Source organism: Pseudomonas sp. HMSC057H01 (genome assembly GCF_001836405.1).
GTDB lineage: Bacteria > Pseudomonadota > Gammaproteobacteria > Pseudomonadales > Pseudomonadaceae > Pseudomonas > Pseudomonas aeruginosa.
On record NZ_KV828498.1, the window covers coordinates 34,241 to 136,568 of the forward strand.

General features: G+C 62.4%; 103 protein-coding genes, 2 tRNA genes and 3 pseudogenes. 60 read left to right on the forward strand and 48 right to left on the reverse strand.

Annotation, left to right across the window (positions count from 1 at the left end; all coding sequences use genetic code 11):
• Positions 1–97: 97 nt before the first annotated feature.
• Positions 98–1,051, reverse strand: a complete 954-nt coding sequence (locus HMPREF2581_RS19910; protein ID WP_016254253.1) for a LysR family transcriptional regulator — start codon at positions 1,049–1,051, stop codon at positions 98–100.
• 101 nt (positions 1,052–1,152) lie between these two features.
• Between HMPREF2581_RS19910 and HMPREF2581_RS19915 the strand changes: the two genes are divergently transcribed.
• The 5 genes from HMPREF2581_RS19915 (at position 1,153) to HMPREF2581_RS19935 (ending at position 4,711) form a co-directional block, all read left to right on the forward strand.
• Positions 1,153–1,707, forward strand: a complete 555-nt coding sequence (locus HMPREF2581_RS19915; RefSeq protein ID WP_003138419.1) for a flavodoxin family protein — start codon at positions 1,153–1,155, stop codon at positions 1,705–1,707.
• A 75-nt stretch (positions 1,708–1,782) separates the two neighbouring features.
• Positions 1,783–2,400, forward strand: coding sequence for a glutathione binding-like protein (locus HMPREF2581_RS19920; RefSeq protein WP_003091520.1), 618 nt, complete (start codon positions 1,783–1,785; stop codon positions 2,398–2,400).
• 145 nt (positions 2,401–2,545) lie between these two features.
• Positions 2,546–3,385: an SDR family oxidoreductase gene (locus HMPREF2581_RS19925; RefSeq protein ID WP_023098944.1), complete on the forward strand. Its 840-nt coding sequence runs from the start codon at positions 2,546–2,548 to the stop codon at positions 3,383–3,385.
• A gap of 111 nt (positions 3,386–3,496) precedes the next feature.
• Positions 3,497–3,883 (forward strand): glycine cleavage system protein H, encoded by a 387-nt coding sequence (locus HMPREF2581_RS19930; protein ID WP_009313725.1) that lies wholly within the window; start codon positions 3,497–3,499, stop codon positions 3,881–3,883.
• An 84-nt stretch (positions 3,884–3,967) separates the two neighbouring features.
• The gene (locus HMPREF2581_RS19935; RefSeq protein ID WP_016254255.1) at positions 3,968–4,711 is read left to right on the forward strand and encodes a DsbA family protein; all 744 of its coding nucleotides are present in this window, start codon (positions 3,968–3,970) and stop codon (positions 4,709–4,711) included.
• A gap of 254 nt (positions 4,712–4,965) precedes the next feature.
• Here HMPREF2581_RS19935 and azoR3 read toward each other — a convergent pair whose 3' ends face one another.
• Together azoR3 and HMPREF2581_RS19945 are read right to left on the reverse strand one after the other, a co-directional pair.
• Positions 4,966–5,607 carry an FMN-dependent NADH-azoreductase AzoR3 gene (azoR3, locus tag HMPREF2581_RS19940; RefSeq protein WP_003091530.1) on the reverse strand — a complete coding sequence of 214 codons (642 nt, stop codon included), beginning with the start codon at positions 5,605–5,607 and terminating at the stop codon, positions 4,966–4,968.
• A gap of 146 nt (positions 5,608–5,753) precedes the next feature.
• A complete protein-coding gene (locus tag HMPREF2581_RS19945; protein WP_003091533.1) occupies positions 5,754–6,071 on the reverse strand; it encodes a hypothetical protein in 318 nt (105 codons plus the stop codon).
• 199 nt (positions 6,072–6,270) lie between these two features.
• Here HMPREF2581_RS19945 and HMPREF2581_RS19950 point away from each other — a divergent pair, with 199 nt between their 5' ends.
• The 5 genes from HMPREF2581_RS19950 to HMPREF2581_RS19970 all read left to right on the forward strand — a co-directional run bounded on the left by HMPREF2581_RS19950 (position 6,271) and on the right by HMPREF2581_RS19970 (position 11,022).
• A complete protein-coding gene (locus tag HMPREF2581_RS19950) occupies positions 6,271–7,200 on the forward strand; it encodes a PA3225 family LysR-type transcriptional regulator (RefSeq protein WP_003091534.1) in 930 nt (309 codons plus the stop codon).
• 6 nt (positions 7,201–7,206) lie between these two features.
• Positions 7,207–8,034, forward strand: coding sequence for an alpha/beta fold hydrolase (locus tag HMPREF2581_RS19955; protein WP_003138411.1), 828 nt, complete (start codon positions 7,207–7,209; stop codon positions 8,032–8,034).
• Complete coding sequence (gene ppiA / locus HMPREF2581_RS19960; protein WP_003109185.1) at positions 8,016–8,579, forward strand: peptidylprolyl isomerase PpiA; 564 nt, start codon at positions 8,016–8,018, stop codon at positions 8,577–8,579. Before HMPREF2581_RS19955 ends, ppiA begins: the two co-directional genes overlap by 19 nt.
• A 62-nt stretch (positions 8,580–8,641) precedes the next feature.
• Positions 8,642–10,474 carry an ABC transporter ATP-binding protein gene (locus tag HMPREF2581_RS19965; RefSeq protein WP_003138401.1) on the forward strand — a complete coding sequence of 611 codons (1,833 nt, stop codon included), beginning with the start codon at positions 8,642–8,644 and terminating at the stop codon, positions 10,472–10,474.
• A 281-nt stretch (positions 10,475–10,755) separates the two neighbouring features.
• Positions 10,756–11,022: a DUF2790 domain-containing protein gene (locus tag HMPREF2581_RS19970; RefSeq protein WP_003091540.1), complete on the forward strand. Its 267-nt coding sequence runs from the start codon at positions 10,756–10,758 to the stop codon at positions 11,020–11,022.
• Positions 11,023–11,054: 32 nt separating this feature from the next.
• Here the strand turns inward: HMPREF2581_RS19970 and HMPREF2581_RS19975 are convergent, their stop codons facing one another.
• From HMPREF2581_RS19975 to HMPREF2581_RS20005, 7 genes are all read right to left on the reverse strand, one after another.
• Entirely contained in the window at positions 11,055–12,179 is a 1,125-nt protein-coding gene (locus HMPREF2581_RS19975; RefSeq protein WP_003109183.1) for a GNAT family N-acetyltransferase, read from the reverse strand.
• A 276-nt stretch (positions 12,180–12,455) separates the two neighbouring features.
• On the reverse strand, positions 12,456–12,614 hold the full coding sequence (locus HMPREF2581_RS19980; RefSeq protein WP_003091542.1) for a DUF3309 family protein: 159 nt from the start codon (positions 12,612–12,614) through the stop codon (positions 12,456–12,458).
• 108 nt (positions 12,615–12,722) lie between these two features.
• Complete coding sequence (locus HMPREF2581_RS19985; RefSeq protein ID WP_003109180.1) at positions 12,723–13,349, reverse strand: 3'-5' exonuclease; 627 nt, start codon at positions 13,347–13,349, stop codon at positions 12,723–12,725.
• Positions 13,346–15,145 carry a CBS domain-containing protein gene (locus HMPREF2581_RS19990; RefSeq protein WP_070867371.1) on the reverse strand — a complete coding sequence of 600 codons (1,800 nt, stop codon included), beginning with the start codon at positions 15,143–15,145 and terminating at the stop codon, positions 13,346–13,348. Before HMPREF2581_RS19990 ends, HMPREF2581_RS19985 begins: the two co-directional genes overlap by 4 nt.
• Positions 15,146–15,234: 89 nt before the next feature.
• Positions 15,235–16,890, reverse strand: coding sequence for a cation acetate symporter (locus tag HMPREF2581_RS19995; RefSeq protein WP_003091546.1), 1,656 nt, complete (start codon positions 16,888–16,890; stop codon positions 15,235–15,237).
• Complete coding sequence (locus HMPREF2581_RS20000; RefSeq protein WP_003091547.1) at positions 16,887–17,198, reverse strand: DUF485 domain-containing protein; 312 nt, start codon at positions 17,196–17,198, stop codon at positions 16,887–16,889. Before HMPREF2581_RS20000 ends, HMPREF2581_RS19995 begins: the two co-directional genes overlap by 4 nt.
• A 217-nt stretch (positions 17,199–17,415) precedes the next feature.
• On the reverse strand, positions 17,416–18,273 hold the full coding sequence (locus tag HMPREF2581_RS20005; RefSeq protein ID WP_003114808.1) for a glycine betaine ABC transporter substrate-binding protein: 858 nt from the start codon (positions 18,271–18,273) through the stop codon (positions 17,416–17,418).
• Positions 18,274–18,566: 293 nt separating this feature from the next.
• Between HMPREF2581_RS20005 and HMPREF2581_RS20010 the strand changes: the two genes are divergently transcribed.
• From HMPREF2581_RS20010 to HMPREF2581_RS20110, 28 genes and pseudogenes are all read left to right on the forward strand, one after another.
• Positions 18,567–18,788, forward strand: coding sequence for a DUF2061 domain-containing protein (locus tag HMPREF2581_RS20010; protein ID WP_003091551.1), 222 nt, complete (start codon positions 18,567–18,569; stop codon positions 18,786–18,788).
• Between the two features lie 142 nt (positions 18,789–18,930).
• Complete coding sequence (locus tag HMPREF2581_RS20015) at positions 18,931–20,292, forward strand: alpha/beta fold hydrolase family protein (RefSeq protein WP_003109177.1); 1,362 nt, start codon at positions 18,931–18,933, stop codon at positions 20,290–20,292.
• A 3-nt stretch (positions 20,293–20,295) separates the two neighbouring features.
• Positions 20,296–21,099 carry an MlaA family lipoprotein gene (locus HMPREF2581_RS20020; protein WP_003138398.1) on the forward strand — a complete coding sequence of 268 codons (804 nt, stop codon included), beginning with the start codon at positions 20,296–20,298 and terminating at the stop codon, positions 21,097–21,099.
• A 139-nt stretch (positions 21,100–21,238) separates the two neighbouring features.
• Positions 21,239–21,454, forward strand: a pseudogene (locus HMPREF2581_RS20025) (pirin family protein); the annotation flags it as partial.
• 78 nt (positions 21,455–21,532) lie between these two features.
• Positions 21,533–23,110 (forward strand): recombinase family protein, encoded by a 1,578-nt coding sequence (locus HMPREF2581_RS20030; RefSeq protein ID WP_003138396.1) that lies wholly within the window; start codon positions 21,533–21,535, stop codon positions 23,108–23,110.
• Positions 23,111–24,023: 913 nt separating this feature from the next.
• Positions 24,024–24,374, forward strand: coding sequence for a hypothetical protein (locus HMPREF2581_RS32360; protein WP_003138394.1), 351 nt, complete (start codon positions 24,024–24,026; stop codon positions 24,372–24,374).
• A gap of 32 nt (positions 24,375–24,406) precedes the next feature.
• Positions 24,407–25,033, forward strand: coding sequence for a hypothetical protein (locus HMPREF2581_RS32365; protein ID WP_003138392.1), 627 nt, complete (start codon positions 24,407–24,409; stop codon positions 25,031–25,033).
• 99 nt (positions 25,034–25,132) lie between these two features.
• Positions 25,133–25,534: a hypothetical protein gene (locus HMPREF2581_RS32370; RefSeq protein WP_003138391.1), complete on the forward strand. Its 402-nt coding sequence runs from the start codon at positions 25,133–25,135 to the stop codon at positions 25,532–25,534.
• A gap of 22 nt (positions 25,535–25,556) precedes the next feature.
• Positions 25,557–25,952, forward strand: coding sequence for a hypothetical protein (locus HMPREF2581_RS33015; protein WP_123903208.1), 396 nt, complete (start codon positions 25,557–25,559; stop codon positions 25,950–25,952).
• A 9-nt stretch (positions 25,953–25,961) separates the two neighbouring features.
• Positions 25,962–26,153, forward strand: coding sequence for a hypothetical protein (locus HMPREF2581_RS20045; RefSeq protein ID WP_016254256.1), 192 nt, complete (start codon positions 25,962–25,964; stop codon positions 26,151–26,153).
• Positions 26,154–26,165: 12 nt separating this feature from the next.
• Positions 26,166–26,504: a hypothetical protein gene (locus tag HMPREF2581_RS33020; protein WP_123903207.1), complete on the forward strand. Its 339-nt coding sequence runs from the start codon at positions 26,166–26,168 to the stop codon at positions 26,502–26,504.
• Positions 26,505–26,918: 414 nt separating this feature from the next.
• A complete protein-coding gene (locus HMPREF2581_RS20050) occupies positions 26,919–27,254 on the forward strand; it encodes a hypothetical protein (protein ID WP_003138386.1) in 336 nt (111 codons plus the stop codon).
• A gap of 69 nt (positions 27,255–27,323) precedes the next feature.
• Positions 27,324–27,710 carry a hypothetical protein gene (locus tag HMPREF2581_RS20055; RefSeq protein WP_003138384.1) on the forward strand — a complete coding sequence of 129 codons (387 nt, stop codon included), beginning with the start codon at positions 27,324–27,326 and terminating at the stop codon, positions 27,708–27,710.
• A gap of 252 nt (positions 27,711–27,962) precedes the next feature.
• Positions 27,963–28,469: a DUF7375 domain-containing protein gene (locus HMPREF2581_RS20060; RefSeq protein ID WP_003138382.1), complete on the forward strand. Its 507-nt coding sequence runs from the start codon at positions 27,963–27,965 to the stop codon at positions 28,467–28,469.
• A 1-nt stretch (position 28,470) separates the two neighbouring features.
• The gene (locus HMPREF2581_RS32380) at positions 28,471–28,992 is read left to right on the forward strand and encodes a phage structural protein (protein ID WP_083329341.1); all 522 of its coding nucleotides are present in this window, start codon (positions 28,471–28,473) and stop codon (positions 28,990–28,992) included.
• An 11-nt stretch (positions 28,993–29,003) separates the two neighbouring features.
• On the forward strand, positions 29,004–29,804 hold the full coding sequence (locus tag HMPREF2581_RS32385; protein ID WP_003138380.1) for a phage baseplate protein: 801 nt from the start codon (positions 29,004–29,006) through the stop codon (positions 29,802–29,804).
• A gap of 16 nt (positions 29,805–29,820) precedes the next feature.
• Positions 29,821–30,270 carry a hypothetical protein gene (locus tag HMPREF2581_RS33025; protein ID WP_123788665.1) on the forward strand — a complete coding sequence of 150 codons (450 nt, stop codon included), beginning with the start codon at positions 29,821–29,823 and terminating at the stop codon, positions 30,268–30,270.
• Positions 30,271–30,773: 503 nt separating this feature from the next.
• Positions 30,774–31,442 (forward strand): hypothetical protein, encoded by a 669-nt coding sequence (locus HMPREF2581_RS20065; protein ID WP_003138378.1) that lies wholly within the window; start codon positions 30,774–30,776, stop codon positions 31,440–31,442.
• 15 nt (positions 31,443–31,457) lie between these two features.
• Positions 31,458–33,782 carry a tape measure protein gene (locus HMPREF2581_RS20070; RefSeq protein ID WP_003138376.1) on the forward strand — a complete coding sequence of 775 codons (2,325 nt, stop codon included), beginning with the start codon at positions 31,458–31,460 and terminating at the stop codon, positions 33,780–33,782.
• A complete protein-coding gene (locus HMPREF2581_RS33030; protein ID WP_123903206.1) occupies positions 33,736–34,356 on the forward strand; it encodes a hypothetical protein in 621 nt (206 codons plus the stop codon). Before HMPREF2581_RS20070 ends, HMPREF2581_RS33030 begins: the two co-directional genes overlap by 47 nt.
• A 48-nt stretch (positions 34,357–34,404) precedes the next feature.
• Positions 34,405–35,364 (forward strand): hypothetical protein, encoded by a 960-nt coding sequence (locus HMPREF2581_RS20075; protein ID WP_003138374.1) that lies wholly within the window; start codon positions 34,405–34,407, stop codon positions 35,362–35,364.
• 156 nt (positions 35,365–35,520) lie between these two features.
• Complete coding sequence (locus HMPREF2581_RS32390) at positions 35,521–36,246, forward strand: Gp138 family membrane-puncturing spike protein (RefSeq protein WP_003138372.1); 726 nt, start codon at positions 35,521–35,523, stop codon at positions 36,244–36,246.
• Positions 36,247–36,276: 30 nt separating this feature from the next.
• Positions 36,277–36,702 carry a hypothetical protein gene (locus HMPREF2581_RS20080; protein ID WP_031629652.1) on the forward strand — a complete coding sequence of 142 codons (426 nt, stop codon included), beginning with the start codon at positions 36,277–36,279 and terminating at the stop codon, positions 36,700–36,702.
• A gap of 141 nt (positions 36,703–36,843) precedes the next feature.
• On the forward strand, positions 36,844–37,266 hold the full coding sequence (locus tag HMPREF2581_RS33865) for a phage baseplate plug family protein (RefSeq protein WP_371044798.1): 423 nt from the start codon (positions 36,844–36,846) through the stop codon (positions 37,264–37,266).
• Between the two features lie 1,425 nt (positions 37,267–38,691).
• Positions 38,692–39,792, forward strand: a complete 1,101-nt coding sequence (locus tag HMPREF2581_RS20090) for a hypothetical protein (RefSeq protein ID WP_003138370.1) — start codon at positions 38,692–38,694, stop codon at positions 39,790–39,792.
• A gap of 336 nt (positions 39,793–40,128) precedes the next feature.
• Positions 40,129–40,824, forward strand: coding sequence for a recombinase family protein (locus HMPREF2581_RS20095; RefSeq protein ID WP_003138368.1), 696 nt, complete (start codon positions 40,129–40,131; stop codon positions 40,822–40,824).
• 2,262 nt (positions 40,825–43,086) lie between these two features.
• Positions 43,087–43,392: a hypothetical protein gene (locus tag HMPREF2581_RS33035; protein ID WP_124186753.1), complete on the forward strand. Its 306-nt coding sequence runs from the start codon at positions 43,087–43,089 to the stop codon at positions 43,390–43,392.
• Positions 43,311–43,961 (forward strand): annotated as a pseudogene (locus HMPREF2581_RS20110) (pirin family protein); the annotation flags it as partial. The gene HMPREF2581_RS33035 and the pseudogene HMPREF2581_RS20110, both read left to right, overlap by 82 nt.
• 63 nt (positions 43,962–44,024) lie before the next feature.
• On the opposite strand, the gene HMPREF2581_RS20115 reads toward HMPREF2581_RS20110, so the two are convergent.
• Both HMPREF2581_RS20115 and HMPREF2581_RS20120 read right to left on the reverse strand, forming a co-directional pair.
• Positions 44,025–45,194 (reverse strand): patatin-like phospholipase family protein, encoded by a 1,170-nt coding sequence (locus HMPREF2581_RS20115; RefSeq protein ID WP_003091575.1) that lies wholly within the window; start codon positions 45,192–45,194, stop codon positions 44,025–44,027.
• A gap of 67 nt (positions 45,195–45,261) precedes the next feature.
• Complete coding sequence (locus HMPREF2581_RS20120) at positions 45,262–46,200, reverse strand: lipid A biosynthesis lauroyl acyltransferase (protein ID WP_003091577.1); 939 nt, start codon at positions 46,198–46,200, stop codon at positions 45,262–45,264.
• A 159-nt stretch (positions 46,201–46,359) separates the two neighbouring features.
• Here HMPREF2581_RS20120 and minC point away from each other — a divergent pair, with 159 nt between their 5' ends.
• From minC to HMPREF2581_RS20145, 5 genes are all read left to right on the forward strand, one after another.
• The gene (gene minC / locus HMPREF2581_RS20125; protein ID WP_003109174.1) at positions 46,360–47,151 is read left to right on the forward strand and encodes a septum site-determining protein MinC; all 792 of its coding nucleotides are present in this window, start codon (positions 46,360–46,362) and stop codon (positions 47,149–47,151) included.
• Positions 47,152–47,212: 61 nt separating this feature from the next.
• Entirely contained in the window at positions 47,213–48,028 is an 816-nt protein-coding gene (gene minD / locus HMPREF2581_RS20130) for a septum site-determining protein MinD (protein WP_003091579.1), read from the forward strand.
• Positions 48,025–48,279, forward strand: a complete 255-nt coding sequence (minE, locus tag HMPREF2581_RS20135) for a cell division topological specificity factor MinE (RefSeq protein ID WP_003091581.1) — start codon at positions 48,025–48,027, stop codon at positions 48,277–48,279. The genes minD and minE overlap by 4 nt, the downstream gene beginning before the upstream one ends.
• Positions 48,280–48,382: 103 nt before the next feature.
• Positions 48,383–49,018: an RluA family pseudouridine synthase gene (locus HMPREF2581_RS20140; protein WP_003091582.1), complete on the forward strand. Its 636-nt coding sequence runs from the start codon at positions 48,383–48,385 to the stop codon at positions 49,016–49,018.
• A 138-nt stretch (positions 49,019–49,156) separates the two neighbouring features.
• Positions 49,157–50,446, forward strand: a complete 1,290-nt coding sequence (locus HMPREF2581_RS20145) for a M18 family aminopeptidase (RefSeq protein ID WP_003091583.1) — start codon at positions 49,157–49,159, stop codon at positions 50,444–50,446.
• A gap of 42 nt (positions 50,447–50,488) precedes the next feature.
• Here HMPREF2581_RS20145 and HMPREF2581_RS20150 read toward each other — a convergent pair whose 3' ends face one another.
• Positions 50,489–51,040 (reverse strand): GNAT family N-acetyltransferase, encoded by a 552-nt coding sequence (locus tag HMPREF2581_RS20150; RefSeq protein WP_003138365.1) that lies wholly within the window; start codon positions 51,038–51,040, stop codon positions 50,489–50,491.
• A 65-nt stretch (positions 51,041–51,105) separates the two neighbouring features.
• On the reverse strand, positions 51,106–51,822 hold the full coding sequence (locus HMPREF2581_RS20155; protein ID WP_003091585.1) for a UTRA domain-containing protein: 717 nt from the start codon (positions 51,820–51,822) through the stop codon (positions 51,106–51,108).
• Between the two features lie 363 nt (positions 51,823–52,185).
• On the opposite strand from HMPREF2581_RS20155, the gene HMPREF2581_RS20160 reads away from it, so the two are divergent.
• From HMPREF2581_RS20160 to HMPREF2581_RS20185, 6 genes are read left to right on the forward strand one after another with little or no spacing between them, the layout of a single operon-like run.
• Positions 52,186–53,244, forward strand: coding sequence for an ABC transporter substrate-binding protein (locus HMPREF2581_RS20160; protein WP_003091586.1), 1,059 nt, complete (start codon positions 52,186–52,188; stop codon positions 53,242–53,244).
• A gap of 54 nt (positions 53,245–53,298) precedes the next feature.
• Positions 53,299–54,108 carry an alkaline phosphatase family protein gene (locus HMPREF2581_RS20165; RefSeq protein WP_003138363.1) on the forward strand — a complete coding sequence of 270 codons (810 nt, stop codon included), beginning with the start codon at positions 53,299–53,301 and terminating at the stop codon, positions 54,106–54,108.
• Complete coding sequence (locus HMPREF2581_RS20170; protein WP_003091588.1) at positions 54,105–54,944, forward strand: ABC transporter permease; 840 nt, start codon at positions 54,105–54,107, stop codon at positions 54,942–54,944. Before HMPREF2581_RS20165 ends, HMPREF2581_RS20170 begins: the two co-directional genes overlap by 4 nt.
• Positions 54,931–55,728, forward strand: coding sequence for an ABC transporter permease (locus tag HMPREF2581_RS20175; RefSeq protein ID WP_003091589.1), 798 nt, complete (start codon positions 54,931–54,933; stop codon positions 55,726–55,728). Before HMPREF2581_RS20170 ends, HMPREF2581_RS20175 begins: the two co-directional genes overlap by 14 nt.
• A 2-nt stretch (positions 55,729–55,730) precedes the next feature.
• Complete coding sequence (locus tag HMPREF2581_RS20180) at positions 55,731–56,726, forward strand: ABC transporter ATP-binding protein (protein ID WP_003138362.1); 996 nt, start codon at positions 55,731–55,733, stop codon at positions 56,724–56,726.
• Positions 56,726–57,376, forward strand: coding sequence for an HAD family hydrolase (locus HMPREF2581_RS20185; protein ID WP_016254257.1), 651 nt, complete (start codon positions 56,726–56,728; stop codon positions 57,374–57,376). Before HMPREF2581_RS20180 ends, HMPREF2581_RS20185 begins: the two co-directional genes overlap by 1 nt.
• A gap of 66 nt (positions 57,377–57,442) precedes the next feature.
• On the opposite strand, the gene HMPREF2581_RS20190 is transcribed toward HMPREF2581_RS20185, so the two are convergent.
• The gene (locus tag HMPREF2581_RS20190) at positions 57,443–58,405 is read right to left on the reverse strand and encodes an NAD(P)H-quinone oxidoreductase (RefSeq protein ID WP_003091592.1); all 963 of its coding nucleotides are present in this window, start codon (positions 58,403–58,405) and stop codon (positions 57,443–57,445) included.
• Positions 58,406–58,534: 129 nt separating this feature from the next.
• Here HMPREF2581_RS20190 and HMPREF2581_RS20195 point away from each other — a divergent pair, with 129 nt between their 5' ends.
• Together HMPREF2581_RS20195 and HMPREF2581_RS20200 are read left to right on the forward strand one after the other, a co-directional pair.
• Complete coding sequence (locus HMPREF2581_RS20195) at positions 58,535–60,631, forward strand: carboxy terminal-processing peptidase (protein WP_003091593.1); 2,097 nt, start codon at positions 58,535–58,537, stop codon at positions 60,629–60,631.
• 95 nt (positions 60,632–60,726) lie between these two features.
• A complete protein-coding gene (locus HMPREF2581_RS20200) occupies positions 60,727–62,475 on the forward strand; it encodes a bifunctional diguanylate cyclase/phosphodiesterase (protein WP_016254258.1) in 1,749 nt (582 codons plus the stop codon).
• Positions 62,476–62,488: 13 nt separating this feature from the next.
• Here HMPREF2581_RS20200 and HMPREF2581_RS20205 read toward each other — a convergent pair whose 3' ends face one another.
• Genes HMPREF2581_RS20205 through HMPREF2581_RS20215 form a run of 3 tightly spaced genes read right to left on the reverse strand, consistent with a single transcriptional unit; the run spans position 62,489 to position 63,637 of the window.
• Positions 62,489–62,968, reverse strand: coding sequence for an SEL1-like repeat protein (locus tag HMPREF2581_RS20205; RefSeq protein ID WP_003109166.1), 480 nt, complete (start codon positions 62,966–62,968; stop codon positions 62,489–62,491).
• Complete coding sequence (locus HMPREF2581_RS20210; RefSeq protein ID WP_003114793.1) at positions 62,958–63,323, reverse strand: hypothetical protein; 366 nt, start codon at positions 63,321–63,323, stop codon at positions 62,958–62,960. The genes HMPREF2581_RS20205 and HMPREF2581_RS20210 overlap by 11 nt, the downstream gene beginning before the upstream one ends.
• A gap of 2 nt (positions 63,324–63,325) precedes the next feature.
• Positions 63,326–63,637, reverse strand: coding sequence for a helix-turn-helix domain-containing protein (locus tag HMPREF2581_RS20215; protein ID WP_003138351.1), 312 nt, complete (start codon positions 63,635–63,637; stop codon positions 63,326–63,328).
• 103 nt (positions 63,638–63,740) lie between these two features.
• On the opposite strand from HMPREF2581_RS20215, the gene HMPREF2581_RS20220 reads away from it, so the two are divergent.
• Positions 63,741–64,487: a substrate-binding periplasmic protein gene (locus HMPREF2581_RS20220; RefSeq protein ID WP_003091598.1), complete on the forward strand. Its 747-nt coding sequence runs from the start codon at positions 63,741–63,743 to the stop codon at positions 64,485–64,487.
• Here HMPREF2581_RS20220 and HMPREF2581_RS20225 read toward each other — a convergent pair.
• The 4 genes from HMPREF2581_RS20225 to HMPREF2581_RS20240 form a co-directional block, all read right to left on the reverse strand.
• Positions 64,475–64,906 carry a YkvA family protein gene (locus HMPREF2581_RS20225; RefSeq protein WP_003091599.1) on the reverse strand — a complete coding sequence of 144 codons (432 nt, stop codon included), beginning with the start codon at positions 64,904–64,906 and terminating at the stop codon, positions 64,475–64,477. The genes HMPREF2581_RS20220 and HMPREF2581_RS20225 overlap by 13 nt on opposite strands.
• Positions 64,907–65,275: 369 nt before the next feature.
• Positions 65,276–66,037, reverse strand: coding sequence for a BamJ family beta-barrel-assembly machinery protein (locus HMPREF2581_RS20230; RefSeq protein WP_003091600.1), 762 nt, complete (start codon positions 66,035–66,037; stop codon positions 65,276–65,278).
• A 256-nt stretch (positions 66,038–66,293) separates the two neighbouring features.
• Positions 66,294–66,370 (reverse strand) — tRNA-Asp (locus HMPREF2581_RS20235).
• Positions 66,371–66,386: 16 nt separating this feature from the next.
• Positions 66,387–66,462, reverse strand: a tRNA-Val gene (locus tag HMPREF2581_RS20240).
• A gap of 164 nt (positions 66,463–66,626) precedes the next feature.
• Between HMPREF2581_RS20240 and rdgC the strand changes: the two genes are divergently transcribed.
• From rdgC to HMPREF2581_RS20260, 4 genes are all read left to right on the forward strand, one after another.
• Positions 66,627–67,547 carry a recombination-associated protein RdgC gene (rdgC, locus tag HMPREF2581_RS20245; protein WP_003091601.1) on the forward strand — a complete coding sequence of 307 codons (921 nt, stop codon included), beginning with the start codon at positions 66,627–66,629 and terminating at the stop codon, positions 67,545–67,547.
• Between the two features lie 86 nt (positions 67,548–67,633).
• Positions 67,634–68,569 (forward strand): bile acid:sodium symporter family protein, encoded by a 936-nt coding sequence (locus HMPREF2581_RS20250; RefSeq protein WP_003138348.1) that lies wholly within the window; start codon positions 67,634–67,636, stop codon positions 68,567–68,569.
• A 139-nt stretch (positions 68,570–68,708) separates the two neighbouring features.
• A complete protein-coding gene (gene sugE / locus HMPREF2581_RS20255) occupies positions 68,709–69,023 on the forward strand; it encodes a quaternary ammonium compound efflux SMR transporter SugE (protein ID WP_003091603.1) in 315 nt (104 codons plus the stop codon).
• 214 nt (positions 69,024–69,237) lie between these two features.
• On the forward strand, positions 69,238–69,447 hold the full coding sequence (locus HMPREF2581_RS20260) for a cold-shock protein (RefSeq protein WP_003091604.1): 210 nt from the start codon (positions 69,238–69,240) through the stop codon (positions 69,445–69,447).
• A 60-nt stretch (positions 69,448–69,507) separates the two neighbouring features.
• Here HMPREF2581_RS20260 and HMPREF2581_RS20265 read toward each other — a convergent pair whose 3' ends face one another.
• From HMPREF2581_RS20265 to HMPREF2581_RS20280, 4 genes are all read right to left on the reverse strand, one after another.
• Complete coding sequence (locus tag HMPREF2581_RS20265) at positions 69,508–71,382, reverse strand: MFS transporter (protein WP_003138346.1); 1,875 nt, start codon at positions 71,380–71,382, stop codon at positions 69,508–69,510.
• A 174-nt stretch (positions 71,383–71,556) separates the two neighbouring features.
• Positions 71,557–73,722 (reverse strand): TonB-dependent receptor family protein, encoded by a 2,166-nt coding sequence (locus HMPREF2581_RS20270; protein ID WP_003091606.1) that lies wholly within the window; start codon positions 73,720–73,722, stop codon positions 71,557–71,559.
• A gap of 96 nt (positions 73,723–73,818) precedes the next feature.
• Positions 73,819–74,673, reverse strand: a complete 855-nt coding sequence (locus tag HMPREF2581_RS20275) for an AraC family transcriptional regulator (protein ID WP_003091607.1) — start codon at positions 74,671–74,673, stop codon at positions 73,819–73,821.
• Positions 74,674–74,739: 66 nt separating this feature from the next.
• Complete coding sequence (locus HMPREF2581_RS20280; protein WP_003119682.1) at positions 74,740–75,327, reverse strand: GNAT family N-acetyltransferase; 588 nt, start codon at positions 75,325–75,327, stop codon at positions 74,740–74,742.
• A gap of 265 nt (positions 75,328–75,592) precedes the next feature.
• On the opposite strand from HMPREF2581_RS20280, the gene HMPREF2581_RS20285 reads away from it, so the two are divergent.
• Positions 75,593–79,072, forward strand: coding sequence for a PAS domain-containing hybrid sensor histidine kinase/response regulator (locus HMPREF2581_RS20285; RefSeq protein WP_003117605.1), 3,480 nt, complete (start codon positions 75,593–75,595; stop codon positions 79,070–79,072).
• A 7-nt stretch (positions 79,073–79,079) separates the two neighbouring features.
• Here HMPREF2581_RS20285 and HMPREF2581_RS20290 read toward each other — a convergent pair whose 3' ends face one another.
• Together HMPREF2581_RS20290 and HMPREF2581_RS20295 are read right to left on the reverse strand one after the other, a co-directional pair.
• Positions 79,080–83,426, reverse strand: coding sequence for a DEAD/DEAH box helicase (locus HMPREF2581_RS20290; RefSeq protein WP_003138342.1), 4,347 nt, complete (start codon positions 83,424–83,426; stop codon positions 79,080–79,082).
• A 68-nt stretch (positions 83,427–83,494) separates the two neighbouring features.
• Complete coding sequence (locus HMPREF2581_RS20295) at positions 83,495–83,878, reverse strand: hypothetical protein (protein WP_003091614.1); 384 nt, start codon at positions 83,876–83,878, stop codon at positions 83,495–83,497.
• A gap of 166 nt (positions 83,879–84,044) precedes the next feature.
• On the opposite strand from HMPREF2581_RS20295, the gene HMPREF2581_RS20300 reads away from it, so the two are divergent.
• Positions 84,045–84,332, forward strand: coding sequence for a hypothetical protein (locus tag HMPREF2581_RS20300; RefSeq protein ID WP_003091615.1), 288 nt, complete (start codon positions 84,045–84,047; stop codon positions 84,330–84,332).
• Between the two features lie 78 nt (positions 84,333–84,410).
• Here HMPREF2581_RS20300 and HMPREF2581_RS20305 read toward each other — a convergent pair whose 3' ends face one another.
• The 13 genes from HMPREF2581_RS20305 to HMPREF2581_RS20365 form a co-directional block, all read right to left on the reverse strand.
• The gene (locus tag HMPREF2581_RS20305) at positions 84,411–84,740 is read right to left on the reverse strand and encodes a YnfA family protein (protein WP_003091616.1); all 330 of its coding nucleotides are present in this window, start codon (positions 84,738–84,740) and stop codon (positions 84,411–84,413) included.
• Positions 84,737–85,159 carry a hypothetical protein gene (locus HMPREF2581_RS20310; RefSeq protein WP_003091617.1) on the reverse strand — a complete coding sequence of 141 codons (423 nt, stop codon included), beginning with the start codon at positions 85,157–85,159 and terminating at the stop codon, positions 84,737–84,739. Before HMPREF2581_RS20310 ends, HMPREF2581_RS20305 begins: the two co-directional genes overlap by 4 nt.
• 232 nt (positions 85,160–85,391) lie before the next feature.
• Complete coding sequence (locus HMPREF2581_RS20315; protein WP_003091619.1) at positions 85,392–86,204, reverse strand: SDR family oxidoreductase; 813 nt, start codon at positions 86,202–86,204, stop codon at positions 85,392–85,394.
• A gap of 124 nt (positions 86,205–86,328) precedes the next feature.
• Positions 86,329–86,628: a hypothetical protein gene (locus HMPREF2581_RS20320; RefSeq protein ID WP_003091621.1), complete on the reverse strand. Its 300-nt coding sequence runs from the start codon at positions 86,626–86,628 to the stop codon at positions 86,329–86,331.
• Positions 86,629–86,796: 168 nt separating this feature from the next.
• Positions 86,797–88,119 (reverse strand): outer membrane porin OprP, encoded by a 1,323-nt coding sequence (gene oprP, locus HMPREF2581_RS20325; protein ID WP_003122437.1) that lies wholly within the window; start codon positions 88,117–88,119, stop codon positions 86,797–86,799.
• A 458-nt stretch (positions 88,120–88,577) separates the two neighbouring features.
• Positions 88,578–89,894 carry an outer membrane porin OprO gene (oprO, locus tag HMPREF2581_RS20330; RefSeq protein ID WP_003104423.1) on the reverse strand — a complete coding sequence of 439 codons (1,317 nt, stop codon included), beginning with the start codon at positions 89,892–89,894 and terminating at the stop codon, positions 88,578–88,580.
• Between the two features lie 246 nt (positions 89,895–90,140).
• On the reverse strand, positions 90,141–90,731 hold the full coding sequence (locus HMPREF2581_RS20335) for an HvfX family Cu-binding RiPP maturation protein (protein ID WP_003091622.1): 591 nt from the start codon (positions 90,729–90,731) through the stop codon (positions 90,141–90,143).
• A 2-nt stretch (positions 90,732–90,733) separates the two neighbouring features.
• A complete protein-coding gene (locus HMPREF2581_RS20340) occupies positions 90,734–91,468 on the reverse strand; it encodes an HvfC family RiPP maturation protein (protein ID WP_003138335.1) in 735 nt (244 codons plus the stop codon).
• Positions 91,465–92,319, reverse strand: a complete 855-nt coding sequence (locus tag HMPREF2581_RS20345) for an HvfB family MNIO-type RiPP peptide maturase (RefSeq protein WP_003091624.1) — start codon at positions 92,317–92,319, stop codon at positions 91,465–91,467. The genes HMPREF2581_RS20340 and HMPREF2581_RS20345 overlap by 4 nt, the downstream gene beginning before the upstream one ends.
• 18 nt (positions 92,320–92,337) lie before the next feature.
• Complete coding sequence (locus HMPREF2581_RS20350) at positions 92,338–92,652, reverse strand: HvfA family oxazolone/thioamide-modified RiPP metallophore (protein WP_003091625.1); 315 nt, start codon at positions 92,650–92,652, stop codon at positions 92,338–92,340.
• Between the two features lie 405 nt (positions 92,653–93,057).
• A complete protein-coding gene (locus HMPREF2581_RS20355; RefSeq protein WP_011666591.1) occupies positions 93,058–93,297 on the reverse strand; it encodes an anti-sigma factor family protein in 240 nt (79 codons plus the stop codon).
• A complete protein-coding gene (locus HMPREF2581_RS20360) occupies positions 93,291–93,902 on the reverse strand; it encodes an RNA polymerase sigma factor (protein WP_003091628.1) in 612 nt (203 codons plus the stop codon). The genes HMPREF2581_RS20355 and HMPREF2581_RS20360 overlap by 7 nt, the downstream gene beginning before the upstream one ends.
• A 2-nt stretch (positions 93,903–93,904) precedes the next feature.
• Complete coding sequence (locus HMPREF2581_RS20365) at positions 93,905–95,026, reverse strand: beta-ketoacyl-ACP synthase III (protein WP_003104436.1); 1,122 nt, start codon at positions 95,024–95,026, stop codon at positions 93,905–93,907.
• Positions 95,027–95,516: 490 nt separating this feature from the next.
• On the opposite strand from HMPREF2581_RS20365, the gene HMPREF2581_RS20370 reads away from it, so the two are divergent.
• Entirely contained in the window at positions 95,517–96,032 is a 516-nt protein-coding gene (locus tag HMPREF2581_RS20370) for an ankyrin repeat domain-containing protein (protein WP_003091630.1), read from the forward strand.
• 3 nt (positions 96,033–96,035) lie between these two features.
• Here the strand turns inward: HMPREF2581_RS20370 and HMPREF2581_RS20375 are convergent, their stop codons facing one another.
• Complete coding sequence (locus HMPREF2581_RS20375; protein WP_003130147.1) at positions 96,036–96,539, reverse strand: cysteine hydrolase family protein; 504 nt, start codon at positions 96,537–96,539, stop codon at positions 96,036–96,038.
• Positions 96,540–96,618: 79 nt separating this feature from the next.
• Between HMPREF2581_RS20375 and HMPREF2581_RS20380 the strand changes: the two genes are divergently transcribed.
• Positions 96,619–97,032, forward strand: a complete 414-nt coding sequence (locus HMPREF2581_RS20380) for a hypothetical protein (RefSeq protein WP_003091632.1) — start codon at positions 96,619–96,621, stop codon at positions 97,030–97,032.
• A 38-nt stretch (positions 97,033–97,070) separates the two neighbouring features.
• On the opposite strand, the gene HMPREF2581_RS32400 is transcribed toward HMPREF2581_RS20380, so the two are convergent.
• The 6 genes and pseudogenes from HMPREF2581_RS32400 to HMPREF2581_RS32415 form a co-directional block, all read right to left on the reverse strand.
• Positions 97,071–99,719 (reverse strand): T6SS phospholipase effector Tle1-like catalytic domain-containing protein, encoded by a 2,649-nt coding sequence (locus HMPREF2581_RS32400; protein ID WP_003138324.1) that lies wholly within the window; start codon positions 99,717–99,719, stop codon positions 97,071–97,073.
• Between the two features lie 14 nt (positions 99,720–99,733).
• On the reverse strand, positions 99,734–100,288 hold the full coding sequence (locus HMPREF2581_RS20395) for an immunity protein Tli1a (RefSeq protein ID WP_003138323.1): 555 nt from the start codon (positions 100,286–100,288) through the stop codon (positions 99,734–99,736).
• A 187-nt stretch (positions 100,289–100,475) separates the two neighbouring features.
• Positions 100,476–100,826 carry a DUF3304 domain-containing protein gene (locus HMPREF2581_RS33615; RefSeq protein ID WP_171894134.1) on the reverse strand — a complete coding sequence of 117 codons (351 nt, stop codon included), beginning with the start codon at positions 100,824–100,826 and terminating at the stop codon, positions 100,476–100,478.
• The gene (locus HMPREF2581_RS33355; RefSeq protein WP_031636319.1) at positions 100,811–101,332 is read right to left on the reverse strand and encodes a Tli1a family immunity protein; all 522 of its coding nucleotides are present in this window, start codon (positions 101,330–101,332) and stop codon (positions 100,811–100,813) included. Before HMPREF2581_RS33355 ends, HMPREF2581_RS33615 begins: the two co-directional genes overlap by 16 nt.
• Complete coding sequence (locus HMPREF2581_RS20400) at positions 101,329–102,144, reverse strand: toxin Tle1 chaperone Tla1 (RefSeq protein ID WP_003138322.1); 816 nt, start codon at positions 102,142–102,144, stop codon at positions 101,329–101,331. Before HMPREF2581_RS20400 ends, HMPREF2581_RS33355 begins: the two co-directional genes overlap by 4 nt.
• A gap of 9 nt (positions 102,145–102,153) precedes the next feature.
• Positions 102,154–102,328 (reverse strand): annotated as a pseudogene (locus HMPREF2581_RS32415) (Rhs element Vgr protein); the annotation flags it as partial.

Below are 102,328 nucleotides of genomic sequence, written 5' to 3' on the forward strand. Positions count from 1 at the left end.
TTGTCCGCTAACCGGGGCTGAACCCGCCGAGCCTTGCATCCGGGTCACGCACACCGGATAGCGGAAGGTACGAGCTGCCCCGGAATGGCGGCGGGCCTCAGGTTCGTTGCGCGAGGCCGGACTCGAGCGCCAGCGCGATGGGCGTGAGCTGTATCTCGGGGTTCTCCGCGAACAGCTCCATGACCCAGTTCACAAAGCAGCGCACACGAACCGACAGGTGCCTGGAGCCCGGGTAGATGACATGCACCGGCGCCGCAGAAAAGTGCCATTGCGGCAGTACCGGAACAAGTTTCCCTGCGCGTACGAATCCAGCCACCGCGAATGGGGCGCCAGGGCAGATGCCGCTGCCCGCCATGCAGGCCGAAATAGCCACGTCGGGTTCGTCGAACTGCATTCCATCGCCGGACTGCACCACGAAACGCTCCGGGCCGGACTCCAGCTCCCACATGAACGGGTTGCGCTCCCTGCCGCTGAACCAGCTCAACCGCCTGAACTGCGATAGATCGTTCGGACTGTCTACACCGCCTATGGAGGCCAGGTACTCGGGCGAGGCATACAAGCCCATCTGGATGTCGCAAAGATGCCTGGCGATCATGCTGGAGTCCTTGAGCGCACCTCCCCGGATCGTGCAATCGATGCCGTCCTCCAGCAGATTGCTGATCCGGTCCGAACTACTCAGCCGCAGCTGGATCCTCGGGTAGCGCGCCTGGAAGTCGTGCAGCCTTGGAGCGATCACCCATCGGGCGATGGTGATCAGGGAGTCCACTCTGAGCCGGCCGATGGGCGTCGCCGTCCCGCCCCTGAGCGTGGCCTCCAGTTCGTCTATCTGCTGCAGCAGGACCTGGCATTTGTCGAAGTACGCGCTGCCATCGTGCGTAAGGCTCAGGGCACGGGTCGTACGATTGAGCAAGCGCACGCCTAGATGCTTTTCAAGATCGCTGACGCGCTGCGAAACGCGAGCTTTCGGCAGGCCCAGGGCATCGGCCGCGCGTGTGAAGCTGCCGGCGTCCACCACCTTCACGAAGGTGGCCATGGCGGTGAGTTTGTCCATAGATTGTTCGCGATTATTGAACCAAGAGTAACTTTGGATAATATTTTTCTTATTCTCAATCCCAATTATGGTTCCTTCCGTCCACCCACCAGGGAACCATCATGTCAAAAGCAGTCGTTGTTTATTTCTCCGGATATGGCCATACCAAGCGCGTAGCACAAGCGGCGGCGGAAGGCGCACAGGCTTCGCTGGTCGAGATCGATAGCGAGGGCAACATTCCCGAGGCAGCCTGGGACTTGCTCGACCAGGCGCAATCCATCCTCTTCGGCGCGCCCACGTACATGGGCTCGGTGCCTTGGCAATTCAAGAAGTTCGCGGACGCCACTTCCAGGAAGTGGTTTGTTCGGCAGTGGCAGGACAAGGTCTTCGGCGGCTTCACCAACAGCGCAAGCCTGAACGGCGACAAGCAGGTTTCCCTGATCCTCATGCACACGCTGGCGTCCCAGCACGGCGGCATCTGGGTCAGCCTGGGCCTGGCTCCCGCCAACACCTCGGCCTCGAGCCGCGCGGATATCAACAACCTCGGCGCCTCGGTCGGCGCGCTGGTGCAGTCGCCGTCCGACGCGGATGCCCAGGCCATTCCCAGCGGCGATCTCGAGACCGTGAAGCTCTACGCCGCTCGCGTCGCCAGGATCGGACAACAGCTGCATGCCTGAGCCAGGCGCCGATGAATCACCGGCGCACCCTGCGCGCGTCGCTTGAACCTGCAACTACCTCGAAGGATATCGATCATGAAACTGTACTACTCCCCCGGCTCTTGCTCGCTGGCCATCCACATCGTGCTTCGCGAGGCCAACGTGCCTCACGAACTGGCCAAGGTCGACCTGTGGCAGCACAAGACCGCCTCGGGCGGCGATTACTTCCAGATCAACCCGAAGGGCACGGCGCCCGCCCTCGAGTTCGAAGGCGGCTTGCTGACCGAAGGCGCCGCCATCAGCCAATACCTCGCGGATCGCTACGCCCCAACGTTGGTGCCAGCCAACGGAACGCTGGAACGCAGCCGTTTGCACGAGATACTGAATTACCTCTCTTCGGATTACCACAAGTCCTTCACCCCGCTGTTCTACCTGTCCCCTTCGGACGACCCCACGGCCGCGCAGCGCCCAGTGATAGCCAAAGTGGCCTACCTGAACAACCTCCTCGCGGACGGCCGCCCATACATCCTGGGTGACGAGTTCACCGTCGCGGACGCACATCTCTTCGCCCTTACGCGCTGGTGCCCCCAATTCGGCATTTCGCTGGCCCCATTCCCAGCATTGATGGATTTCATGGCCAGGATTGCAGCCCGTCCGGCAGTCAGGGCCGCGCTACAGGCCGAAGGACTGGAGGAACACCCCGACCAGTGCTGAGCCCTCGCTAGGTACCGGTTCTACGCGGACTGACGCCAGCGCTAGCGCAGACGAGACCCGTGGCTGGGTTTCGCAGCCGACGTCAGCCCCCCTGGACTTTCCTGAACGCGTCCCGCTGCTCGAGGCGGACATCCTGGAGATCGATATGTCGAAGAAAATTCTTGTTCTAGGTGCGACGGGAACAGTCGGCAAGCCGTTAGTCGAAGGCCTGCTGGCCAAGGGAGAGGCCGTCAAGGCCGCTTCCCGCGGAAATCGGAAAATGGATGGAGTCGAGAGTACGCCGTTCGATTTCGGCAAACCGGAAACCATCGCCACCGCCCTGGAGGGTGTGGATCGCACTTACATGCTCCTGCCCGCCGGCTACCTGAACGTACGCGATCTGCTCCTGCCGTTCGTCGAAGCCGCCGCAAGCCGCAAGGTGAAAATAGTCTTCCAGAGCGCCTTTGGCGTGGATGCGAATGGCGCCAACCCCATGCGCCAAATGGAAATCCTGCTGGAGAAATCCGGCACACCCCATGTGATCTTGCGGCCGAACTGGTTCTCCGACAATTTCCATCACTTCTGGAAAGCCGGCCTCGACCAGGGGCAGATCGCCTTGCCAGCCGGTGATAGCAGGACCAGTTTCATCGATGTGCGCGATATTGCGGCCAGCGCCATCGCCGCGCTCACCTCAACCGCTTTCGACGGCAAAGCATTCAACCTCACCGGTCCCGAAGCGCTCAGTTATGCCGATGCCGCGGCGATCCTGTCCGAAGTGACCGGCAAGCCCGTGCGATACGCCGCGACATCGGACAAGGCGTTCATCGACATGCTGGAGAACAACGGTGTGCCCGCCGCCAATGCGGCGCACATGGCCTCGATCTTCCACCCGGTGCGCCAAGGCTGGATGAGCGTAGTGACCGACGATGTCATGAAGCTCACCGGCAAGAGACCGCGGACACTGCGGGAATACGCACAAGACAAGGTCGCCGCCCTGACGGCCTAGGGCCAGGCTGCGACGCCTTGGGCGTCGAAAGTCGCAGGCGCCGACCAGAAACGCCTGGGGGCGCCAGCATAACCTCTGTTTTTCCAGGTTGAACGGGAGACGACCGTGTCCATGCAATTTTCCAAAGACCATTACTGGGTTCGCCTCGCCGACACCCTCGATGGCCACGCTATCGACAGCGTTGTCGTCGGCGTCACCCCACGGGCGCTGGCCGGCCTGGGCAACCTGATTTCGGTGATCCTGCCCAACGTCGGCGAGACGTTGGCGCAGGGAGCCGCCGCGGCCGAGATCGAGTCGGACAAAGCGGTGACGAACCTGTACACCCCCGTCTCCGGCGAAATCATCGCCGTCAACACGGCCTTGCGCGACACCCCGACGCTTGCCAACACCGACCCGTTGGGCGCCGGCTGGTTCTTCAGGGTCAAACTCAGCAACCCGGGGCAACTGGATGCGCTGCTCGACGAGAAGGCTTATGCCGAACTGTTCTGGGCCCCGTGACGACCGATTGGCTGGCCGGCACTGCGCTGGCGGCGCGATAGCCGCGGCAGACCTCCATACAGCCTCAACCTGTGGACTCCAACCATGACACTCATGAACTGCGATCCGGCCACCGGCAGTTGCCGGATTCCCGACGCTGCTCCCATCCTCCCCCAGGGGGCGAAGCAGGCCCCTGGCGGCGAAGTCACGCTCAGGTACATCGGCGACCCCATGTGCTCCTGGTGCTGGGGTATTTCCTCCACGCTCGAAGAACTCGCACGGTACTGCGAACAGAAGGGTATCGGCTTCACCCTCACCATGGGCGGCCTGCGCGCGGGCGGGGGCGACGCATGGGGGCCGGAGTTCCGGGAGTTTCTACGCCGGGAATGGACCCATATCGCCAAGGTCACCGGTCAACCATTCGGTTTTTCCCTGCTGTCGGCAAAGCATTTCGACTATGACACGGAGCCTGCCTGCCGAGCCGTTGTGGTCGCCGAGCAAATGCTCGACCAGAAGCGGCCTGTCGCCTCCGCGACCCTGGCATTTTTCTCTGCCGTGCAGCGCAAGTTCTATGTCGAAGGCGAGGACCCCAAGAACGTGGACTTTTATAGATCCATTTGCGAAGACGCTTCGCTATCGTTCGAAGACTTCCGCGCGCATTTCGCCACTGCCGCTGCACGGCAAGCCGTCTATCGGCAATTCGCCCAGTGCGGAGAGTGGGGCGTACGCGCATTCCCCACCCTTCTGCTTGACCTGGCTGGTGATCTGAAGCAACTCAGTTCAGGCGCCACCACAGCGGCAAGCGTGATCGAACGTATCGAACATCTGCTGGGCGCACGCACCAACTGAACATCCGGACCGGCGAGGCGGGTGGCGCAATGCACGGCCCGCCAACAGCATTCTGCGGGCAGGGTCCACCGTCCTCCTTGCAACAGTCCCCGCGGCCCCCTGGCGCCGTTCACCCGTGTCGATGCGACAACGCCAGCGCGAAAGCCCCTGCCAGACTGTCTGCGCTCCGGAATCCGGGGCCTGGAACCATCGCGAAATAAAAAAACCCGGTCGAACACGCGGGGGGAAGGGGTTCGACCGGGTGCTGCGTCCAATCACCGGAGCGTTGGCAGAGGGACGCAAAGGGAAGTGTTCGTTTCCAGCGCCTGCAGCATCCGCTCGCGGGCTCGCGCCAGGCCTTTCTCACGGAACTCCGGGCCCATGTTCATGCCCTCCGCGTGGATGAAGGTGACGTCGTGGATGCCGACGAAGCCCAGCACCTGGCGCAGATAGGGTTCCTGGTGGTCGAGACCGCCGCCGGCGTAGATTCCGCCGCGGGCGGTGAGAACGAAGGCGCGCTTGCCCTGTAGCAGGCCTTCCGGCCCCTGCTCGGCGTAACGGAAGGTCAGGCCGGCGCGCAGCACATGGTCGAACCAGCTCTTCAGGCTGCTGGGAATGGCGAAGTTGTACATCGGCGCCGCCAGCACCAGCACGTCCGCTATCCGCAACTCCTCGGTCAGGCGATTGGAACGCTCGAGGGCGCGCCTTTCCGCAGCGCTATGGCCATCGCAGGGAGTGGTCCAGGCTCCCAGCAATAATTCATCGAGGTGCGGCAGCGGCTCGCGCGCCAGGTCGCGGACCTGGAAGCGATCAGCGGGATGCGCGGCTTTCCAGTGGGAGATGAATTCCGCCGTCAGCAGGCGGGAAACCGAGCCCCGTTGGCGGGCACTGCTCTCGATAACCAGGACACGGGACATGACTCGACCTCCACCCACTGCGATACAACGATGGAGGTGAGGGTAGAGAATGATTAATCGATTAAAAAGTTGAAAAAACCGCTGTTAAATATCGACCATATTGATTTATAAACAGGCAACACCTAGTCTTTCGGTGAGAGAACGCTCTATTTCGCGATCTTGCAGGTCAGCTTGATCCGCAACTTGATGATGTCGCGGCCGAACTGCGCGGTGAAGTTGCTGTTCTGCCCGGGCTGGATCACGCCCTTGCGCACTTTCGGGGTCTCCGGGCCGTTGCGGAACACCGCCGTGCATTCCGCCGCCTGGCCACCCAGGTTGGTGAGGAGGATGGCGCCCATGTCGCGACCGATGTCCTGAGTGCTGTAGGAGACCTCGGTGCCGTTGAGTTGCGGGTCGACCTCGATCGGATAGGCGAAAGCGGACAGGGGCAGCAGCGATAGTGCGAAACAGCAAAGCCTTTTCATGGCCGGACTCCCGGTAGCGACAGATGGAAAAATGGCAACACCCTGAAAACCACGGCATCCCGTACGTCAAGAGAATGGACAGCCATCCCGTACAGGACGCCGACGACACGATAAGCGAAGTCGCCCCTCCGGCGCACTCGTCATCGCCTGCCGGCCGCGGAAACGCCGGCGAGGCATCCCTGCATTCGAGGAGGCGGAAATGAAAGCGCCACGCGTAACCCTGGACCAATGGCGGACCCTGCAGGCGGTGGTCGACCACGGCGGCTTCGCCCAGGCCGCGGAAGCCCTGCACCGCTCGCAATCGTCGATCAGCTATACCGTGGCGCGCATGCAGGAACAGCTCGGCGTGCCGCTGCTGCGCATCGACGGACGCAAGGCGGTGCTGACCGAGGCCGGCGAAGTGCTGCTGCGCCGCTCGCGGCAACTGGTCAAGCAGGCCGGGCAACTGGAGGAACTGGCCCACCACATGGAACAGGGCTGGGAGCCCGAGGTGCGTCTGGTGGTGGACGCCGCCTACCCCACCGCGCGGATCGTCCGCTCGCTGTCCGCCTTCATGCCGCAGAGCCGCGGCTGTCGCGTGCTGCTGCGCGAGGAAGTGCTCTCCGGCGTCGAGGAAGCGCTGATCCAGGGCGCCGCCGACCTGGCGATCAGCGGCCTGATCATTCCCGGCCACCTCGGCGCCGACCTCAGCGTGGTCGAGTTCGTCGCCGTGGCCCACCCCGACCATCCGCTGCACCGCCTGCAACGCGAGCTGACCCACCAGGACCTGGAAACCCAGATGCAGGTGGTGATCCGCGACAGCGGCCGGCTACAGCCGCGCGACCACGGCTGGCTCGGCGCCGAACAGCGCTGGACGGTGGGCAGCCTGGCTACCGCGGCGACCTTCGTCGGCAACGGCCTGGGCTTCGCCTGGCTGCCGCGACACATCATCGAGCGCGAACTGCAGAGCGGCCAACTCAAGCCGCTGCCGCTGAGCCAGGGCGGCGTGCGGCAGAGCCGCTTCTACCTCTACACCAACAAGGAGAAGCCGCTCGGCCCGGCCAGCCAGATCCTCATGGAAATGCTCAAGTCGTTCGCCAACGTACCGCTCAACGCGCCCTTCGCGGCGCCCGAACCGGCCGCCGAGTGAACGCAGATGCCTGACTTCCAGCACCGCGACTGCACCCTCGTCTACGACGACCATCCCGGACCCGCCGAGCGCGCGCCGGTCCTGCTGTTGCACGGTCTGGGTTCGAGCGCCCGCGACTGGGAATACCAGTTGCCGGCCCTGCTGGGCCGCTACCGCCTGCTGGTCCCGGACCTGCGTGGCCACGGCCGCTCCGGCAAGCCGCGCGGCGGCTACAGCATGGCCGGCTTCGCCGAGGACTGCGCGGCGCTGCTCGACCGGCTCGGCTGCGGCCCGGTGCACCTGGTCGGCATCAGCATGGGCGGGATGATCGGCTTCCAGTTGGCCTGCGACCGCCCCGACCTGCTGCGCAGCCTGACCATCGTCAACAGCACTCCGGAAGTCATCCCGCGCAAGCCCCGCGAACACCTGGAAGTGGCCAAGCGCAGGCTCCTCTCGCGCCTGCTCAGCCTGCGGACCATCGGCCGCGCCCTCGGCCGGCTGTTGTTTCCCAAGGCGGAACAGGCCGGGCTGCGAGAAAAGATCGAGGCGCGCTGGGCGGAGAACGACAAGCGCGCCTACCTGGCCAGCCTCGACGCGATCATCGGCTGGGGCGTGCAGGAACGATTGGCCGAGATCGCCTGTCCGACCCTGGTGATCAGCGCGGATCGCGACTACACGCCGGTATCGCTGAAGCAGGCCTATTGCGAGCGGATCGCCGACGCCCGCCTGGTGGTGGTGGAGGACTCCCGCCACGCCACGCCGATGGACCAACCCGAGATTTTCAACACCACCCTGCTCGGCTTCCTCGCCGATATCGATAAAACCAAGGAACAACCATGCTCAAACGTCTCCTGATCGCCACCTGCACCCTGCTCTTCGCCGGTTCCCTGCTGGCCGCCACGCCTGCCGCCAAGCCGCACGTCCTGATCGCCACCAGCCTCGGCGAGATCGAGGTAGAACTCGATCCGACCAAGGCGCCGATCAGCGTGAAGAACTTCCTCGAGTACGTCGACAGCGGCTACTACGACGGCACCCTGTTCCACCGCGTGATCCCGGGCTTCATGGTGCAGACCGGCGGCTTCAGCGCCGGCATGCAGGAGAAGAAGACCCGCGCACCGATCAAGAACGAGGCCGACAACGGCCTGCTCAACGAGCGCGGCACCCTCGCCATGGCCCGCACCGGCGTGGTCGATTCGGCCACCAGCCAGTTCTTCATCAACCTGACCGACAACGACTTCCTCAACCATGGTGCCCGCGACTTCGGCTATGCGGTGTTCGGCAAGGTGGTGCGTGGCATGGGCGTGGTCGACCAGATCGCCAAGGTTCCCACCACCCGCCGCAACGGCTTCGCCGACGTGCCGAGCGACGACGTGGTGATCCTGTCCGCCAAACGCCTCTGAGTCCAGCCGCAGGGGCTTGATCCGGCGGGTCCAGGACGGGCCCGCTCCAGAAGAGAGCCATCATGCTTTATCGTCGTTTCGAACGTCTGATCGACCCGTTCCGCAGCGCTTCCGAACGCATGCCGCCCAGCGAAGTGCTGCGTTTCTATGTCTACTTCCTGCGCCAGGTCTGGCCGGTGTTCCTGGCCCTGCTGGTGGTCGGCCTGATCGTCGCGCTGATCGAGGTGGCGCTGTTCAGCTACCTCGGCCGCATCGTCGATCTCGCCCAGAGCACGCCCAGCGCGGAGTTCTTCCGCGTGCACGCCAACGAACTGATCTGGATGGCGGTGGTGGCGCTGGTCCTGCGCCCGCTGTTCAACGCCCTGCACGACATGCTGGTGCACCAGAGCATCAACCCGAGCATGACCAACCTGATCCGCTGGCAGAACCACCGCTACGTGCTCAAGCAGAGCCTCGGCTTCTTCCAGAACGATTTCGCCGGGCGCATCGCCCAGCGCATCATGCAGACCGGCAACTCGTTGCGCGATTCGGCGGTGCAGGTGGTGGACGCCCTCTGGCACGTGCTGATCTATACCGTCAGCGCCCTGGTGCTGTTCGCCGAGGCCGACTGGCGCCTGATGATCCCTCTGGTGCTGTGGGTATTCGCCTACGTCGGCGCCCTCGCCTACTTCGTTCCCCAGGTCAAGCGCCGCTCGGTGGAGGCCTCGGATTCGCGCTCGAAGCTGATGGGGCGGATCGTCGACGGCTACACCAACATCACCACGCTGAAGCTGTTCGCCCACACCCGCCAGGAAGAGGACTACGCCCGCGAAGCGATCGGCGACCAGACCCTCAAGTCGCAACGCGCCGGGCGCGTAGTGACCTCCATGGACGTGACCATCACGGTGATGAACGGCATGCTGATCACCGGCACCACCGGCCTGGCCCTGTGGCTGTGGAGCCAGGAGCTGATCTCGGTGGGCGCCATCGCCCTGGCCACCGGGCTGGTGATCCGCATCAACAACATGTCCGGCTGGATCATGTGGGTGGTCGGCGGCATCTTCGAGAACATCGGCCAGGTCCAGGATGGCATGCAGACCATCGCCCTGCCGCGCAAGGTGGTCGACCGCGAGGACGCCCAGCCGCTGCGGGTAGAGCGCGGCGAGGTGGAGTTCGAGCACATCGCCTTCCACTACGGCAAGGGCAGCGGCGTGATCCAGGGTCTCGACCTGAAGGTCCGGCCCGGCGAGAAGATCGGCCTGGTCGGACCTTCCGGCGCCGGCAAGTCGACCCTGGTCAACCTGCTGCTGCGCCTGTACGACCTGGAGAGCGGACGCATCCTGGTCGATGGCCAGGACATCGCCGGGGTGACCCAGGAAAGCCTGCGCGCGCAGATCGGCATGGTCACCCAGGACACCTCGCTGTTGCACCGTTCGATCCGCGACAACCTGCTCTACGGCCGGCCCGGCGCCAGCGACGCGGAACTCATGGAAGCGGTGCGCAAGGCTCGCGCCGACGAGTTCATCCCGCTGCTCAGCGACGCCGAGGGCCGCCGCGGCTTCGACGCCCATGTCGGCGAACGCGGAGTGAAGCTCTCCGGCGGCCAGCGCCAGCGCATCGCCATCGCCCGGGTGCTGCTCAAGGACGCGCCGATCCTGATCCTCGACGAAGCGACCTCGGCGCTGGACTCGGAAGTCGAATCGGCGATCCAGGAAAGCCTGGAGACCCTGATGCAGGGCAAGACGGTGATCGCCATCGCCCACCGCCTGTCGACCATTGCGCGCATGGACCGCCTGGTGGTGCTGGACAAGGGCCACATCGCCGAAAGCGGCACGCATGCCGAGTTGCTCGCCCATGGCGGCCTCTATGCGCGCCTCTGGCAACACCAGACCGGCGGCTTCGTCGGCGTCGACTGAAGCCTCGGCACCGGGCGGCGGCTCGCGCCGCCCGGCTTGGGTGACCTTGTCAAAGGCTCTGCAACGGGCCTTTGCGCGGCAATCATCACCGCCGTCGATCTCGACTAGCACGCGCTTCGATTTTTTCCGCCAGCGAAACGGTGTTCTTATCGAACCCGTGCCCCGGCTCGATCCCGACGCCTGCCGCATCGTCCCCGTCCACCTGGCGTCGGCCACGGACGACCAAGGATGCCAGTGCTCGGTACCGGGGGTTTCGCCCCATCGCTACGGAGAATCACAGAATGAAACTTGCCTCTGTCGTGTCCGCCGTCATCACCAGCCTCGCCCCCATGGCCTTCGCCCAGGACGTGGACAAGGACCCGGGCCGCGGCCTGCCGGTCGAGGAATACCACTACGGCATGCAACTGGACGTGAAGAATGTCCTGCACCGTACCGACAATTCGACCAGGACCGGCGTAGTGCCGGTGACCGTGGTCTACGAGGACCATAGCGGCGAGCTGCACAAGATCCGCTTCCTCGAATGGGGCGGCAGCACCAGCAACGGCTGAGCGGACGCCACGCCCTATCGTTCCGGCTCCCTTCAGGCCTGGCGGTAGGGCAACAGGCCGTGGGCCTCCTCGGCGTAGGCGCGCACTCCCGCCCGCTCCTGTTCGAGGAACTGCGCCACGGCATCGCGCAGACCGGGATGCGCCAGGTAGTGCCAGGAGCGCGTCAGCACCGGCTCGAAACCGCGGATCAGCTTGTGTTCGCCCTGGGCGCCGGCGTCGAAGCGCGCCAGGCCGGCGCCGATGGCGAATTCCAGGCCCTGGTAGAAGCAGGTCTCGAAGTGCAGCCGGTCGAACTCGGCCAGGCATCCCCAGTAGCGCCCGTACAGGGTATCTCCAGCGACCAGGCTGAACGCCATCGCCACCGGCTTGCCGCGCTGGTGGGCGAAGACCACGCGGATCGCCTCCGGCATGCGCTCGGCCAGCAGGCCGAAGAACTCGCGGCTCAGGTAGGGATCGCGGTCGCGCACCAGGTAGGTGTTGGCGTAGCAGAGATAGACGAAATCCCACTCCAGCTCGGACAACTGGCCGCCTTCCCGCCATTCGAACTCGATGCCCTGTCCGCCGACCTGTTCGCGCTCCTTGCGCAGTTGCTTGCGCTTGCGCGAACTGAGGGCCTCGAGGAAGTCCTGGAAGTCCCGATAACCGCGGTTGTGCCAGTGGTACTGGCAGCCCAGGCGTTCTAGCCAACCGTCACGCGCGGCAAGCAAGGTGTCCGCCCGGGCGTCGGTGAAATTCACATGGATGCTCGACAGACCGCTCGCCTCGGCCTCCTCGCCAAGGGACGCGAGCAGCCCCTGCAACCCTTCGTCCTCGCCCAGCAGGCGCGCACCGGCGACCGGGGTGAAGGGCACCCCCACCAGCAGCTTCGGGTAGTAGCGGATACCGGCCCGCTGGCAGGCGTCGGCCCAGCTCCAGTCGAACACGTACTCGCCGTACGAGTGCGCCTTCACATAGGCCGGCAGCGCCGCGCACAGCCGCCCTTGCGGATCGCGCAGCACGCGATGGGCCGGGCGCCAGCCGGTGGCGGGCGTCACGCTGCGGCTGTCTTCCAGCGCGGACAGGAAAGCATGACGCAGGAATGGCTGGGCGGGAGGCAACAAGGCGTCCCACTCGGCGGCGTCGATATCGGCAAGGGTGGCGAGCGTCTGGATCGGCATGCGCGCCAGTCTGGCGCGAGACGCAAGGCAAGTGAAGCCGGTCGATGGAAAAAAAGCGCCCGGCGGACCCCGCGATGAAACCGCCCTTCACCAAGCGAAGGCTTCGAACCATCCTACGTAGAGCGCATGACGCCAACGGCGTTATCCGCCGATACCCCGCCGCAACGGCGGAGCGAAAGCTGGGAACCCTCCGCGTAGGGCGGATAACGCCGGAGGCGTTATCCGCCGATACCCGTCGGGACGGCGGACAACCACGACGGCATTCCCGATCGGGCCCTAGATCATGCCCAGCAGCAACAGGACCAACAGCACCACCAGCAATGCGCCGACGATCCCCGAGGGTCCGTAGCCCCAGTTGCGCGAATGAGGAAAGACCGGCAGGCCGCCGATCAGCAGCAGGATCAGGATGATCAGAAGAATCGTACCGAGACTCATGGGCGTCGCTCCTGTTCGGCTCATGGGGCAAAGGGCGGCAGATTCCGCCCTTGTAGTTCTCGACCCCCGCCGAGCAACGAAGATTCAATAAATCCGCGCCCTCCAGCCTCAGTGGATGACCTTGGGCGCCGGCCCCTTGAGCAGGCGCATGAACATCAGCGCCACCGCCTGGGCGTCGCCGAGGGCGGTATGGCGACCGCTGACCGGCACATCCAGGGCCCGCGCCAGGGTGTCGAAGCGCAGGTCGATGTGTGCGTCGGGAAAATGCCGGCTGACCTTCCGGTGGTACAGCGACGAAATCTCGATGGAAGGGTTGTGCAACTGTCGGTCGAAGAGCTGGCGCAGGTGCCGGTTCAGCACGGCGACATCGAACGACAGGTAGTAGCCGAGCAGCGGCCGGTCGCCGATGAACGCCAGCAACTGGCGCAGGGCCTGCTCCAGCTGCAACTGTCCCTCCAGGTCGGCGCGGCGCAGCTTGTGGATGCGGATCGACTCCGCGTCCAGGCTCGGCGGCGGCTCGACGTAGAGTTCCAGGCGCTCGCCCATGACCAGTTTGCCGCGCCGCACCAGCACCGCGCCGATGCTGAGGACGTCGGCACGACGCGGGTCGAGGCTGGTGGTCTCGAGATCGAGGGAGATCACTTCCTCCGCCTCGACCGCCTCGTGCATCCACCAATACAGCCGGCGGCGCCAGCCCGGCCAGCGGCTGTCGGGCAACTTGACCATGGTGTTCATCGGGTCTCCAGGTGGAATTGACGGGCCACGCTCTGCTTGAACTTCTTCACCACATGCAGGCCGTAGCGCAGCATGTCGCGATCGTGGCGGCTCATGCCGCTGACGTCCAGGCCCTGCTGGCGACCGCCGCGTTGGCCGGCCAACTGGCGGGTCAGGCGCAGTTGCAGGAACAGCTCGAAAGACTCGCTCAGGTCGTCCGCCAGGCGCGCTTCGAGGACCTTGTGTCGCTTCAGCGCCTCGATCCGTGCCAGGGTCCCGCGGGTTTCCAGGCCTTCGCGCAGGGCCAGGGTGCGGATGCCGTGGACGATGGGGAAGATCCCGCCGCGCTTGAGATCGAGGCGGGCGTCCTGGGTCTTCAGTTGGCCGAGGAAGGTCAGCGGCGTATCGAATTGCAGGGCCGCTGCCGCGATATCCGCCAGCCAGCGCTCGCCGCCATCGGCGAAACCGCGCAGTTGCCGACGCAACGGCTCGAACAGCTGCAGGTTGCCGGCCACCGGCCAGGCATCGGCCAGGATCGACAGGCGCAACAGCTGCTCCGGCTTGCCCTCCAGCAGAGTCCCGCGCAGCTCCGCCTGCCAGGCCGCCAGCGGCTTGCACCATTCCGGCCGACTGGCCATCACCCCTCCGGGACAGGGCGGATAACCGAACTCCAGCAAGGCCGCGCTGAAGCGCTGCATCATCGCCAGGGCCTGTTCCTGCGGCAGATCGTCGGCCAGGACCAGGGCATTGTCCTGGTCGGTCTTCAGCAACTGCTCGCCGCGTCCTTCGCTGCCCATCACCAGCAAGCAGCAGCGCCCGCGCAGGGTTGGCGGCAGCAACAATTCGAAAAGCCGTTCGAGCAATTGCTCGTTGAGCGCGCTGACCAGCTGCATGATGAAGCGCAGGCGGATACCGTTGCCGGCCAGGGTAGCGATCAGGGTGTCCAGGGTTTCCGCGCAGCGGCGCAGGTCGCCGAGGTCGTCGGCGCGGGCGATGCGCAGCGCCAGGACGTGGGAATGGGTGGAGAACAGGCTGAGCACCTGGGTCAGGTGCAACAGGCCGATCACCTGACCGTCCTCGGTGACCGCGACCCGCTCGATACGCTGGCGCGTCATGAGGATCATCGCGTCGAACAGGAAATCGCCCAGTTCGACGCTGGCCAGCGGACCATGGGCCAACGGCCCGATCGCCTCCAGCTCGCTGCGCCCGTCGCGGAAGTGCGCGCTCATGAGGTCGGTGCGGGTGACGATGCCGAGCTCGGGCCCGTCCCTCTCCAGCCGCACCAGCAGGGCATCGGCGCCGTGGCTCAATTGCAGGCGCGCGGCGTCGCCGAGGGACAGCGAGGCCTCCACCTCCAGCGCCGGCAGCAAGTGCTCGCGGGCGATGCGGGTAAGGATGAACTCGGCCAGGTTCTGCCCATCGCGCTGGGCCAACTGGCGCTTGGCCGCCAGGTCGGCCTGGAAGAAGCGGGCGAACCCCGGATTCTCCCCGCACAACTGGTGGAAGCAACTGGCCGGCAACTCGTAGACGATGCTTTCCTCGATCGCCAGGTAGCGGTGCTTGCTGCTGCCGGAGAACAGCCCGCGGACGTCGAACAGGTCGTCCGCGGCGTATTGGGCGAATACCCGCCCGTCGTCGCCGCGCTCCTCGACCACGCCCTTGAGCAGGACGAACAGCCCGGGGACCGCCGAGCCGGCCTCCAGCAAGGTTTCCCCCGGCGCATAGTAGCCGACGCTGAGAGCCTGCTTGAAGGTCTCGCGTTGATGGGGGCGCAACTGGTCGAAGGGTGGCGAGGCGAAGTTGAAACTGTCAGGCATGGCTCATCTCGCTGTGGCCGGGACGCTGAAACGAAAGGCGGCGGACCGGAAACCCGGCCGCCGCCTCGGGCTACGCCTTCACGTAGCGCTTAGTGGGCCACCGCGCCAGAGGCGCCCAGGCCGGTCTGGGAACGGATGAACTGCGGGAAGAAGCGCGCCCGCTCCTCGTCGGCCGCCGCCGACTTGTCGGTGATGGAGAAGAACCAGATACCGACGAAGGCGACGATCATCGAGAACAGCGCCGGGTACTCGTACGGGTAGATGGCTTTCTCGTGGCCGAGGATCTGCACCCAGATGGTCGGGCCGAGGACCATCAGGCCCACCGCGGTGATCAGGCCCATCCAGCCGCCGATCATGGCGCCGCGGGTGGTCAGCTTCTTCCAGTACATGGAGAGCAGCAGCACCGGGAAGTTGCAGCTGGCGGCGATGGAGAAGGCCAGGCCGACCATGAAGGCGATGTTCTGCTTCTCGAAGAGGATGCCGAGCACGATGGCGACCACGCCCAGGGCCACGGTGGTCATCTTCGAGACCCGCAGCTCGTCCTTCTCGTTGGCCTTGCCGCCCTTGAACACGCTGGCGTACAGGTCATGGGAGACGGCCGAGGCCCCGGCCAGGGTCAGCCCGGCGACCACCGCGAGGATGGTGGCGAAGGCCACCGCCGAGATGAAGCCGAGGAACAGGCTGCCGCCCACCGCGTCGGCCAGGTGCACCGCCGCCATGTTGTTGCCGCCGATCAGGGCGCCGGTGGCGTCCTTGAAGTCCGGGTTGGTGCTGACCAGCAGGATCGCGCCGAAACCGATGATGAAGGTCAGGATGTAGAAGTAGCCGATGAAACCGGTGGCGTAGAACACGCTCTTGCGCGCTTCCTTGGCGTCACTGACGGTGAAGAAGCGCATCAGGATGTGCGGCAGCCCGGCGGTGCCGAACATCAGCGCGAAGCCCAGGGAGAATGCCGAGATCGGATCCTTGACCAGGCCGCCCGGACTCATGATCGCCTCGCCCTTCGGATGCACCTTGATGGCTTCGGAGAACAGCGTGCTGACGTCGAAGTTGACGTGCTTGAGCACCATGATCGCCATGAACGAGGCGCCGGAGAGCAACAGCACGGCCTTGATGATCTGCACCCAGGTGGTCGCCAGCATGCCGCCGAACAGCACGTAGAGCACCATCAGGATGCCCACCAGGACCACCGCGACATGGTAGTTGAGGCCGAACAGCAGCTCGATCAGCTTGCCGGCGCCGACCATCTGCGCGATCAGGTAGAACGCCACCACCACCAGCGAGCCGCAGGCCGACAGGGTGCGGATCTGCTTCTGCTTGAGGCGGTAGGAGGCGACGTCGGCGAAGGTGTACTTGCCCAGGTTGCGCAGGCGCTCGGCGATGAGGAAGAGGATGATCGGCCAGCCGACCAGGAAGCCGATCGAGTAGATCAGGCCGTCGTAGCCGGAAGTGAAGACCAGCGCCGAAATACCCAGGAAGGATGCCGCCGACATGTAGTCGCCGGCGATCGCCAGGCCATTCTGGAAGCCGGTGATGCGGCCGCCTGCGGCATAGTAGTCGGCCGCCGAGCGGTTGCGCTTGGATGCCCAGTAGGTGATGCAGAGGGTCGCGCCGACGAAGGCGACGAACATGACGATGGCCGAGACGTTCAGCGGCTGGCGCTGCACGTCGCCGGTCAGCGCGTCGGCCCAGAGGGCCGGAGCGAAGGCCGCAAGGCCGAGCGCGGCAAGGAGACGAGCGATCATTGCTGCGCCTCCTTGAGGATTTCCTGGTTCAGGCTGTCGAACTCGCCGTTGGCGCGACGCACGTACAGGCCGGTCAGGATGAACGCGGCAAGGATCAGTCCGACACCCATCGGGATGCCCCAGGTCACGGACGAATCGGGACTGATACGCGCGCCCAGCAGCTGCGGCTGGAAAGCGATCAGCAGGATGAATATCACGTAGAGGCCAAGCATGATCGAAGAAAGTATCCAGGCGAAACGCTCTCGCTTGGCCACCAACTCCTTGAAGCGCGGATTGGTATCAATCCGCTGGTAGATGCTGTCGTTCATTGTTTTTATCCTCACAGCGGGGTGACGCGGAATGTCGTCGATATCCACTGTAGGACGCTGGTGCAAGCGCTCCAGACGACTTTAGTCGTAGCGTTTCGCCAGCCGCTCTAGACCGGTATTCCCGGGCCTTCCGGCAGATTCCGGAGCCAGCCTTCGGCAAGGAAAAACGCCGTGCCCGGTTGCCCGGGCACGGCGTTCCCCAATCGAACCAGCCGTGCTACTGCACCCAGTCCTTGACCCGTCCCGGGTTGGCCGCCACCCACTGCTTCGCCGCATCCTCGGGTTTGGCGCCCTCCTGGATCGCCAGCATCACCTGGCCAACCTCGTTGCCATCCTTCCAGCCGAACTTCTTCAGGAATTCCCAGACCGGCTTGGCCTTGGCCTCCAGCGCCGGGTTGGCGACGGTGTCGACATGCTCGGTATCGCCATAGACCTTCTTCGGATCGTCGAGGAACTTCAGCTTCCACTTGGCGAACATCCAGTGCGGAATCCAGCCGGTCACCACCACCGGCTTCTTCTCGTTCTCGGCACGGGTCAGCTCGGCGATCATGCCGCTGCCGGAACTGGCCACCAGCTTGTAGTCGAGGCCATATTGCTTGATCGCCTCGTCGGTCTTGATCATCACCCCGGCGCCGGCATCGATGCCCACCACGCGGCCGCCGAAAGCGTCCTTCTGCGCCTGGAGGTCGGCGATGCTGTTGGCGCTCACGTATTCGGGGACGATCAGGCCGATGCGTGCGTCCGGGTAGTTGATGGCAAGGTTGACCACCTTGTCCTTCATCTTCTCGTAGTAGGCGCCGTGGGTGCCCGGCAGCCAGGCCGAGAGCATGGCATCGAGCTTGCCGCGCGCCACGCCCTGCCACATGATCCCCGCCGCCACCGGCATCAGCTTCACCTCGTAGCCGAGTTTCTCGCGGATCACCTCGGCGGCCACATGGGTGGTCGCCACGCTGTCCGACCAGCCGTCCACGTAACCGATGGTGATCACCGGCTTGTCCGCCGCGGCCGCCATCCCCACCGCCGCCGACATTGCCAGGCCCGCACTCCAGCACAACAGTCGTCGCATCATTCGCATCAGACGTACCCCTTGTTCTATGCCGCCGGGGACGCTCCCCGGCGGTCGCGGCACTCTGCGGTGCCGCCGTCCATCATCGGCGCGCCCGGACGGCGGACTGCTCTGAGAACGACACCCATCGCACCCGATAACGACATGCCTCGAACTGCGCTGCGGCACGCTGCGGATGTGCTCCGAGACAGTGCGATCGAAGCGCTCTATGCACTCGATTGGACAGGCCGATTTCCGCTTGGCCGAGCGCCTGGATAGGCTTTCGCCAAAGAGGAATGATTCTCGATCAAAGGAGAGCAGCCATGCTCAAGACCCTGACCTTCACCGTCATGCACTTCATCATCGCCTTCAGCGTGGCCTATGCGCTGACCGGCAGCATAGCGGTCGGCGGGCTGGTGGCGGCGGTCGAGCCGCTGTGCAACTCGGTCGGTTTCTACTTCCACGAGAAGATCTGGAAACGCTTCGAGAAAGACGGCGCGCCGCGCCCGGCTAGCGCCCACGGCTGGCTGCACCGCCACGCCTGAAGGGATATTCGCGAGGCACGGCAAGAGGCGGGAAAGACCGATTGGAACGCTGGCTGCAATAACCCACTGCACTACTGAGGCTTGCAGTTGTCATAGCGGCAGTATATTCACTCAGTACTTTTCCCTCGAAGGGATTCCCCCGATGCCCCACTTCCTCCGTTTCGCTGCCCTGCTCGGCGGCCTCGCCCTCGGTTGTGCCAATCTGGCGCAGGCCCGGGACGTGGACGCCGCGAGCTACGGCTATCCACTGACCAACCCGTTCGAGGCGACCATCGCCACCACGCCGCCGGAACTGCGTCCCGAGCTTCCGCACAGCGAGGACATCGACCAGAAGGACTACAGCCTGAAATTGCGCCCGGAGCGCGAGTTCGCCCTGCCGGACAACTTCTGGCCGGTGAAGAAGCTGCGCTACCGCCTGGCCCGCCAGGATCATGCGGCGCCGCTGATCTTCATCATCGCCGGGACTGGCGCGCACTATGCCAGCAGCTACCCGGAATACCTGAAGAAGCTCTTCTACCAGGCCGGCTACCACGTGGTGCAGTTGTCCTCGCCGACCAGCTGGGACTTCATGGCCGGCGCCTCGCGCTTCGCCACGCCGGGCTTTTCCAGCGACGACGCCGACGACCTGTACCGGGTGATGCAGGCGGTGCGTGCGCAGCAGCGCGACCTGCCGGTGACCGACTACTACCTCACCGGCTATAGCTTGGGGGCGCTGAACGCCGCGTTCGTCAGCCACCTCGACGAAAGCCGCCAGAGCTTCAACTTCAAGAAGGTGCTGCTGCTCAACCCACCGGTGAACCTCTACACCTCGGTGAGCAACCTCGACAAACTGGTGGAAACCCAGGTCAAGGGCATCACCGACTCGCGCACCTTCTACGAGGTGGTGCTGAGCAAGCTGACCCGCTACTTCCGGCAGAAAGGCTACGTCGACATCAACGACGCCATGCTCTACGACTTCCAGCAGTCGAAGCAGCGCCTGAGCAACGAGGAAATGGCCATGCTGATCGGCACCTCGTTCCGTTTCTCCGCCGCCGACATCGCCTTCACCTCGGACCTGGTCAACCGTCGCGGCCTGATCACCCCGCCGAACTACCCGATCAACGAAGGCACCAGCCTGGAGCCCTTCTTCAAGCGCGCGCTGCAGTGCGACTTCGAGTGCTACATGACCGAGCAACTGATCCCGATGTGGCGAGCCCGTTACGACGGCGGCAGCCTGACCCAGTTGGTCAACCAGGTCAGCCTCTACAAGCTGCAGGACTATCTGCACGACAGCCCGAAGATCGCCGTGATGCACAACGCCGACGACGTCATCCTCGGCCCGGGCGACCTCGGCTTCCTTCGCCGGACCTTCGGCGAACGCCTGACCGTCTATCCCTATGGCGGTCACTGCGGCAACCTCAACTACAAGGTCAACGCGCAGGACATGCTGGACTTCTTCGCCACGCCCGCCGCCGGACAGACCCAGGTCGCCAGCGCGGCCCTCACCCAGCAGGCAGGAAACTGATCGATGAGCCGAACCGCACACTGGATGTTCGCCCTTCTGCTGAGCGCAGCCGCCAGCGCCCAGGCCGACCAGGCCGCCGCGCCGGTCGAAATGCCGCCACGTCAGCTCGACGGCGACGGTTTCAGCCGTCCGCTGGACCAACTCAAGTTCAATCCCGGCCTGGATCAACGCGAATTCGAGCGCGCCACCCTCGACGCACTGAACATGTACGATCCCTGGGAATCCTGGAACCGCCGGGTCTACCACTTCAACTATCGCTTCGACGAGTGGGTGTTCCTGCCCGTGGTACGAGGCTACGAGTACGTCACCCCGCACTTCGTCCGCAGCGGCGTGAGCAATTTCTTCGACAACCTCGGCGACGTGCCCAACCTGCTGAACAACCTCGCCCAGTTGAAGGGCAAGGCGGCGATGGAAACCACCGCGCGGCTGCTGTTCAACACCACCTTCGGCGTGCTCGGCCTGTGGGACCCGGCGACCAAGATGGGCCTGCACAAGCGCAGCGAGGATTTCGGCCAGACCCTCGGCTTCTACGGCGTGGGCGGCGGCCCCTACCTGATGCTGCCAATCCTCGGCCCGTCCAACCTGCGCGACACCGGCGGACTGGTGGTGGACTACGTCGGCGAATACCAGGTGAACTACCTCAACGTTCCCCAGGCCAGCGGCGACCACCCGGAGATCACCGCCCTGCGCGTGGTGGACAGGCGCTACAACACCAGCTTCCGCTACGGCCAGATGAACTCGCCGTTCGAGTACGAGAAACTGCGCTACATCTATACCGAGGCGCGCAAGCTGCAGATCGCCGAGTGAGGCGAAGAACCGTCGCCCTGTGCGGCGGTTTCTTTTCCTCAGAACAATTCAATAAATCGATAGGAATTACATAAAACTCGCAACCATATATCGACCAGAGAGGACTATCATCGAGCCATACACGAACCAGGAGGTTCCCATGACCCGCTACCGTGATGTCCTCGAACTGCATACCGGCCACCCCGCCTCCGATGGCGCCGGCGTCCGCCTGACCCGCGTGATCGGCGGCCCGTCCCCGGAACGCTTCGATCCGTTCCTGATGCTCGACCAGTTCGATACCCAGAACCCGGACGACTATGTCGCCGGCTTCCCTTCGCACCCGCACCGCGGCTTCGAGACCGTGACCTACATGCTCGCAAGACAACACGAAATAGACACAGCCTCTTCCCTAGCTGTACACTGAGCCCCTTTCCATCCGGTTAGGGGCTTTTTCATGCCTTCTGCTTTCTCTTATGTGCGGTTCTCCTCTGGCAAGCAAGCCAAGGGATCGTCTGAACACCGACAGCGAGCAATGCTCGGCCAGTGGCTGGAGCAACACCCTTCCTTCACTCTCTCCGATCTCCGATTCGAAGACTTAGGCCGTTCCGGCTTCTCTGGTGAGCATCTCGACCACGGCCTAGGGCAACTCCTTGCCGCCATCGATAGCGGAGCTATCAAGAGCGGGGATGTGATTCTGGTTGAGGCTGTAGACCGGATAGGTCGCCTTGAGCCTCTGGAAATGCTCCCCCTCTTCTCCCGGATCGTGAAGGCTGGAGTATCTGTAATCACCCTCGAAGACGGCCACGTCTACGATAGAAGCTCTGTCAACGAAACGTCTCTGTTCCTGCTGGTAGCCAAGATTCAGCAAGCCCACGAATACAGTAACCGCCTCAGCAGGCGCATAAACGCCTCCTATACAGCCCGCAGGGAGAAAGCTAAGGCAGGGTTAGGGATCAAGCGAGAAACGCCCGTATGGCTCACTACGGACGGTCAGTTAGTGCCTCACGTCGCCCCGCACATCGCCCAAGCCTTCCAAGACTATGCCGATGGCCTAGGAGAGCGCCGCATCTGTCGCAAGCTTCGCGAATCTGGCCTTGAGGAGTTCAGCAAGACCAACGCCACCACTGTCCGCCGCTGGCTCAAGAACAAGACTGCTATTGGCTACTGGAACGATATTCCAGATGTTTACCCGCACGTTGTAGACCCAGCCCTTTTCTACCGAGTGCAACAGCGCCTAGACGCTCCGAAGGTAGACAGAGCCAAGCCTTCCGCCCATTACCTCACAGGCTTAGTGAAGTGTGCGGTATGTGGTCGTAACTACAACTACAAACAACGCAAGCACACAGACCCGGCCATGCTCTGCACTTCCCGGGCTCGCCTAGCTGGAGAAGGCTGTTCCAACTCCAAAACCTACCCTGTGATTGTTCTCGATCAGGTGCGGAAGCTTACAAGCCTCCCTTTCCTACAGCATGCAATGGAGAGCGCAAGCTCTCAGGCGGACCCATCCTCACAGCGCCTAGCTGTAATCGATGGAGAGATTGGGGAGCTTTCCCGGAAAATCGGCGAAGCCACTAAAGCACTCCTTGCGCTTGGATTCACGCCGGAGATTCAGGAAAGCTTAGAGCAGCTTAAAACAGCCCGTGAAGCATTGGAAGAGGAAAGGGCTACCTTACTACTCCCTCAAGCTGAAAAGCTCACAGCGGCTCAATTAGAGGCCTTCTCTAACGGCCTACTCGACGATGAACCAATGAAGCTCAACCACGTCTTGCAAACTGCCGGCTACTCCATGGTTGTTCACCCGGACGGGTCTATTGACGTAGATGGGAAGAGGTTTGTTTACGAAGGAGCCAACAGGAAGAAGAAAGTCTACAAGCTCCGCCTCCTTGGCGAGGATAGGCAATGGGAACTCCCCATCCTCTCCCCAGAGCAAGCAGCCAGCCTTGCCCGCTCCGTGGACGGAGGATACCTCCCCCCGAATTCCAGCGAGGAGATAGCCCGCTACTATGAGAAGGTGAAACACCTAGTTCGGTAATCCCTAGCTCGGTAGCACTCCATCTAGCAATCCCTAGCCCGCCTTGAGCGGGCTTTATTCTGCCCTAAAATGACCGTTCGTCCGGTTAAGGTGGCATCAGTCTTCTTAAAGTGAAATAATGGAGAGTTAGCTATTGACAAACTCTAAATCCATGTTATACTAGGGTATAGAGAGTGAAAGATTAATTGATTTTCTCCTGTCGTCTTTCTTGATTCATGTAGGGCCTATCTGGTCCTTTCCTTCCTCGCAAGGAAGCCGAGTTGTTAGCTCCGGCCAAGGCGCCATAGAGCGTCAAGCTAACAAGAGTCCTAGATGGATAGGTTTCTATGGCCTATCTGTCCCTTCTTCCTCATAGCGTTTCTTCTAGCGCTTACTCCTCTCAGAGTCCGGCTCAGGCCTCCTCGCCCTGCCACCTCCTACTCTGAGCCTTATTTCCATGACCGTAATCTTCTGATTACACACAGGCTTCGCCTTAAGCCTGCACCAGAACGGGATGGGGTTCTCGATAGGCATTCTTTCATAACTCATTGGGCAATCGTTTCTTATCATTTCTATTGCCCTCTGCTAGGCACGGCCTTGCCTTCACTGACTAGCCCTCAGATGGTCATTTATTCTTCGCCAATAAGCCCGCTTAAAGCGGGTTTTTATTGATATGCATCCGTAGCGCTTTCGCGTTACAAACCCCGCTTAAACCCTTTAAAACCCTATCAAAAGCCAGAAATTAAGGAGGCTATTATGAATCCTCGCATTGCTGTGTGCGATTGCTGCAAAAGTGAATATATCGCCGTCCGGGAACACTCCCGCTTCTGTTCTGACCTGTGCCGAGTCAAATCCTTCAGACGCAAGAAGACAACTGCCAACCTAACTAAGATCGACTCTCTTCGTGCTGAACTAGAGTCTCGGAGAGCTAGTAATGATTAACCCTATCGCCCAAATGGAAGCCTTCAAGGCAGCCCAAGAGAAGGCAGAGATTGAAGCCGCTGAAGCTGAAGCCCGCAATCTTCTGATTCGCCACTTAGTGGATATTGGCACTCCCTCTATGAAAGCCAAGAGACGTGCTGATATCTCCCTAATGTGGGCTTTCCGCAAGCACCTACGTAAGCCCCTGCGTAATCCGAAGGCTCCAGTAAAACAAGCTTTCCCCTCCGCCAAGGAATACGCGAAAGCTGTCGCTATCGGTGCAAAGAAAGCCCGAGAACTATCCAACCGGATCGAAAACGAACTAATCAACAAACCTACCCAGAAGCCGCGTAACGCTGCTTAAGAAACCATCTATCTATCTAGGAGACAAATAACATGGCTAAAGTACAAGTAACCAACGTTCTGGACAGCAAACCAGCTTCCCGCCGCGCCTCTTTCTACAAAGGAGTTGACGTTAAGCAGCTAGACCTATCCCAAGCTAAGGCTCGAATCACCGACCTGAAGCATCAAGAAGCTTTCGCTATTGAAATGGAAGAGACCAACCTAGCTCAGCGCCAGCTACAAGAACGTGCATTTATCGGCTCTTACACTGAACAGGACGAAAATGGCTTCTATAACAACCGAGATATTACCGCTTCTCTCCGCTCCGCTGCTATCCCTATTAGCTCTTATAGCGTTGACGCTCTTGTCCCTCTGATGATGGATAAGATGGGCGAGGGTTACGTTAAGGCTGGAGACGTTGTATCCCGCACAGGCCATGCCGCTGCCTACTTCGTCAAGCCTGATAGTGCAGAGTACAAAGCTGCCCTCGAAGCGAACATTGCTGAAATCAAACGTTGCTTCGCTCTGGTAGCTGAGAAAGAGATTCCCGCTCTGATCGATCAAGCTGTAGAGCGCTTCCACGAAGAAGAGGCTGTTCGCAAAGCCCGGGAAGAAGAGGCTCAAGCTCGCAAGGAACAAGCTGCCCTTATGAGTGCGATTAACAAAGAACTAGGCCTCTAACATGGACGCCAATTCACACGATGAAGAGCTTCTAACCGAAGCTCTCCAAGATGCCCAGATTCAACAGGCCGAAGCCCACTATCTATACGGAGACCTTGAATGATCCCGACTAAACCAAACGCCAACACTTTCCGCGAAGGAATCGATGGCCGTAACCATCTTTACCAGCCTCAGTATGCATCCGCAGCCTTTCGCATTAAGCCTTCTGCTGTTGAGTCCTTTGTAGAGGCTCTAGATACCGCACAGCTAGAGCTAGACGCTCAGGGACCAGTCGAAGGGTTCCGCGCTATCAAGCGAGTGCTAGAGGCTCAGTTTGGAGCCGCTGGAGCCGTCCTGCTTATCGGATATGCAATGTGGGCCATGGCTGCCCGCCCTCTTCCAGCACCTAACGCTATCGTAATCGCTCACTTCTACGAAGATCACGTTGCCACTATCAAAGCCACTCCCGGCCTCGGCAAGCGAATGGTTGAACAAATCAAACTCGGCCTTCTGGCTATCTAAACTCAAAGGGAAATCTAGGACCATGACAACCCGCATTTACGCCCAGCACACTTTCAATCCAATGACATTCTCTCTAGATGGAGTTAGCCCGGCATACACAGTCCCAGCCGATAAGGTAGAGGAAGTGACTGCTCTATTCCAGAAAGAGACCCGCCGCATCATGGGCAAGCCTTCCGCCTCTCTTGGTGCAGAATTCAGAGCCGAGCTTTCCAAGCTCATGCCTCACTACATGGATATCCTCGGTGCAGCCGCTTATACCCTGTTCGCCTACCGTGGAGATAACAATGGAAATCCTATTTACCACGACTGTAACGGCCCGGGAGTTGATCGGAACGACTTCGACCGCTACAACCCAACAGGGAGTGACCTACGCCGCACTCTTAACCGTGCATACACTGGAATGTTCTTCGCTCAATAAGGATTGAAAATGACTGAGAATGACCTACTGAAACAGATTCAAGACAGCTTCGATAACATCGATAGCTTTGCCTCTGCCAATCTCCGTGTGAATATGAAACATGATTTTCTAGCCGCTCTAGCTGCTCAAGAAGGACCATTCTCCAGTTTCCTAGATGACGCAGACGATTACATAAACGAAGCCGAAGAGAGCTTCGAATAAGGATAAGACGATATGACCCCAGCTTACAAACCTGTCAACTACCGTACAAAGAAAGTTGTCCGCGTCACCTTCGATAAGGACGGACGAGTATTGGCCTCTCCGATTGAAGAGACTCCAGTTCAGAAGACAGCTTCCTACGTATCTGCTCAAGAGGCTCTAGATATTACTAGTAGCTCTGCGCTTTACACAGCTAAGGACTCTAGTCCCCTTGAACTAGCTAAGGAGCTTGGCTCCTATGTGATGCAATATCAGAAGAGCCCCACTCCTGCCAACCTAAGACTTATCTCCGAGCATTCGGAAGTTGGTTACAAGCTAGCTCACGAAATCATTCTAGCTGAACTCCAAGCCTAACATTTTAAAGATCAATAGGAACCCTACATGAAAACAATTCCTAACCTTCAAACTCTTGTTTGCCAATGGCTGTCTCAGCCTTCTCCGGCTCTACTCTCTCAGATTGCAGAGCTAGACCCCGAAACAGCTTCCAAGCTGAGTCTAGGTGCCTCCTTGCTCCATTCTGTGAGCATGGCTAACAGCACCAACTCTCTTAGCGAGAAGCTTTCCCGGGAGTGGCTGCACTAATGGCTGAAGTTCCCGCTTATTTCCTCGATAGCAACAGCGACTTCCTTAGACATATCTCCGGTGGCCAGCTAGGCGATGAGCCTAAGTGTCCTAAGAAGAGTCAAGAGGAATTCGTCAAATGGAAACAACGCCAGAAGCAACGCAGACAGCAACGAATCGACCAGCTAAACAATCAAGGAGTTTGAATTGAATACCCAGATCGAAAACACAAAATCCCGCTTCTGTTCTCTGAACACCTTCGACGCTCTAGCGAGCTTGGCTCTATATCACACAGAGACCAACCTACGCTTCCCTTACCCTGAGCATTCAGACAGCTCTGTAGCTGAGTATCTGGCCCTTGTGTATGAGCGCCTGATTGCGGTCTCTGCCGCTGCCGGGATCACTGCCGAGAACGCCGCCCAGCTACTCGACAGAAAGGTTAGCGAGGTGCGAAACAAGCTGGAGGTTAGCGAGCGTAAGAACCTTGCTGAATTCAACGACCAGCTAGCCTCCCGCCTAGCCTATGGCCGTCAAAACTCGTAACCCTTTACGCTCCTACCTATGTCAGGTAGGATACGCTCTCGATTTTCAGATTGACAAAGGAGACAGATTATGAAAAAGCAATTGATTTACCTCGCTGGTGCCCTCGGCTTCGCTAGCATCCTCGCCATGGGCGGCGCAGCCGGCATGCACATTTACAACACCATGACCGCTCCACTAACCCCTGAGCAGAAGGCCGCCAAGATTACGGAGATTCGCCTAGAGGTTGAGGAAGAGTCCCGCAAGCGGTATGAGGCTGTGCAGGCCGATCCTAATGCCCTCCCCTCTGACAGTGCCGTTGATTGGAAGGCTGCTCAGGCTTGTGCGGATTACTACCATGCCAACTCTTTCGTTCTTTCTACGGAAGTTTTCGGAATCTGCCACAAGCTGGCCACTCATGGCCCTAACAGCACTCCGCTGTTCTTCCAAATGCAAGAACGAATTGCCGAGGTAAAATGAAGTCTCTACGTTTCTTCTTCCTGAGCTTGGCAGTGTCTCTAACTGCCGGGTTCCTCTATTCGGCTCACTGCTCCCTTGAACAGATCGAGCAACACCAAGCCATCTATCAAGAAGCCAAAGCAATAGCCCAGCGCTAAGGCTTCCATCTGGCTCTTCCTGAGCCTTTCCACACAATCCTATACCAACGCCTAGGCCCGATATCAATCGTGTGCCTATTGGCGTTTTTCGCCGTTCTACGGCTGGAGATTATTTATGACTAAACAAATCCGCCTAAGCAGGCCTCAGAAAGAGTTCTTCACTAAGCACGTTAATAGCCTGCTATTCAACGGACTGGTAGAAACCTTCTCTCAAGTGCCGGGAGACTACACAAGCGAGCAGATCGCCGACTTCGTTCTTGCTCAAGAGGCTGAGGAAATGGAAACCCTAGTAAAACAGTTCGGCTACTCCGTCCTCTCTAAGGTTGACTTCCGCACCTACAAGAGGGTTATGGATTTCATCGCTTCCGATGAATACGCCTCTGTTCTTCAGGCTATCGAAGAAGCCAGCCCGGCTATCTCTGACAAGTTTGCTCAGATGGAAATCGATTTCAGCGAGGCTCACGCAGAGCAATACATGGAAGCTGTATTTAAGGCATCGACCGAGGATATCGAAGCTACCGCCGACGCTGCCGGGATGCAGGACACAGAAATGAGGGAAGCTCTTAAAGGGTTCCTTGAGAAAGAAATGTCTAAACTCCTTGGCAAGATGAAGGGGGTTTAATATGGCCCTCTACACATACTCTCCAGACGATGTAAAGATCATTGTTGGCGGAGTCCACGCTGTTGGCGGTTTGGTTGACGGAACCTTTGTAGAGATCGAGCATAACGCCCCAATCTACACATCCAAGGTAACTATGGATGGAGTTGTAGAGCGCGTATACAACGATAACCCGCTATACCACGTCACCATTACCCTGATGCAAATCTCTGCCTCTAACGATGTTCTGACGATGATGCTCAACACAGACAGGCTTACAGGCAATCGCGGTAAGTTCCCTATGATGATTCGAGACACTAAAGGGACTACAAGCTTTCTCGCTGATGCCGCTTGGATTGTTGATTATCCTCGCACAGTTTATAGCAATGGAATAGAAGCCAGACAATGGCAATTCGATTGCACCTCTGTAGCCTTCGGTCTAGGCGGGAACGCTTCTGATAGTGCAGTTCGCTCGACAATCCTAGCAAGTAATGAAGCTATCGGCCTCTTCCGTGACTTCGCTACTACTGTAGACCTCTGGAAATAAAGGAGACCGTTATGGCCACTCATGCACTTCTACTAGAGAGCGGAACGGTTCTATTCTTTGACGTAGTAACCGATTATTCCGTTCAGCAACAAACACAAACCACTGAGCATACTCTTGAAACCGGGGCTGTCACTTCTGACCACATCATTCAGCAAGCTAGACAGATTCAGCTAAACGCTATCTTGTCTGACGCGGATTTCAACTATGATCGCCCTACAGATACAGCCATCCGTCAAGCTAGTGCAGAGACCGGGCAAGACCTCTCCCGCACTCAGGTTCAAGACCCGCTTAACAGGATCAACGCCAAAGAGACTCAGCCTTTGGTCACTGTTAGTGACTCCGGCCTGAGCATTGTCTCTGGCCTATTGGGTGATGCTGGCGTCCCCTCTGTGACCGTTCCAGACCAAGGCAAGACAACCCCAGCGAGGGAAGTAGCAGAGCGTCTATCGGAGATCGAGCGTGCAGGACAGACAGTAACCTTGCTCACTTTCCGCCTAGATGAATCTGGGGCTGCGCTGCCTGATAAGACATACACAGATATGCTTATTACTAACCTCACTTTCAATGAGGATCAGGACTCCGGCGATGGTGTTTTCTTTAGTATGAGTTTACAGCAACTCCGCTACTTCTCCCCTAGAGAAATCACCATCCGCACGAACAAGGGTCGTCAACCTGCCAAGAGGACGGAACGCCCATCTATCAAGAACGATGCTGCTAATGGCCCTCAAGTCCAAACTAACTCCGCAGCTTCGGACGTTCTCAAGCCCAAGAAGCCTGATCCGAACTCCGATGAATATTGGCTAGAATCTTAAGCCAAAGGAAATTCTTATGCGTTATATCAAAGCAACCCTACGGGAGCGTTTGCTTGACACTCTCCGAGGAGAAGTGTGCGGGGCTCCCTCTCACTTCGCAGTCGCTAGTGTAACCATTGAAGAAGGCCAAGATAAGTTTAAAGCTCTTGGCCGGATTATGGCTAACATCCGCGATGCTATTTACAAAATCAGCCCAACCCGGGGATCTACCAATGAGTATCGTCTCACTTGGGTTTATCGCCCTCTGCGAGAAGATTTCATTCTAGTGATTGCTGGTCAACACCATGTAATCGAGAGAGTGAAGAAATATTTCTCCAAGCCTAAGAAACACGGTTCCTTTGAAGTGCATTATGCAGGCTATGGAATCCGTCGAGCCTCTGAGGTTATTCGTTCTGTACTCAAGAGCACAGCTAGCGGAGGCACTATTTCAACTCTGGCCGCTTACGGAGGCCGTCAAGGAGTATAACAGTGATCGCACCAGTACAAACATTCAGCCCGTCTAACGTAGTTATTATGGTGGCTGGCTACCGCCTAACTGGCCTATACAGTGTCAACTTTAAATGGAATAAAGCTCCCTTCCGTATGATTCATGGAATCAGGGGCAGTAAGACCCGCGTAGCCAACCGAGATACTTCGGGGACACTTACTCTCGAAGTTGCTCAGACCTCTACTACCAATGACATTCTCAGTCAAATCCTAGCCGGCGACAGAAACAACCAGAGCGCCCGCCTTGAGATTGCTATTAAGGACACTGCCGGAACAACCCGACTAACAACTACTCGGTCCTACATCCGTGCATATCCTGAACTCAATTTCTCCGGAGAAGCCCAATCCCGTCTATGGGAAATCGATGTTCTCGAATGGTCGAGTGGTCGAGTAGGCGGCAATGCCGGGACAGCTTTTAACATCATTGAAGGACTCCGAGACGGTGTTAGCACCTTGGGGTTCTAAACCCTTAAGGAGCTTTAAATGCGTAAAGACGCAGTATTCACCATTGCCGGAGTCGATTACCACACTCAGCAGCTACCAGCAGCCGAAGCCTTCGACCTTCTAAGACTAGGCGATTGCCTTTCTACATTCGTACAGGCTGCTCAGACAGACTCCAGCATTGTTCACCTGACAGCAGCCATCGCTGAAATGTCTGATTACGAAGAGTTTCTTCGTAGGGTATTCCGGCATATCCGTGTAGCTGGAGAAGCGAATCCCATTGATGTTGATAGTTACTTTGGCGGGAGGTATGAGCTTATCCCGGTTCTACTGACCCACTTTATCGAACTCAATTACCTTGAGTTTATGTCCTTCCTAGCTAGACACTCTCCAGTTCCAGCAGAGCCGCCTAAGCCTCAGATCGATCCGTGGACGGGTAAGCCAATGGAAACCCCTCCCGCTTCTAAGACTCCCGTTATCGAAACCAAATACGACAGAGAGCGCATGCAAGTGCAAAAGAAGTGCTCCGTCGATATCTACATGTACCAGATTCTTACAAGTAAGCCGTCTCAAGCCGATCTTCATCAGTTGCAGACGATTTACTCCCTAGATGACGCGGTAACTTTCCTAGAAATCCTGAACACCTACGCGGCATTCCAAGATATTGCTTTCCGTGAACAAGAAGAAGCTCACGCTAAAGCCAACCAATAAGAACAAGGTGAACCAATGATCCAAGAAACTATTGCCCAGCTTACCGGGCATTTGAAGTTTGTTGTTGACTCCCGCCCACTGCGTGAATTCGAACGCAATCTAGCCAGAGTACAGACCAAGCTAAGCCAGTTTGCCAAGACTGCAAACCAGAAGATTCAATTCAAGCCCATGCTGAATGCCAATGTAATGGCCCAACAGAAGGGTGCATTTCAGCAACTAATGCAGCAAGCCAAGCTTCAGCGCATCACTAACGATAACGCCCATCGTAGTGTTATGGCTAACATGAAACAGCAGCAACAGGCCGCTATGGGTAATGCCAAGCTTCAGCTAGCTAATGCCCGCATTCAGCAGCAAGCCGCTATTGCTGGAGCCCGCCTGACAGCAGCAACAGCAGCCGCTGAGCGTAGAGCCCAAGCTGCCCGTCTGACAATGAACCAACGTATTGCCGCTGCTACTACCCGTCAACGCCGTCTAGATGAACTCCACGCCATCCGCGTACAGAGGGCTCAACTCGGCCTACAACGCGCTCAGGCAGCTTCTAGAGCCGGAGGCGGTGGGTTCGGTGGGGTCGGAGTCAATGCTGGTGCTATCGCTTCCATGATGCCCGGTGGTGGGTTCTCTTCCCTGATCTCTGGTAGTGGTGCTGCCGCTGCTGGTCTGGGAGCGCTGGCTGGTGCTACAGCAGGCGCAATCATCGGCCTCCGCATGCTGGCTACAGAAGCTCAGAAGGCTGGAGACTGGCAGGCTCACGCATCCGCACAGATGAAGGTGTTTGATAGTCAAGCTGTCCAGCAGAACATGGAATGGCTCTTCAATATCGCCAATGACCTAGGCGTCTCCGCCCGGGACACACAGCAAGGCGTAATGCGGGCTCTTATTGGTATGCGTGATGGCGGCATGAGCACAAACGCAGCCAAGCAGTCTACATACGATGTAATGGCCTATGCCCGGGCTTCCGGCCTAGACACAGCCACTGTAGACCTCGTATTCCGTGCGATGGGCCAGATGCTGTCGAAGGGTCAAGTTTATAGTGAAGAGCTTAAGTCTCAGTTCGCCGAACATATGCCCGGAGCTATGAAGATTGCTGCTCAAGCTTGGGCAGAACTAAACAACCTCCCAGCCGACGAAGGCTCTATGAAACGCCTTTCCAAGGATATGGAAGATGGGAAGATCGCCGGGGCTATGGTGGCTCCATTCATTGAGCGCATGACCTCGATTATGGGTAGTCGTGCCAACGATGGAGGCCGCCTCGATATCATCCGGCAGAGCGGAGACGCAGCAATCGCCCGCCGTGAGAACGTAATGCAACAGAACCTAGCCGGTGCATGGAACGCCAATGGCGGGGAACTGAAGAACGCTGTTCAAGAGTTCCAAGGTGCGGCGGTTCCTCTTCTCCGTGAGCTTGGCCCTCTGCTAAAAGCTCTCGCTCCGTACAGTGCTGCTATCGTCAAGAGCACTACGGATATGGCCGTTTCTCTGGCTCAGTTCCTTCCGGGGATTACAGCCGGGATCGAAGGATTCTCCGAGAACCCATACTTCAAACGAATCTCTGAGTCTATCGATAAGTATAACCAAGCTTTCGCCAGCTTCTTCGACGTAGTTAAGCCAGTTCTAACCGGACCTGTTGCCGACCTTGCTAAGTTCCTGCTTGGTGGCGTTGTCGAGGTTATCGCTAGACAACTGGAGTTCATTGGCACAGTAATCAACGTAGCTGCCCGGGCAATCGAATGGATTGCAAACAAGATGGGTGCAAACTTCCGCCCAGCCTCTCAACAGCGTTCCGCTGAAAAGGGAGCCGAGCAAGCCGCACGCAACATGCCTTCTCTGGTTAAACGTCGCTGGACAGAAGAAGAGATTGATGCCTCCGCTTCGGAACAACAGCGTCGAGTCCGCAGGAATCAGAATGCTTACTTTGATCAGTATGTGCAACAGATCGATAGAGAGGCTGCCGAACTCTTCGCCCGTGGCGCTATGGGTCCAATGTCTGCTAATTCTTTCAATAAGCTAGACCCAATGGCTCGATACGAAGCTGTATCGGCTGCTAAGGGCCGTGAGCTTGCCTCTGGTGTTACTTCTGCTCCATCCGGCTACCTAGATAGTCAGAAGATGCTAGACACAATCAAGAGCGTTAACGACAGCACAGTTCAGGCTATCAAACAGGCTGGCATTGATAGTGCCGCAGCAATGCGGGAAGCCACCGAAGCTATGAGTCATCCACAAGCTCCAGTCACATTCAATATCCACGGTGCAACTGACCCACACGAAGTAGCACGGGAAGTTAACCGCACTTTGGATGAACGTCAACGTAGGGAAGAAGCCGCAGCCGGGCAAGGATTCTAATCCGGCAGCCCTTCCCTTAGAGGGAAATCCAATGTCCACGCCTACGCCTACCTTTGCCGGGTGGTGGGCTCGACAGTGGGCGAAGTTTGCCCGCCTACCTGACGGAATAAAAGTAGCGATCCTAGGAGGGATATTCTCCATTCTAACGGCTGCAATTACAGCCGCTCCTAGTTTCCTCACTGAGCCTCCTCAAGATGTATTTGCAGGGGCTAAGCTTGTAGATGAACGCCGAAGAACATATGCCGATAAAGTGGCTAATGAAGTAATCACGCATTATAGGAATGAGCTTGAGAGACAGCTTCTTTCCGGAGGCATGATCCGGGATGAATTCAATAAGCGGCTAATTCAACTAGATGTACTGTGGATTCGAGTGTGGTTCTCCTCCTATAACTCCGCTGTTCCCGATAAGGAACGTGATTGGGATGCAGAGGATAGGGAGGCGCAACAGTACGTCTACCGCAGACAACTAGAGAGAACCCGCAAGAATCGAGAGATTTACCCTTACAAGCTTAATATAGAACCTCCGAAGGTAGAACAGAGACCGCCTAGTCCGAAGTCTCAAGCCCCGCCCTGAGTTTAATTAGGAGCGGGGCTGCCTTGGGCTTAATGAACAGGAATCAAGATGCCGCAACAACAATCTATTACAGACGTAAACAATGCGTCTAACCCTCGAATCTTTAAAGATCGAGTCTACCGCCTTACAGTGCAGAAATCAGCCGACAACCCTTCGGTTGCTCTTCTGTATGAAGGCCAGTTCTCTGATGACAATGCTTTGCAGCTTGTTTTCAACGTAGAGAAGAACGCAGACAGCAAGCAACGTATCTCCAATGGTGCTGTCCGTATTTATAACCTGAGCCACACAAGCCGGGAGAGTTTACAGGAAGGCATGATAATTCGCCTAGAGGTGGGTTATCGGTCTACTGGCCTAGTCGAGCTTATCAATGCTGACCTAGTGAGTGTGGAGCATGAGAAAAGTGGTCCTACATGGGTCACAATGCTTACAGTGGCCGAGGGACACAAGCTGCTAACGCAAGTGAGGCTAGCTGAAACTGTCTCTCCTAACGTCCCTGTAGAACAGACACTAGAGATTATCCGGGAAGCGATGCCCGGGATTGCTAGAGGCACATATGCCCTCCCGCCTACTCTTGCCTCTGGTCGGTCTGGTTATGTTTTGTCTGGCACTCCAAGGCAATGCCTAGATCAGATTTGCGAGGCTCATGACCTCCAGTGGAACATCACCCGGGACACTCTGACAGTTACAGACCGGGACGGCACATATGAGGCTAACACTTCTACCGCTCCTCTAATCTCTCCAGAGACTGGAATGGTGGGAAGCCCCCGCTCTCTCACAAGAAACCAGAGAGCTACAGCCAAGGACAAGAAGGCCAAGCCGGGGATCAGAGTTACATCCCTGATTAACCCTCAAGTGAGGCCAGCCGGGATTATCCGTGTGGAGTCTCAGATGCATACAGGCTTCTACCGTGTTGCCAAGATCACTTTCGAGGGAGACTGGCGGGGGAATGCTTGGTATATGCACATCGAAGCTACAGAGATTGACTCTGACATTACTCAAATCAACTAAGCCTTGGAGCCTATATGAAAACTATAATCTGCCGTAAGTGCGGAGTCACTTTTACAACCTTTATCCCTACCTACCATTGCCCTGTGTGCAAACCAGACAATCCTATCCTCAAGGAGAAGAAGGCCCGGGAGAAACTGAGACAGCGAGGAATCTCCAATGGTCGGGATTAACTCTCAAGGTAATGATTACCTTCTAGAACAACTCAAAACTTGCATGCCAGCCCGGGTATTGAGAGTAGCCTCACAAGAAGAGCTTAGGGTAGACGTGCAACCAGTGATTGACATTCTCCGCAAGGATGGAGATAGCCAGCCAATCCCAACAATCCTAAACGTCCCTGTACTGATGCTAGGGGGCTCCAAGAGTCTGATTAGCTACCCGGTAGAGGCTGGGGATTTTGTGATGCTTGTCTTCTCTCAATTGGATATCGATAGATTTATCGAGGGCACTGGCACTAATGCTCATGAGAAGACCCCATACACAGCCCGTCGCTTCCATCTTCAAGATGCTGTTGCTATCCCGGGCCTATTCCCATTCGGGGCTAAGGCTAACTCCCCAGCTACTCGCACCAATCCACACAACCCACAAGACCTAGTTGTAACTCACAACAAAGGAACAGGGAATGAAGTTGAGGTGCGTCTAGGCAAGGACGGGAGCCTAACTCTGAAGAGCCCGCTCGCTGTGAATGTTGAGTCCCCTTCTGTCAGTGTGAAGACTCAAACCCTCAAGGTTGAAGCCGCTAACACTACATGGACAGGCAACATCACACACAGCGGCAACTATGTGCAGACTGGTGAATCCACATTCAACGGAATTCAGTTCAGCACTCACAAACACGGAGGGGTTATGCCGGGAGGCGGAACAACGTCCGTCCCTCAACCCTAATCCACAATAGAACAACAATAAGGATTTCTAATGTTCTCTACAAAACCAAGCGCGGACACATTCCGCATTCGTACACCCATTTATCAAGCTAACTACGCTACAGGCCTTAAGCCTGATGTGTGGCAGGCTACTACCTGTGTAGTCGCTCCGGAGTATGCCCAAGCATTGTGGGATATCCTAACTGAGGTTGAGGCTGAAGCCTCCGCAGCCACCTACTACAACCGGGAAGACTTCGAAGCTCTCCTAGAGCGAATGGATGTTGTGTATCCGTACACAAGCGATTACCTCGGTGCAGCTCTCTACGCTCTGGAGGAGCAGACTCCAATCGTCGGCTCTCATTCCCATAGAGGTAGATTCAATAGCCGTAAAGACGCTATGAGGTTCCGCCCTGCCTTCTTGGCTGAAATTATTGCCGAGTTCAAGAAGCGGGCTGTAACAATCGATAAGGCCTATTAACCCTACTAAGCTCAGGAAGCTCCTAGGAGGCGCTACAGGCGCCTTTCAGGGGTCTCCCTAAGCCTCGCTATTCCTTGCAATCAAACTCTTCTCTACGGGCCTAATAGAGGCCTTGTAGAGCACTCTCCTATAGGACGAAACATGGCTACAACTACAGTCTACGAACTTCCTCTCTTCACAGACTCTACAAACTATCGATATTCCACTGCCCTAGGCGGTCAGTCTCTTGGTATCCGCCTATACTGGAATAGCCGTGCTGCTTTGTGGCATATGGATGTGCTGAGGGATGACGAATCCCCTATCTATTCCGGAATTACCCTAGTGTCTCAATACCCGCTGCTAGCGGATATTCCCAACACAGAGCTACCGGGATACTTCCTGCTCAAGCCGATCAATGTTGAGCTAGGAGTATCCCCCACTGATAAACTGAAGGACGACCCTCTGTCTCTTGCTAGTGCATTCAAGCTGTTCTATGTGCTGCCCGGAGAGGGTCAGCGTTATGGTGATGCTCCTCGCCCCGGAGACTGGGATGAGATCATCCGAGCCTTCTACGAAAGGCGATAATATCTGTGATCTAGTGATAGACGGCCCGCCCTGCTTATGCTCGGCGGGCTTTTCTGTGCCTGTTAGATATTGGGAATAGCAAGGCTAGGCAATAGCTCTCGCACTCTTCCCGGGACTACCTCCTCAAGTTGTGCAGAAGATCATAGCGGAGCTATTGGAAGAACTCTGCTGAGTAGGTAAAGGAGTCTCGGTCTCCGGGACGAACTGCGCTAAGCTTAGTGCCACTAAGGCTAGAGTCCTTTTCTGTAAGCAGAAAGCGATAGCTTTCGAGTGTAATTCCTTGTCAACGACAGTTGACGACAGTGGGATATATCTCTCAAGCTCCAGCCCAACCCATAGCCTCCGGCTAGCTCCAATCTCTCACAACCAATCAACCCAAACCAAAAGAAAAGAATGAATCTCCGATTCAAAGCGAAGCTTTGCTTGTAACCTCCGGTTAGGTTTCCATAGTTGAAAACTGCCGTTTTCGAGTGAATAACCTATATGAAACTACGGTTTCATTTCTGATCTTCGCTGCGAACGGGAGTTTGCAAGTGATGACTGCACCTCTCAAGCCAGAGGCTTAAGTTTATCTGGTTTGCAATCAGCGATGATTGATTGTTGATTTGCTGGAGACGGAACGTCTCTGGTTTGGTTCTTGTATAGGTTTTGTTTGTATTGGTTTGTTGGATATGGGCGAGAGCCCTCTACATACCTACTGTTCAGAGCTACCGCTCTATAGGGTATTCCCTTCCCGGCCTGTGATAACGTGGCGAGATTGCGAGGAGCCCGAAGGGCGATTGTGGCTGAAGCGGAGCTTCAAATAGCATTGAAGAGGAACGACCCTTTATAGCCACAATGGGGCTGGGGTGTTAGGCCGGACTACTTCCCCGAAATCAATAATTTTTGCAGATTTTTGCATATTTCTCAGACCAACGGTCATTATCATATCCGAAACTGTAGGTCAACTACCGTTCGTCGATATTTAGATCCGCGAGGATCAGTCTTTTTGCATCGTAGCGATTCGCTACCATATTCCTACCGTTCATCCGGTATTTGTTACGGTTACTTGTTACGCCTATTGACAAGCGCGTAACGCATGATACAATAGGAGTAACTAGGGACAACTCTAGTTTAAATCTGCCGATTTACAGCAGAGGTTATTACTCGTCCAGAGTAAATTGAGGCACTACCTGACGGCGTTCCAGTTGTCAAGCCTCCTCAGCATGCTCCCGCATGCTCACACAACTCCCCCAACACCAGAGGAATCCATGCACAAGACCTGCACTTGCCGGGCTTGCGGGAAGCTCTTTTCCCGTAAGAAGCCCAAGCCTTACTGCTCGCCAGCCTGCCGGCTGACACACAAGCCCACACAGGGCACAGAACACAGCACCAACACAACCCCCACCACTCAACAATCCAGCGTCCTAGAGGGAGCTATTAGCCGTGACCGCAACACCCAACACAACACGTAAGCCATCCACACAGAAACAACGCACATGCAAGGCCAAAGGCTGCTCTAAGCGCTTCACTGTGAAGCCTTCTCACCCGGGCAAGCTCTACTGCTCCGCTACATGCAAAGACTCCATAAAGGTGCGGAAGGTATCCGCCGAGCGAGCCAAGGAGCGAGAACAGAAGCGTCTAGACAACGCCCACAAGAGCGCCTTCTTCCACTTCCTCGCTGCTGAATGCAAACGGGCCGGCACTCTAGAAATCCTGCACAACCACGATGTTGATTCCTTGATGGCCCTTCACTATGTCTACAGCGACCGCCTACGTTTCAACCGCTTTGGGGCTGTCCGCACCTTCGATCTGTGCCACATCTACCCTGTAGCTGGAGAGCGTCTAGGCCTACTCCGTGCTGACAACCTAGTGATTGCTCCCGCCGCCTTGAACAAGGCTCATGGCAATCGACATTTCGGGTCTGGAGTATCCATTGATAGAGCCTCCCTCAAGAAGTCTCTACGTGTGTCCAAGGACGCAGCCTCCTCCGAGATCACAGAACGCATTGTGAAGTATCTAGGGAAGGCCGTAGTAGCCGAGTTCTCCGCTCTGGCCAACCTGCAACCTACCCAACGCTTCAAGAATGTCCTGTTCCTACAGCAGCATTGGGAAGCTCTTGTAGAGATCAAGCCAGAGATGAAGAGCCATAGCGATCTAGACAAGCTCTCCTCTGTCGTTATCTCTGGTCTGGTTGCACAAGTGAAGGGTAAGCCCGGCTTCAAGCCTTCGGCTGATGTTGTCCGCGTGATCGATGTTCTTCATGGAGAGTGCGAACGCCTACAGGCCTACTCCCCAGAGCTAGCCGCTCTAACCAAGGCTCTGGCTGAAGTGGCTGAAGATGACGTGATCGACCTAGGTAGAGGCATGGTCACCACTCAGGCCAAGAATGTCCCTAGCTCCGCTATCAAGGCCGTCTTTGACGCTCTACACGGTGCAGAAGTGGCATTCGCCGTTAAGGCTCTGAAGGCCGTTTCTAGCCGCGATTATGCTCAAGCGCATAAGGATGATTGGGATTTGTGGGAAGAACTAGATATGGTGGCTTAGTGTGGCTTGATATGGCCTAGTGTGGCCTAAACCCGAGTCGTGTAGCTAGAGACGGAACGGTCTCGGCGGTACTCCTCTCTAAGCTTAGTCTCACTAGGGCTTGAGCCCGATTGTGTAAGCAGAAAGCGATAGCTTTCGAGTGTAATCCCCTCCCCAGCAACACAACAGCAAGCCTCAGAAGCTCCCGCTTCTCCCCAACACAAACAACCCACACAAATCAACTACCGTTCATCTATTTCTCTATGCTTTATCATTCCAGAGACGGGCGTCTCTACCTTGATAATCCACAGCGAAAGCTGTAAAGTGGAGTCTCATTCAACAGAAGGAGGTTCCCCGATGAAAGTAGTTGCATACCAGCGAGTATCCACTTCCAAACAGGAAGCCTCCGGCTTGGGGCTGGAAGCCCAACGGGAGTACATCCTCGCAGCCGCTAAGGCTGAAGGCTGGGAAGTGGTCGAATGGTATGTCGAGGCTATCAGTGGCTCCGTGGCTCCGGAGGAGCGGCCTGTAATGTCTCAGGCTATCGCCTCTGGGCTGCCTGTCGTGGTAGCGAAGCTAGACCGTATTGGCCGTGATGTTGAGCACGTAGCCGCTCTGATGAAGCAAACCACTATCAAAGTGGCCACCATGCCGAAAGCGGATGCTTTCCAGCTCCACCTCTTCGCTGCTCTCGCAGAACAGGAGCGCCAGTTTATTCGTCAGCGTACCAAGGACGCCCTGCAAGCCCTCAAGGAGCGGGCTGAGAGTGGTTGTGAAGAGAGTAAGGCTAAGGTAGCCCGTAGAGACGAAGCACTCTCCAAGGGCCATACAGACGCCATCAGAGCCAAAGGCCGCGAGGCCTTAACACACAAGGCTGACACCTTCGCTGAGTCCGTTAGGTCTGACTTCGAATCCTGCCTGTTCAGGGGCTGCAACACTCTACAATCGATGGCTGATTGCTTGAATGGTAGGAAGGTGGCTACGGCCCGTGGCTGTGAGTGGACTCCGATTGCTGTTTCTCGTCTGATGAAGCGTTTAAATCTCGCTTTCTGAGCCTTCTCAGCAAGAATAACCCACGGCTAACCCTTATTTTAGATTTACTAGAGGTTAGGAAGGCTTAGTGGGCTCGTGGTTAAGTAGCTCGGAAATAGAACCAGCATTTATCCGTAACAACCTCTTCCTATTATTTTCCCAGCAGACCAAGCGCTCTCCACTTAGTGTGCCATTATTTTTCCGGAGGAAATTAGGGATTGCCCTACAAGTGCAGTCTTATTTCTGGCGGGGGATTGGGTTCTGTAGGGATGTTATACAACTCTGTGTATATAGATTGTATATATGTATATGTCGCTTATTTGTAAATCAGCGTCGCAAATCTATAAATCCCCACACAGGGTCGCAATTCTATAAGTGCTTGTCGCATATCTGATTTACAGCTTTTCGCACTCAGAGTAAAATGCTTTTAGGTATACACGTAAGCTTCGCTCACGTAGAGCTTACAGGATTGCTCCCGCAATCATACATCAATCACACCCAAACCAAAAGCTTTTGATCTTCTGTCGTAACCGACAGGTTACAAGTGGTCTACACACGTAAGCGGAGCTTACAACAGGTAGACACGGAGCCTAGCTCCGTTGGTAGAGCTTTGTTCTGAGTGGTTGTTAGGTGATTTTGATTGTATGTGCAGGATAGGCTTGGTGGGGCTGAAAGCCCGTGGGGTCTACTCCTCCCGGAGGGAAGGGTCTCCTCGATAGCTCCGCTATCCTGAGATATCCGCACTCTCTAGATTCCCCTCTTCTGTGTGCAGTCTGAGCCCGCTATCAAGCGGGCTTTGTCGTTTCTGAGGATCAGAAAAGTTCCCTTGTGCAGGTAGAAGAGATTCGATCTCTGCGCATTGTGATGTGTAATCCTCTGTAAGCCTTTATCCATGGGGCTTTCAGCCCATCAGGCACCCTCAAAAATAAGCAGATTTCATGCTCCGCATGTTGTGTGAAATCCATTCCGTATCAACCTGTCGGTTGACACACAAGACACGAATCCTCACACTACAGTCTCCCCTTCCGGGGAAATGCTCTTTCACAAATCAGAGGAAATGTCTATGAACAAAGCGCGAGCTTTGAGCCGGGCAACGCCGGTAGTTCACACACAACACACTCGACGGCCAGTCGATAAGTTGTCTTCCGGGATGTTGGTAGTTCAGGGAGGGGCGATAGCCCGGGTGAAGAAGCTAGAGCGAATGCTCGGCGGGTTATGTGTTTGGAGTCTTGAGCCTTTCAGCGGTCAGCTAAAGAGTGATAGGCTGATTGGTTCATCCGCTACACAGGTAGAGATTATTCTACCTCTCTACTAGACACGGAGGGTCTATGAAAAACACAACACATCACACTCTATCCATCCCATCCGTAATTGGTCTTGTCTTGGTTATCGCCGGAGCCTCCGCTACAGGCGGATACCTCTTCGGGTTTGAGTCCGGGAAGGACAAAGTTAAGGCAAGCCATATCACAGCTAGCGCTGTTGGCCTCACAAAGGCTCAGAAGCTCATAGCAGAGGACACACTGACGGGGCGTATCGACTTCATCCTCCAGCAGGATGTTTCACGCCGGTTCGACCTTCAGGTTATCCCTGTCGAGGTGGCTTCTAATAAGGAGTGCATGGCATGGCGGCAGCCATAGACCTTGCTCTCTGCTCTCCGTTCACCTTCCTACTCAAGGAGCCCCTATGGCCTCTCTAGCTCCAGTTGTAATCTCTCTGATTGTTACTACCTGCCCTCCCGCTTCTGATATCTGCACTGTGTCTGAGCATTCCCGTTACTTCGGTGGCGGTTCCTCTGCTCAAACGTTCTGTGAGGACACTCGTATGAAGCTGGCACAAGCCGCTCCGTCTTCTAAGAGTGAGAGGGTTAGGTCTATGGTCTTCCATTGCATGGTTACTCCTGAGAGTGCACGCAGGGGTCAGCTTTCCGCCGATGTGCCCCGTGCTGAGCTGGGCATTGGACCAGCAAGGAGTCAGTAGGATGCTTAAGGAAATCGCTCTACTCCTCCTCACTACCTGCCCTCCGGGCGATGCCTGCCTCTCCACTGAATTTGCCCGGTTTGTGCGGGATGATGATGGTTTGGATTCCTGTCAGTTCACTCGTTCCGTGCTGGACCCTCTCTTCCAAGAGCGTGCCAAGGAACGAGGTCTACAGGTTATTCTGTCCTGTCATCCCCTTCGGCTGGACGCTGGCTCGGCTCCCTACTCCGCTCGCTTCACCTACGAGGAGCTACGGCAAGCTATCCGGGAGGGTCGCATACAACCAGATGGCAAAGGAGACTACGAATGGCTGAAATAGGTCTAGTCAAACTCAGCCTCTTCCTATGCCTCATCCTTGTGTGGTCGCTGCACAGGGCCCACCGGAAGACCATGGGCGATATCCGGAGGATGAAGGAGTCTGTAGAGGCCTTCGAGGCCTACCGTGAAGCTCTACGAAGCCGGGCTTCGAAGGAGGTGGCCAGAGGAGTAACGCTCTTCGAGAAAGCAGATTCTCATATCCATCTTGAGTCTTCTTTCTCGAAGGACGCATGCGCCACGAAGACCACCTCGGCAATCGCGGCCTGCTCAAGCCCGGCGGCGTACAGTGGATGACCGCCGCCCACGGCATCATCCACAGCGAGATGCCGGAACAGGTGGAAGGCGCGATGCGTGGCTTCCAGCTGTGGGTCAACCTGCCGGCGAAGAACAAGCTGGCCCCAGCCGGCTATCGCGATATCGAGCCGGAAGACGTGCCACGCCTGGAAACCGCCGGAGGCGTGAAGGTCACGGTGATCGCCGGTCGCTTCGACGACGGCCAGGCGCAGCAGATCGGCGCCGTGGAAAGGCCGGACACCGAGCCGCACTACTACGACCTGCAACTGCCTGCCGGCGGCCGCATCGCCCCGCGCCTGCCGGACGGCCATCGCGTGCTGCTGTACGTCTACGAAGGCAGCCTGACGGTGGAAGGCGAACGCCCGGTGGAAATCGCCACCAATCGCCTGGCTCGGCTGTCCGAAGAAGGGGAACTGAGCCTGCGCAGCGAAGCCGGCGCCCGGGTACTGGTGCTCGCCGGCAAGCCGTTGCGCGAGCCGATCGTCCAGTACGGTCCGTTCGTGATGAACAGCCGCGAGGAAATCGAGCAGGCGCTACGCGACTATCGCGACGGTGTCCTGGCCGTCTGAGCCGTGCGCGAGCCGCCCTTCGGGGCGGCTTTTTCCTTCCGCCTGTCCCGTCCTGAATAAGGTTTACCGCTCGATCCGCAGGAAGCGCTCCAGTTCCGCCCGCTTGCCCATCGCATCGTGGTAGCCCAGTTCGATCAGTTCGCTGCAATAGCCGCGCTCGAACAACAGGTAGCTCAATACCCCCGCCCCGCTGGCGCGGGTCGCTCCGGGACCGCGCAGGAAAAGCCGCAGCACCCGCGACAGCTCCCGGTAGTGCCGCGCGGCGATCTCGTCCAGCGGCCGGCTCGGCGACACCAGCAATACCTCCACCGGCTCCAGCCCACCCGCCTGGCGGCGCACCTCCGGCGCCACCAACTGGCCGATCTGGTTCATCCGCTGCAACTGCTCGATGTCGCCTTCCAGACTGTCGATGAAGGTGCTGTTCAACAGGTGGGCGCCGATCTGCGCCAGGCTCGGCGGTCGGTCGGACGGCGGCAGGCCGGTCATGGCACTGTCGCCACCGGTGGCCGGGTTGCCGCTGACGCCGATCACCAGCACCCGCGTGGCGCCCAGGTGCAACGCCGGACTGATGGGCGCCTGGGAACGCACCGCGCCGTCGCCGAAGTATTCGCGGTTGATCCGCACCGGCGGGAACAGCAGCGGAATCGCCGCGCTGGCCAGCAGGTGCCGAAGCTCCAGGCGGGTGGGAATGCCCAGGCGCCGATGGCGTACCCAGGGATCGATGGTCGCGCGCCCCTGGTAGAAGGTCACCGCCTGCCCCGACTCGTAGCCGAACGCGGTCACCGCCACCGCGCGCAACTGGCGCTGGCGCACCGCCGCATGAATCCCGGAAAAATCCAGCTCACGTGCCAGCAGCTCATGCAACGGCCGGTTGTCCAGCAACGCCACCGGCACCCGCCGCCCCAGGCCGAGCAGGCTATGGCCGAGGAAGCGCGAGGCCTGGCGGGTCACGCCCGGCCAGTCGCTGCGATAGACATGTTCGGTGCGGAATCCCTGCCAGACCGCGGTCAGGCGCTGGATCGCCTGGCGGAATTGCAGGGCGCCGCAAGCCAGGCCAACGGCGTTGATGGCGCCGGCGGAGGTACCGACGATGACCGGGAAAGGATTGCCGGCGCTGTCCGGCAGCAGGTCGGCGATGGCGGCCAGGACGCCGACCTGGTAGGCCGCGCGGGCGCCGCCCCCGGAAAGGATCAGGCCGGTGAGCGGCGGACGTGGGGCAAGGGGATCGGACACAGCGGGGCTTCCGTCATGAACTGCGGCGAGTATAGCCAGACCCCGCGCGCGTCCGGAATGCCCGTCCTCAGCGCTTGCGCCGTTTCGGATAGAGCTTGGCTTCGCCTGGCGGGCGGGTCTTGAAACGCCGGTGCGCCCACAGGTACTGCTCGGGCTGCTGGCGCACGCAGCGCTCGACCCACTGGTTGATCCGCAGGCAATCGGCTTCCTCGCTCTCGCCGGGGAAGTCCTCCAGCGGCGGGTGGATGGTCAGGCGATAACCGCTGCCATCGGCCAGGCGGCTCTGGGTGAACGGCAACACCCGCGCCCGGCCCAGGCGGGCGAACTTGGTAGTGGCGGTGACGGTGGCCGCCGGGATGCCGAACAGCGGCACGAACAGGCTCTGCTTGGCGCCGTAGTCCTGGTCCGGTGCGTACCAGATGGCGCGGCCGCCACGCAGCACCTTGAGCATCGAGCGCACGTCCTCGCGCTCGATGGCGGTGGCATCGAGGTTATGCCGCTCGCGGCCACGGCGCTGGATGTAGTCGAACACCGGGTTGTCGTGCTCACGGTACATGCCGTCGATGGTGTGCACCTGGCCGAGCAGCGCCGCGCCGATCTCCAGGGTGGTGAAATGCAGGGCCATGAGGATCACCCCCTCGCCCTTGGCCTGGGCCTCGCGCAGATGCTCCAGGCCTTCTATATGGGCAAGACGGGCCAGGCGCGCCTTCGGCCACCACCAGCTCATGGCCATCTCGAAGAAGGCGATGCCGCTGGAGGCGAAGTTCTCCTTCAGCAGACGCTCGCGTTCGGCGGGCGACTTTTCCGGAAAGCACAGTTCGAGGTTGCGCGCGGCAATCTCGCGGCGCGAGCCGACCAAGCGGTACATCAGCGCCCCCAGGCCACGGCCGAGCATCAGCAGGACGGGATACGGCAACTGCACCACCAGCCAGAGCAGCCCCAGACCGAACCAGAGCGGCCAGTAGCGGGGATGGAGGAAAGCGCTGGAGAAACGGGGGCGATCCATGGACGGTTCCGACGACGATCAAAGCCCGCCATTCTACCCTGCCCGCCGTCCCGGCGGGACGCCGCGTTGCCGATCGATGCCGCCCCGGCTATCTGCCACGCTTGCGGGCATCCGGCGTTCTCGTTATAAGTCCCTGCAATTCAACGACCGACAAGCCCCATGAGCCAAGCCGACCTCCTCGATCAAGACCCCGTATTCCAGCTCAAGGGCAGCATGCTCGCGGTGACCATCCTCGAACTGGCGCACAACGACCTGGCGAGGCTCGAACGGCAACTCGCCGACAAGGTGGCGCAAGCGCCCAACTTCTTCCGCGACACCCCCCTGGTCATGGCCCTCGACAAGCTGCCCGAAGGCGAAGGCCGCCTTGACCTGCCGGCGCTCCTCGAGGTCTGTCGCCGCCACGGCCTGCGCACCCTGGCGATCCGCGCCGGGCGCGAGGAGGACATCGCCGCCGCCCAGGCCCTGGACCTGCCGGTGCTGCCGCCCTCGGGCGCCCGCGAACGACCGCTGGACATCAAGGACAGCGCCCCGCGCAAGCCTGCCGAAGAGCCCAGCCCGAGCGCCGGTGAAGCCAGGCCCGAGCCGGCCAAGGCGGAAGAGAAGCCCGCCGACCCCGTCAGCCGCCCGACCAAGGTGGTGAAGACTCCGGTGCGCGGCGGCATGCAGATCTACGCCGCCGGCGGCGACCTGATCGTGCTGGCCGCGGTCAGTCCCGGCGCGGAACTTCTCGCCGACGGAAACATCCATGTGTACGGCCCGATGCGCGGACGCGCACTGGCCGGCGTGAAAGGCGACGCCACGGCGCGAATCTTCTGCCAGCAGCTGGCCGCCGAACTGGTCTCCATCGCCGGTAACTACAAGGTCGCGGAGGACCTGCGACGCAGCCCGCAGTGGGGCAAGGCAGTGCACGTCAGCCTGTCGGGTGACGTGTTGAACATCACCCGCCTTTAACGGATACTGCCGCCACTTTCAGGGACCAGAATTCTTACGTTTTTCATTGGGGTGAATCACCTTGGCCAAAATTCTCGTAGTCACTTCCGGTAAGGGTGGCGTCGGTAAAACCACCACCAGCGCAGCTATCGGCACCGGCCTGGCCTTGCGCGGTTTCAAGACCGTCATCGTCGACTTCGACGTCGGCCTGCGTAACCTCGACCTGATCATGGGCTGCGAACGCCGCGTGGTGTACGACTTCGTCAACGTCGTCAACGGCGAGGCCACCCTCACCCAGGCCCTGATCAAGGACAAGCGCCTCGAGAACCTGCATGTCCTGGCCGCCAGCCAGACCCGCGACAAGGACGCCCTGACCAAGGAAGGCGTCGAGAAAGTCATGGCCGAGCTGCGCAAGGACTTCGAATACATCATCTGCGACTCCCCGGCGGGCATCGAGAAAGGCGCCCACCTGGCCATGTACTTCGCCGACGAAGCGATCGTCGTGACCAACCCCGAGGTTTCCTCGGTACGCGACTCCGACCGCATGCTCGGCCTGCTGGCAAGCAAGTCGCAGCGCGCCGAGAAAGGCGAGGAGCCGATCAAGGAACACCTGCTGCTGACCCGCTACAACCCGGAGCGCGTCACCAAGGGCGAGATGCTCGGCGTCGACGACGTCGAGGAAATCCTCGCCATCCGCCTGCTCGGGGTGATCCCGGAATCCCAGGCCGTGCTCAAGGCGTCGAACCAGGGCGTGCCGGTGATCCTCGACGAGCAGAGCGACGCCGGCCAGGCGTACAGCGATGCGGTCGACCGCCTGCTCGGCAAGGAAATACCGCATCGATTCCTCGATGTGCAGAAGAAAGGATTCCTGCAAAGACTGTTCGGAGGACGTGAATGAGCCTTTTAGACTTCTTTCGCAGTCGGAAATCGCAGAACAGCGCTTCCATCGCGAAAGAACGACTGCAGATCATCGTTGCCCACGAACGTGGCCAGCGCGCACAGCCGGATTATCTGCCCCAGTTGCAGAAAGACCTGCTGGAAGTGATCCGCAAGTACGTACCGATCGACCAGGAGCAGATCCAGGTGGAACTGGAGAACCAGGGCAACTGCTCGATCCTGGAACTCAACATCACCCTGCCGGATCGTTGATTCGCCCAGGGTCCATACTGCGGCGGCCATTGGCCGCCGCAGTCGTTTCACCGAGCCTGCCCGCCAGGCTCCCTGCCGCCTCCCGGCGATGAGCCCGTTCGCTATGCCGCTGTCCCAGATTCGAATCGTTCACCAGGATGACGCCCTGCTGGTGGTCGACAAGCCCACCCTGCTGCTGTCGGTGCCCGGCCGCGCCGATGACAACAAGGACTGCCTGGTCACCCGCCTGCAGGAAAACGGCTATCCCGAGGCCCGCATCGTCCACCGCCTGGACTGGGAAACCTCCGGCCTGATGGTGCTCGCCCGCGACGCCGACAGCCACCGCGAGCTGTCCCGCCAGTTCCACGACCGCGAGACCGAGAAAGCCTATACCGCCCTTTGCTGGGGCCTGCCGGAACTGGACAGCGGGCGCATCGAACTGCCGCTGCGCTACGACCCGCCGACCAAGCCGCGTCACGTGGTGGACTTCGAGCACGGCCGCCACGCCCTGACCTTCTGGCGTGTGGTCGAGCGTCATGAGCGCTGGAGCAGGGTCGAGCTGACGCCGATCACCGGCCGTTCGCACCAGTTGCGCGTGCACATGCTCTCCATCGGCCATCCGCTGCTCGGCGACCGCCTCTACGCCAACCCCGAAGCCCTCGCCGCCCACGAACGCCTGTGCCTGCACGCCAGCCTGCTGTGCCTGACCCATCCGCAGAGCGGCGAACGCCTGCGCTTCGAGTCGCCGGCGCCGTTCTGAGCCTTCCCCGCCGATTTCCGGTACCCCGTCTTGCCATACAACGACCAGCTTCCGCTTTTTCTGGCCGGCCCCGCCGCCAACGACCTGAACCCCGTAGGACAATACGATAGACTGCATGGATTGCCGTCCGGAGCCACTATGCGCGCAGAACTCAACCAGGGCCTGATCGATTTCCTCAAGGCCTCGCCCACGCCTTTCCATGCTACCGCCAGCCTCGCCCGCCGCCTGGAAGCCGCCGGCTACCGCCGCCTCGACGAGCGCGACGCCTGGCACACCGAAGCCGGCGGCCGCTACTACGTGACCCGTAACGACTCGTCGCTGATCGCCATCCGCCTGGGCCGTCGCTCGCCCCTGGAAAGCGGCTTCCGCCTGGTCGGCGCGCACACCGACAGCCCCTGCCTGCGGGTCAAGCCGAACCCGGAGATCGCTCGCAACGGCTTCCTCCAGCTCGGCGTCGAAGTCTATGGCGGCGCCCTCTTCGCCCCCTGGTTCGACCGCGACCTGTCACTGGCCGGGCGCGTCACCTTCCGCGCCAATGGCAAGCTGGAAAGCCGCCTGGTCGACTTCCGCAAGGCCATCGCGGTAATCCCCAACCTGGCCATCCATCTCAACCGCGCCGCCAACGAGGGTTGGCCGATCAACGCGCAGAACGAACTGCCGCCGATCATCGCCCAACTGGCGCCGGGCGAGGCCGCCGACTTCCGCCTGCTGCTCGACGAACAGCTGCTGCGCGAGCACGGCATCACCGCCGACGTGGTACTGGACTACGAGCTGTCGTTCTACGACACCCAGTCCGCCGCGGTGGTAGGCCTCAACGACGAGTTCATCGCCGGGGCGCGCCTGGACAACCTGCTGTCCTGCCACGCCGGCCTGGAAGCCCTGCTCAACGCCGAAGGCGACGAGAACTGCATCCTGGTCTGCACCGACCACGAGGAAGTCGGTTCCTGTTCGCATTGCGGCGCCGACGGTCCGTTCCTCGAACAGGTACTGCGCCGCCTGCTGCCGGAAGGCGACGCCTTCAGCCGGGCGATCCAGCGCTCGCTGCTGGTCTCGGCCGACAACGCCCATGGCGTACACCCGAACTACGCCGACAAGCACGACGCCAACCATGGCCCGGCGCTGAACGGCGGTCCGGTGATCAAGATCAACAGCAACCAGCGCTATGCCACCAACAGCGAAACCGCCGGCTTCTTCCGCCACCTCTGTCAGGACAGCGAAGTGCCGGTGCAGAGCTTCGTGACCCGCAGCGACATGGGATGCGGCTCGACCATCGGCCCGATCACCGCCAGCCAGGTCGGCGTGCGCACCGTCGACATAGGCCTGCCGACCTTCGCCATGCACTCGATTCGCGAGCTGGCCGGCAGCCATGACCTGGCGCACCTGGTCAAGGTGCTCGGCGCCTTCTACGCCAGCAGCGAGCTGCCCTGAACGCCAGCCGCGCTCACGCCCCGGGCATTCGCCCGGGGCCACTCAGGCGTGCGCAGCGTGCCATTCGCTGCGCAACAGCGTGTAGATCGCATGGTCGTGGGCACGCCCGGCGATGATCTCGTTGGCCCGGATCACTCCGTCGCGCCGGAAGCCCTGGCGCTCGGCGGCGCGCTGGCTGCGCAGGTTCTCGGTGGAACAGCGGATCACCAGGCGCTGCCGGTCGTAGCCAAGGAAACCCTGCTCGATCGTCTTCCCCAGCGCCCTGGCGAGCAGCCCGCGCCCTTGCGCGGACGCCGCCAGCCAGTAGCCGATGCTGGCGCTGCGGCTGTCCTCGGTGAAATCGTGCAGGTCGATGACGCCGACCAGGCATCCGGATTCGACGATCCCGCAGCGGCAACTCCTGCGCTCCGCCCACAACCGCTGGCCTTCGCCAATGAAACGGCGGGTATCGTCCGCGCTCTGCGTCAGTGGCACCCACGGCATCCAGGGCGCCAGGTGCTCGCTGTTGGCGCGCACCAGGCGGAACAGTTCCTCGGCGCGCGGCTGGTCGAGCAGCTCCAGGTGCAGGTCGGACGAAATCGGCAGTATGAACATGCGAGGGCTCCTTTTCCCGGGAGCCCATCCTCGCAGAAGGTGCCGCAGGTCGTCGACGCGTGGCGTTACTGCGGTACCTCGACGCTGATATGGATGGCGTCGTGGCGCCAGAACTCCAGGTCGCAGTCGATCAGCCGACCACGCTGGTCGCGGTTGATCCGGCTGATGCGCAGGGCCGGGCTGCCCACCGCCACCTTCAGCGGCGCCGCAGCCTCGGCATGCAGTGCAGTGGGCACCATGTCGAAACGCACCCGCCCATAGTGGATGCCGTACTCGCTGGCATAGAGTTCGGTCAGCGAGCGGGTCAGGTCGTGGCCGAGGATTCCGGGGAAGTACTGCGCGTTCAGGTAGTGCTCGACATACAGCACCAGCCGCCCGTCCACCCGCCGCGCCCGGCGGATCTGGTAGACGCTGGACAGCGCCGGCAGCTCCAGCAGCTCGCAGACCGCCGCGCTCGCCGGCATCTGCCGGGCCGACAGAACCTCGGTCGCCGGCACCCGGCCCTGTTCGCTGACCATCGCATGGAAGTGGCTGCGGACCAGCGGGTTATAGGCCAGCCGCTCGGGGGAGACGAACCAGCCGCGGCGCTCCTCGCGGTAGATCAGGCCCTGCGACTCCAGCTGGATCAGCGCCTCGCGCAGGGTGATCCGGGTCGTCGCGAACAGCTCGCTGAGCTTGCGCTCGGCCGGCAGCTTGCCACCCGCCGGCAGCAGACCATGGCCGATCTGCTCGCTGAGCGCCCGGCAGATCGCCGTTACGGTGGGTAGCGCTTCGTCACGCATCGACTGCTTCCTTATTGGTCTAGTCCAGCCCCAGCCAGGGGCACTTCCACCGGCCCGCCCTGCGCCTCCGGCTCGTCCGATGCTAGGAAACCCAGATGACCGGGACGTGACAGGCACAAGACAGCGGTCTTCCCGGAAGCGCCCGACGCCCATGGAATCGAGGGCTTAAGCATGGTCTACGCTTCTGCGGATGCAAGCCGCGGCGATGCCAGGCGCGGCTAGCTGACATGAAACCGTCATCCAGCGGCTCTAGATTGGCCTGGGTCTTGCTGATCTAGACCACACCCGCGGCAGTCCCGCCCGAAGGAGCGTCGAGAACTCCCGAGGCTGCCCGACCGAACCTCTCGAACGAAGGAGCACCGAATGAAACGCATGCTTGCTTCATTGCTGGGAACCGCCATCGCCCTCGGCAGCGGCCTGGCGTTGGCCGCCGAAGCGGACCTGCAGGCGCTGGAACAGGCCGCGCGCAAGGAAGGCCAGGTCAACAGCGTCGGCATGCCCGACAGCTGGGCGAACTGGAAGGACACCTGGAAGGACCTTGAGAGCAAGTATGGGCTCAAGCACATGGATACCGACATGAGTTCGGCCCAGGAGCTGGCCAAGTTCAAGGCCGAGAAGGACAACGCCAGCGCCGACATCGGCGACGTCGGCGCCGCCTTCGGCCCCATCGCCGTGCAGCAGGGCGTCAGCCAGCCGTACAAGCCGAGCACCTGGGAACAGATCCCGGCCTGGGCCAAAGACCAGGACGGCCACTGGGCGCTCGCCTACACCGGGACCATCGCCTTCATCGTCAACAAACAACTGGTGAAGGACGTACCGCACAGCTGGGCCGACCTGCTGCAGGGCAAGTACAAGGTCACCATCGGCGACGTCAGCGCTGCCGCCCAGGCGGTCAATGGGGTGCTCGCCGCGGCCATCGCCAACGGCGGCGACGAGAAGAACATCAAGCCGGGCCTGGAGTTCTTCGGCAAGATCGCCAAGCAGGGCCGCCTGTCGCTGACCAACCCGGTGATCGCCACCCTGGAAAAGGGCGAGGTCGAAGTCGGCATCGTCTGGGACTTCAACGGCCTCAGCTACCGCCAGCAGATCGACCCGGAGCGCTTCGAGGTGCTGATCCCCTCGGACGGCTCGGTGATCTCCGGCTACACCACCATCATCAACAAGTACGCCAAGCACCCGAACGCCGCCAAGCTCGCCCGCGAGTACATCTTCAGCGACGCCGGACAGATCAACCTGGCCAAGGGCAACGCGCGACCGATCCGCGCCGAGAGCCTGACCCTGCCGGACGACGTGAAGGCCCAACTGCTGCCCAACGAGCAGTACGCCAAGGCCCAGCCGATCAAGGACGCCAAGGCCTGGGAGGAAACCTCCAAGCGCCTGCCGCGGCAGTGGCAGGAAGCGGTGATCATCAACATGCAGTGACGCGGAGCGCGGCCGCCCTCGCCGGCGGCCGCCCCGCATCGACGGATACCCCGAATGCGCCACGACGTCATCCTCGTCCTGCTGGACGGCCTCAACCACAGCGTCGCCCGCGACTGCATGGGGCATCTCCAGGCCCTCTGCGGCGCCGGCCGCGGCCAGTCGTACCGCCTGGAATGCGAGTTGCCTTCGCTGTCCCGGCCGCTCTACGAATGTATCCTCACCGGAGTGCCGCCGATCGATAGCGGCATCCTGCACAACGACGTGGTCCGCCTGAGCCAGGAACAGAGCCTGTTCCACTATGCCCGCGCGGCCGGCCTGAGTACCGCGGCAGCGGCCTACCACTGGGTCAGCGAACTGTACAACCGCACGCCGTTCGACCCGGCCCGCGACCGCCACACCGACGACAGCGCACTGCCGATCCAGCGCGGACACTTCTACTGGAACGACCACTATCCGGACTCGCACCTGTTCGCCGATGCGGAAAGCCTGCGCCGCCGGCACGCACCGAACTTCATGCTGGTCCACTCGATGAACATCGACGACGCCGGGCACAGGCACGGCCTCGCCAGCCCCGCCTACCGCAACGCCGCGCGGCGCGCCGACGCGCTGCTGTCGGAATACCTGCACCAGTGGCTGGCGGCCGGCTACCAGGTGGCGATCACCGCCGATCACGGAATGAACGAGGACCGCAGCCACGGCGGCATCCTCGAGGAGGAGCGCGAGGTGCCGCTGTTCGTCTTCGGCGACGCCTTCAGCCGCGACGACCTGGCGCAACCGCTGCAGACCGACCTCTGCGGCACGCTCTGCGAAATCCTCGGCGCCGCCCACGACAAACCCGTCTGCCGGGAGCTGCTCGCCCCATGAAACGACTCTCCGGCAAATGGCTGGCGCTGCTGTTCCTGCTGCCCTTCGCGGCGTTCTTCGTGATTTTCCAGATAGCGCCGCTGGCCTGGGTCGCGCTGAACAGCCTGAAGGCCAGCGATGCCTGGAGCCTGGCCAACTACCTCGAGCTGTTCGGCTCGCCCTTCTACCGCCAGGCGATCCGCCATAGCCTGGAGATCGCCGGCTGGTCGAGCCTGCTCGGCCTGCTCATCGCGGTGCTCGGCAGCCATTCGCTGCGCCACGTCGACAGCCGCCTGCGCGACTTCGTCATGGCCTTCTCCAACATGACCAGCAACTTCGCCGGGGTACCGCTGGCGTTCGCCTTCATCATCCTGCTCGGCTTCAACGGCGCGCTGACCCTGTTGCTCAAGCAGGCCGGCTGGATCGACGACTTCAATCTCTACTCGAAGACCGGCCTGATAATCCTCTACACCTATTTCCAGATCCCCCTCGGGGTGATGCTGCTCTACCCGGCCTTCGACGCCCTGCGCGAGGACTGGCGCGAGTCCGCCGCGCTGCTCGGCGCCAACGGCTGGCAGTACTGGCGACACATCGGCATCCCGGTGCTGACCCCGGCACTGCTGGGCACCTTCGTCATCCTCCTGGCCAATGCCCTCGGCGCCTACGCCACGGTGTACTCGCTGACCACCGGCAACTTCAACGTGATCCCGATCCGCATCGGCGCGCTGGTCGCCGGCGACGTGTTCCCCGACCCGAACATGGCCAGCGCGCTGGCCATGGTGCTGGTCGGCCTGATGACCCTGATCACCCTGGTCCACCAATGGCTGCTGCGCAGGAGCTACCATGTCGCGCGCTGATCGACGTCCTGCCGCGCTCTACCATCGCCTGGTGGTCTGCGCGCTGTTCCTGATCCTGGTCCTGCCGCTGGCGGCGACCCTGCTCTACTCGCTGGCCACCCAGTGGTCGGCGACCCTGCTGCCGGACGGCCTGACCCTGAAGTGGTACCTGACGCTGTGGAGCGACCAGCGCTTCCTGCTGGCCTTCGCCCGCTCGCTGCTGGTCTGCTTCGGCGCCCTGGCGTTCAGCGTGTTGCTGATCCTGCCGCTGATGTTCGTCATCCACTACCACTTCCCGCGCCTGGACGGCGTGATGAACGTGCTCATCCTGCTGCCCTTCGCGGTGCCGCCGATCGTCTCCTCGGTGGGCCTGCTGCAACTCTATGCCAGCGGGCCGCTGGAAATGATCGGCACGCCCTGGGTGCTGGTCGGCTGCTACTTCACCATCGCCCTGCCGTTCATGTACCGGGCGATCACCAACAACCTGCAGGCGATCAACCTGCGCGACCTGATGGACGCCGCCCACCTGCTCGGCGCCAGCACCTGGAAGGCGGCGCTGCTGGTCGTGCTGCCGAACCTGCGCAAGGGCGTGATGGTGGCCCTGCTGCTGTCGTTCTCCTTCCTCATCGGCGAATTCGTCTTCGCCAACCTGCTGGTCGGTACCCGCTACGAGACCCTGCAGGTGTTCCTCAACAACATGCGCAACAGCAGCGGCCACTACACCAGCGCAGTGGTGGTCTCCTACTTCGTGTTCGTCCTGGTCCTGACCTGGGCGGCCAACCGACTGAACAAGGACAAGGCCTGATCATGTCGTTCGTCAGCGTCGAACAGCTCGACAAGAGCTACGGTGCCACCAGCATCTTCCGCGATATCGACTTCGCCGCCGCCCGCGGCGAGTTCGTCACCCTGCTCGGCCCCAGCGGCTGCGGCAAGTCCACCCTGCTGCGCTGCATCGCCGGGCTGACCGAGGTCGACAGCGGGCGCATCCTCATCGACGGCGAGGATGTGGTGCCTTTGCCGCCGCAGAAGCGCGGGATCGCCATGGTGTTCCAGAGCTACGCGCTGTTCCCCAACATGACCGTGCAACAGAACGTCGCCTTCGGCCTGCGCATGCAGAAGGTGCCGGCGGCGGAACTGAAGCAGCGGGTCGCCGAAGCCATCGAACTGGTGGAACTGGGCGAGTACGCCGCACGCTACCCGCACCAGCTCTCCGGCGGCCAGTGCCAGCGCGTGGCGCTGGCCCGCTCGCTGGTGACGCGCCCGCGCCTGCTGCTGCTCGACGAGCCGCTGTCTGCCCTCGACGCGCGCATCCGCAAGCACCTGCGCGAACAGATCCGCCGCATCCAGCAGGAGCTGGGGCTGACCACGGTGTTCGTCACCCATGATCAGGAAGAAGCGCTGACCCTGTCCGACCGCATCGTCCTGATGAACGCCGGACGCATCGTCCAGAGCGGCGACGCGGAGACCCTCTACACCGCGCCGGAAAACGCCTTCGCCGCCGGCTTCATCGGCAACTACAACCTGCTCGACGCCGAACAGGCCAGCCGCCTGCTCGGCCAGCCCTGCGCGCACCAGGTGGCGATCCGCCCGGAATCCCTGCGCCTGGGCTACGAACCGAGCGAAGGCGTGCCGGCGCTGGTACGCTCGCACAGTCTGCTCGGCAACGTGATCCGTTACCGCGTCGAGGCCGCCGGGGTGGAACTCACCGTCGACGTCCTCAACCGCAGCGCAGACCGCCTGTATCCGGCCGGCAGTCAGCTGACGCTGGTCATCGATCGCAACAGTATTCGAGAGGTAGCTTGATGAGCCTGGTGATCTTCGACCTGGACGAGACCATGATCCACGGCGACTGCTCCAGCCTGTGGAGCCAGCGCATGGAGAGTCTCGGCTGGGTCGACGAATCCTTCGTCCGCCGCGACGCCGAACTGATGGAGCAGTACGCCGAAGGCAAGCTGTCCATGGACCTGTACATGGACTACACCCTGCAACCGCTGATCGGTCGCAGCGTCGAGGAAGTCGAGCGGGAAGTGGAGGCCTACGTCGAGGAGGTCATCGAGCCGCTGATCTACAGCGACGCCTGCGCCTGCCTGGCGCGCCACCGCAGCGCCAACGACCGGGTGCTGATCGTCTCCGCATCCGGGGTGCACCTGGTCAAGCCGATCGCGGCGCGGATCGGCGTCGACGAAGTCCTCGCCATCGATCTCGAAGTGCTCGACGGACACTACACCGGCCGCACCCTCGGCACCCTCACCTATCGCGAAGGCAAGGTATTGCGTCTGCTCGACCTGCTGGAAGGAGACGATCGCCAACTGGCCGACGCCTGGTTCTATTCGGACTCGCGCAACGACCTGCCGCTGCTGAAGCTGGTCGGCCATCCGAACACGGTCAATCCGGACCCGACCCTGCTCGCCTACGCCAAGGAAATGGGCTGGCCGGTCAACGCCTGGCGCTGACAGGCTCGCCGCGAAAGCGCGAGCGGATCGCGCTTTCCATCGCCTCGACGGTGCCGAAGCGGCTCCTCAGGCCAGCGATGGGTCCACCACCAGCACGACCTTGCCCTGCACCTGGTTGCTCGCCAGCGCCTCGAACGCCGCCTCGGCGTCGCCGATCGGGAAGGTTCGCTCCAGCTGCGCACGGAGTTTCCCGGCGGAGAACAATGGCCAGACCTTCAACCCCAGCTCGGCAATCAGTTGCGCCTTGAACTCGGTATCGCGGGTACGCAGGGTCGAGCCGGTCAACTGGATACGCTTGCCTAGCAGTTGTGCCAGGTCCAGTTGCGCCTCGCGGCCGCCCATCAGGCCGATGATCACCCAGCGCCCGTCGCTCCGCAGCAGCTCCAGGTTCAACCCGGCATAGCGGGCACCGACCGGGTCGAGGATCACGTCGAACGGGGCGAAATCGCGCAGCGATTCCAGGCTCTGCTTGCGCAGCGCGCCACCGGCGGCGCCCAGGGATTCGCAGTAGGCCAGGCGTTCGGCAGAACCGACGCTGACCCAGCAGGGGTTGCCGAACGCCTTGCACAGTTGGATGCCGGCCGAACCGACGCCGCTGGCGCCGGCGTGCAGCAGCACTTTCTCGCCGGGCTGCAACGCCGCCAGTTGGAACAGGTTCAGCCAGGCCGTGGCGTAGACCTCCGGAATCCCCGCCGCCTCCGCCAGGCTCAGCCCTGCCGGGACCGGCAGTACGTGGCGCGCGTCCACCACCACTTCCTCGGCCATGCCGCCGCCGGCGAGCAGCGCGCAGACCCGGTCGCCGACCTGCCAGGTGCTGCCCGCGCCCACCTCGCTGACCACACCCGCACACTCGAGCCCCAGCGCCGGGCTGGCGCCGGGTGGCGGCGGGTAGAGCCCGGCCTTCTGCAACAGGTCGGCGCGGTTGAGTCCGGCGGCCGCCACGCGGATGCGGATTTCGCCCTGACCGCAGGACGGGGCGGCGATTTCCGACCACTCGACACGACCTTCGATACCTTGCAATGCGTTCACGCTGCCTCCATAGTGGGGTTGTCACGGCCCGATCACCCAGAGTCGGGCTTTTTGCATTGCGCCAAGGGAACCCGGCGCCGGCTAATAAGGCCTAATATGCGTCATTACTCCGCGATCAGTCGAATCAGCATGAAGCGTTTTCTGCCCCGTACCGCCCTGTTGCTCCTCCTCGGCGCCAGTTCGCTGCCGCTGTTCGCCTCGACCGCCGTCTCCGTCGGCAGCGCCCAGAATTCCTGGGACAGCCTGCAGCCGGACCGCGAGCAGGTCATCGCCAGCCTCAACGTAGTGGAGCTGCTCAAGCGGCACCACTACAACAAGCCGCCGCTGAACGATGAACGCTCGGCCAAGATCTACGACAGCTACCTGAAGATGCTCGATCCGGCGCGGATGTACTTCACCGCCGGCGACATCGCCGAGTTCGATCGCTGGCGCAACAGGTTCGACGACTTCCTCAAGAGCGGCGATCTCGATCCCGGCTTCGTCATCTACAAGCGTCACCTCGACCGCCTGAAAGGCCGTCTCGACTACGCCCTGGCGATGCTCGACAAGGGCGTCGACAAGATCGACTTCAGCGTCGACGAGAGCCTGCTGATCGACCGCGAGAAGGCCCCCTGGGCGAAGGACACCGCAGAGCTCGACGACCTCTGGCGCAAGAAGGTGAAGGACGAGGTCCTGCGCCTGAAGATCACCGGCAAGGACGACAAGGCGATCCAGGAACAGCTCACCAAGCGCTACAAGAACCAGCTGTCGCGCCTGAAGCAGACCCGCAGCGAAGACATCTTCCAGGCCTACATCAACGCCTTCGCCCAGTCCTACGATCCGCACACCCAGTACCTGTCGCCGGACAACGCGGAAAACTTCGACATCAACATGAGCCTCTCGCTGGAAGGCATCGGCGCGGTGCTGCAGAGCGACAACGACTACGTCAAGGTCGTACGCCTGGTGCCGGCCGGCCCGGCGGCGAAGAGCAAGCAGATCGCCACCTCCGACAAGATCATCGGCGTCGCCCAGGGCAAGGGCGAAATGGTCGACGTGGTCGGCTGGCGCCTGGATGAAGTGGTCAAGCTGATCCGCGGGCCGAAAGGCTCCCAGGTACGCCTGGAAGTGATTCCGGCGAGCAACGCGCCGAACGACCAGACCAGCAAGATCGTCGCCATCACCCGCGAGGCGGTGAAGCTGGAGGACCAGGCGGCGAAGAAATCCATCATCAAGGTCGACCACGAAGGCCGCAGCTACAAGCTCGGCGTGATCGACCTGCCGGCCTTCTACCTGGACTTCAAGGCCTACCGCGCCGGCGACCCGAACTACAAGAGCACCACCCGCGACGTGAAGAAGCTGGTCGCCGAATTGCAGAAGGACAAGGTCGACGGCATCGTCCTCGACCTGCGCAACAACGGCGGCGGCTCCCTGCAGGAAGCCACCGAGCTGACCGGCCTGTTCATCGACCAGGGCCCGACCGTACTGGTGCGCAACAGCGACGGCCGCGTCGACGTGCTCAACGACGACGAAGGCAAGGCCTTCTATACCGGCCCGCTGGCGGTGCTGGTCAACCGTCTCTCGGCCTCCGCCTCGGAGATCTTCGCCGGCGCCATGCAGGACTACCACCGCGCGCTGATCCTCGGTGGACAGACCTTCGGCAAGGGCACCGTGCAGACCATCCAGCCGCTCAACCACGGCGAACTGAAGCTGACCCTGGCGAAGTTCTACCGTGTCTCCGGGCAGAGCACCCAGCACCAGGGCGTGATCCCGGACATCAGCTACCCGTCCATCGTCGACGACAAGGAAATCGGCGAAAGCGCCCTGCCCGACTCGATGCCCTGGGACACCATCCGCCCGGTGGTGAAGGACGAGGCCAACCCGTTCAAGCCGTTCCTCGCGCAACTCAAGGCCCAGCACGACGCGCGCACCGAGAACAACGCCGACTTCGTCTACGCCCGCGAGCGCCTGGCGCTGGCCCAGGAGCTGATGAAGGAGAAGACCGTCAGCCTGAACGAGGCCAAGCGCCGCGCCCAGCAGACCAGCATCGAGAACCGCCAGTTGGCCATGGAGAACGCCCTGCGCAAGTCCAAGGGCCAGGAGCCGCTGAAGGAACTCAAGCGCGAGGACGAGAACGCCCTGCCGGAAGAGGACGACAAGACCAAGCCGCAGGACGACGCCTACCTCACCGAGTCCGGGCACATCCTGCTGGACTACCTGAACCTCAACTCGGCGGTGGCCAAGCACTGAGTTCAGCGGGAGCGTCATAAAACAGTCATGGGACTGTCGTGAAATACGGGGCCGGTTGCACAACCGGCCCTTTTTCATTGCGACGAGAGCGTTCCATGACCGTCACCGAGCAGTTGAGCGCCCTGGACAGCATCCTGGCCCACGGCGACCTGCACTGCCTGTTCCAGCCCATCCTCTCGCTTTCCGAACGGCGTCTGGTCGGCTACGAAGCGCTAACCCGCGGTCCGTCCAACAGCCCGCTGCACTCGCCCCTGGCGTTGTTCGCCGTGGCCCGCCAATGCGGACGGCTGAGCGAACTGGAACTGCTCTGCCGACAACGCGCCTTCAGCCGCTTCCGCGACATCCAGGGCGACGCCATGCTGTTCCTCAACGTCTCTCCGGAGTCCCTCCTCGAAGCCGGCCATCCGCCCGGCCGCACCCTGCAATTGCTGCAACAGCTGGGGATCTCGCCGAACCGGGTGGTGATCGAACTGACCGAACAGACCCCCATCGACGACTTCGACCTGCTCGACACCGCGCTGCACCACTATCGCGCCATGGGCTTCTCCATCGCCCTCGACGACCTCGGCGCTGGCTACTCCAGCCTGCGCCTGTGGTCGGAACTGCGTCCGGACTACGTGAAGATCGACCGCCACTTCGTCGACGGCATCCACCTGGACACCGTGAAACGCGAGTTCGTCGGCTCCATCCTGAAGATGGCCCGAGCCTCTCGCGCCCAGGTCATCGCCGAAGGCATCGAACTGCCCGAGGAACTGGCGGTGCTTAGCGAGATGGGGGTTGACCTGGTGCAAGGCTATCTGTTCGGCCGCCCGCAGGAACACCCGGCAAGCGACGTACAACAGATGCTGCCCAGCGCTGGCGCCCCCAGCCAGTCTTCCAGCGACGAGCATGGCGACCTGCGTGCGCTGCTGCTGGAACAGCGCGCGGTCGACGTTCGCACCTCGACCCAGGAAGTGGTGGAAATCTTCCGCCGCCAGGCCAACCTGAACTCCCTGGCGATCCTCGACGAAGAGGGGCGTCCCATCGGCATCGTCCATCGCCACGCGCTCACCGACGCCTTGCTCCGGCCCTTCGCCTGCGACCTGTTCCTGCGCAAGCCGATCAGCCGCCTGATGAGCGACGATTTTCTCGCCGCGGAACTCGGCCAGACCCTGCAGCAGGTCAGCCGCCTGCTGACCAGCCGCGCACGCCAGCGTATCGAGGAAGATTTCATCGTCACCCGCGGCGGGCACTATGCGGGCATGGGCCGGGTGATCGACGTGCTCAGGCTGATCACCGAGGAAAAGCTCCAGCAGGCGCGGCACGCCAATCCGCTCACCTTGCTTCCCGGCAACGTGCCGATCCAGCAATGCCTCGAACGCCTGCTGCAACAAAGGCGCGAGGCGGTGATCTGCTACATCGACATCGACAGCTTCAAACCCTTCAACGATCTCTACGGCTACGCCCGCGGCGACGAGGTCCTGCTGTGCCTGGCACAGTGCCTGAGCGAACGGATCGACCCGGGCAGCGACTTCGTCGGCCATATCGGCGGTGACGACTTCATGCTGGTGCTCGGCCCCGAGGACTGGCGCACACGGATCGACCGGTTGCTGGAAACCTTCCAGAGCCAATGCCGGCGCTTCTACAGCCGCGAGCACCTGGAAGCCGGCTGTTTCGTTGCGCACAACCGCCATGGCCAGCGCGAGGAGTACCCGCTGCTGTCATTGTCCGTCGGCGTGGTGCATCTACCGGCCGAAGCCTGTCAGGGAATGGATGCCGCGCACCTGGCGACGCTGGCCTCCGAGGCCAAGCGCCAGGCCAAGGCGGTGCCAGGCTACAGCCTGCACCTGATCGAGGCCGCCTGAACCGTTCGTTCAGCTAGAGACCGAGCGCGGACGCCCGTTGCGCATAGTGCTCGGCGCGCTCGCTGTCCGGCGCCAGGCCCGGGCCTCCATCGCGGTAGAGTTCCGCCAGCTTGCGCGCCGCCAGCGGGTGGCCCGCCTCTGCCGCTAGTGCCCAGTGGCGGCTGGCTGCCAGCGCGTCGGGCGCTTGCCGGCTGTCGCCCTTGAGCGCCTGCACGCCGAGCTGGTAGGCCGCTTTCCCATCGCCCGCGCTGGCAGCCAGGCGCAGCAGGCGCAGGCCCTCCTCGCGTGCGCCGAAGCCCTGTCCACGGAACAGCAGCAGGTGACCGTAGAACGCCTGGGCGTCGCGGTGTCCGAGGTTGGCCATGCGCGAGAACTGCCCCTGCATCCACTGCCAGGCTCGCGGCTGCTTGACCAGCCAGGGCCAGCCCAGCAACTGCCGGGCCACGCCGTAACCGAGGCGGGCGCGCAGGCGCCAGATCCATTCAGAGTTCATCGGGATACTCGAATTCGAAGACACGGACCACTTCCGCCGCATGCCAGCCAGCCGCGGCCGGGCCGTCCGGCGGACCGGAAAAACGCCCGAGGCGCTCCACGCACTCGAAGAAACCGGTGCGCGGCAAGCGGCTTGCGCCCTGGCTGATGACCAGCGAACTGCGCAACGGACGCCCCGAGCGCGCATCCAGCGATGCCAGGTGCTCGAGAGCCGCGGTGAGGGTGGTCATCGCCGGAGTCGGCAGTTGCAGGCGCTCGATCAGCGCCCGGTAGGTGAGCAGATGACGCTGGCGACGCGCATCCTCGATTTCCAGCAGCAGGCTATCCCAGTGTTTACGGCTGATCAGCACACTCAAGGTCAGGCCCCCGTCGCTTTGCCCAGCACACGCTCCAGGGCGAACAGGATGGCCTCGCTGGCCTCGCGTTCGCCGCGTTCGATCATCGCCATGTAGGAAGGACTGATACCGACCTCCCGGGCCACCTGTTCCAGGCTCAGGCCGCGCGCCTCGCGGCGCTCCAGCAGGCTCGCGAATGGCACCGCCGGCGCGGTCGTCTCCACCGCGACACTGGCGGCCGGGCGACCGGCGGCGGCCAGCAACGCCTGGTATTCGGCCCAGGGCAACACCGCGTATTCCGCCTCGCCGTCTCGCGTGATCACTTGGACATTCATGTCGGTCTCCTTGCAAGCCGCCATCTTATCAGGCACCGCGCCGCTGCGGACTGGCTATACTGCTGCCCTGGTCACACAGTCTGCCTGGTGGAGGAGCCCACGGGTGCGCCGGAGAAGTCTTGGTTTGTGCATCCTGCTGGGAGTCGGACAGGCCTTCGCCGGCGAGCTGCGCTGGGGCTTCAGCCCCGCCGACGGCATGCCCTACGTGGACATCGTCGATCACCAGCTGCAAGGCGGCTTCACCCGCCAGTTGGGGGAGCGGGTCGCGCAGCGGCTGGGATTGTCGCTGCGTTTCGTGGAAACGCCGAACCGAAGGATCGACGGCTTCATGGCCAGCGGACATATTCACGTGATCTGCAACTCCAACCCCGGATGGGATAGCAAACCCGAACGCTACCATTGGTCTCCTGCCCTCTTCGAAGAGCAGGACGTCCTGCTGCAGCGCGACGACCGTCCGGCGATCCGCGACTTCGCCGAGCTGCGCGGCAAGACCCTGGGTACAAGTCTAGGCTATGTCTACGCGGACGATCTCATGCAGGCCTTCGCTGCCGGGGAAATTCGCCGCGAAGATACCCGCGACCTGGCCAGTCGCGTGCAGATGCTCAAGCGTTCGCGCCTGGACGCCGCAGTGGACATGCGCCGCCCGCTGCTCTACCTGACGCGCCAGCATCCCGAGCTGGGCCTGAGCGTCAGTCCGCTGGTACTGCAGAGCTATCGGATGCACTGCATCTATGGCGGACAACTGCCGGTCCCCGTCGAAAGTATGGACCGGGTGCTCGACGAGATGGTCAGGGACGGCAGCATCGAGCGCCTGCTGGAAAACAGCCTGCGAACCCCTCAGGAACCCTGAACGCGCTCCGCCCTGGGAGCCGGCAGCTCTCGCAGCGCCTGCTGCGTCTCGACGGCCTGGGCGTCGCGCCAGACCTTGAAGGCATCCAGCTCGGACTGCCAGCGACGCACTACCCAGGCCAGGACGGCGAGATCGTCGAGCAAGCCGACACCGAAGATGAAGTCGGGGACGATATCCACCGGCGAAAGGAAATAGGCCAGCGCCGCGATCACCGAGAGCAACGCCTGGCGGCTGAGTCCGCGGTATTCGCCGCGAACCCAGGCCACCAGCAGTTCCTGCAGCAGGCGCAGGTCGCTCTTCACCAGCTTCAGGCGCGAGCGCTTGCGTGCTACCGCAATCAACAAGGCGGGCACCCGGCCACGGGCCAGGAAACGTTCCGCGATCCCCAGGTAACGACTGAATCCTCGTGGTGCATCCATCCTTCCACCTCGCTCAAGCGCTTGCCGCCGAGGCTCTCCGGGTTATCCACGCATACTGTGGATAACCTTGTGAACAGCCCCCCCTTCCGTCGGCGAGAAGCCCGTCGCTACAGGCTTTCCGACAGATCGGACACTTTTTAGACAATGCTCTAAAAGCATTGAAAATCAAGGGTTTGACCTAGCGCAACGGACAACCCGAGGTCAATACCGTAGGTCGGGTCGACGTGCGACAAATGTGTGCATAAGGGTAACACCGGCCGTGCCCTCGACCTGTTTTCAGACCCTCGCGGCAGCGCCTGGGTTCAGCCGAATCCGCAAATGAAAACGCCCCGTCATGGACGGGGCGTTTCATGCATCGCGGCGGAAGAATTACTTCTTCGCGTCCGCCTTGGCTTCGGGCTGCGCTGCGGCACCGGCCTCGGGCTCCGCGTCCGGCTTGGACGGATCCTTGATGCCGAGCAGTTCCATGTCGAAGACCAGTACCGAGTTGGCCGGGATCGCCGGGCTCGGGCTCTGCGCGCCGTAGGCCAGCTCGCTGGGGATGTACAGCTTGATCTTCTCGCCGACGTGCATCAGTTGCAGGGCTTCGACCCAACCCGGGATCACGCCGCTGACCGGCAGGTCGATCGGGCTGCCGCGCTCGATGGAGCTGTCGAAGACGGTGCCATCGGTCAGGCGGCCTTCGTAGTGGACGGTCACCACGTCGGTGGCCTTCGGTTGCGGGCCATCGGCCTTCTTCACGATTTCGTACTGGAGGCCGGAAGCGGTGGTGGTCACGCCGTCGCGCTTGCCGTTTTCCTCGAGGAACTTCTTGCCGGCCTTGGCGTTTTCGTCGCCGATGGCGGCCATCCGCTCCTCGGCACGTTTCTGCAGGAAGGCGAAGGCTTCGGTCAGCTCTTCATCGGTGAGCTGCTGCTTCTTCTTGCCGAGGGCGTCCTCGATGCCCTTGGCGACGGCTTTCGAATCCAGGTCGTCCATGCCTTCCTGGGACAGGCTCTTGCCCATGTTCAGGCCGATACCATAGGAAGCTTTCTGCGCCGGGGTCTTCAACTCAACGTTGGTCTGCGAATCGCAGCCGGAGAGAACCAGACCGACCAGTGCGATCGCTGCTGCCAACCGATGTTGTTTCATGCTGAGTCCTTTAATCTGTTCGCCGCTCGGGCATATTCGATGAAGCCGCGAGCTTAGCAGGCTGTCGCGACCAGTGGCTATGGGCAATAGGAACAGGTGCGCGCGGATAAGTTCAAGGCCGAACTTTCCGAAAAATGAAGGAGATAGCAGAACGAACGCGTGGAACGAGGACAGAAGAACAGCGGAAAGGAAGCGTCGAAAAACGTCGAATTATGAAGCGGGAAGGAAGCGCAAGAGATACAGCGAAGGAAGGAAATGGCGCAGCGGACGGGACTCGAACCCGCGACCCCCGGCGTGACAGGCCGGTATTCTAACCGACTGAACTACCGCTGCGCGTAACTTGCGAGATTGGTGGGTGATGACGGGATCGAACCGCCGACCCTCTGCTTGTAAGGCAGATGCTCTCCCAGCTGAGCTAATCACCCTTCACTCTCGAAGTGGGGCGCATTCTACGGAGCGATTCGGCCCCTGGCAAGCCCCTCGATGAAAAAAATTTTCTGCCGTTCCAAGGAGTTAGCGACGGACCGGGGTTGGCCTGAGCCGCCAGCGGCGGAATAATGGGTCCTTTGTGCCCGGAGAGAACGACCCCATGTGGTTCCGCAATCTGCTCGTCTACCGCCTCACCCAGGATCTGCAACTGGATGCCGATTCCCTCGAGAAAGCCCTCGGCGAAAAACCCGCCCGCCCCTGCGCCAGCCAGGAGCTGACCACCTACGGCTTCACCGCGCCGTTCGGCAAAGGCCCGGACGCACCGCTGGTACACGTCAGCCAGGACTTCTTCCTGATCTCGGCACGCAAGGAAGAGCGCATCCTGCCGGGCAGCGTCGTGCGTGACGCACTGAAGGAAAAGGTCGACGAGATCGAAGCCCAGCAGATGCGCAAGGTCTACAAGAAGGAACGCGACCAGTTGAAGGACGAGATCGTCCAGACCCTGCTGCCGCGTGCTTTCATCCGCCGCTCCAGCACCTTCGCCGCGATCGCGCCAAGCCTCGGCCTGATCCTGGTCGACTCGGCCAGCGCGAAGAAGGCCGAAGACCTGCTCTCGACGCTGCGCGAAGCGCTCGGCTCCCTGCCGGTACGCCCGCTGAGCGTGAAGGTCGCGCCGACCGCGACCCTCACCGACTGGGTCAAGACCCAGGAAGCCGCCGGCGACTTCCACGTGCTCGACGAATGCGAGCTGCGCGACACCCACGAGGACGGCGGCGTGGTCCGTTGCAAGCGCCAGGACCTGACCAGCGAGGAAATCCAGCTGCATCTCACCGCCGGCAAGCTGGTCACCCAGTTGTCCCTGGCCTGGTCGGACAAGCTGTCCTTCGTCCTCGACGACAAGCTGGCGGTCAAGCGCCTGCGCTTCGAAGACCTGCTGCAGGAGCAGGCGGAAAAGGACGGCGGCGAAGACGCCCTCGGCCAGCTCGATGCCAGCTTCACCCTGATGATGCTGACCTTCGCCGAATTCCTTCCGGCGCTCTTCGAGGCCCTCGGCGGCGAAGAAATCCCCCAGGGCGTCTGACGCCCCGCTCTCCCGGCGGCGCCCGCCGCTGGGAGAGTCGCGCCCGGCATGGCAGACTGGCGGCCGTCCAATAACAAGGAAAGCCCATGCGTGCCCTGACCGCCCTGAGCCGTTTCGTCAGCGCCAGCTTCCCGTTCTGGGTCCTGCTGTTCGCCATCCTCGCCTTCTTCCGGCCGGCCTGGTTCCTCCCGCTCACCGTCGCCATCGCGCCGCTGCTCGGCCTGGTGATGTTCGGCATGGGCCTGACGCTCAAGGGCGAAGACTTCCGCGAGGTCGCCCGGCACCCCATACGGGTGCTGATCGGCGTGCTGGCCCAGTTCGTCATCATGCCCGGCCTGGCCTGGCTGCTCTGCCGCCTGTTGCAGTTGCCGGCGGAGATCGCGGTGGGCGTGATCCTGGTCGGCTGCTGCCCCGGCGGCACCGCTTCCAACGTGATGACCTGGCTGTCCCGTGGCGATGTCGCCCTGTCGGTGGCGATCACCTCGGTGACCACCCTGCTCGCCCCGCTGGTCACGCCGGCGCTGGTCTGGCTGCTGGCCTCGGCCTGGCTGCCGGTGTCATTCGCGGCGATGTTCCTGTCGATCCTCCAGGTGGTGCTGATGCCCATCGCCCTCGGCCTGCTGGCACAGCGCCTGCTCGGCGAGCGCACCCGGCAGGTGGCGGAGGTGCTGCCGCTGGTCTCGGTATTCAGCATCGTGGTGATCATCGCCGCGGTGGTGGCCGCCAGCCAGGCGCGGATCGCCGAGTCCGGCCTGCTGATCATGGCCGTGGTGATGCTGCACAACGGCTTCGGCCTGTCGCTCGGCTATCTCACCGGCAAGCTGACCGGCATGCCGCTGGCACAGCGCAAGGCCCTGGCCATCGAAGTCGGCATGCAGAACTCGGGGCTCGGCGCGGCGCTGGCCAACGCCCATTTCTCGCCCCTGGCAGCGGTGCCCAGCGCGCTGTTCAGCGTCTGGCACAATCTCTCCGGTTCGCTGCTGGCCGCCCTGTTCCGGCGTATGGAAGATACGCCGCGTTGAACTGGGTCCCGGTCGGGAAGCCTTGTCCCGACCGATGAACCATGCAAAATACCGCACGCAGTGAGGACGACCTCACCACCCGCCTCCGGCCGGTGATCGAATGGGGACGGCCCCGCCACCCGTTGCCCTGGAGATCGCCATGTCCTGGATCATCCTGTTTTTCGCCGGCCTGTTCGAAGTGGGCTGGGCCGTTGGTCTGAAATACACCGAAGGCTTCAGCAAGCCGCTTCCCACGGTCCTCACGGCGCTCGCCATGCTGGTCAGCCTGGGCCTGCTCGGCCTGGCCATGAAGCACCTGCCGCTGGGCACCGCCTATGCCGTCTGGACCGGGGTCGGCGCGGTCGGCACGGTAATCGCCGGGATCGTCCTGTTCGGCGAATCCATGGCATTGCTGCGCCTGGCCAGCGTCGCGCTGATCGTCTGCGGACTGGTCGGCCTCAAGCTGAGCCATTAGACATCCATCGAATATGCTCCGAGGGGTATCGCTTTCCGCAGTTTTATCGCGTACTCTGCGACCACTGTGCTTGCTTGGGTCACAGTGAATCGTGACCTGGTGTGGTAGATCTCGGTCCGCTCATCGCCTCGGCTCCTCGTACTCTTTGCAACTCAGTACCTACCGGCTCGGATATTTCCGTCGCCGCAATCAACTTTGTTTCAGGAGTTACACCATGTCGAATCGTCAGAACGGCACCGTAAAATGGTTCAACGACGCCAAAGGCTTCGGCTTCATCACCCCGGAAAGCGGTAACGACCTGTTCGTTCACTTCCGTTCCATCCAGGGCACCGGCTTCAAGAGCCTGCAGGAAGGCCAGAAGGTTTCCTTCGTGGTCGTCAACGGCCAGAAAGGCCTGCAAGCCGACGAAGTACAAGTTATCTAACTTGTAGTTCGCCAAAAAAAGCCCCGGCATCGCCGGGGCTTTTTCGTTTCTGCGGATCGATCAGCGAGCTTCGCCGCGCAAGCTCGTCACCCGCGCCTGCAGGTCGAGGCGCTCCACCGCCCCCGGCGCCACCGATTCGCCGGCCACCAGGCTTACCCGCGACCACAGGCGGCGGAAGAAGCCCTTGTTCGGGTCGCGGCTGAAGAAGCTGCCCCACAGACCCTGCAGCGCCATGGGGATCACCGGAACCGGGGTTTCCTCGATGATCCGCTCGATCCCGGCGCGGAACTCGTTCATCTCGCCGTCGGCGGTCAGCTTGCCTTCAGGGAAGATGCACACCAGCTCCCCGTCCCTCAGGTAGTCGGCGATGCGCTGGAAGGCGCGTTCGTAGATCCCTTCGTCCTCGTGGCGCGCCGCTATGGGCACCGCGCCGGCGGTGCGGAAGACGAAGTTGAGCACCGGCAGCGAGAAGATCCTGTAGTACATGACGAAGCGCACCGGCCGCCGGATCGAGCCGGCGATCAGCAGCGCGTCCACGTACGAGACGTGGTTGCACACCAGCACCGCCGCTCCCTCGTCCGGGATCGCCTCCAGATTCACATGCCGGACCCGGTACATGGTGTGGCTGAGCAGCCAGACCAGGAAGCGCATGGTGAATTCCGGGACGATCTTGAAGATGTACACGTTCACCGCGACGTTCATCAGCGACAGGGCGAGGAACAGCTGCGGGATCGACAGCTTGGCGACGCTGAGGAAGAGGATCGAGACCAGCGCAGCGGCGACCATGAACAGGGCGTTGAGGATGTTGTTGGCGGCGATCACCCGGGCCCGCTTGTCTTCGTCGGTGCGCGCCTGGATCAGGGCGTACAGCGGTACGATGTAGAAGCCGCCGAAAATGCCGATGAACAGGATGTCGGTCAGCACCGCCCAGGTCTCATGGTGGCGCAGCACCGCCAGCCAGTCGTAGGGCGCCTCGCCTGGGGGAATGCCGCCGGCGTGCCACCAGAGGAGGATGCCGAAGACGGTCAGGCCGATCGAGCCGAACGGCACCAGGCCGATCTCCACCTTGCGACCGGAAAGCTTCTCGCACAGCATCGAGCCCAGCGCGATGCCCACCGAGAACACGGTGAGGATCAGGGTCACCACGCTTTCGTCGCCGTGCAGCCATTCCTTGGCGAAGGTCGGGATCTGCGTCAGGTAGACCGCGCCGAGGAACCAGAACCAGGAGTTGCCCACCAGCGAGCGCGAGACCGCCGGGCGCTGGCCGAGCCCCAGGCGGAGGATGCTCCAGGACTGGGCGAAGATGTTCCAGTCGAGCTTCAACCCCGGCAGCGCCGCCGCCGCTCGCGGAATGCCGCGGCTGGCCAGGTAGCCGCAGGCGGCCACCAGCACCACCGCGGTGGCCACCGCCGCCGCGTAATGCGCATGGGACATCAGCACGCCGGCGCCGATGGTGCCGGCCAGGATCGCCAGGAAGGTGCCCATCTCCACCAGCGCGTTGCCGCCGACCAGTTCGTCCTCGTGCAGGTGCTGGGGCAGGATCGAATACTTCACCGGGCCAAATAGCGCCGAGTGGGTGCCCATGGCGAACAGCGCGACGAACATCAGCGGCAGGCTGCCGAAGACGAAGCCGGCAGCGCCGACCAGCATGATGCCCACCTCGGCCAGCTTCAGCGCGCGCATCAGCGCGTCCTTGTTGTACTTCTCGCCGAACTGTCCGCCCAGTGCCGAGAACAGGAAGAACGGCAGGATGAACAGCAGCGCGCAGAGGTTGACCAGCAGACTGCGGTCGCCGCTGACGCTGAGGTGATAGAGGATGGCGAGGATCAGCGACTGCTTGAAGATGTTGTCGTTGAAGGCGCCGAGCAGCTGGGTGATGAAGAACGGCAGGAAACGCCGCTTGCCCAGCAGGGCGAATTGCGAATGTTGGGTCATCGTCCTTGTTACCTTGCGTGGCTGCCGAAAGGAAGCCCGTCATCGATTGGACTGCATGGACCGCGGATCAGGCCACAGCGTTCCGATGGAAATTCCGCGCCCATCATAGAACAGGCGTCCGCGTTGCCGCAGGACGCCTGTCGTCGGACGATGCGCCAAGTCGCATCCGAATATTCAGAAACCGACGCTGGCCTGCATGAACAGCGTTCGCGGCTGACCCACGTAGATTCCCGAATTGTTGTCGCTGGAGCGGGTGAAATACTGCTTGTCGAACAGGTTCTTCACCCCGAGGCCGAGCTTCAGGTTCGACGCCTGCGGGCCGAAGTCGTAGCCGACGCGGGCATTCCAGGTCACGTAGCCGGGAATGTCGCCGTACTGGCCGTCGGCGCTGGGCTCGGTGATGTAGTTGTGGGTGAAGTTGCCCTGGCTGTCGGTGCTCAGCCCTGGCGCGCGCTGCATGGACTGGGCGAAGGCGTCGAGGTTGTAGGTCCAGCGGTCGACCTCGTAGCGCACCCCGGCGGTGGCCACCTGGCGCGAGTAGAGCGGCAGGTCGCGCCCCTTGAAGGAGGGAATGTCGCCTTCGTAGGTGGCGCGGGTATAGGTGAGGCTGCCGTAGACCGACAGGCCGTCCAGGCGCGGATCGAGAGCGGCGAAGTCATAGTGGCCGGAAGTCTCGATGCCCTGGTGCTTGGTGGCGCCGAGGTTGGTCCAGCCGACGTCGTTGCTGACGTACTGCAGCTCGTCGTCGAAGTCGATGTAGAACAGCGTGATCTCGCCGCCCCAGCTGCCGTTGTCGTAGCGCGTGCCCAGTTCGTAGGTCTTGGCCTTCTCCGGCTCCAGGCCGGCGGCGGTATCGTTGCCGCTGCCGCCCTGGCCGAGCTGGAAATACTGCAGGCTGCCGAACGATTCGGAGTAGTTGGCGAACAGCTTCCACTCGTCGCTCAAGTGATACATCAGGCTCAGCGCCGGCAGCGGTTCGTTGTAGTCCTTGCTGCGCTTCTTCTCCTGCACCGGCTTGCCGTTCAGGCCGAGCACCGGGCGGTCGCGCCAGTCGCTGTCGATCTTCTCGAAGCGGATGCCGGGGGTGATGGTCCAGTTGCCGACATCGATCTTGTCGTCGATGTAGAAGGCGCTGGCCTCGGTACCGCCGGTACGGTCCTGGTAGGTATGGCCGTCCGAGCCGGGACGCACGGTCGGCACATTGTCGACCAGTGCCAGTTGGCTGGCACGCTCGTTCATCGCTTCCTTCAGGTAGCGGTAGCCGATGCCGATCTCCTGGGTGGTCGGGCCGGCGAAGAAGATCCGCGAGACCCGCGGCTCCACCGCGAACACATGGTAGTCGCGCGGGTACGAGGTGATGGTCCTGAGGTTGCGCGCGGCGATGCTGCTGCCGCGGAAACTGTCGCTGTAGTAGGTGAGCACCTCGAACTGGGTGAGGTCGTCGACCTGGCGGGTGTACTTCAGCGAGAAGTCCTTGCGCCGACCACGGAAGTTGTCCCAGTCGCGCACCGACTGGAAGGGATCGTCGTCGTACTGCGCCTGGGTCAGGCCGCCCGGCATATCGGCGTAGGCGTCGTAGTAGTGGAAGTTGGCCGCCAACTGGTCGCTGTCGGTGAGCTGCCAATGGGTCTTGAGCAGCACGTCATCAATATCGTTGTCGTTGTTGCCGTCGCGGTAGTCGGCGCCCTTCACCCCGGAATACAGCAGCGCCACGCCCAGGCCGTTGTCGGCGGTCCCGCCGAGGAACGCCTGGTTGAGCTTCTTCCAGCCGCCGTGGCCGGCATGCTCGATGGTGGTGCCGATTTCGCCGGAGAACTTCTCCGGAATCGCCCGGGTCACGAAGTTGATCACCCCGCCGACGTTCTGCGGGCCGTAGCGCACCGAGCCGGCGCCGCGCACGACGTCGATGCTCTCCAGGTTGCCGATGGACAACGGCATCATCGACAGCTGCGGCTGGCCGTAGGGCGCCACCGCCGCCGGCACGCCGTCGATCATCACCGTCGAGCGCGGCGACAGGCGTGAAGTCAGGCCACGCACCCCGACGTTCAGGGAGATGTCGCTGCCGCCGGTACCGTTGTTGTCCTGCACTTGCACGCCGGGCACCTTGCGCAGCACGTCGCGGACGTTCTGCGCACCGCTCTCGAGCATTTCCCGACGACGCACCACGCTGCGCGCGCCGGGATGGTTCTGCACCACCGCCTGGTCGGCTTCGCCCAGCCAGTCGCCGACCACGGTGACCGTGCCCAGCTCCTTGGCTTCCTCTTCGGCCTGCGCCGCCTGCATGGACACACCCAGCGCGATGGCGACGGCCAGGCGCGACAACGAACTCACGGACGACATCGAGGCTCCCCCAGGGACGCAGGAAAAAGTGGGGCGCAAAATTACGGCAAATCGTAAAGAACGTAAATACAAATGATTTGCAAATGTGAGCTTGACTTATTCGTATGTCGTCAAGGACGAGCGCGCGCAGGCCGAGCGGTATTCACCCGGTGCCACCCCGTAGGCCTGCTTGAACTGGCGACCGAGGTGGCTCTGGTCGGCGAAGCCCAGCTCCAGGGCCACCTCCAGCGGCGCCCGGCCGCTCTTGAGCAGTGCCCTGGCCTGCTCCAGGCGGCGCTGCCTGAGCCAGGCGTGGGGCGGCATGCCGGTGGCGCGACGGAAGACCCGGGCAAAATGGAACGGGGACAGATTGACCGCCGCCGCCAGTTCCTCCAGCGAAGGCGGATCGAGCAACCGCGCCGCCAGCAGTTCGCGGGCGCGGGCCACCGCCAACGGCTCCTGCCCGGCCTTCGGCGCTTCTGGCAGGCGGGCGTGGCGACGGAACAGGGCGAGCATCGTCTCGCGCCAGCGGGTCTGGGTTTCCAGGCTGCCGGCATGCTCGGCCAGCAGGCGGTGCAAGTGGACGAAGGCGCGTGCCAGGGGCTGGTCGTGGATCACGCTGTCGGCGAAACGCGGCACGCCGCCATGATGGATTTCCAGCTCGTCGAGAATCCCGTCGATCTGCTCCATTTCCGGGTAGTAGCCGCGATAGAGCCAACCGGCATCATGGGCCTTGGAGCCGGTGTGCACTTCGTCGGGGTTGATCAGCACCATGCTGCCCAGCGGGGCCAGGTGCTCGCCGCCACGATGGCGGAAGCGCTGCGCGCCCTGCTCGATGATGACCAGGGCGAAGCTGCTGTGCACGTGCGGCGCGAAGCGCTGCTCCACATAGCGCGCGTGCAGAAGTTCGACGCCGCCCAGTTCGGCGGCGCGCCAGAAATGCGTGTGTTCTCCGCTCGTCTCGTCCGGCACTGCCGTCTCCTCGTTCGCCCGTCCGGACGGGCCGCCCAGCATACCGCAGGAGCGACGGAACCGGCTTCAGCCGGTGAAGCTGGCTTCCAGCGCCGCCTTGACCTGCGGCCATTCGTGGTCGGTGATGCTGTAGACGAAGGTGTCGTCTAGCCGCCCGCCGGCCAGCCGCCGGTGGTTGCGCAGCACGCCCTCGCGCTGCGCGCCGAGCTTGTCGATGGCGCCCTGGGCGCGCAGGTTGCTCGCCGCCGTGCTGAGCTGCACGCGGACCATGCGCAGGTTGTCGAAGGCATGCTTGAGCATCAGGTACTTGATCATGCGGTTCAGGCCGCTGCCGTGCTGGGCCTGGTCGAGCCAGGTCCAGCCGATCTCGCAGGCCGGCAAGGCGGGAAGGAATTCGGCGAAGCGCGTGGTCCCGACCAGTTGCACGCCGAGGCGGACGGCGAGCGGCAACGCCCTGCCCTCGCGCTGCTCGGCGAGGCTCTGGCGGTACCAGTCCGGCCGCGTCGGTCCGTCCATGTACTGCAGCGCCTCGCGGTTGGCTTCGGCAAGGCTCACCAGCTCGGGAATGTCCGCTTCCACCAGCGGCTCGAGACGCAAGGCTCCGCGCTGCAGGGTGATCGGTAGCGGCTTGAACATGGGCGCCCTCCTCGACATCGACGCAAAACTCCGCTCCCATCAGAGCGTAGCGGCCGCGTTTAGTGCCGCAGCCGAAACCGGCTACGATGAACGGACAGCCGGCCGCCGGGGCCGTCCGCGCTCACGCAGCCCGGCACGCTACCAACTCCGCGCGTCCGGCTCAAGCATGCGTGCGACCTTGGTCGCAGGCGGCCTGACGCGCGGGCCGACAAGTGCGAAACTGGCGCGAAAGCAAGACCCCCGCCTCACGCCAGCTTCACGCGGGGACATCATCGGAGTTCGCATGTCGCTGTCCATCGGGCTGATCGCCGTGGTCGCCCTGGTCTACATGGCCATCCTGTTCGCCATCGCCTTCTATGGCGACCGTCGCCGCACCCCGCTCTCACCCCGCCTGCGCGCCTGGGTCTACAGCCTCTCCCTGGCAGTGTACTGCACCAGCTGGACCTTCTTCGGCGCGGTCGGCCAGGCCACCGACCAGCTCTGGTCGTTCCTGCCGATCTACCTCGGACCGGTGCTGCTGATGCTGTTCGCGCCCTGGGTGCTGCAGAAGATGATCATGATCAGCAAGCAGGAGAACATCACCTCCATCGCCGACTTCATCGCCGCCCGCTACGGCAAGTCGCAGGCGCTGGCGGTGGTGGTGGCGCTGATCTGCATGGTCGGCGTGCTGCCCTACATCGCCCTGCAACTGAAAGGCATCGTCCTCGGGGTGAACCTGCTGATCGGCTCCGGCGCCGACTCCACCGGTACCCGCGCCCAGGACACGGCGCTGATCGTGTCGCTGGTGCTGGCGCTGTTCACCATCGTCTTCGGTACCCGCAGCCTGGATGTCACCGAACACCACCGCGGCATGGTCCTGGCCATCGCCTTCGAGTCGCTGGTCAAGCTCACCGCCTTCCTCGCCGTGGGCATCTTCGTCACCTTCGGCCTCTACGACGGCTTCGCCGATCTCTTCTCCCAGGCCCGCGCCGCGCCGCAGTTGGCCGACTACTGGGAAGAGACCGTGCACTGGCCGGCGATGCTGCTGCAGACCGGCGTGGCGATGACCGCGATCATGTGCCTGCCGCGGCAATTCCACGTCACCGTGGTGGAGAACATCGAGCCGCGCGACCTCAACCTGGCGCGCTGGGTGTTCCCCATCTACCTGGTGCTGGCCGCGTTGTTCGTGGTGCCGATCGCCCTCGCCGGCCAGTTGCACCTGCCCGCCGGGGTAATGCCGGACTCCTTCGTCATCAGCCTGCCGCTGGCCGAGGCACACCCGGCGCTGGCCCTGCTGGCATTCATCGGCGGCGCCTCGGCCGCCACCGGAATGGTCATCGTCGCCAGCGTCGCGCTGTCGACCATGGTCTCCAACGACATGCTCCTGCCGTGGCTGCTGCGACGCCGGGAAAAGGACACCGAACGGCCCTTCGAGGCCTTCCGTCACTGGCTGCTGACCGTGCGCCGGGTGAGCATCGCGGTGATCCTGCTGCTCGCCTACGTGGCCTACCGCCTGCTCGGCTCCAGCGCCAGCCTGGCGACCATCGGCCAGATCGCCTTCGCCGCCATCGCCCAGCTCGGCCCGGCGATGATCGGCGCGCTGTACTGGAAACAGGCCAACCGCCGCGGGGTCTTCGCCGGCCTCGCCGCCGGCTCGCTGCTGTGGGCCTATACGCTGGTCCTGCCGGTGGTGGCCAAGGGCCTTGGCTGGCCGCTGGAGCGCATCCCCGGCCTGACCTGGCTGGCAAGCAATCCCTTCGGCCTGCCGATCGAGCCGCTGACCCAGGGCGTGCTGATCTCGCTGGTCGGCAACTTCGCCCTGTTCGGCCTGGTCTCGGTGCTCTCGCGCACCCGCGTGTCCGAGCACTGGCAGGCCAGCCGCTTCATCGGCCAGGAGATCTCCCAGCGGCAGAACTCGCGCTTCATGCTCGCGGTGCAGGTGGAAGACCTGCTGATGCTCGCCGCGCGTTTCGTCGGAGAGGAACGCGCGCGGCAAAGCTTCATCCGCTTCGCCTACCGCCAGGGCAAGGGCTTCACCCCGAACCAGACCGCCAACAACGAGTGGATCGCGCACACCGAGCGCCTGCTCGCCGGGGTCCTCGGCGCGTCCTCGGCGCGGGCGGTGGTGAAGGCCGCCATCGAAGGGCGCGAGATGCAGGTGGAGGACGTGGTGCGGATCGCCGACGAAGCCTCCGAGGTGCTGCAATTCAACCGCGCCCTGCTGCAGGGCGCGATCGAGAACATCACCCAGGGCATCAGCGTGGTCGACCAGTCGCTGCGCCTGGTGGCCTGGAACCACCGCTACCTGGAACTGTTCGAGTACCCGGACGGACTGATCTACGTCGGCCGACCGATCGCCGACATCATCCGCTACAACGCCGATCGCGGCCTGTGCGGGCCCGGCGATCCGGACATGCACGTGGCCAAGCGCCTGTACTGGATGCGCCAGGGCACTCCGCACACCTCCGAGCGGCTGTTCCCCAACGGCCGGGTCATCGAGCTGATCGGCAACCCGATGCCCGGCGGCGGCTTCGTCATGAGCTTCACCGATATCACCGCCTACCGCGAGGCCGAACAGGGCCTCAAGGGCGCCAACGAGTCGCTGGAACAGCGGGTCCAGGAGCGTACCCAGGAACTCTCGCAGTTGAACCAGGAACTCAGCGAGGCGAAGAGCAACGCCGAGGCCGCCAACCAGTCGAAGACCCGCTTCCTCGCCGCCGTCAGCCACGACCTGATGCAGCCGCTGAACGCCGCGCGGCTGTTCTCCGCCGCCCTCGCCCACCAGGACGCGCTGCCCGGTGAGGTCCGCGACCTGGTGCAGCACCTCGACTCGTCGCTGCGTTCCGCCGAGGACCTGATCACCGACCTGCTGGACATCTCGCGCCTGGAAAGCGGCCGGGTCAGCGCCGAACGCAACCCGTTCCCGCTGAACAACCTCTACGATGCCCTCGGCGTCGAGTTCAAGGCGCTGGCCCAGGAACAGGGCCTGCATTTCCGCCTGCGCGGCAGCCAGCTGCGGGTGGACAGCGACATCAAGCTGCTGCGGCGCATCCTACAGAACTTCCTGACCAACGCTTTCCGCTACGCCAAGGGCCACGTGCTGCTCGGCGTGCGCCGCGAGGACGGCTACCTGCGCCTGGAAGTCTGGGATCAGGGGCCGGGCATCCCCCCGGACAAGCAGAAAGTCATCTTCGAAGAGTTCAAGCGCCTGGACAGCCACCAGACCCGCGCGGAGAAAGGCCTCGGTCTCGGCCTGGCGATCGCCGACCGGCTCTGCAAGGTCCTCGGCCATCCGCTGGAGGTACGTTCCTGGCCGGGCAAGGGCAGCGTCTTCAGCGTCCGCGTACCGCTGGCGCGGCAGGCGCCGCCGGCCCTGGCCAACGGCCACAAGGCCGAACCGGCGCAAGCGCTGAACGGCGCCCAGGTGCTCTGCGTGGACAACGAAGACAGCATCCTCGCCGGCATGAACAGCCTGCTCAGCCGCTGGGGCTGCCAGGTCTGGACCGCGCGCAGCCGCGAGGAATGCGCCACGCTGCTGGACAGCGAGATGCGCCCGCAACTGGCGTTGATCGACTATCACCTGGACGACGGCGAGACCGGTACGCAATTGATGGCCTGGCTGCGCACGCGCCTGGGCGAGCCGGTGCCGGGCGTGGTGATCAGCGCCGACGCGCGGCCGGAACTGGTGGCGGAGATCCACGCTGCCGGCCTCGACTACCTGTCCAAGCCGGTCAAGCCGGCCGCGTTGCGGGCCCTGCTCAGCCGCCATCTGAGCCTGCGCTGAGCGGGCCTCAGTGACGGCGGATCAGCAGCGCACGGATCTGCTGCGCGGTCTCGCCGTCGACTTCCGCGAGCATCCGCACCTTGCCGGCTACCAGCGCCGCCAGCGGCGCTCCGTCTCGATAAAGCAGGCGGTTGCCGGTCACCGCCGGCACCCGTTCGCCGGGTAGCAGGCCGCCGACCAGGTTCAACGGATCGACTGCCGACACCACCAGCATCGCCCCATCCGGCGGCCGCTTGCGCACCTCGCGCAACAGGCCGACCGCTTCCGCCAAGGCGAACTGCTCGCCGGCCAGGCCGGCGATGAAGCGCCCGCCGCGAATCTCGCCGCGCGCTTCCAGGCGATGGTAGACGCGCAGCAGCTCGCGCCACGGCGGCAGCCAGTCGGCTTCGCGCTCCAGCAGGCGCCAGGCGACCACCCCATAGCGCCGCAGCAGGGTCCGGGCGACATGTTCGAGGACCTCCGCCGGCAAACGCTGCCCCGTCTCTTCCACCTTCGCCCGGCGCAGCGGCGCCCAGCGCCCGGCGTCCTGCATGCCGCCCGGCAGGCCGCGCGAGCGGCGCTCCTGGCGGCTGCGCTTGTCCGCCGGCATCAGCAGGGTGCGCAGCCCGGCGAAGCTGTCGGCGTTGACCCGGCCGACCGAGACCAGCTCGCCGAGGGCGTTCTCCAGCTCGCTGCGCAGCAGGTGGGCGTCCTGGCTCAGTTCGTCGAAGAACGATGCACCCTGCTCGCGCAGCACCTCCAGTACCCTGGCCGCGCGCGGCGACAGTTCCGGCTCCGGCGCGTCGCGCTGCAGGACGCTCCAGAGCCCCAGTTCGCGGCGCGGCAGGAGCACGATCGGCGCGCTGCGCAGCGGACCGCCGGCGGCCTTGCTGCGTCCGGCCAGGCGCGCCCAGACGATGCGTCCGGAACGACACAGCTGGTCCAGCCAATGGCTGGCGTAGTCGGCCACCCGCGCTGCCAGCAGTTCGCTTTCCCAGGCGGCCGCCGCGGCCTGGAAGCCTTCCAGCTGCTCGACCACCGTAGCCAGGGACTCCGCACCCCGGCCACGGGTGCCCGGCGCCAGGCGCTGCCAGTCGAACAGGAAGCGCATGAAATCGGCGCGCTGCACCGGCTCGATTTCCCGGCGCAGGCGCTTCACCGTATAGCGATGGATGCGCGCCAGCAGATGGCGTTCGCACCACTCCTCTTCCGTCGCGCCAGGACTGAAGCGGCCACGCAGCACATAGCCTTCGCGCTCCAGGGCGGCCAACGCGTACTGCTGGTCGGCCAGGCCGATGCCCAGGTCGGCCGCCAACTGCCCGGCCGTGCGTGGCCCGAAGCCACCCAGGCGGGCGCGGGTCAGCTCCACGGTCGCCGCTTCCGCCGAGTCCGGCGGCGGATAGCCGCGAGGCGCCTGGAAAGCGTCGGGCACCTTCGCCGCGGGATGCACCAGGCGCATCGCCGGCAGGCGCTCCGCCGCCAGCCAGAGAGTGCTGCCTGCGCAGTCCAGGCGTCCGGCGCGGCGTTGCTCCGACAGTTGCGCAAGCCATTCCCCCCAGCCCGGATTGGCCTCGGCCTCGCCCGAGGTGAGGAAGCCCAGGCTGTTCAGCGCCTCATGCATCTCGTCGGCGTTGCGCGCTTCCGGCCAGGCCTCGCCACGCACCGCCTCGATCGCCTCAAGGTCCAGGGCGCCGAGGTCGTCGGCGGACTCGGGATCGCTCCAGCGGCGATTCTGTACCGCCTGGGTACGCCGCTCCTCCAGCGGCGCATCGTCGAGATAGGCGTAGGGACGCGCGGTGAGTATCTCCGCCGCCAACGCCGAAGGCGCCGGCAGGTCGCGCGCCAGCAAGTCCACCGCGCCGCTCTCCATGTCGCGCAGCAGGGCCAGCCAGCCCTCGCAATCCATCGCCTCGTGCAGGCAGTCGTCGAGGGTCTGCGCCACCAGCGGGTGATCGGGCACCTCGCGCTCGCCGACGATATTCTCCAGGCACGCCACCTGGTCGGGGAACACGCTGGCCAGCAGATCCTCGCTCTTCATCCGCAGCAGTTGCGGCGGCACCTTGCGACCGCCGGCATAGCGCGGCAAACCGAGCGAGGTGGTCAGGTTCCAGCGCCAGCGCACGCCGAATAGCGGCGCGTCGAGCACGGCCTGTACCAACAGGTGCTCGGCGCTCGCCGAATGCAGGTAGCGCCAGACCTCGTCGAGGGGAAAGCTGTGGCTGGTGGACAGCGAGAGGATGATCGCGTCCTCGGTGGCCGCCGCCTGCAGCTCGAAGTTGAAGCTGCGGCAGAAACGCTTGCGCAGCGCCAGGCCCCAGGCGCGGTTGAGGCGGCTGCCGTGGGGACTGTGGATGATCAGTTGCATGCCGCCGGATTCGTCGAAGAAGCGTTCCATCACCAGCCGCCGGCTCCCGGGCAGGCCACCCAGGGCCTGACGGGCGCGGGCCAGGTACTCGACGATCTGCCGCGCGGCGCCATCGTCCAGCCCGAGGGTGGCGCCGAGCCAAGCGATGGCTGGCTCCAGCCGCTGCCCTTCCGGCAATGCCTGACCTTCGCCGAGCAGCTCGTCGAGGGTGTCGCGCAGGCGCGCCACGCTGGCCGACAGCTCGTCGCTGCGCCCCGGCGCCTCACCCAGCCAGAACGGAATGTTCGGCGGCTGGCCCTGGGCGTCCTCGACCCGCACCCGTCCCGGCTCGATGCGGATGATCCGGTACGAGGTGTTGCCCAGTTGGAACACGTCGCCGGCCAGGCTCTCCACCGCGAAGTCCTCGTTGACCGTTCCCACCAGCAGGCCCTGCGGCTCCAGCAGCACGCTGTAGTCGCCGGTATCGGGAATGGTCCCGCCCGAGGTCAGCGCGGTCAGCCGCGCGCCACGGCGGCCACGGAGCAGGCCGTTGAGCGCATCGCGATGGAGATAGGCGCCGCGCACGCCGAGGCGTGAGTGGTAGCCCTCGGCGAGCATCCGCAGGACTTCGTCGAAGCGCTCGCGCTCCAGCCCGGCGTAGGGCTCGGCGCGGATCACCAGGCGATAGAGGTCGTCCTCGCGCCACTCCTGGCAGGCCACTTCGGCGACGATCTGCTGCGCCAGCACGTCCAGCGGCTGGCGTGGCAGCACCAGGCTGTCCAGCTCGCCACGGCGCACGCTGTCGAGCAGCGCCGCGCATTCCACCAGGTCGTCGCGGGAGGTCGGGAACAACCGGCCCTTGGGGGTGCCGCCGACGCTGTGCCCGGAACGCCCGACCCGTTGCAGGAAGGCGGCGATGGAGCGCGGCGACGACAACTGGCAGACCAGCTCGACGTCGCCGATATCGATGCCCAGCTCCAGCGAGGCGGTCGCCACCAGTACCTTCAATTGCCCGGCCTTGAGGCGCTGCTCGGCATCCAGGCGCAGCTCCTTGGCCAGGCTGCCGTGGTGGGCCGCCACCTGGCGGCTGCCGAGGCGTTCGGCGAGGAAGCGGGTGACCCGCTCGGCCATGCGCCGGGTGTTGACGAACACCAGGGTGGTGCGGTGCTCGCCGGCCAGGTGCGCCAGGCGGTCGTAGACCAGCTCCCAGGTGTCGTTGGACATCACCGCTTCCAGCGCCACCGGCGGTACCTCGATGCCCAGGTCGCGGGGGCGCGTATAGCCGATGTCGACGATCCGGCAGGCCGGATCGCGCGGATTGCCGCTGGCGCCGACGAGGAAGCGCGCGACCTTCTCGATCGGTTTCTGCGTGGCGGACAGCCCGATCCGCAGCAGCGGTCGCGGACACAGCGCCTGCAGGCGCTCCAGCGACAGCGCCAGGTGGCTGCCGCGCTTGCTGCCGGCCAGGGCATGGATCTCGTCGACGATCACGCTGCGCACCCCGGCGAGCATCTGCCGGCCCGACTCCGAGCCGAGCAGGATGTACAGCGATTCGGGCGTGGTGACCAGGATGTGCGGCGGGCGCTTGCGCATCGCTCCGCGTTCGACCTGCGGCGTATCGCCGGTGCGCACCGCGCTACGGATATCGACGTCGGGCAGGCCGAGACGCGCCAGTTCCTCGCGGATGCCGGCCAGCGGTTGCTCCAGGTTGATGCGGATGTCGTTGGACAGCGCTTTCAGCGGCGAGACATAGACTACCTGGGTGGCATCCGCCAGCTCGCCGCCGGCGGCCAGCCCCTCTACCACCAGGGCATCGATGGCGGCGAGGAAGGCGGTCAGGGTCTTGCCCGAACCGGTGGGCGCGGCGACCAGGGTCGAAAGCCCCTCGCGGATCGCCGGCCAGGCCTCGACCTGGGCCGGCGTGGGCGCGGCGAAGTGGCGTTCGAACCACTGGCGGACGGCGGGATGGAACTCCGCCAGGGGCCGCGGAGCCGGCTCGGCGCGGCGGGCGGAAGAGGATGAAATAGGCATCATGCTCCGCACTATGGTGGCGCCGCGGGCGACTCACAAGCCCCGCCGATCGCCCGTCGGGCGCAGTTTCAGAGCCCGGCGACGAAACGGTCGAAGCGCTCGGCGTGCAGCGCTTCGCTGCCGTTCTCCTCGAGCAGCCGGCGAGCCTCGGCGGCCTTCGGCGTCTCGCCGCCGATCAGGCCGAGCAGGCGCTCGCCGCGCGGCGTGAGGACGAAGTTCTCGCCATTGCCGCCCTGCTCTTCCGGACGCGGCTCGATGAAGCCGCCCTCCAGCAGGATCGCCTCGTAGTCGGCGGCCTTCTGCTTCAACGCATCCATGTCGCCGACCCGCTGCCCGGCCTGGGAGCGTTCCTCGGCCAGGCGTTCGGCATGGGCGCGCGGGGCGAAGTTCTCGTGGGCGGACTGCCGGACCTCCAGCAGCAACCGTTCGACCAGATCCCAATCGTGAGTCATGGCATACCTCCTGCGGCATAAGCGACGAGGGTCCTTCGCACCCTCTCTATGCGTGCGACCCGCAACCCGCCGCGAGGGTTCGAATCGGTCGCCGTCCGGCGTTGCGGCTGAACTTTGTCGGCTCGACCGGGCTCCACCGCTCAGGACCACCCCACAGGAGTACGCCATGAAACCGCTTTTCGCCCTCGCCAGCGCCTGCGCCCTGCTGGTCGCCACGCCGGTCTTCGCCTGTTCCGAAGCGGAGGCGGAAAAGATGGGCAAGGAAGTCGCCACCAAGGTCGCCTCGATCACCCAGAAGAACCCGCAACGGGCCAGGGAACTCAACGAGCAGTTGCGCCAGCGCCAGGAAGCCCGCTCGGAACAGAACCGGCCGAGCGATTGCGATGCCTACGCGCAGATGCTCAAGGAACTGGATCAGGAAAAAGGTGACGTACAGCGCAACACTTCGCAGTGATCCGCCGGTTCGGGGTGCGGCGGCCCGGGACGGCGGGGTCCGACGCCCGTGACGGGCGCGCCGCCCACCCCGCCTGAGTCACTGCGACAGGCGCGGGCCGAACAGCACGACGCTGGCACCGACCACGCACAAGGCCACGCCCAGCCAGTCGCTCCATAGCGGCCGCGAGCGCTCGACGAAAGCCAGCCAGAACAGCGACGCGGCGACGTAGATGCCGCCATAGGCGGCATAGGCGCGGCCGGCGTAGCTGGCCTCCACGCGGGTCAGCAGCAAGGCGAACAGGGTCAGGCTGAGCAGGCCGGGCAGCACCCACAGGGCGCTCTTGCCCAGCCGCAGCCAGAGATAGAAGGCGTAGCAGCCGGCGATCTCGCAGAACGCCGCGAGGACGAACCAGAGGTAGTTGATCACCGCCGCCCGCCCTCCCGCTCCCAGGCGCAGCGGACCTGCAGGTCGCTCTCCTGGGGGGTATGGAAGCCACGCTCGGACTCCCAGCGAAAGGTATGGCTGCCGTTCACTTCGGTCTCCAGGTGGACCACCGCGCTGGCCCAGTAGAGGCGCCTGAGCAACGCCTCGAACTGCTCGACCCACAGGCTCCACTCGTACTCGATGGCCTGGTAGCTGGCACCGAAGTGGATGATCTGGGTCTGGTAGAGCCCGGCCCCGGACTGCTCGCAGCGGCTGAACATCTCGCGTCCGAGGAACGGCCAGGCCTCGCCGCCCGGCAGGCTGTCCAGCACGCGGCGGTTGGCGGCACGACGCATGCGCCGCTCCATCGAATCGCCCGGCCAGTCGCGGATGCAGCCATAGACGATGGATTCAGACTCCACAGGGGTACTCCAGAACAGAACGGACTCGCAGAGGCAGCCTTCTAGCACAGGGCGCGAGGCCGGAAAAGCAAAAAGCCTCGCAAATGAGCGAGGCTTCTTGTGGGGTCCAACGTACTTCGGCAGGCAGGCCGGTGACTCAAGCTACTCGATCGCACCGCCTTGGGCAAGCACTATCTGCGCCGCACCGCAATGGTGCAAAGCCGCGCCCGTGCTGGCCTGCAGCCATTTCCACTCAGGCCTGGCGCTGACGCTTGGCCTGCATCTTGCCGGCCATCGCGGTCATCTCGTCATAGATCGCCTGGGGATTCTGCTGCTTGATCCTCCAGGCCATCCGCGCCTGCTCGTGGGGCAGGATCAGGAAACTGCCCTTGGCCACTTCGGCGTGGATGTAGTCGGCGATGTCGGCAGCGCTGATCGGCGAACTCTCCAGCAACTTGCCGACCTGGTGCTTCATCTCGGGGCTCGGGCCGCGGAAAGAGTCCAGCAGGTTGGTCTGGAAGAACGAAGGACAGACCACATGGACGCCGACCTCGACCAGCGCCAGCTCTACCAGCAGGCTTTCCGAAAGCGCCACCACCCCGGCCTTGGCCACGTTGTAGTTGCTCATCGCCGGGCCCTGCATCAACGCCGCCATCGAGGCGATGTTGACGATCTTGCCCTTGCTTCGCTCCAGCAGCGGCAGGAAGGCCTTGCAGCCCTTGACCACGCCCATCAGGTTGATCGCGATCTGCCAGTCCCAGTCCTCCAGGGACAGCTCGCCGAAGAAACCGCCGGAGGCGACCCCGGCGTTGTTGACGATGACGTCGATGCCGCCGAACTTCTCCTCGCAGCTCTGCGCCAGCGCGGTCAGTTGACTGTAGTCGCGTACGTCGCAACGCTGGGTGAAGCCATCGCCACCCGCCTCGCGCACCAGTTTCAGGCTTTCCGCCAGGCCGGCTTCGTTGACGTCGGCCAGCGCCAGGCGCCAGCCGTCACGCGCCCAGCGCAGGGCGATTTCGCGCCCCAGCCCGGAGCCGGCACCGGTGATCATCATGCGGTTTTGCATAGGGGTCCTGCCTTCCTGTTCGTGTGATGAAGGCCAGTGTAACCAAGGGTTTCAGCGGCCTCCGGCTAAATCAGGAAGCTGAATGCCTCGGGCAAACCCGGACATGCCGGGCCGCGCGAGGGGCTCAGGCGAGCAGCAGGACGCAGAGCTTGCCCAGGACCAGGGCGATGCCGCAGGAAACCAGCAGGTAGGAGGCGCCATCGAGACGCCGGCGGTACAACTGGGCGAAGGAACCCACGTGATGCTGCAGGACGAACATTCCCAGTGCCACCAGGATCGCCGGGATCAGGAAGACGAATTGCCAGAAGTGTTCGACCGCCAGCGTCGCTTCGCCGTCGTCCGCGAGCAGCAGGGCGCCCCCCAGCAACTGGCCCAGCAATAGCAGCCCCCCGACGCCAATACAGGCACGTCCCCAGCCGATCATCAGTCCCTCCCAGAGCGTTTCCGAGGGACCAGCATAGCCAGATGCCGCCATGCGATCTGTGCCCTGGGTCAAGCTGGGCGGCCCGCCCGGACATCCACCAGGCAATTTCATGACGCGGGTAACATCCTGCGGAAACGGGCCCCACCCGCCGGACGGGGCCCGAGCGCCTCAGAACACGTACTGCAGGCGCATCACCAGGCCATCGCCGCTATCGTCGCCGTTGGCATTGCTGATCTTGTCGGTCTTCGCCTTGACGTAGTTGGCGGAAACCTTCACCGCCTCGTTGGCGTACCAGTTGACGCCCAGGGTATGGGTCTTGCCCTTGGCGTCGCCGACCTCGCGGGTGGCGCTGTCGACGACGATGTTGTCATCCTCGACCTTGATCGAGTCGTAGCGGTAGAACAGCTCCCAGGCGCCGATTTCCTTGTTCTCCGGCTTGATGGTGTCGAACTTGGCGCCGTCCAGCTTGTAGAGGCGCGGCTCGCCGGTGAGGGTGTAGGCCAGTTGCGCGTAATAGCCGGAGGCCTTGAGATCCTCGCGGTCGCGCTCGGCCTTGACCGTGCGCCGCAGGTACTCGGCCTGGGCCGAGAAGGCACCCAGCGCCCAGGCGCCTTCCAGGCCCCAGACCGAGTCGTCCTTCCACAGCCCCTCGACTGCCGAACTGCCGCCGAACAGGCCACGGTTGCCATTGCTGCCGGCATCGTTGCCGCCATTGGTGGAGACGCCGCGCATGCCCATGCGCGGGCGGATCCGGGTATCCACCGCGCTGTCCTCCAGGTCGCGATAGGCGTATTGCAGGCCCAGGTGCACCACGTTGCCCGGCTCGTGCAGCGGCGCGAACACGCCGCGCAGGTTGTAGCGCTTGACGCTGTCGCCGTCGGTATCGTTGTTGTTCTCGCTGAACACGCTGCCCGAGAGGAAGGCCATGCCGCCCACCACCGAGCTGGCCTGGATACCGGTACCGACGTTGTCGTTGACCCAGTCGGCGATGTCGTAGGTGAGGTTGCGCTCCAGCGCGGTGACCCATTTGGAGCTGGTGGCCTTTTCCAGGCCGAAGTCGGTGTAGAAGCGGCCGAACTTCAGGTTGACCGGATTGAAGCCGGTATAGGTGACCGAGGCTTCGTCGAAGTAGCCGGCGCTGTCGTTGCCGACGTTGCGCGACAGGTCGTAGTTGATCTGGTACTTCCAGTCACGGTAGACGGTGCCGCCGAACTCCAGGTAGGCGCGGCGGAAGTAGGCGGCATCGGCGGTATTGCCGTTGTTCGTGTAGTAGCCGTCGAAGCGGCCGTAGTCGGCCTGTAGGCGGCCGCCGAGCTTGAAGCTGAATTCCTTGTCGGTGGTGGCGACTTCGAGGCCGCCCTTGGTCTTGATCACGATGTCGGCACCGTCGGTGGTCACGGTCCCGGCCAGGCTCTGCGCGGAAATCGCCAGGCCCAGCAAACTCCAGGCAACACTGCTCCCCACCCCTTTGCACGAGTGTCTGCGAATCATCAGGTAAGTCCCCTGTTCGGATTTCGAATGGTCTTGAGCAGCGCGGAAACGGCCGGTTCTGTCGCCGGCCGGCGCTGCTGGAGGGGGATCATCTGGATGGGTTGTGACAGCGAGACTGCAAAGCGCGAAAGCTTTTGTGACAGGCAGCCGGATAGCGCCTGGATGAGGCCGTCGGATAAGGGCGCAGGCCTAGAGGCATCAGGTCCGGGCGACAGATGTAACAGCTTGTTTCATATATTGCGGCAACCTTGCGAAGATTGCATGGCTGCAATGAAACTCAAGAGTTTCTGCCGATAACCGTCTGGCTTTCGGATATTCCTGCCAGCACCTGCGGGTGGACCTGTAACGAAAGAAAGACCCGGTTGCAGGCTGCCAACATCGCCACAACCGGGTAAGGAAGCGATTAAAAAGACCTCGCCGGAGCGAGGCCGAAAACAGGAGCAGATCGTTGTCGCTTCTTAGAACACGTACTGCAAACGGGTCACGAAGCCGTCGCCGTCATCGTCGCCATTGTTGTTGGTAATCTTGTCGGTCTTCGCCTTGACGTAGGCCGCGCTGATCTTCACCGCATCGTTGACGTACCAGTTCACGCCCAGGTTGTGGGCCTTGGCCTTGGTGTCGCCGACTTCGCGAGTGGCGGTATCGGCGACGACGTTGTCGTCTTCCACCTTGATGTTGTCGTAGCGGTAGAACACTTCCCAGGCGCCGATTTCCTTGTTTTCCGGCTTGACGGAGTCGAACTTGGCGCCCTCCAGCTTGTACTGGCGGGACTCGCCGGTCAGGGTGTAGGCCAGTTGCGCGTAGTAACCCTTGGCCTTGATGTCCTTGTAGGCGTTGTCATCGGCCTTCAGCTTGCGTGCCAGGTATTCGGCCTGGGCCGAGAACGGGCCCATCGCCCAGGCGCCTTCCAGGCCCCAGACGCTGTCGTCCTTGTAGGAACCGGCCGGCGAGTTGGAGACACCGCCGAAGGTCGCGCGGTTGCCGTTGTCACCGGCGTCGTTGCCGCCGCTGGTGGCGATGCCGCGCATGCCCAGGCGCGGACGGATGCGCGAGTCGAAGGCGGTGTCGTCGAGGTCGCGGTAGGCATAGTTCACGCCGACATGCAGAACATTGCCGGCTTCGTGCATCGGCGCGAACACGCCGCGGAAGTTGAACTGCTTGACGCTGTCGCCGTCGCTGTCGTCGGCGTCCTTGGCGGATACGCCGGCGGACAGGTAGGCCATGTCGGCGAGGGTCGAGTTGACCTGGGCGCCCATGCCGTCCTGGTGGGTGTTGATCCAGTCGGCCAGTTCGTAGGCGGCGTTACGCTCGGGAGCGGTCACCCACTTGGAGCTGGTGGCCTTTTCCAGGCCGAAGTCGGGGTCGAAGCGACCGAACTTCAGGTTGACCGGGTTGAAGCCGGTGTAAGTGACCGAAGCTTCGTCGAAATAGCCGTTGTCGGAGCTGCCGGTGTTGTGCGACAGGTCGAAGTTGATCTGGTATTTCCAGTCCTTGTACGCGGTGCCGCCGAGTTCGATGAAGGCGCGGCGGAAGTAGGCGGCGTCGGCGGTGTTGCCATTCTTGGTATAGAAACCGTCGAAACGGCTGTAGTCGGCCTGCAGGCGACCGCCCAGCTTGAAGCTGAATTCCTTGTCGGTGGTGGCGACTTCGAGGCCGCCCTTGGTCTTGATCACGATATCGGCGCCGTCGGTGGTCACGGTGCCGGCGAACGCCTGGGCAGATACGGCCAGAGCCAGAGCGCTGGCAACGAAGCCGAGCGAGTGCTTACGGATCATCGAAGATTTCCCCTTAATGGTGTGTGCATTGGCAACACGCGAGTGCCTGGCTACAGCGCGCCCCTTGTTCCGCGCTGGCCGTAAGGCGGCCCCTTTGTGTTGGGGGGAATCTTGGCGATGGCAGATTGCAGCCAAATTGCATGGAGATAAATGTTTCATTACAGAGGAACTTTTTATCTCCAATGCGAATAACGCGAAAAGCCCTCTACTACGGGCCTTTCGGGTTATTCGATATGGGTAGAAAGCTCAGCGCAATTTTCGCGCAATCCAGAAGTCAGCAGAAAGCCACTTGCCGGCGCCGCCGAAGAACAGCGCGAGCAACATCACCAGGTAGGTCGCGGCGAACTCGATGCCGTTGTTGAGGATGGCGAAGCTTCCACTCGACGTCAGCCAGTCGTAGTTGCCGTATTCGCGCAGGATTTCCCGGGCCCGCGCCAGCTTCTCGCCGGCCTCCAGCACCTGGGTGTTGGCGAACGGCGCGGACGGATCGGCGATCGCCTGCCAGCCGTTCGGCCAGTGCACGGCGAAGATCGCTACCAGCATGGTCACCATCAGCGGCAGGCTGATCCAGCGCACGGCCAGGCCGCACAACAGCAGCACGGCGCCACCGGCCTCGCTCAGCGCGGCGAGCCAGGCCAGCAGTTCGGGAAACGGCAGACCGAGTCCCCAGTCGGGATTGCCGAACCACTCGATGGTGGCCGGCATGTCCGCCAGCTTCTGGCTGCCGGCCATCCAGAACACCGGCGCCAGGTACAGGCGCAGCGCCAGCGGGGCGAGGAAATCCGCTCGACGGGTGACGTCGAGGGCATGCTGTAAACGCAAGAAGACAGTCTTCATCATCACTCCAGAGCGCCCTCGCCCATGAGGATGCCCTGGGCGTGCCAGTCCTCCAGCAAGGCGAAGGCATTTTCGAAATACTCCGCGTCGGCGCTCAGGCCGCAGCTTCCGGCCAACTCGCGCAACAACGGCAGCAGCGTCACCGACGCCTCCCCCTCCTCGCTCAGGCGCTGCGCGAGGCGATAGGCGAATGGCGACAGGTGCAGGAAGCGCACCCGCTCCGCCGGATCGCGCCAGACCAGCAGGCAGGTCGGCTCGGCCGGCGGCTCCACCGGCCGATGGCTCGGCCCCAGGCGATGGACCGGCCAGCGATAGGCCAGCGGCCAGGCCAGTGGCGACCACGACCAGGCCTGCGGCAGCGTCTCGACAGGCGCCTCGGCCAGCGACAGGGCCAGCTCGACCCACTCGTAGTGAGCCAGCTCCAGCAGAAAGGGCGGATCGCCCTCCTCCGCGCGGTAGCCGTCCTGCAGCCAGCCGATGAACTCCTCGCCCAATTGGCTGAAGTACGGTGTGCGGCAGCGATGCTCGCGCATGAAGGCACGCACCAGGCGATGCCAGCGCGGCTCGTCGAACAACCGGCGCAGGACCGGGAAACCGCTGCTGATGAAACCGTCCAGGTTGTTGAAGAACAGTTCCTCGTAGATCGCCATGCGCTCCGTCGCGATGCCGGGCGGCAAGGCCTGCTGCGGATCGCGGATACGTGCGGCGAAACGCCGTTGCAAGGTCGTGTGGTTCATGTGCCGTACCCCAGGCTGCGCAGTTGCGCTTCACCGCTGCGCCGCTGCAGCTCGCGGATGCGATCGGTTTCGGCATACAGCTCGCTCAGTGGCGGGAGGTTGAAATCGCGCTCCAGCAGCGTCGGGCGTTCGCCATGGCAGGCATAGGCATGTGCCAGCAGTTCCCAGACCGGATCGCAGACCGGCGCGCCATGGGTGTCAATCTTCAGGCTGGCGCCCTGTTCGTCGTGCCCGGCCATGTGCAGGTAGGCGATCCTCCGGCTGGGCATCGCGGCGATGTAGGCGTGTGCGTCGAAACCGAAGTTGCAGGCGTTGACGTAGACGTTGTTGACGTCCAGCAGCAATTGGCAATCGGCTTCCTCCAGTACCGCGCGGACGAAATCGACCTCTTCCAGCTCGCCCGGCAAGCGCGCATACGCCGAGACGTTCTCGACGATCAACGGCCGCTCGAGGACGTCCTGTACCACCCGGACCCGTTCGGCGACCCGGCGCACCGACTCGTCGCTGAACGGCAGCGGCATCAGGTCGTAGAGCTGGCCGTCGTCGGCGCAGGCAGACAGGTGCTCGCTGTAGGCACGGATGCCATGCTGCTCGATGAAACCCTTGATCGCGCGCAGCAACGACATGTCCAGCGGAGCGTAGCCGCCGAGGTTGAGAGACAGACCATGGCAGAGGAACGGCAGGCGCTCGGTCAGCTCGCGGAACTGGCGGCCGAGACGGCCGCCGATGCCGATCCAGTTCTCCGGGGCGACCTCGAGGAAGTCGACCCGGACCTCATCGCCGGCGCCGAGCGGCTCCAGCAGCGCGCGACGCAGGCCTAGCCCGGCGCCGCTGACGAATTCCCGTTGCATGGTCCGTCTCCTCAGGCCTTACGACTTCTTCTTGTCGGCGCCGCAGTTGCCTTCGCCGGCCTTCTTCTCGCCACCGCAGGAACCTTCCTTGGCCTTGCGATCCGCACCGCAGCTGCCTTCATGGCCGGCCTTGGAGGCTTCGCGCTTGCCCTTGTCGGCACCGCACTTGGCCTCGCCGCAGGAACCTTCCTTGGCCTTCTCGGCGGCAGCCACGCTGTAGCCGCTGCTCAGCTCCTGCACGGCGAAGGGATTCTGCGCGGCATGCGCGCCGACACTGGCTACGCCGAGCAGAGCAGCGCCGACGACGGAGGAAGCGAGGGAAATCTTTTTCATGGGTAACTCCTGAAGTTGGTAGCGGGCGCCGGTATGGCGTCCTCGCTCCAATGGACGGAGCACCCCCGGCGGCGTTACAGCGGAGTCGAAAAAAATTTCCCGTCCCTTCGCCTGGCGTCAGGGTTTGCCCCTGCTGGAGAAATATCGGGCGGCGATATCCGCCAGGTCCCAGGCGTTCTCCTCGACTTCGGATGCCCGCCCAGCGAAACGGATTGCCGCCCCTCCGTAGGGCGCATATCGCGCAGCGATATCCGCCAAGCCCAGCCACACTCCTCGACCTCGTCACGCGGAAGAGAGAGCCGCCCACGCCAGGCCGGGTTCGGTTCGCCCACGCCGGATAGCGGAAACGAAAAAGCCGCCGCCCACGAATCGCGGGCGGCGGCTTGGTGTCGAGGGTACCCCGGCTCAGCGCCGCGCGGCGTCCTTGCGCAACTCGGAGAGATGCGCGGCCAGGCGGTCGAGTTCCGGCCCCTGCCCTTCCGGCAGATGGCGCACGGTCGCCTGGGTCAGGCGCATCTGGCGGATGAAGCGCCGGCAATGCCCGCACATGAGCAGGTGGCTGCGCACCGCCAGTTGTCCGCGGAAGTCCAGTTGCCCATCGAGAAAGTCGCTGGACCGGGCGACCAGTTCCTTGCAACTCAGCATTGGCCGGTCTCCTCGAAATGCTCCAGGGTGGCGAAGACCTTCAGGCGGGCGCGATGCAGCAGCACCCGGACATTGGAAAGCGTGATATCCAGGAGATCACGGATTTCCTCCAGCTCCAAGCCCTGGCGTTCGCGCAGGGTCAGCACGCTGCGCTGCAGTTCGGACAGACCGTTGAGGGTCTTGTCCAGGCAATCGCGCAGTTCGCCCTCGGTGAGCAGGGCTTCCGGCGAATCCTCGTGCCAGGCGTGCGGCGGCTGGCTCCAGTGACCGTCGGCGGCAAAGCGCTGGTCATCCACCGTACCATGGGGCCCCGGCAGGTCGTCGAGGAAAACTTCCCGGCGAACCTGGCGCAAGCGGCTCTTGGCGGTATTGGCGGTGATGGTCAGCAGCCAGGTCTTCAGGCTCGAACGCCCCTGGAACCCGTCCAGCCCGCGAACCGCCGCAAGCCAGGCGTCCTGCACCACTTCCTCGGTATGCGATCTGCCGATGATCGCCCAGGCCACGGCCCGCATGGCGCCCTGGTAGGCGCCAACCAGCTCGCGAAAGGCTCGCTGCTCGCCGGCCAGCAGGCGCGGCAGCAGCTCGGCGTCGGTAGGCGCCGCCACGATCAGTGTTTACGCAGGATCACGCTACCGATCGAGTAACCGGCGCCGAACGAGCTGAGCACCCCGATGGCGCCGCTGGGCAGGTCATCCTGGTGCTTGTGCAGGGCGATCACCGAGCCGGCGGAACTGGTATTCGCGTAGCTGTCGAGGATCACCGGCGCCTCGTGCGCCTCGGCGTCGCGGCCGAGCAGCTTGCGGGTGATCAGCAGGTTCATGTTCAGGTTGGCCTGGTGCAGCCAGAAGCGCTTGACCTCGGCGACCTGGATTTCATTGGCCGCCAGGTGCTCGCCGATCAGCTCGGCGACCATCGGGCAGACATCCTTGAACACCTTGCGGCCTTCCTGGACGAACAGCTTGTCGCGCTTGCCAATACCGCTCTCGTCGGCGCGGTTGAGGAAGCCGAAGTTGTTGCGGATGTTGTTGGAGAACTGGGTCAGCAGCCTGGTGCTGACGATGTCGAACTGGTGCTTCGACACGGCCAGGTCGGCGCGCTCGACGATCACCGCGGTGCAGGCGTCGCCGAAGATGAAGTGGCTGTCGCGGTCGCGGAAGTTCAGGTGGCCGGTGCAGATCTCCGGGTTGACCATCAGGATCGCCCGCGCCTGGCCGGTCTGGATCGCGGTGGTGGCGGCCTGGATACCGAAGGTGGCCGAGGAGCAGGCCACGTTCATGTCGTAGCCGTAGCCCTGGATGCCCAGCGCGGCCTGCACCTCCACCGCGATCGCCGGGTAGGCGCGCTGCAGGTTGGAGCAGGCGACGATCACCCCGTCGATGTCGGCGGCGCTGCGGCCGGCACGCTGCAGCGCCTCCCTGGCGGCGGCCACGGCCATCTCGCAGAGGATCGACCACTCGTCGTTGCTGCGCTCGGGAAGGTACGGAACCATGCGCTGCGGGTCGAGGATGCCTTCCTTGTTCATCACGAAGCGGCTCTTGATGCCGGACGCCTTCTCGATGAACGCCGAGCTGGACTCGGCCAGCGCCTCCAGTTCGCCCTTGGCGATGGCCTCGGCGTGCTGGTCGTTGTACTGGCGCACGAAGGTATTGAAGCTCTCCACCAGCTCGTCGTTGGAGATGCTGTAGGGCGGAGTATAAAGACCGGTTCCGCTGATGACGGCTTTATGCACAGTTGTTCCTCTTCTCTCGCTGGGCCGCCGTCGAACGGGGCCGATTAGGCATAGCGGTGCCCGCCTGGGGCCGGCACCGGAAACGGGTTCGCTCGCGGCGATGCCGGGCGCTCTACGAAAAGACGTTGGCGGCGCGCTTTCGTACAGGGCCCGGGCAAGGTCGGCCATTGCGCAGTGTGCCACCGCCTCGCTTCGGCAAGCGCGCGCACCGCTCAGTGGTATCGAAGGCGACAAGGATATTCCAGAGTGCGCGCCGGGCACAGCCGATAGGCGCACGATCGGTTTATTTTCCCCGTTTTCGCCACCGATATCCGTATCGAACTGTAAAGACGACGCAACCAGGCCGGCTTCCGGTCACAGCAGGCTGGCACCTTCCCACCCCAACCATCGATTGAATTTGCCAACTCGCCCCATAGGCAATGCTCAACAGCCCACCTCGGCAAGGCCGCCTATCATTCGGCAAACCCGGTATTCACAAGGAAGCAGCCCCATGACCGATAGCCCTCGCCCAGAACTGGATATGGAAACCCAGGAGTTCGTCCACCAGCTGTTCGACCTGGCCCGCCAGGGCAACAGCCAGCGCCTCGAGCAACTGCTGCAACAGGGCCTGCCGCCGAACCTGCGCAACCACAAGGGCGATAGCCTGCTGATGCTGGCCAGCTACCATGGCCACGCCGACACGGTACGCCTGCTGCTGGCCTACAAGGCCGACCCGGACCTGCGCAACCTGGCCGGGCAGACACCGCTGGCCGGCGCTGCGTTCAAGGGCGACCTGGCGATGGTCGAACTGCTCCTCGCCGGCGGCGCCGACGTCGAGGGCGCCTCGGCCGACGGCAAGACCGCACTGATGATGGCGGCCATGTTCAACCAGGCCGAGGTCGCCGCCAGCCTGCTGGCCCACGGCGCCCGTCGTGACGCCCAGGACGCCGCCGGGCTGACGCCGCTGGCGGCGGCGCGGATGATGAATGCCGAGGCCACGGTCGCGCTGCTCAGCCGGCCCCACTGAGCCTCAATCCGCCAGCACCTCGGCCAGGCTGACGACCTGGCCGAAATGATGCTTCCACAGGCGCACACCCAGCTCCCCCGAGCGATCCAGCGAGGAGCCGAGCACCAGGTCGCCGACCAGGGTCGGTTGCAGGCCGGCGTCGAACAGGGCGAAGCCGGCGGCGAGCACGCAGGTGTCGGCCTGGATGCCGCAGACCAGCACCCGTTCCGCTCGCAGCGCACGCAGATGGTCGACGAGTTCCGCCGTCGGCAGGTAGCCATGCTTGACGAAGACCCGGTCGGCCGCCACCAGGCAGGCATCGTCGAGCGGGGGTCGCCAGCCGAGCTGGCGCTGGAACGGCGTACGCGACTCGTCATGGCGCTCGACGCTGGCCACCGAGGGCATCCGCCCGAGCAGTTGGCCGATGCCTTCCAGCAGCCAGTCCGGCGGGGCGAAACAGGGTTGCACGTCGACGATCAGCAGGGCCTGGCGCATCGGTAGTCGGCTCCGGAAGAACAGGCCAGGCATTCTAGCCCACTCCGCCCCGTCGCTCCGCGCTCCAGCGAAACTGGGCTAGCCTGAGGGAACCTTTCGACGGAGAGCCTTCATGCGCCCGATGTACGCCGTAGCGATCCTTTTCCTCCTGGCTGGCTGCTCCTCGGTTCCCGCCGAGAAGACCCGGGCGATCCCCGCCGAACGCCTGCTCGGCTACCAGCAACCGGTGAGCGGTGGCGGCCGGCTGGAAGTCCACCGCGACTATGGCTACCTGGGCGGCGGCTGCTACGTGGCGTTCCTTATCGACCGCCAGGTCGCCGCGCGCATCGGCGTCGGCGAGGAAGCCAGCTTCCAGGTGCCGGCGGGCGAGCATGTGGTCGGTATCGGCATCGATACCCAGGACGACACTCTCTGCGGCAAGGGCCTGCTGAACCGCGAGCTGAGAACCCGGATCGCCGCGGACGGCAACGCGCGCTTCCGCATCGTCAGCGAGGCCAGCAGCGGGTTCGACATCCGCGCCGAATGATCCGGGGCGACAGGTCGGCCGCGTTCGCCGGTCGAGGTTCAAAGCGATTCCATCAGGTCCTTGCCGCGCTGCAGCCAGCCCGGCGCCGAGCCGGGGCTCGGCGGTTGCGCCTGCTCCGTACCCATGTCCTGCAAGGCCTGCTTCGCCTCGGCGAGCCAGGCCGGCGTCGCCGCCGCGGGCGCCTGGGTGAGTTCGGCCTTGGCCACCAGCCCGGCCAGGCTGCCCAGGTCGCGCGCCTTGAGCGCCTCCACGGTCTGCTGAGCCAGCAGCACCTGCTGCAATGCGGGCGATTGCACCGCCGCGACCGCCAGCGGCGGCGGTGGCGGCAACTGGCCGATCTGCTCGACCTTGTCGCCAGGCTCGCGGGTGAAGGCCCGCAGGTTGTCCAGCGCCGCCCCGCCGACCATCGGCAAGGCGATCCCGGTCAGCGGGTCGAAGGCGCTGATCTCCGGCAGGCCGACCTTGCCGCTCAGCAGCGGACGCGCCAGCGATGGCAGGAACAGCCCGAGCAGCATCCGCGGATCGCGACGCTTGACGCTGAGGCCGACGCTGGCCAGCATCACCCCGACGCCTACCACCCGCCCGGCGGTGGCCAGTACCGAGAGCCGCTTGTTCGACTCGTTGTCGAAATGCACCAGGCGATAGCGGAAGTAGTCGGTGAAAGGTTCTCGCGGGCCTATCGCCGAAGTGTTCATGAACCAGGCGCGGGAGTCGTGCACCTGTTCGTCGAACAGCGCCACCAGTTTTTCCTGGCCCGGCGCCACCCGGTCGGGAGCGCTGAACAACTGGTGGTAGCGCGCGCTGCCGTCGCGGTGGATCTGGCTGTATTCCTCGGCTTCGTCTTCCTCGTTGATCAGGAATACGGTGCCGCCGAGCAGCAGGTCGATCACTCCCCCCACCGTCATGCCGTCGTCGAGCACGCCCCAGTCGCCCTTGTAGTCATGGGCGAATTCGGCGGCGGCGCCGAGCAGTTGGCGCTGGTCCAGCGGCGGGTCGAACTGCTTCTCCACCCGCAGGTCGCGCAGTTGGTCCTCGCCGCCGATCAGCGCCACGTTGCGATCCCACTCCGCCTGTTCGGCGGCGCTCATCGGCGGGAGCGGCTCGCCCTGCTGGGCGGCCGCGTACTCCCGGCTACGCCGCTTGTGCAGGGCCTCCCAGGCCTTCTGCTGGGCTTCCGGCATGTCCGGCGGGACATTGGCGAAGAACGCCTTGTTGCGCAGCCCGCCGGCATAGCGGTCGATGCGCCAGGCGGTGATCAACGCGGTCTCGCGACGGATCACCTCTTCCAGGGGGCCGGCCTTGGCCTGGGCCTGCCAGGCGTTGAAACGGGTGGCGAGTTCTTCGGAGACGCTGAACTCCGCTTCAATCTTGGGCACCATTACCCGCCAATCTTCATGAAAGTCTGGATGGACGGCAGGTGCTGGAACTTGCAAAGGAGCACCTGCCTCGAAAGCCTCCGCATACATATGCTGCAACGCTATCTGGGATAGCAGAAATTCCGAACCTCCCACAGCTTTCCCCTGGTTGCCGACGCCATAACCGCCACCAACATCCGAGTGAACACCAGGATAAGCATATTCCACCGTCCACTTCCGGTAGCAGGAGGGCCCCGTCCGACGTCCGTTGGCATCCATGTCACGACGGCGGATCGAATCGAGTGGAAAACTGGCACGCTGCTCATGACAGGAAACCAGATGCACGCAACGTTTCAGAAAAGAACAGTCTTCCGGCAGGATGGTCGGCAGGCACTGGGAGAGGGCCTCATCGGGCAGGCGCATGGTGTCATCGGCCCAATCCATATGCCCGACAGCGAACGGCGCACTATCCGCCAGCCCAACTGCCGCCACGGTATCGAAAAGGCCGAGGAACTCGATCGAGATCGGCAGACCGGCAAAGCGATATTCCACCCGACCATCGGCATCGCTGACCCGGGTTAGCTCCTGCAGCCAGTTGGCAAAGGCTCGTGCTTCTGCCGCCCCACGGGAGAATCCGTAGACATACAAGCGCATGGCCAGGATATGCGGTTTCTGTCCAGAGTTCTGACGCTGTCGAAGCTTTTCTTCCAGTTCCTTGAGTTTTGGCTCCAAGGCAGCTCGGCGTTTTTTCTCGCCGTTTTCCAATAAACCACCAGTGAGCGTACTGACGGTCCAGTTAGTGGACATTTCTTCTACTAGGCCCTGAACCTCATTTAGTTTAAGCCTACTTTTTAATAAAGTATAGAAAAGAGCATCAACTAACTGAACCAGCCCCCAGTTTATTCGATTTTCGCCTCCCTCAGCACCAATTAACCCCATGCTTGAAGGCGTAAATTCTTTAATATCCGGAAACACCGTACCCACACCTGGGCAATAGTACTTAAAAATCCCCCTACTGTTTATATCATCGCCGCTCCCAATACTTGCATGAATTAGCCTAGCGACATTACTGCAAGATGGAGAAACCGATGAATCATCAGCCTTATCGTTATTATTAGTCCCATCAAAACCAAGTGTAATATGGATAGCTTTACAGCAAGGCGCACCACCGACTACGTCACCTTCAGAAAGCCTTTTTTGCTCTTGCACCCTTGAAAAAACCCGTTCATCGCTCTGCTGCTTTAATATATTTTCTGATAATTTTTTAGAATCATAAATCAGGCGGCCTGCCACAGGATGGGTGGGTGCTATATGAAATCCAAAATTAGGCATCTTCCCACCTGCCTTCAGTTAGCCGGACATATCGTTGACTTTCTCATCTCGAAATAGGCCTTATCAGGATATTTTGGATGATTTGGCCCATAACAAGTCGTAGAAACAGCCACCTCGTCACACGGCAAGAAGTGCACCTGCAGCAAGCACACCTTTTCATCATACCTAGGCACATTCACAGTCGCCTTGTGACGGGTGTAACTTGAGGCATGCCTCAAATAATCACTCTCATCCAACCGCCCATATTTATCTCGTTTTATAACGGCACGGGGATTGGGATCCTTCTCCCATTCCACAATAACTTTCAAATTTGGATTCCATCTCTTTGGAATTACCCCACAACAAACTTGACTACCATCTCCCTGATAAGGACCTAAGTTCGGTCCGCCAGCACCATTCACCGTAAATTCGTTAATCGCCGCCGGAGTATGGTTGTAACCCATGATAGGTGCAGACAGCACTTCAGGCCCAGCTTGGCATGCCACCAGCCCAAAGAAGGTGCTGAGAAAAGCCACCAGCCCAATGGACTTTTTATTTCCCACACAGATCAAGTTCATCAACTTCTGCATGACATACCCCTCATATCAAAGTAACCTTTATTCGGATATTCAGGATGAAACGGCGTATAACAGGCAACTGAAGTAGCAACCTTATCACATGGAAGAAAGTGTATTTTTAGCGAACAAATCCCCTTACTATCACAAGAAGGTATATCGACAGTTTCCTTATGACGAACATACAAGAGTCCATGCCCTCTCATACGTTTTCTCCAGCCATCTGAAAATATCTTTCCGGCCAGTCTTTATAAGCCCCTGACTCAGGATCTACCTCCCACTCTACGGTTGCCTTCAAGCCCGGCTTCCAAACTCTAGGAACGACACCACAACATACCTGCCCTGCTCCCCCCTGAAATGGACCAAGGTTTAATCCGCCAGCACCATTTACACTGAATCTGTTAATAGCCGCCGAAGTATGGTTGTATCCTCCGATAGGAGTAGACACCATATCAGGGCCTGCCTGGCACGCTTGTAAAAACAAAAAACCTATCAGTAAAGCAATCAGCCAAACAGGTGTCCTTAACCCCTTTGCATTCAAGAGCTTTTGCATGAAGGCTCTCTCTTCTGAAAATACTTTCTATCTGGATACTCTGGATGCCCCTGGCTGTAATAGGTTGTTGAGACCGCGACCTGGTCGCACGGGAGGAAATGCACCTGCAACAGGCATATTTTTTCACTACATCTAGGTATATCCACGATCATCTTGTGTCGGGTGTAGCTTGAGGCATGTCTCAAGTAATCATCTTTATCCAGCCGTCCATATTTATCTCGCCTTATAGCGGCGTGCGGTTTGGGATCTTTCTCCCATTCCACGACAGCTTTCAAATTTGGATTCCACTTCTTTGGAATCACTCCGCAACAAACCTGGCTACCATCCCCCTGATAAGGGTCTAAACGCGGTCCACCCGCCCCATTCACCGAAAACCAATTGATCGCCGCGGACGTATGGTTGGAACCCATCACCGGCGCCGCCAGCATGTCTGGCCCGCTCTGGCAGCCTGCGGCCAGCAGGGGCCCCGGAAGCAGGGCGGGAAGGCCGATGCCACGCGCGTTCATGCGCGACTCGTTCCCGCCGGGGAAAAGCCGGGGCCGGGGGTCTGTTCGCGCAGCCACTGGGCGACGAAGGCATCGCGCTGGTCGAAGTCCTGCAAGCCCTGGCGGTCGGCGGCCAGGTGCGCCTGGACCAGATGCTGGAGCAGGCTTTCCTGGCCGCCCAGGCCATGCTCGCGGGGCAGCACGAAGTATTCGCGGCGGTAGGCTTCGGCCTCGCTCCAGGCGCGCAAGGCGGCGACTTGATGCGCTTCCAGGCGGAGGGCCGCTTGCAGCGGCGGCGTCTCGTGGGCCTGGTAATGACCGGCCAGCGCCCTCGGCCGGCCGTCGCGGTCCAGCCAGTGCCAGCTGGAAACCGGGGCATGCAGGTAACGGCTCTGCCGGGGGTCGAGCATGTCGCTGACGGCCATGAACAGGCCCGGATCGTAGAAACGCAGCACGCCGCTGGAACGGCCCTGGTTCCACTCGGCCTGGGTGCAGCTGCGCAGGTGCTCGCCCAGGCGCGGCAACGGCCAGGGGCTGAACAGGAGCATCAGGTGGCGGCGGCAGTCGATGCGTTCGAGCAGTTCGTCCAGCCAGCCCGCGTGGCCGTCTTCCAGGCGCAGCAGCAGTGGGCCCTCGTCGGCCAGGGCGGCCTCCGGGGTTTGCTCCAGCAATTTGAACAGCGCCGGAGGATCGCTTTGCCGCGCATGCTCGGTAAGCAAGGGATAGTCGTCCAGCCCGGTAGCGTCGACCAGCACATCGATGTGGGTCTGCAAGCCGCGATCGCGGGAGCGCTGCCACAGCTCGCTGGCCCAATGGCGGGGGTTCGGCGTCATCGCGGTTCCTCAGCGCTCGGCGAGCGCCTGGCCTCTTTTCTTCGCCTGTAGCAGGCACTCTTCGCAAACCGGTTGCCGCGGCGGCAGGTTGGCCGCGACCGCCTCGGGTGGCGCGCCGGGGCTGTCCTGGTCGGCCATGCCCGGCACCCGCGGCATCTTGATCGCGATCCCCGAGCCGCTTCCC

Excerpts from the sequence above, each read along its gene's own strand:
- HMPREF2581_RS19910 (WP_016254253.1), bottom strand. The coding sequence starts at position 1,051 with ATGGACAAACTCACCGCCATGGCCACCTTCGTGAAGGTGGTGGACGCC.
- HMPREF2581_RS19915 (WP_003138419.1), top strand. The coding sequence starts at position 1,153 with ATGTCAAAAGCAGTCGTTGTTTATTTCTCCGGATATGGCCATACCAAG.
- HMPREF2581_RS19920 (WP_003091520.1), top strand. The coding sequence starts at position 1,783 with ATGAAACTGTACTACTCCCCCGGCTCTTGCTCGCTGGCCATCCACATC.
- HMPREF2581_RS19925 (WP_023098944.1), top strand. The coding sequence starts at position 2,546 with ATGTCGAAGAAAATTCTTGTTCTAGGTGCGACGGGAACAGTCGGCAAG.
- HMPREF2581_RS19930 (WP_009313725.1), top strand. The coding sequence starts at position 3,497 with ATGCAATTTTCCAAAGACCATTACTGGGTTCGCCTCGCCGACACCCTC.
- HMPREF2581_RS19935 (WP_016254255.1), top strand. The coding sequence starts at position 3,968 with ATGACACTCATGAACTGCGATCCGGCCACCGGCAGTTGCCGGATTCCC.
- azoR3 (WP_003091530.1), bottom strand. The coding sequence starts at position 5,607 with ATGTCCCGTGTCCTGGTTATCGAGAGCAGTGCCCGCCAACGGGGCTCG.
- HMPREF2581_RS19945 (WP_003091533.1), bottom strand. The coding sequence starts at position 6,071 with ATGAAAAGGCTTTGCTGTTTCGCACTATCGCTGCTGCCCCTGTCCGCT.
- HMPREF2581_RS19950 (WP_003091534.1), top strand. The coding sequence starts at position 6,271 with ATGAAAGCGCCACGCGTAACCCTGGACCAATGGCGGACCCTGCAGGCG.
- HMPREF2581_RS19955 (WP_003138411.1), top strand. The coding sequence starts at position 7,207 with ATGCCTGACTTCCAGCACCGCGACTGCACCCTCGTCTACGACGACCAT.
- ppiA (WP_003109185.1), top strand. The coding sequence starts at position 8,016 with ATGCTCAAACGTCTCCTGATCGCCACCTGCACCCTGCTCTTCGCCGGT.
- HMPREF2581_RS19965 (WP_003138401.1), top strand. The coding sequence starts at position 8,642 with ATGCTTTATCGTCGTTTCGAACGTCTGATCGACCCGTTCCGCAGCGCT.
- HMPREF2581_RS19970 (WP_003091540.1), top strand. The coding sequence starts at position 10,756 with ATGAAACTTGCCTCTGTCGTGTCCGCCGTCATCACCAGCCTCGCCCCC.
- HMPREF2581_RS19975 (WP_003109183.1), bottom strand. The coding sequence starts at position 12,179 with ATGCCGATCCAGACGCTCGCCACCCTTGCCGATATCGACGCCGCCGAG.
- HMPREF2581_RS19980 (WP_003091542.1), bottom strand. The coding sequence starts at position 12,614 with ATGAGTCTCGGTACGATTCTTCTGATCATCCTGATCCTGCTGCTGATC.
- HMPREF2581_RS19985 (WP_003109180.1), bottom strand. The coding sequence starts at position 13,349 with ATGAACACCATGGTCAAGTTGCCCGACAGCCGCTGGCCGGGCTGGCGC.
- HMPREF2581_RS19990 (WP_070867371.1), bottom strand. The coding sequence starts at position 15,145 with ATGCCTGACAGTTTCAACTTCGCCTCGCCACCCTTCGACCAGTTGCGC.
- HMPREF2581_RS19995 (WP_003091546.1), bottom strand. The coding sequence starts at position 16,890 with ATGATCGCTCGTCTCCTTGCCGCGCTCGGCCTTGCGGCCTTCGCTCCG.
- HMPREF2581_RS20000 (WP_003091547.1), bottom strand. The coding sequence starts at position 17,198 with ATGAACGACAGCATCTACCAGCGGATTGATACCAATCCGCGCTTCAAG.
- HMPREF2581_RS20005 (WP_003114808.1), bottom strand. The coding sequence starts at position 18,273 with ATGCGAATGATGCGACGACTGTTGTGCTGGAGTGCGGGCCTGGCAATG.
- HMPREF2581_RS20010 (WP_003091551.1), top strand. The coding sequence starts at position 18,567 with ATGCTCAAGACCCTGACCTTCACCGTCATGCACTTCATCATCGCCTTC.
- HMPREF2581_RS20015 (WP_003109177.1), top strand. The coding sequence starts at position 18,931 with ATGCCCCACTTCCTCCGTTTCGCTGCCCTGCTCGGCGGCCTCGCCCTC.
- HMPREF2581_RS20020 (WP_003138398.1), top strand. The coding sequence starts at position 20,296 with ATGAGCCGAACCGCACACTGGATGTTCGCCCTTCTGCTGAGCGCAGCC.
- HMPREF2581_RS20030 (WP_003138396.1), top strand. The coding sequence starts at position 21,533 with ATGCCTTCTGCTTTCTCTTATGTGCGGTTCTCCTCTGGCAAGCAAGCC.
- HMPREF2581_RS32360 (WP_003138394.1), top strand. The coding sequence starts at position 24,024 with ATGATTAACCCTATCGCCCAAATGGAAGCCTTCAAGGCAGCCCAAGAG.
- HMPREF2581_RS32365 (WP_003138392.1), top strand. The coding sequence starts at position 24,407 with ATGGCTAAAGTACAAGTAACCAACGTTCTGGACAGCAAACCAGCTTCC.
- HMPREF2581_RS32370 (WP_003138391.1), top strand. The coding sequence starts at position 25,133 with ATGATCCCGACTAAACCAAACGCCAACACTTTCCGCGAAGGAATCGAT.
- HMPREF2581_RS33015 (WP_123903208.1), top strand. The coding sequence starts at position 25,557 with ATGACAACCCGCATTTACGCCCAGCACACTTTCAATCCAATGACATTC.
- HMPREF2581_RS20045 (WP_016254256.1), top strand. The coding sequence starts at position 25,962 with ATGACTGAGAATGACCTACTGAAACAGATTCAAGACAGCTTCGATAAC.
- HMPREF2581_RS33020 (WP_123903207.1), top strand. The coding sequence starts at position 26,166 with ATGACCCCAGCTTACAAACCTGTCAACTACCGTACAAAGAAAGTTGTC.
- HMPREF2581_RS20055 (WP_003138384.1), top strand. The coding sequence starts at position 27,324 with ATGAAAAAGCAATTGATTTACCTCGCTGGTGCCCTCGGCTTCGCTAGC.
- HMPREF2581_RS20060 (WP_003138382.1), top strand. The coding sequence starts at position 27,963 with ATGACTAAACAAATCCGCCTAAGCAGGCCTCAGAAAGAGTTCTTCACT.
- HMPREF2581_RS32380 (WP_083329341.1), top strand. The coding sequence starts at position 28,471 with ATGGCCCTCTACACATACTCTCCAGACGATGTAAAGATCATTGTTGGC.
- HMPREF2581_RS32385 (WP_003138380.1), top strand. The coding sequence starts at position 29,004 with ATGGCCACTCATGCACTTCTACTAGAGAGCGGAACGGTTCTATTCTTT.
- HMPREF2581_RS33025 (WP_123788665.1), top strand. The coding sequence starts at position 29,821 with ATGCGTTATATCAAAGCAACCCTACGGGAGCGTTTGCTTGACACTCTC.
- HMPREF2581_RS20065 (WP_003138378.1), top strand. The coding sequence starts at position 30,774 with ATGCGTAAAGACGCAGTATTCACCATTGCCGGAGTCGATTACCACACT.
- HMPREF2581_RS20070 (WP_003138376.1), top strand. The coding sequence starts at position 31,458 with ATGATCCAAGAAACTATTGCCCAGCTTACCGGGCATTTGAAGTTTGTT.
- HMPREF2581_RS33030 (WP_123903206.1), top strand. The coding sequence starts at position 33,736 with ATGAACGTCAACGTAGGGAAGAAGCCGCAGCCGGGCAAGGATTCTAAT.
- HMPREF2581_RS20075 (WP_003138374.1), top strand. The coding sequence starts at position 34,405 with ATGCCGCAACAACAATCTATTACAGACGTAAACAATGCGTCTAACCCT.
- HMPREF2581_RS32390 (WP_003138372.1), top strand. The coding sequence starts at position 35,521 with ATGGTCGGGATTAACTCTCAAGGTAATGATTACCTTCTAGAACAACTC.
- HMPREF2581_RS20080 (WP_031629652.1), top strand. The coding sequence starts at position 36,277 with ATGTTCTCTACAAAACCAAGCGCGGACACATTCCGCATTCGTACACCC.
- HMPREF2581_RS33865 (WP_371044798.1), top strand. The coding sequence starts at position 36,844 with ATGGCTACAACTACAGTCTACGAACTTCCTCTCTTCACAGACTCTACA.
- HMPREF2581_RS20095 (WP_003138368.1), top strand. The coding sequence starts at position 40,129 with ATGAAAGTAGTTGCATACCAGCGAGTATCCACTTCCAAACAGGAAGCC.
- HMPREF2581_RS33035 (WP_124186753.1), top strand. The coding sequence starts at position 43,087 with ATGGCTGAAATAGGTCTAGTCAAACTCAGCCTCTTCCTATGCCTCATC.
- HMPREF2581_RS20120 (WP_003091577.1), bottom strand. The coding sequence starts at position 46,200 with ATGGATCGCCCCCGTTTCTCCAGCGCTTTCCTCCATCCCCGCTACTGG.
- minC (WP_003109174.1), top strand. The coding sequence starts at position 46,360 with ATGAGCCAAGCCGACCTCCTCGATCAAGACCCCGTATTCCAGCTCAAG.
- minE (WP_003091581.1), top strand. The coding sequence starts at position 48,025 with ATGAGCCTTTTAGACTTCTTTCGCAGTCGGAAATCGCAGAACAGCGCT.
- HMPREF2581_RS20140 (WP_003091582.1), top strand. The coding sequence starts at position 48,383 with ATGCCGCTGTCCCAGATTCGAATCGTTCACCAGGATGACGCCCTGCTG.
- HMPREF2581_RS20145 (WP_003091583.1), top strand. The coding sequence starts at position 49,157 with ATGCGCGCAGAACTCAACCAGGGCCTGATCGATTTCCTCAAGGCCTCG.
- HMPREF2581_RS20150 (WP_003138365.1), bottom strand. The coding sequence starts at position 51,040 with ATGTTCATACTGCCGATTTCGTCCGACCTGCACCTGGAGCTGCTCGAC.
- HMPREF2581_RS20155 (WP_003091585.1), bottom strand. The coding sequence starts at position 51,822 with ATGCGTGACGAAGCGCTACCCACCGTAACGGCGATCTGCCGGGCGCTC.
- HMPREF2581_RS20160 (WP_003091586.1), top strand. The coding sequence starts at position 52,186 with ATGAAACGCATGCTTGCTTCATTGCTGGGAACCGCCATCGCCCTCGGC.
- HMPREF2581_RS20165 (WP_003138363.1), top strand. The coding sequence starts at position 53,299 with ATGCGCCACGACGTCATCCTCGTCCTGCTGGACGGCCTCAACCACAGC.
- HMPREF2581_RS20170 (WP_003091588.1), top strand. The coding sequence starts at position 54,105 with ATGAAACGACTCTCCGGCAAATGGCTGGCGCTGCTGTTCCTGCTGCCC.
- HMPREF2581_RS20175 (WP_003091589.1), top strand. The coding sequence starts at position 54,931 with ATGTCGCGCGCTGATCGACGTCCTGCCGCGCTCTACCATCGCCTGGTG.
- HMPREF2581_RS20180 (WP_003138362.1), top strand. The coding sequence starts at position 55,731 with ATGTCGTTCGTCAGCGTCGAACAGCTCGACAAGAGCTACGGTGCCACC.
- HMPREF2581_RS20185 (WP_016254257.1), top strand. The coding sequence starts at position 56,726 with ATGAGCCTGGTGATCTTCGACCTGGACGAGACCATGATCCACGGCGAC.
- HMPREF2581_RS20195 (WP_003091593.1), top strand. The coding sequence starts at position 58,535 with ATGAAGCGTTTTCTGCCCCGTACCGCCCTGTTGCTCCTCCTCGGCGCC.
- HMPREF2581_RS20200 (WP_016254258.1), top strand. The coding sequence starts at position 60,727 with ATGACCGTCACCGAGCAGTTGAGCGCCCTGGACAGCATCCTGGCCCAC.
- HMPREF2581_RS20205 (WP_003109166.1), bottom strand. The coding sequence starts at position 62,968 with ATGAACTCTGAATGGATCTGGCGCCTGCGCGCCCGCCTCGGTTACGGC.
- HMPREF2581_RS20215 (WP_003138351.1), bottom strand. The coding sequence starts at position 63,637 with ATGAATGTCCAAGTGATCACGCGAGACGGCGAGGCGGAATACGCGGTG.
- HMPREF2581_RS20225 (WP_003091599.1), bottom strand. The coding sequence starts at position 64,906 with ATGGATGCACCACGAGGATTCAGTCGTTACCTGGGGATCGCGGAACGT.
- HMPREF2581_RS20230 (WP_003091600.1), bottom strand. The coding sequence starts at position 66,037 with ATGAAACAACATCGGTTGGCAGCAGCGATCGCACTGGTCGGTCTGGTT.
- rdgC (WP_003091601.1), top strand. The coding sequence starts at position 66,627 with ATGTGGTTCCGCAATCTGCTCGTCTACCGCCTCACCCAGGATCTGCAA.
- HMPREF2581_RS20250 (WP_003138348.1), top strand. The coding sequence starts at position 67,634 with ATGCGTGCCCTGACCGCCCTGAGCCGTTTCGTCAGCGCCAGCTTCCCG.
- sugE (WP_003091603.1), top strand. The coding sequence starts at position 68,709 with ATGTCCTGGATCATCCTGTTTTTCGCCGGCCTGTTCGAAGTGGGCTGG.
- HMPREF2581_RS20260 (WP_003091604.1), top strand. The coding sequence starts at position 69,238 with ATGTCGAATCGTCAGAACGGCACCGTAAAATGGTTCAACGACGCCAAA.
- HMPREF2581_RS20265 (WP_003138346.1), bottom strand. The coding sequence starts at position 71,382 with ATGACCCAACATTCGCAATTCGCCCTGCTGGGCAAGCGGCGTTTCCTG.
- HMPREF2581_RS20270 (WP_003091606.1), bottom strand. The coding sequence starts at position 73,722 with ATGTCGTCCGTGAGTTCGTTGTCGCGCCTGGCCGTCGCCATCGCGCTG.
- HMPREF2581_RS20280 (WP_003119682.1), bottom strand. The coding sequence starts at position 75,327 with ATGTCGAGGAGGGCGCCCATGTTCAAGCCGCTACCGATCACCCTGCAG.
- HMPREF2581_RS20285 (WP_003117605.1), top strand. The coding sequence starts at position 75,593 with ATGTCGCTGTCCATCGGGCTGATCGCCGTGGTCGCCCTGGTCTACATG.
- HMPREF2581_RS20290 (WP_003138342.1), bottom strand. The coding sequence starts at position 83,426 with ATGCCTATTTCATCCTCTTCCGCCCGCCGCGCCGAGCCGGCTCCGCGG.
- HMPREF2581_RS20295 (WP_003091614.1), bottom strand. The coding sequence starts at position 83,878 with ATGACTCACGATTGGGATCTGGTCGAACGGTTGCTGCTGGAGGTCCGG.
- HMPREF2581_RS20300 (WP_003091615.1), top strand. The coding sequence starts at position 84,045 with ATGAAACCGCTTTTCGCCCTCGCCAGCGCCTGCGCCCTGCTGGTCGCC.
- HMPREF2581_RS20315 (WP_003091619.1), bottom strand. The coding sequence starts at position 86,204 with ATGCAAAACCGCATGATGATCACCGGTGCCGGCTCCGGGCTGGGGCGC.
- HMPREF2581_RS20320 (WP_003091621.1), bottom strand. The coding sequence starts at position 86,628 with ATGATCGGCTGGGGACGTGCCTGTATTGGCGTCGGGGGGCTGCTATTG.
- oprP (WP_003122437.1), bottom strand. The coding sequence starts at position 88,119 with ATGATTCGCAGACACTCGTGCAAAGGGGTGGGGAGCAGTGTTGCCTGG.
- oprO (WP_003104423.1), bottom strand. The coding sequence starts at position 89,894 with ATGATCCGTAAGCACTCGCTCGGCTTCGTTGCCAGCGCTCTGGCTCTG.
- HMPREF2581_RS20335 (WP_003091622.1), bottom strand. The coding sequence starts at position 90,731 with ATGAAGACTGTCTTCTTGCGTTTACAGCATGCCCTCGACGTCACCCGT.
- HMPREF2581_RS20340 (WP_003138335.1), bottom strand. The coding sequence starts at position 91,468 with ATGAACCACACGACCTTGCAACGGCGTTTCGCCGCACGTATCCGCGAT.
- HMPREF2581_RS20345 (WP_003091624.1), bottom strand. The coding sequence starts at position 92,319 with ATGCAACGGGAATTCGTCAGCGGCGCCGGGCTAGGCCTGCGTCGCGCG.
- HMPREF2581_RS20350 (WP_003091625.1), bottom strand. The coding sequence starts at position 92,652 with ATGAAAAAGATTTCCCTCGCTTCCTCCGTCGTCGGCGCTGCTCTGCTC.
- HMPREF2581_RS20355 (WP_011666591.1), bottom strand. The coding sequence starts at position 93,297 with ATGCTGAGTTGCAAGGAACTGGTCGCCCGGTCCAGCGACTTTCTCGAT.
- HMPREF2581_RS20370 (WP_003091630.1), top strand. The coding sequence starts at position 95,517 with ATGACCGATAGCCCTCGCCCAGAACTGGATATGGAAACCCAGGAGTTC.
- HMPREF2581_RS20375 (WP_003130147.1), bottom strand. The coding sequence starts at position 96,539 with ATGCCTGGCCTGTTCTTCCGGAGCCGACTACCGATGCGCCAGGCCCTG.
- HMPREF2581_RS20380 (WP_003091632.1), top strand. The coding sequence starts at position 96,619 with ATGCGCCCGATGTACGCCGTAGCGATCCTTTTCCTCCTGGCTGGCTGC.
- HMPREF2581_RS32400 (WP_003138324.1), bottom strand. The coding sequence starts at position 99,719 with ATGCCTAATTTTGGATTTCATATAGCACCCACCCATCCTGTGGCAGGC.
- HMPREF2581_RS20395 (WP_003138323.1), bottom strand. The coding sequence starts at position 100,288 with ATGCAGAAGTTGATGAACTTGATCTGTGTGGGAAATAAAAAGTCCATT.
- HMPREF2581_RS33615 (WP_171894134.1), bottom strand. The coding sequence starts at position 100,826 with ATGCAAAAGCTCTTGAATGCAAAGGGGTTAAGGACACCTGTTTGGCTG.
- HMPREF2581_RS33355 (WP_031636319.1), bottom strand. The coding sequence starts at position 101,332 with ATGAACGCGCGTGGCATCGGCCTTCCCGCCCTGCTTCCGGGGCCCCTG.
- HMPREF2581_RS20400 (WP_003138322.1), bottom strand. The coding sequence starts at position 102,144 with ATGACGCCGAACCCCCGCCATTGGGCCAGCGAGCTGTGGCAGCGCTCC.